The sequence below is a fragment of the Actinomadura sp. NBRC 104412 genome (assembly GCF_030269515.1).
In the GTDB taxonomy this organism is placed as follows: Bacteria; Actinomycetota; Actinomycetes; order Streptosporangiales; family Streptosporangiaceae; genus Spirillospora.
In genome coordinates, this window is sequence record NZ_BSTM01000008.1 from 113,913 (window position 1) to 229,255 (window position 115,343).

At 71.2% G+C, this 115,343-nt stretch carries 89 protein-coding genes and 1 tRNA gene (2 of these 90 cut by a window edge); 52 read left to right on the plus strand and 38 right to left on the minus strand.

The features are described 5' to 3' along the window. From QSK21_RS12725 to QSK21_RS12780, 12 genes are all read left to right on the plus strand, one after another. Positions 1 to 781, plus strand: partial view of a bifunctional aldolase/short-chain dehydrogenase gene (locus QSK21_RS12725; protein WP_285695819.1) — the end only. The gene continues 1,271 nt to the left of window position 1, outside the view; 781 of the gene's 2,052 nt are visible here — the last part of the coding sequence; the start codon falls outside the window, past its left edge; its stop codon occupies positions 779 to 781. Positions 782 to 835: 54 nt separating this feature from the next. Beyond that, positions 836 to 2,248 carry an L-fucose/L-arabinose isomerase family protein gene (locus tag QSK21_RS12730; protein WP_285695820.1) on the plus strand — a complete coding sequence of 471 codons (1,413 nt, stop codon included), beginning with the start codon at positions 836 to 838 and terminating at the stop codon, positions 2,246 to 2,248. Between the two features lie 163 nt (positions 2,249 to 2,411). Further along, complete coding sequence (locus tag QSK21_RS12735; RefSeq protein WP_285695821.1) at positions 2,412 to 6,158, plus strand: family 78 glycoside hydrolase catalytic domain; 3,747 nt, start codon at positions 2,412 to 2,414, stop codon at positions 6,156 to 6,158. 101 nt (positions 6,159 to 6,259) lie between these two features. Further along, positions 6,260 to 9,010 carry a family 78 glycoside hydrolase catalytic domain gene (locus QSK21_RS12740; protein WP_285695822.1) on the plus strand — a complete coding sequence of 917 codons (2,751 nt, stop codon included), beginning with the start codon at positions 6,260 to 6,262 and terminating at the stop codon, positions 9,008 to 9,010. A gap of 1 nt (position 9,011) precedes the next feature. Then, positions 9,012 to 12,182, plus strand: a complete 3,171-nt coding sequence (locus QSK21_RS12745; protein ID WP_285695823.1) for a family 78 glycoside hydrolase catalytic domain — start codon at positions 9,012 to 9,014, stop codon at positions 12,180 to 12,182. 44 nt (positions 12,183 to 12,226) lie between these two features. Then, positions 12,227 to 15,211 (plus strand): glycosyl hydrolase, encoded by a 2,985-nt coding sequence (locus QSK21_RS12750; RefSeq protein WP_285695824.1) that lies wholly within the window; start codon positions 12,227 to 12,229, stop codon positions 15,209 to 15,211. A gap of 89 nt (positions 15,212 to 15,300) precedes the next feature. Continuing rightward, a complete protein-coding gene (locus tag QSK21_RS12755; protein WP_285695825.1) occupies positions 15,301 to 17,364 on the plus strand; it encodes an alpha-L-rhamnosidase-related protein in 2,064 nt (687 codons plus the stop codon). Beyond that, positions 17,361 to 19,880, plus strand: a complete 2,520-nt coding sequence (locus QSK21_RS12760) for a glycoside hydrolase family 127 protein (protein ID WP_285695826.1) — start codon at positions 17,361 to 17,363, stop codon at positions 19,878 to 19,880. The genes QSK21_RS12755 and QSK21_RS12760 overlap by 4 nt, the downstream gene beginning before the upstream one ends. A 24-nt stretch (positions 19,881 to 19,904) precedes the next feature. Next, the gene (locus tag QSK21_RS12765) at positions 19,905 to 23,057 is read left to right on the plus strand and encodes a family 78 glycoside hydrolase catalytic domain (RefSeq protein WP_285695827.1); all 3,153 of its coding nucleotides are present in this window, start codon (positions 19,905 to 19,907) and stop codon (positions 23,055 to 23,057) included. A 67-nt stretch (positions 23,058 to 23,124) separates the two neighbouring features. Next, complete coding sequence (locus QSK21_RS12770) at positions 23,125 to 23,796, plus strand: dienelactone hydrolase family protein (protein ID WP_285695828.1); 672 nt, start codon at positions 23,125 to 23,127, stop codon at positions 23,794 to 23,796. A 336-nt stretch (positions 23,797 to 24,132) separates the two neighbouring features. Continuing rightward, complete coding sequence (locus QSK21_RS12775; protein ID WP_285695829.1) at positions 24,133 to 24,420, plus strand: ArsR/SmtB family transcription factor; 288 nt, start codon at positions 24,133 to 24,135, stop codon at positions 24,418 to 24,420. Next, the gene (locus QSK21_RS12780; protein WP_285695830.1) at positions 24,417 to 24,803 is read left to right on the plus strand and encodes a VOC family protein; all 387 of its coding nucleotides are present in this window, start codon (positions 24,417 to 24,419) and stop codon (positions 24,801 to 24,803) included. The genes QSK21_RS12775 and QSK21_RS12780 overlap by 4 nt, the downstream gene beginning before the upstream one ends. Before the next feature lie 383 nt (positions 24,804 to 25,186). Here QSK21_RS12780 and QSK21_RS12785 read toward each other — a convergent pair whose 3' ends face one another. Next, the gene (locus QSK21_RS12785) at positions 25,187 to 25,558 is read right to left on the minus strand and encodes a VOC family protein (protein ID WP_285695831.1); all 372 of its coding nucleotides are present in this window, start codon (positions 25,556 to 25,558) and stop codon (positions 25,187 to 25,189) included. Positions 25,559 to 26,128: 570 nt separating this feature from the next. Between QSK21_RS12785 and QSK21_RS12790 the strand changes: the two genes are divergently transcribed. Further along, entirely contained in the window at positions 26,129 to 26,902 is a 774-nt protein-coding gene (locus QSK21_RS12790) for a transposase family protein (protein ID WP_285695832.1), read from the plus strand. Positions 26,903 to 26,970: 68 nt separating this feature from the next. Here QSK21_RS12790 and QSK21_RS12795 read toward each other — a convergent pair whose 3' ends face one another. Next, positions 26,971 to 27,675: a TetR/AcrR family transcriptional regulator gene (locus QSK21_RS12795; RefSeq protein ID WP_285695833.1), complete on the minus strand. Its 705-nt coding sequence runs from the start codon at positions 27,673 to 27,675 to the stop codon at positions 26,971 to 26,973. A gap of 123 nt (positions 27,676 to 27,798) precedes the next feature. Between QSK21_RS12795 and QSK21_RS12800 the strand changes: the two genes are divergently transcribed. Beyond that, entirely contained in the window at positions 27,799 to 28,242 is a 444-nt protein-coding gene (locus tag QSK21_RS12800; protein WP_285695834.1) for a nitroreductase/quinone reductase family protein, read from the plus strand. A 268-nt stretch (positions 28,243 to 28,510) separates the two neighbouring features. Further along, complete coding sequence (locus tag QSK21_RS12805; RefSeq protein ID WP_285695835.1) at positions 28,511 to 28,945, plus strand: SgcJ/EcaC family oxidoreductase; 435 nt, start codon at positions 28,511 to 28,513, stop codon at positions 28,943 to 28,945. Positions 28,946 to 29,855: 910 nt separating this feature from the next. On the opposite strand, the gene QSK21_RS12810 is transcribed toward QSK21_RS12805, so the two are convergent. Next, on the minus strand, positions 29,856 to 30,254 hold the full coding sequence (locus QSK21_RS12810) for a hypothetical protein (RefSeq protein ID WP_285695836.1): 399 nt from the start codon (positions 30,252 to 30,254) through the stop codon (positions 29,856 to 29,858). A 191-nt stretch (positions 30,255 to 30,445) separates the two neighbouring features. On the opposite strand from QSK21_RS12810, the gene QSK21_RS12815 reads away from it, so the two are divergent. The 3 genes from QSK21_RS12815 (at position 30,446) to QSK21_RS12825 (ending at position 33,214) form a co-directional block, all read left to right on the plus strand. Beyond that, positions 30,446 to 31,240: an aldo/keto reductase gene (locus QSK21_RS12815; RefSeq protein ID WP_285695992.1), complete on the plus strand. Its 795-nt coding sequence runs from the start codon at positions 30,446 to 30,448 to the stop codon at positions 31,238 to 31,240. Between the two features lie 344 nt (positions 31,241 to 31,584). Further along, on the plus strand, positions 31,585 to 31,755 hold the full coding sequence (locus QSK21_RS12820) for a hypothetical protein (protein ID WP_285695837.1): 171 nt from the start codon (positions 31,585 to 31,587) through the stop codon (positions 31,753 to 31,755). A 292-nt stretch (positions 31,756 to 32,047) separates the two neighbouring features. Further along, positions 32,048 to 33,214: a glycerophosphodiester phosphodiesterase gene (locus tag QSK21_RS12825; protein WP_285695838.1), complete on the plus strand. Its 1,167-nt coding sequence runs from the start codon at positions 32,048 to 32,050 to the stop codon at positions 33,212 to 33,214. A 70-nt stretch (positions 33,215 to 33,284) separates the two neighbouring features. Here the strand turns inward: QSK21_RS12825 and QSK21_RS12830 are convergent, their stop codons facing one another. Then, the gene (locus QSK21_RS12830; RefSeq protein WP_285695839.1) at positions 33,285 to 34,373 is read right to left on the minus strand and encodes a DUF2293 domain-containing protein; all 1,089 of its coding nucleotides are present in this window, start codon (positions 34,371 to 34,373) and stop codon (positions 33,285 to 33,287) included. A 66-nt stretch (positions 34,374 to 34,439) separates the two neighbouring features. Between QSK21_RS12830 and QSK21_RS12835 the strand changes: the two genes are divergently transcribed. Both QSK21_RS12835 and QSK21_RS12840 read left to right on the plus strand, forming a co-directional pair. Next, on the plus strand, positions 34,440 to 34,703 hold the full coding sequence (locus QSK21_RS12835; RefSeq protein ID WP_285695840.1) for a hypothetical protein: 264 nt from the start codon (positions 34,440 to 34,442) through the stop codon (positions 34,701 to 34,703). Positions 34,704 to 34,818: 115 nt separating this feature from the next. After that, positions 34,819 to 35,739: a ribokinase gene (locus QSK21_RS12840; RefSeq protein WP_285695841.1), complete on the plus strand. Its 921-nt coding sequence runs from the start codon at positions 34,819 to 34,821 to the stop codon at positions 35,737 to 35,739. Positions 35,740 to 35,763: 24 nt separating this feature from the next. Here QSK21_RS12840 and QSK21_RS12845 read toward each other — a convergent pair whose 3' ends face one another. Continuing rightward, on the minus strand, positions 35,764 to 36,213 hold the full coding sequence (locus tag QSK21_RS12845) for a PH domain-containing protein (protein WP_285695842.1): 450 nt from the start codon (positions 36,211 to 36,213) through the stop codon (positions 35,764 to 35,766). Between the two features lie 24 nt (positions 36,214 to 36,237). Next, positions 36,238 to 37,161 (minus strand): RDD family protein, encoded by a 924-nt coding sequence (locus QSK21_RS12850; protein WP_285695844.1) that lies wholly within the window; start codon positions 37,159 to 37,161, stop codon positions 36,238 to 36,240. Positions 37,162 to 37,315: 154 nt separating this feature from the next. On the opposite strand from QSK21_RS12850, the gene QSK21_RS12855 reads away from it, so the two are divergent. Then, the gene (locus QSK21_RS12855; protein WP_285695845.1) at positions 37,316 to 38,245 is read left to right on the plus strand and encodes a Ppx/GppA phosphatase family protein; all 930 of its coding nucleotides are present in this window, start codon (positions 37,316 to 37,318) and stop codon (positions 38,243 to 38,245) included. Between the two features lie 232 nt (positions 38,246 to 38,477). Beyond that, positions 38,478 to 40,595: a protein kinase domain-containing protein gene (locus tag QSK21_RS12860; RefSeq protein ID WP_285695846.1), complete on the plus strand. Its 2,118-nt coding sequence runs from the start codon at positions 38,478 to 38,480 to the stop codon at positions 40,593 to 40,595. A gap of 38 nt (positions 40,596 to 40,633) precedes the next feature. Here QSK21_RS12860 and QSK21_RS12865 read toward each other — a convergent pair whose 3' ends face one another. The 4 genes from QSK21_RS12865 to QSK21_RS12880 all read right to left on the minus strand — a co-directional run bounded on the left by QSK21_RS12865 (position 40,634) and on the right by QSK21_RS12880 (position 47,815). Then, positions 40,634 to 43,843 carry an error-prone DNA polymerase gene (locus QSK21_RS12865; RefSeq protein WP_285695848.1) on the minus strand — a complete coding sequence of 1,070 codons (3,210 nt, stop codon included), beginning with the start codon at positions 43,841 to 43,843 and terminating at the stop codon, positions 40,634 to 40,636. Positions 43,844 to 44,004: 161 nt separating this feature from the next. Further along, positions 44,005 to 45,555 carry a DNA polymerase Y family protein gene (locus QSK21_RS12870; RefSeq protein WP_285695849.1) on the minus strand — a complete coding sequence of 517 codons (1,551 nt, stop codon included), beginning with the start codon at positions 45,553 to 45,555 and terminating at the stop codon, positions 44,005 to 44,007. Continuing rightward, positions 45,552 to 46,286, minus strand: coding sequence for a DnaE2-dependent mutagenesis accessory factor ImuA' (gene imuA' / locus QSK21_RS12875; RefSeq protein WP_502871555.1), 735 nt, complete (start codon positions 46,284 to 46,286; stop codon positions 45,552 to 45,554). Before imuA' ends, QSK21_RS12870 begins: the two co-directional genes overlap by 4 nt. A 1,103-nt stretch (positions 46,287 to 47,389) precedes the next feature. Then, a complete protein-coding gene (locus tag QSK21_RS12880; protein ID WP_285695851.1) occupies positions 47,390 to 47,815 on the minus strand; it encodes a YybH family protein in 426 nt (141 codons plus the stop codon). A gap of 336 nt (positions 47,816 to 48,151) precedes the next feature. Between QSK21_RS12880 and mtnA the strand changes: the two genes are divergently transcribed. Further along, positions 48,152 to 49,315 (plus strand): S-methyl-5-thioribose-1-phosphate isomerase, encoded by a 1,164-nt coding sequence (mtnA, locus tag QSK21_RS12885; protein WP_285695853.1) that lies wholly within the window; start codon positions 48,152 to 48,154, stop codon positions 49,313 to 49,315. A 154-nt stretch (positions 49,316 to 49,469) separates the two neighbouring features. On the opposite strand, the gene QSK21_RS12890 is transcribed toward mtnA, so the two are convergent. Next, entirely contained in the window at positions 49,470 to 50,849 is a 1,380-nt protein-coding gene (locus tag QSK21_RS12890; protein WP_502871557.1) for a glycosyltransferase family 2 protein, read from the minus strand. 100 nt (positions 50,850 to 50,949) lie between these two features. Next, positions 50,950 to 53,064, minus strand: a complete 2,115-nt coding sequence (locus tag QSK21_RS12895; protein WP_285695856.1) for a M28 family peptidase — start codon at positions 53,062 to 53,064, stop codon at positions 50,950 to 50,952. Between the two features lie 167 nt (positions 53,065 to 53,231). Between QSK21_RS12895 and recD2 the strand changes: the two genes are divergently transcribed. Continuing rightward, entirely contained in the window at positions 53,232 to 55,457 is a 2,226-nt protein-coding gene (recD2, locus tag QSK21_RS12900; protein ID WP_285695858.1) for an SF1B family DNA helicase RecD2, read from the plus strand. On the opposite strand, the gene QSK21_RS12905 is transcribed toward recD2, so the two are convergent. Beyond that, entirely contained in the window at positions 55,447 to 56,967 is a 1,521-nt protein-coding gene (locus QSK21_RS12905; RefSeq protein ID WP_285695859.1) for a peptide ABC transporter substrate-binding protein, read from the minus strand. The genes recD2 and QSK21_RS12905 overlap by 11 nt on opposite strands. A 308-nt stretch (positions 56,968 to 57,275) precedes the next feature. Here QSK21_RS12905 and QSK21_RS12910 point away from each other — a divergent pair, with 308 nt between their 5' ends. Next, on the plus strand, positions 57,276 to 58,727 hold the full coding sequence (locus QSK21_RS12910) for an LVIVD repeat-containing protein (RefSeq protein WP_285695860.1): 1,452 nt from the start codon (positions 57,276 to 57,278) through the stop codon (positions 58,725 to 58,727). A gap of 116 nt (positions 58,728 to 58,843) precedes the next feature. Continuing rightward, complete coding sequence (locus QSK21_RS12915; protein ID WP_285695861.1) at positions 58,844 to 59,911, plus strand: M14 family zinc carboxypeptidase; 1,068 nt, start codon at positions 58,844 to 58,846, stop codon at positions 59,909 to 59,911. A gap of 21 nt (positions 59,912 to 59,932) precedes the next feature. On the opposite strand, the gene QSK21_RS12920 is transcribed toward QSK21_RS12915, so the two are convergent. Next, a complete protein-coding gene (locus QSK21_RS12920) occupies positions 59,933 to 60,481 on the minus strand; it encodes a CGNR zinc finger domain-containing protein (RefSeq protein WP_285695862.1) in 549 nt (182 codons plus the stop codon). Positions 60,482 to 60,606: 125 nt separating this feature from the next. Between QSK21_RS12920 and QSK21_RS12925 the strand changes: the two genes are divergently transcribed. Together QSK21_RS12925 and QSK21_RS12930 are read left to right on the plus strand one after the other, a co-directional pair. Then, a complete protein-coding gene (locus QSK21_RS12925) occupies positions 60,607 to 60,789 on the plus strand; it encodes a hypothetical protein (protein WP_285695863.1) in 183 nt (60 codons plus the stop codon). Positions 60,790 to 60,912: 123 nt separating this feature from the next. After that, positions 60,913 to 62,460, plus strand: a complete 1,548-nt coding sequence (locus QSK21_RS12930; protein WP_285695864.1) for an Nramp family divalent metal transporter — start codon at positions 60,913 to 60,915, stop codon at positions 62,458 to 62,460. Between the two features lie 82 nt (positions 62,461 to 62,542). Here the strand turns inward: QSK21_RS12930 and QSK21_RS12935 are convergent, their stop codons facing one another. Both QSK21_RS12935 and QSK21_RS12940 read right to left on the minus strand, forming a co-directional pair. Then, on the minus strand, positions 62,543 to 63,973 hold the full coding sequence (locus QSK21_RS12935; protein WP_285695865.1) for a glutamine synthetase family protein: 1,431 nt from the start codon (positions 63,971 to 63,973) through the stop codon (positions 62,543 to 62,545). 126 nt (positions 63,974 to 64,099) lie between these two features. After that, positions 64,100 to 64,471 carry an acyl-CoA thioesterase gene (locus tag QSK21_RS12940; protein WP_285695866.1) on the minus strand — a complete coding sequence of 124 codons (372 nt, stop codon included), beginning with the start codon at positions 64,469 to 64,471 and terminating at the stop codon, positions 64,100 to 64,102. A 145-nt stretch (positions 64,472 to 64,616) separates the two neighbouring features. Here QSK21_RS12940 and QSK21_RS12945 point away from each other — a divergent pair, with 145 nt between their 5' ends. The 7 genes from QSK21_RS12945 to QSK21_RS12975 all read left to right on the plus strand — a co-directional run bounded on the left by QSK21_RS12945 (position 64,617) and on the right by QSK21_RS12975 (position 78,812). Then, entirely contained in the window at positions 64,617 to 68,021 is a 3,405-nt protein-coding gene (locus QSK21_RS12945; RefSeq protein WP_285695867.1) for a DUF4132 domain-containing protein, read from the plus strand. Beyond that, complete coding sequence (locus tag QSK21_RS12950) at positions 68,018 to 71,383, plus strand: DUF4132 domain-containing protein (RefSeq protein ID WP_285695868.1); 3,366 nt, start codon at positions 68,018 to 68,020, stop codon at positions 71,381 to 71,383. Before QSK21_RS12945 ends, QSK21_RS12950 begins: the two co-directional genes overlap by 4 nt. A gap of 62 nt (positions 71,384 to 71,445) precedes the next feature. Further along, complete coding sequence (locus tag QSK21_RS12955; protein WP_285695869.1) at positions 71,446 to 72,552, plus strand: ATP-binding protein; 1,107 nt, start codon at positions 71,446 to 71,448, stop codon at positions 72,550 to 72,552. Continuing rightward, entirely contained in the window at positions 72,552 to 74,939 is a 2,388-nt protein-coding gene (locus QSK21_RS12960; RefSeq protein ID WP_285695870.1) for a DUF5682 family protein, read from the plus strand. The genes QSK21_RS12955 and QSK21_RS12960 overlap by 1 nt, the downstream gene beginning before the upstream one ends. Further along, positions 74,936 to 76,087, plus strand: a complete 1,152-nt coding sequence (locus tag QSK21_RS12965) for a VWA domain-containing protein (RefSeq protein ID WP_285695871.1) — start codon at positions 74,936 to 74,938, stop codon at positions 76,085 to 76,087. Before QSK21_RS12960 ends, QSK21_RS12965 begins: the two co-directional genes overlap by 4 nt. Continuing rightward, positions 76,084 to 78,060 carry a YehQ family protein gene (locus QSK21_RS12970; RefSeq protein WP_285695872.1) on the plus strand — a complete coding sequence of 659 codons (1,977 nt, stop codon included), beginning with the start codon at positions 76,084 to 76,086 and terminating at the stop codon, positions 78,058 to 78,060. Before QSK21_RS12965 ends, QSK21_RS12970 begins: the two co-directional genes overlap by 4 nt. A gap of 56 nt (positions 78,061 to 78,116) precedes the next feature. Beyond that, positions 78,117 to 78,812: a hypothetical protein gene (locus tag QSK21_RS12975; RefSeq protein ID WP_285695874.1), complete on the plus strand. Its 696-nt coding sequence runs from the start codon at positions 78,117 to 78,119 to the stop codon at positions 78,810 to 78,812. Positions 78,813 to 78,819: 7 nt separating this feature from the next. On the opposite strand, the gene QSK21_RS12980 is transcribed toward QSK21_RS12975, so the two are convergent. From QSK21_RS12980 to QSK21_RS13005, 6 genes are all read right to left on the minus strand, one after another. After that, a complete protein-coding gene (locus tag QSK21_RS12980) occupies positions 78,820 to 80,001 on the minus strand; it encodes a vWA domain-containing protein (protein ID WP_285695875.1) in 1,182 nt (393 codons plus the stop codon). A 1-nt stretch (position 80,002) separates the two neighbouring features. Further along, a complete protein-coding gene (locus tag QSK21_RS12985) occupies positions 80,003 to 81,193 on the minus strand; it encodes an AAA family ATPase (RefSeq protein WP_285695877.1) in 1,191 nt (396 codons plus the stop codon). A 51-nt stretch (positions 81,194 to 81,244) separates the two neighbouring features. Beyond that, complete coding sequence (locus QSK21_RS12990; protein WP_285695878.1) at positions 81,245 to 82,909, minus strand: ankyrin repeat domain-containing protein; 1,665 nt, start codon at positions 82,907 to 82,909, stop codon at positions 81,245 to 81,247. Positions 82,910 to 82,934: 25 nt separating this feature from the next. Then, complete coding sequence (locus QSK21_RS12995) at positions 82,935 to 84,077, minus strand: leucine-rich repeat domain-containing protein (RefSeq protein WP_285695879.1); 1,143 nt, start codon at positions 84,075 to 84,077, stop codon at positions 82,935 to 82,937. A 2-nt stretch (positions 84,078 to 84,079) separates the two neighbouring features. Next, positions 84,080 to 85,513, minus strand: coding sequence for an SDR family NAD(P)-dependent oxidoreductase (locus tag QSK21_RS13000; RefSeq protein WP_285695880.1), 1,434 nt, complete (start codon positions 85,511 to 85,513; stop codon positions 84,080 to 84,082). Positions 85,514 to 85,726: 213 nt separating this feature from the next. Next, positions 85,727 to 85,799 (minus strand) — tRNA-Trp (locus QSK21_RS13005). A 183-nt stretch (positions 85,800 to 85,982) separates the two neighbouring features. Between QSK21_RS13005 and QSK21_RS13010 the strand changes: the two genes are divergently transcribed. Next, complete coding sequence (locus QSK21_RS13010) at positions 85,983 to 86,174, plus strand: hypothetical protein (protein ID WP_285695881.1); 192 nt, start codon at positions 85,983 to 85,985, stop codon at positions 86,172 to 86,174. Positions 86,175 to 86,235: 61 nt separating this feature from the next. On the opposite strand, the gene QSK21_RS13015 is transcribed toward QSK21_RS13010, so the two are convergent. From QSK21_RS13015 to QSK21_RS13025, 3 genes are read right to left on the minus strand one after another with little or no spacing between them, the layout of a single operon-like run. After that, positions 86,236 to 86,841 (minus strand): maleylpyruvate isomerase family mycothiol-dependent enzyme, encoded by a 606-nt coding sequence (locus QSK21_RS13015; RefSeq protein ID WP_285695882.1) that lies wholly within the window; start codon positions 86,839 to 86,841, stop codon positions 86,236 to 86,238. Further along, positions 86,838 to 87,671: a fumarylacetoacetate hydrolase family protein gene (locus QSK21_RS13020; RefSeq protein WP_285695883.1), complete on the minus strand. Its 834-nt coding sequence runs from the start codon at positions 87,669 to 87,671 to the stop codon at positions 86,838 to 86,840. The genes QSK21_RS13015 and QSK21_RS13020 overlap by 4 nt, the downstream gene beginning before the upstream one ends. Continuing rightward, positions 87,668 to 88,771 carry a cupin domain-containing protein gene (locus tag QSK21_RS13025; protein WP_285695884.1) on the minus strand — a complete coding sequence of 368 codons (1,104 nt, stop codon included), beginning with the start codon at positions 88,769 to 88,771 and terminating at the stop codon, positions 87,668 to 87,670. The genes QSK21_RS13020 and QSK21_RS13025 overlap by 4 nt, the downstream gene beginning before the upstream one ends. Before the next feature lie 47 nt (positions 88,772 to 88,818). On the opposite strand from QSK21_RS13025, the gene QSK21_RS13030 reads away from it, so the two are divergent. Beyond that, entirely contained in the window at positions 88,819 to 89,586 is a 768-nt protein-coding gene (locus QSK21_RS13030) for an IclR family transcriptional regulator (protein WP_285695885.1), read from the plus strand. A gap of 430 nt (positions 89,587 to 90,016) precedes the next feature. On the opposite strand, the gene QSK21_RS13035 is transcribed toward QSK21_RS13030, so the two are convergent. Genes QSK21_RS13035 through QSK21_RS13045 form a run of 3 tightly spaced genes read right to left on the minus strand, consistent with a single transcriptional unit; the run spans position 90,017 to position 95,807 of the window. After that, the gene (locus QSK21_RS13035; RefSeq protein WP_285695886.1) at positions 90,017 to 93,310 is read right to left on the minus strand and encodes a DUF4132 domain-containing protein; all 3,294 of its coding nucleotides are present in this window, start codon (positions 93,308 to 93,310) and stop codon (positions 90,017 to 90,019) included. Between the two features lie 47 nt (positions 93,311 to 93,357). Continuing rightward, complete coding sequence (locus tag QSK21_RS13040; protein WP_285695887.1) at positions 93,358 to 94,215, minus strand: amidohydrolase family protein; 858 nt, start codon at positions 94,213 to 94,215, stop codon at positions 93,358 to 93,360. After that, a complete protein-coding gene (locus QSK21_RS13045; RefSeq protein WP_285695888.1) occupies positions 94,212 to 95,807 on the minus strand; it encodes a benzoate-CoA ligase family protein in 1,596 nt (531 codons plus the stop codon). Before QSK21_RS13045 ends, QSK21_RS13040 begins: the two co-directional genes overlap by 4 nt. 144 nt (positions 95,808 to 95,951) lie before the next feature. Between QSK21_RS13045 and QSK21_RS13050 the strand changes: the two genes are divergently transcribed. Beyond that, positions 95,952 to 96,551 (plus strand): dihydrofolate reductase family protein, encoded by a 600-nt coding sequence (locus QSK21_RS13050; RefSeq protein ID WP_285695889.1) that lies wholly within the window; start codon positions 95,952 to 95,954, stop codon positions 96,549 to 96,551. A gap of 337 nt (positions 96,552 to 96,888) precedes the next feature. On the opposite strand, the gene QSK21_RS13055 is transcribed toward QSK21_RS13050, so the two are convergent. Next, entirely contained in the window at positions 96,889 to 97,617 is a 729-nt protein-coding gene (locus tag QSK21_RS13055; protein ID WP_285695890.1) for a protein-L-isoaspartate O-methyltransferase family protein, read from the minus strand. Between the two features lie 79 nt (positions 97,618 to 97,696). Beyond that, on the minus strand, positions 97,697 to 98,107 hold the full coding sequence (locus tag QSK21_RS13060; protein ID WP_285695891.1) for an ATP-binding protein: 411 nt from the start codon (positions 98,105 to 98,107) through the stop codon (positions 97,697 to 97,699). 200 nt (positions 98,108 to 98,307) lie between these two features. Here QSK21_RS13060 and QSK21_RS13065 point away from each other — a divergent pair, with 200 nt between their 5' ends. The 5 genes from QSK21_RS13065 to QSK21_RS13085 all read left to right on the plus strand — a co-directional run bounded on the left by QSK21_RS13065 (position 98,308) and on the right by QSK21_RS13085 (position 100,637). Beyond that, on the plus strand, positions 98,308 to 99,105 hold the full coding sequence (locus QSK21_RS13065) for a helix-turn-helix domain-containing protein (protein ID WP_285695892.1): 798 nt from the start codon (positions 98,308 to 98,310) through the stop codon (positions 99,103 to 99,105). After that, positions 99,102 to 99,287, plus strand: a complete 186-nt coding sequence (locus tag QSK21_RS13070; RefSeq protein WP_285695893.1) for a DUF397 domain-containing protein — start codon at positions 99,102 to 99,104, stop codon at positions 99,285 to 99,287. Before QSK21_RS13065 ends, QSK21_RS13070 begins: the two co-directional genes overlap by 4 nt. A gap of 238 nt (positions 99,288 to 99,525) precedes the next feature. Beyond that, the gene (locus tag QSK21_RS13075) at positions 99,526 to 99,693 is read left to right on the plus strand and encodes a DUF397 domain-containing protein (RefSeq protein WP_285695993.1); all 168 of its coding nucleotides are present in this window, start codon (positions 99,526 to 99,528) and stop codon (positions 99,691 to 99,693) included. Positions 99,694 to 100,038: 345 nt separating this feature from the next. Continuing rightward, positions 100,039 to 100,224, plus strand: coding sequence for a DUF397 domain-containing protein (locus tag QSK21_RS13080; RefSeq protein ID WP_285695895.1), 186 nt, complete (start codon positions 100,039 to 100,041; stop codon positions 100,222 to 100,224). Between the two features lie 227 nt (positions 100,225 to 100,451). Then, positions 100,452 to 100,637, plus strand: coding sequence for a DUF397 domain-containing protein (locus QSK21_RS13085; protein ID WP_285695897.1), 186 nt, complete (start codon positions 100,452 to 100,454; stop codon positions 100,635 to 100,637). Here the strand turns inward: QSK21_RS13085 and QSK21_RS13090 are convergent. From QSK21_RS13090 to QSK21_RS13110, 5 genes are all read right to left on the minus strand, one after another. After that, the gene (locus tag QSK21_RS13090; protein ID WP_285695898.1) at positions 100,634 to 101,146 is read right to left on the minus strand and encodes a hypothetical protein; all 513 of its coding nucleotides are present in this window, start codon (positions 101,144 to 101,146) and stop codon (positions 100,634 to 100,636) included. The genes QSK21_RS13085 and QSK21_RS13090 overlap by 4 nt on opposite strands. Further along, positions 101,143 to 101,604, minus strand: a complete 462-nt coding sequence (locus tag QSK21_RS13095) for a hypothetical protein (RefSeq protein WP_285695899.1) — start codon at positions 101,602 to 101,604, stop codon at positions 101,143 to 101,145. The genes QSK21_RS13090 and QSK21_RS13095 overlap by 4 nt, the downstream gene beginning before the upstream one ends. 76 nt (positions 101,605 to 101,680) lie before the next feature. Next, a complete protein-coding gene (locus QSK21_RS13100) occupies positions 101,681 to 102,136 on the minus strand; it encodes a hypothetical protein (protein ID WP_285695900.1) in 456 nt (151 codons plus the stop codon). Then, on the minus strand, positions 102,123 to 103,589 hold the full coding sequence (locus QSK21_RS13105; RefSeq protein ID WP_285695902.1) for a hypothetical protein: 1,467 nt from the start codon (positions 103,587 to 103,589) through the stop codon (positions 102,123 to 102,125). Before QSK21_RS13105 ends, QSK21_RS13100 begins: the two co-directional genes overlap by 14 nt. 227 nt (positions 103,590 to 103,816) lie before the next feature. Beyond that, positions 103,817 to 104,218: a winged helix-turn-helix transcriptional regulator gene (locus tag QSK21_RS13110; RefSeq protein ID WP_285695903.1), complete on the minus strand. Its 402-nt coding sequence runs from the start codon at positions 104,216 to 104,218 to the stop codon at positions 103,817 to 103,819. A 97-nt stretch (positions 104,219 to 104,315) separates the two neighbouring features. On the opposite strand from QSK21_RS13110, the gene QSK21_RS13115 reads away from it, so the two are divergent. From QSK21_RS13115 to QSK21_RS13155, 9 genes are all read left to right on the plus strand, one after another. Continuing rightward, complete coding sequence (locus QSK21_RS13115) at positions 104,316 to 105,152, plus strand: NAD(P)H-binding protein (protein ID WP_285695904.1); 837 nt, start codon at positions 104,316 to 104,318, stop codon at positions 105,150 to 105,152. Between the two features lie 107 nt (positions 105,153 to 105,259). Then, positions 105,260 to 106,261, plus strand: a complete 1,002-nt coding sequence (locus tag QSK21_RS13120; protein ID WP_285695905.1) for a LacI family DNA-binding transcriptional regulator — start codon at positions 105,260 to 105,262, stop codon at positions 106,259 to 106,261. 29 nt (positions 106,262 to 106,290) lie between these two features. Beyond that, positions 106,291 to 107,514: an extracellular solute-binding protein gene (locus QSK21_RS13125; RefSeq protein WP_285695906.1), complete on the plus strand. Its 1,224-nt coding sequence runs from the start codon at positions 106,291 to 106,293 to the stop codon at positions 107,512 to 107,514. Next, on the plus strand, positions 107,511 to 108,617 hold the full coding sequence (locus QSK21_RS13130) for an ABC transporter ATP-binding protein (RefSeq protein ID WP_285695907.1): 1,107 nt from the start codon (positions 107,511 to 107,513) through the stop codon (positions 108,615 to 108,617). Before QSK21_RS13125 ends, QSK21_RS13130 begins: the two co-directional genes overlap by 4 nt. After that, positions 108,617 to 109,573 carry an ABC transporter permease gene (locus tag QSK21_RS13135; RefSeq protein WP_285695908.1) on the plus strand — a complete coding sequence of 319 codons (957 nt, stop codon included), beginning with the start codon at positions 108,617 to 108,619 and terminating at the stop codon, positions 109,571 to 109,573. Before QSK21_RS13130 ends, QSK21_RS13135 begins: the two co-directional genes overlap by 1 nt. Next, positions 109,570 to 110,433, plus strand: a complete 864-nt coding sequence (locus QSK21_RS13140) for an ABC transporter permease (protein ID WP_285695909.1) — start codon at positions 109,570 to 109,572, stop codon at positions 110,431 to 110,433. The genes QSK21_RS13135 and QSK21_RS13140 overlap by 4 nt, the downstream gene beginning before the upstream one ends. Then, positions 110,426 to 111,190 carry an SDR family NAD(P)-dependent oxidoreductase gene (locus QSK21_RS13145; protein ID WP_285695910.1) on the plus strand — a complete coding sequence of 255 codons (765 nt, stop codon included), beginning with the start codon at positions 110,426 to 110,428 and terminating at the stop codon, positions 111,188 to 111,190. The genes QSK21_RS13140 and QSK21_RS13145 overlap by 8 nt, the downstream gene beginning before the upstream one ends. Before the next feature lie 39 nt (positions 111,191 to 111,229). Then, entirely contained in the window at positions 111,230 to 112,132 is a 903-nt protein-coding gene (locus QSK21_RS13150; protein WP_285695911.1) for a 5-dehydro-4-deoxyglucarate dehydratase, read from the plus strand. After that, positions 112,129 to 113,220 carry a mandelate racemase/muconate lactonizing enzyme family protein gene (locus QSK21_RS13155; RefSeq protein WP_285695913.1) on the plus strand — a complete coding sequence of 364 codons (1,092 nt, stop codon included), beginning with the start codon at positions 112,129 to 112,131 and terminating at the stop codon, positions 113,218 to 113,220. The genes QSK21_RS13150 and QSK21_RS13155 overlap by 4 nt, the downstream gene beginning before the upstream one ends. Here QSK21_RS13155 and QSK21_RS13160 read toward each other — a convergent pair whose 3' ends face one another. The 3 genes in view from QSK21_RS13160 to QSK21_RS13170 are tightly spaced (each overlapping or abutting the next) and all read right to left on the minus strand, a layout consistent with a single transcriptional unit that may run on beyond the window. Beyond that, a complete protein-coding gene (locus QSK21_RS13160) occupies positions 113,221 to 114,183 on the minus strand; it encodes an NAD-dependent epimerase/dehydratase family protein (RefSeq protein WP_285695915.1) in 963 nt (320 codons plus the stop codon). It lies immediately after the preceding gene. Next, the gene (locus QSK21_RS13165; protein WP_285695916.1) at positions 114,074 to 115,165 is read right to left on the minus strand and encodes a glycosyltransferase family 9 protein; all 1,092 of its coding nucleotides are present in this window, start codon (positions 115,163 to 115,165) and stop codon (positions 114,074 to 114,076) included. Before QSK21_RS13165 ends, QSK21_RS13160 begins: the two co-directional genes overlap by 110 nt. After that, on the minus strand, positions 115,156 to 115,343 hold the 3' end of the coding sequence (locus tag QSK21_RS13170; RefSeq protein WP_285695917.1) for an SDR family oxidoreductase. 511 nt of this gene lie beyond the right edge of the window; only the last 188 of its 699 coding nucleotides appear in the window; its start codon lies beyond the right edge, outside the window; it ends in the stop codon at positions 115,156 to 115,158. The genes QSK21_RS13165 and QSK21_RS13170 overlap by 10 nt, the downstream gene beginning before the upstream one ends.

Genomic DNA, 115,343 nt, shown 5'->3' on the forward strand with positions numbered 1-115,343 from the left:
CACGGGCGGCGGCTCGGGCATCGGCGCGGCCACGGCGCGGCGGCTGGCGGCCGAGGGCGCCTGCGTGGTGGTCGCCGACCGCGACCTCGCCGGGGCCGAGAAGGTCGCGGCGGAGATCGGCGCGGGCGCGTCGCGGCAGGAGGACGTGGCGATCGCGGTGGCCGTGGACGTCACCGACGAGGACCAGATCGCCCGCGCCGTCCGGGAGGCGGTGCTGGCCTTCGGCGGGATCGACCTGGTCGTCAACAACGCCGGGCTGTCGATCTCCAAGCCGCTGCTGGAGACCACGGCGGCCGACTGGGACCTCCAGCACGACGTGATGGCGCGGGGCTCGTTCCTGGTCTCCCGGGAGACCGCCCGCGTCATGATCGACCAGAACCTGGGCGGCGACATCGTCTACATCTCGTCCAAGAACGCGGTGTTCGCCGGGCCCAACAACGTCGCCTACGGCGCCACCAAGGCCGACCAGGCGCACCAGGTGCGGCTGCTGGCCGCGGAGCTGGGCGAGCACGGCATCCGCGTCAACGGCATCAACCCCGACGGCGTCGTCCGCGGCTCGGGGATCTTCGCCGGGGGCTGGGGCGCGCAGCGCGCCGCGGTCTACGGGGTGGAGGAGGAGAAGCTCGGCGAGTTCTACGCGCAGCGCACGCTCCTGAAGCGGGAGGTGCTGCCCGAGCATGTCGCCGCCGCCGTCTTCGCCCTCACCGGCGGGGACCTCACCCACACCACCGGCCTGCACATCCCCGTGGACGCGGGGGTCGCCGCGGCCTTCCTGCGCTGACCGGCGACCGCCGAACCGACGACCACCGACGCAGACGACCGATTGGAGCGAGACATGGCCACGAACACGGTACGAGTGGGGCTGGTGGCCGGTGGGCTGGGCGCCTACTGGCCCCAGTTCCCCGATCTGCTGCCCCAGCTCAAGCGCTCCGCCGCACGCGTGTCGGAACGGATGCGCGACCTGGGCGCCGAGGTCGAGGTCGTGGACGTCGGGTTCATCTCCGACGCGGAGGAGGGAGCCGCGGCGGCGGAGAAGCTGCGGGTCGCCGGGTGCGACCTCATCGTCGGCTTCCTCACCACCTACATGACCGCCACCATGCTGGTGCCGATCGCCCAGCGGTCCGGCGCGCCCGTCCTGCTGATCAACCTGCAGCCGACCGAGTCGATGGACCACGCGACCTTCGACACCGGCCAGTGGCTGGCCTACTGCGGGGCCTGCCCGCTGCCGGAGATGGCCAACGCGTTCCAGCGCTGCGGGATCCCGTTCCGGTCGGTGTCGGGGTACGTGGAGGACGAGCGCGCCTGGGCGAAGATCGGGCGCTGGGTCCGGGCCGCGGGCGTCCGGGCCGCGCTGCGCCGGGGCCGGCACGGCCTGATGGGGCACCTGTACCCCGGCATGCTGGACGTGTCGACCGACCTCACCCTGGTCAGCGCCAACTTCGGCGGGCACGTCGAGGTGCTGGAGTTCGACGACCTGCGGGTGCGGGTGGAGAAGGTCACCGACACCGAGGCCAAGGCCAAGGTGGACGAGGCCCGCGACATCTTCGAGCTGGCCGACTCGGTGAACGAGGACGACCTGGGCTGGGCCGCCCGCGTCTCCGTCGGCCTGGACCGCCTGGTGGAGGACTTCGGCCTGGACAGCCTGGCCTACTACCACCGGGGCCTGGACGGCGAGATCCACGAGCGGCTCGGCGCCGGGATGATCCTGGGCGCGTCGCTGCTCACGGCGCGCGGCATCCCGGCGGCGGGGGAGTACGAGCTGCGCACCTCGCTGGCCATGCTGATCGCCGACCGGCTCGGCGCGGGCGGCTCGTTCACCGAGCTGCAGGCGCTGGACTTCCACCGCGGCCATGTGGAGATGGGCCATGACGGCCCCGCCCACCTGGCCATCAGCGCGCGCAAGCCGCTGCTGCGCGGGCTCGGCGTCTACCACGGCAAGCGCGGGTACGGCGTGTCGGTCGAGTTCGACGTCAAGCACGGCCCGGTCACCGCGTTCGGGATCATCCAGCGCAGGGACGGCCGGTTCGGGTTCGTGGCGTCCGAGGGCGAGACCGTGGACGGCCCGCTGCTGCAGATCGGCAACACCACCTCGCGGGTCGACTTCGGCTGCGACCCGGGCGAGTGGGTGGACGAGTGGAGCGCCACCGGCATCTCCCACCACTGGGCGCTGGGCACCGGCCACCGCGTCGCCGACCTCAAGGCCCTTGCCGACCTGATGGACCTGGAGTTCACGGAGGTCCGTCCTTGATACCCGGCGCGTAGCCGGCGACCTTTCCGCTCCTCAACGCAAGTGTGATCGGGGGATCCCACCCTGGCCGCGGGGAACCGGCCCCCGGCCGTGCCGTGGCGCGTGCGCGCCCGCATGGCCGAGGGCCTGGTTCGCCGTGCCCGAAAACCCTGGAGGAAAGCCCGTGCGAACGCCGCAGCGGCCGACGCAGCACCGAGAACGGTTTCGATCCACACTCCTCATCCTCCCCGCAGCCCTCGTCCTGGTCGTCACGTCGGGAGGCGCCGCGCTGGCGGCGCCCAAGGGCGGAGGCGTCCGGGTGCTGAGCACCACCACCGAGTACGGCGAGCGCCCGCTCGGGCTCGACGACCCGGCTCCGCGGCTGAGCTGGCGGCTCGGCTCCCCGGAACGGAACCAGTCGCAGTCCGCGTACGAGATCCACGTCGCGTCCAGCCCGGCCAAGCTCGCCAAGGGGGACGTGTGGGACAGCGGCAAGGTCGCCTCCGGCCAGTCCGTGCTGGTCCCGTACCGTGGGCCGGCGCTCAAGCCGCGCACCCGCTACCACTGGACGGTCCGTGTCTGGGACGCCCACGGCCGGGCCTCGTCCTGGAGCAAGCCGTCCTGGTGGGAGACCGGTCTGCTGGACCCGGCCGAATGGAAGGGCGGCTGGATCGGCGCGTCCGCCGACCCCGACAAGCCTCCGGCGCTGAACGGCACCTCGTGGATCTGGTATCCCGAAGGCGACCCGGCCGCCGGCGCACCGGCCGGAAGCCGCTACTTCCGCGGGTCGTTCGACCTGTCGGGTGCCGTGCAGAGGGGCCGTCTGGTGATGACGGCCGACGACGGCTTCACCGCCTGGGTCAACGGCGAGCAGGTCGCCGACGTCGAGGCGGGCAACGACAACTGGCGGCGCCCCGTCCTCGTCGATGTGACGGGCAAGCTGAGGCAGGGCCGCAACACCATCGCGGTGAAGGCCACCAACGCCTCCGCCAGCCCGGCGGGCCTGCTGGGACGGCTGGAGGTCACCACCGCCGAGGGTGTCCGTACCATCGACACCTCCGGCGACTGGCGCACGGTGAAGGACGAGCCGTCCGGTGACTGGCAGGCCATCGGTTACGACGACTCCTCCTGGCAGGCCGCCAAGGTCGCCGCCGCCTGGGGCTCGGGTCCCTGGGGACGTCCCCAGCCCGCCGACCCGACCGCCCCGCCGAGCTTCAGCGGCGCGTCATGGGTCTGGTACCCCGAGGGCGACCCCGCCGCCGACGCCCCCGAAGGGACGCGGTACTTCCGCGGGTCGTTCGACCTGACGGCCGTCGCGCAGAAGGGCCGTCTGGTGATGACGGCCGACGACGGCTTCACCGCCTGGATCAACGGCGAGCAGGTCGCCGACGTGGAGCCGGGCAACGACGCGTGGCGCCGTCCGGTCTTCGTGGACGTGACGGGCAAGCTGAGGCAGGGCCGCAACACGATCGCGGTGAAGGCCACCAACATCGCGGTCAACAGGCCGAGCCCGGCGGGCCTGCTGGGACGGCTGGAGGTCACCACGGCCGAGGGCGTGCGTACCATCGACACCTCCGGTGACTGGCGCACGGTGAAGGACGAGCCGTCCGGTGACTGGCAGGCCATCGGTTACGACGACTCCTCCTGGCAGGCCGCCAAGGTCCTCGCCCCCTGGGGCTCGGGTCCCTGGGGCAGCGTCCAGGCCGAGCCCGAACCGCCCGGGGCGTCGCTGCTGCGCCGCGAGTTCCGCCTCCGCGGCAAGCGCGTCGCGCAGGCACGCCTCTACTCCACCGCCCTCGGCCTCTACGAGGCCGAGATCAACGGCCACCGGGTGGGCGAGGACGTCCTGGCCCCCGGCTGGACCGACTACGGCACCCGCGTCCAGTACCAGACCTACGACGTGACCGGCCTGCTGCGGCGCGGCGACAACGCCATCGGCGTCGCGCTCGCCCCCGGCTGGTACTCGGGGTCGGTGGGCATGTTCGGCCCCCGGCAGTACGGCGACCAGCCGTGGCTGCGCGCCCAGCTGGAAGTGCGCTACACCGACGGCACCACCGACACGATCGCCACCGGCGACGGCTGGCGCTGGTCGCCGGGCCCCGTCACCAGCGCCGACCTGCTCATGGGCGAGTCCTATGACGCCCGCCTCGAACAGCGCGGCTGGTCCAAGCCCGGGTTCGACGACGCCGCGTGGCGGCCGGTGTCGCCCGGCACCGGCATCACCGCGCGGCCGACCGCCCAGATCGACGCGCCGATCCGGGTGGAGCGCGAGCTGACCCCGGTGAAGATCACTCAGCCCAGGCCCGGCGTGCACGTGTTCGACCTCGGCCAGAACATGGTCGGCACCGTCCGGCTCAAGGTCTCCGGCACGGCGGGGCAGAAGGTCAGGATCCGGCACGCGGAGGTGCTCAACAAGGACGGCACCATCTACACCGCCAACCTGCGCACCGCCAAGGCCACCGACACCTATGTGCTGCGCGGCGGCGGGACCGAGGTGTACGAGCCGGAGTTCACCTTCCACGGCTTCCGGTACGTCGAGGTCACCGGCCTGCCCGGCGCCCCGTCCACGGGCACGGTCACCGGGCGGGTGATGCACACGGCCGCGCCGTTCACGATGGACTTCAAGACCAACGACGGCATGCTCAACCAGCTCCACAGCAACATCACCTGGGGCCAGCGCGGCAACTTCCTGTCCGTCCCGACCGACACCCCGGCCAGGGACGAGCGGCTGGGCTGGACGGGCGACATCAACGTGTTCTCCCGTACCGCCACCTACAACATGGAGTCGGCGCGGTTCCTGAGCAAGTGGATGCAGGACATGCGCGACACCCAGGGGAGCAACGGCGCCTTCCCCGACGTCGCGCCCCGCATCGGCGGGCTCGGCGAGGGCGTCGCCGGCTGGGGCGATGCCGGGGTGACCGTGCCGTGGAACCTGTACCGGGCGTACGGGGACCGGCGGGTGCTGGAGCAGAACTACCCGGCGATGCGCAAGTGGATCGCCTACCTGGAAAACAACAGCAACGGGCTGCTGCGACCGGCCGCCGGGTACGGCGACTGGCTCAACATCAACGACGAGACGCCCAAGGACGTCATCAGCACGGCCTACTTCGCCTACGTCACCGACCTGGTCGCCGACATCGCCCGCGTCCTGGGCAAGAAGGACGAGGCCGCGCAGTACGACGACCTCGCCGGGCGCGTGCGCGAGGCGTTCAACAAGGCGTACGTGACCGAGGGCCGTATCAAGGGCGACACCCAGACCGCCTACGTGCTGGCGCTGTCGATGAACCTGCTGCCCGAGGCGGCGCGCAAGCCCGCCGCCGACCGTCTGGTGCAGTTGATCGAGGCGCGCGACTGGCACCTGTCCACCGGGTTCCTGGGGACGCCGCAGTTGCTGCCCGTGCTGACCGCCACCGGGCACACCGACGTGGCGTACCGGCTGCTGCACCAGCGCACCTTCCCGTCCTGGGGCTACCAGATCGACCGTGGCGCGACCACGATGTGGGAGCGCTGGGACTCCATCAGGCCGGACGGGTCGTTCCAGGACGCCGGGATGAACTCCTTCAACCACTACGCCTACGGTGCCGTGGGCGAATGGATGTACGAGAACATCACCGGCATCAGCGCGGGCGAGCCCGGCTACCGGCGCACGGTGATCCGCCCGCGCCCCGGCGGCGACGTGAACCGGGCGAGCGGCCGCTATGACTCGGTCTACGGCCCGATCGAGACGAGCTGGTGGGCCAAGGGCGGCCGGTTCCACCTCACCGTGTCCGTTCCCGTGAACACCACCGCCGAGGTCTGGGTTCCGGCCCGGTCGGCGGCGGAGGTGTCGCAGAGCGGCGCCAGGTTCCTCCGCATGCAGGACGGGGCCGCGGTCTTCACCGTCGGCTCCGGCACCTACCACTTCTCGGCGAGGTCGTCCGGCACGGGCTGACCCGCCGGCCGGTCCTCACGCGGCGGGAGGGCGTCCCCTGCCCGCTCTCCCGCCGCCCCATCTCCCCACCCACCCCACCCCCCGCCTGAGGAGACAGACCCGTGTCCCTTCCTCGAACCCGTCGTGCCCTTCTCGCCTCCGTCTCCGCCGCATCGCTGCTCGTTCCCGTCGTGGCGATGCCCGGTACGTCCAACGCGGCCGTGTTCGCCGCCGGGCATGCGCCCAAGGCGCCGGTGGAGCTCACCGTTGGCGACCGCGCCGAACCGCTGAACGTGCAGGGAACCCCTTTGTTCGGCTGGCGCCCCCGTGACGCCGACCCAGGTGAGGTCCAGTCGGCCTACCAGATCGTCGTCCACACCGACCCTCCCACCGGGCGCGCCAAGACCGTCTGGGACAGCGGCAAGGTGACATCGTCCCGGCAGGAGTACGTGCCGTACGCAGGCCCCGCCCTTGAGCATGGCGCGTCCTACACATGGAAGGTCCGCACCTGGGACAAGACCGGGAAGAAGTCCTCCTGGTCGCGGCCCGCGTCCTTCGACATCGGCCTGCGGGACGAGGACTGGCAGGCGTACTGGATCCGCCGCGCCACCACGGAGGCCGACGACTACACCCTGGCGCGCAAGGACATCACCGTGGGCGCGTCCCGTGTCGTGCGGGCGCGCGTGTACGTGACGGCGAGCCACCAGTACGCGTTGCACCTGAACGGCGAGGTCATCGACCGCGGCCCGGCGTTCTCCTACCCCGACGAGGGCTTCTACAGGACCGTCGACGTCACCGACAAGCTGCGGGCGGGACGGCAGGCCACGATTGGAGCGCTCTACCACTGGTACGGCTCGGGGCAGGGCCGTCCCAGGAGCGAGCGCGGGCTGCTGGTGCGCCTGGTCATCGACCACGCCGACGGCAGCCGCCAGGTCGTCGTCACCGACGGGACCTGGCGGGTGACGCGCGGCCCGTGGAAGCAGGCGCCGCGCCGCAACGGCGACGGCGGCGACTACATCGAGGAGATCGACGGTCCCGCGCAGCAGGCCCTGGACGGCTGGGACCGTCCCGGCTTCGACGCCTCCGGCTGGGAGGCGGCCGAGGTCATCGGCGCCCACCCCACCCCGGTGTTCAAGCGGCTCCAGGGACAGGAGGCCGGGCTGACCTTCCGGACCGTCCGCCCCAAGAAGGTCACGCGGCTCGGCTCCGGCGCCCTGGTCGCCGACTTCGGCACCGTCATCCCGGCCGTCCCGGTGGTGCGGTTCCGCGACGGGGAGGCGGGACGGCACGTGGCCATGGAGGCGGGGTACGTGCTCACCGCCGACGGCTCGGTGTCACGTTCCAGCCGCGACAACCAGAACACCGACCTCAGCTTCGGCTACACCCAGCGCGACGGCGACCAGACGTACCGGCCCTTCACCTACGTGGGCTGGCGTTACTTCGAGATCCCTCCGGGCACGGGCGTGAGGCCCGAGGACATCTCCGCCGTCGTCCAGCACACCGACGTGGACCTGTCGCGGACGGCCCGGCTGCGCACGTCCAACCCCGGCGTGGACGCCGCCTACGACCTGATGCGGCGGTCGGCCCTGTACGGGGCGCAGACCCAGTTCCTCGACACCCCGACCCGGGAGAAGGGCCAGTTCCTCGGTGACGCCGTGGACGTCTCCCTGGCCACGATGGCCGCGTACGGGGAACGGAGGCTCACCCGGCAGGCGATCGGCGAGTTCATCGCCTCCCAGGCCCGCTACTGGCCGGACGGCCGGCTCAACGCCGTCTACCCCAACGGTGACGGGGGCCGCGACATCCCCGACTACACCGAGATGTTCCCCGGCTGGGTGTGGGACTACTACGAGCAGTCGGGCGACGCCGCCACGCTCGCCCGCGCGTACCCGGTGATGAACGCCGTCGCCGGCTACGTGCGGCGGCACATCAACGCCGATACCGGGCTGGTCACCGACCTGACCGGGGGTTCCGGCGACTACCGGTTCGGCATCATCGACTGGCCCGCGACCATGCGCTACGGCCACGACATGGACACCGCCGCCCGCACGGTCATCAACATCCTGGCGGTGGACGTGTTCAACGCCTCCGCCCGTACCGCCGAGGCCCTGGGCAAGGCGGACGAGGCCGCCGCGTTCCGCCGCGAAGCGCAGACCCTGACGACGGCCATCAACGCCAAGCTGCGCCGCGCCTCCGACGGCGTCTACATCGACGGGCTCAAGGCGGACGGCTCGCAGAGCACCCACGCCTCCCAGATCGCCAACGCCTTCGCCCTCGCGTACGGCGTGGCACCCGACCGTGCCCGCATCCTGGACTACGTCACAAGCCTCGGCATGCAGATGGGCCCGTTCACGGTGCATCGCCTGATGCAGGCCCTGGGTGAGCGGCCGGAGCCGTTCGTCACCCGCCTCACCGACAAGGAAGGCCACGGCTGGGGCAACATCCTCGCCCGCGGCGGCACGTTCACCTGGGAGTCCTGGGACGCGCCCGAGACGGGGCAAAGCCACTCCCACCCCTGGGGCGCCACCGCGCTGCTCGACATCCACCAGACCCTCCTGGGCGTCACCGTCACCTCGCCTGCGGGCGCGACGGTACGGGTGCGTCCGCCCGGTTCTGGTGTGGACCGCGCGTCCGGAACCATCCCGCTGCAACGCGGCGACGTGGCGGTGGACTGGCGCCGCGGCGGCCACGGCTTCTCCATGTCGGTCGAGATCCCGGTGAACATGCGCGCCGAGGTCCACGTCCCGGCCGCCTCGCCCGCTTCGGTACGGGTGAAGGGCCACGCCCGCTTCGTCGGCATGCGCGACGGCCACGCCGTGTACGAGGTCGGCTCGGGACGCGTCGATTTCATCTCCGGAAAGGCAGGGGCCTGACATGACGGACCCGATCTCCCGCCGCCGCTTCGTCCAGGCGGGCGGCATCACCGCGGCGGCCGTGGGCGCCGCCGGAACGATCGCGCCGGCGACGGCCGAGGCCGCTCCCGCCACACCCGGCCTTCGTCCCATTGACCTGCGGGTCGACCACCTGCGTTCGCCACTGGGGATCGACGACACCACGCCGACGCTGAGCTGGCGGTTCGCCCCGGGTCCACGCGATCAGGCGCCGACCGCGTACCAGATCAAGGTGACCGGCGACGGTCTGCTCTGGGACTCCGGGAAGGTCCGCGGCTCCGCGGTATCGGCCGTGTACGCGGGGCGTCCCCTGCGGTCCCGGCAGCGCGTCTCCTGGCGGGTCCGTGTGTGGGACGCGCAGGGCCGCCCGTCGCCGTGGAGCGAGCCGTCGTCCTGGGAGATGGGCCTTCTGGACGCCGACGACTGGACGGCGTCCTGGATCGGCCACCCGGACTGGAACGAGCCCGAGCCCAACCCCGTCACGATCAGCTTCCCGGCGCGCACCGCCCGCTACGTCCGGCTGGAGGTGTCCCGGCTCGGCCTGCCCCTCAAGGAGGGCTGGCCGTACAAGGTGTCCCGGCTGCAACTCGCCGAGATCGTCGTGGCGGACGGCGACGCGGGCGAGAACCTGGCCCTGCACGCCACCGTCACCGCCTCCGAGACCTACACGGCGCCGGGCCAGTGGGAACCGAGGGCGGCCACCGACGGATCGCTCACCAGCGAGAGCGCCCCGTTCGGCTACACCAGCCTGGAACACCGGGAACAGGACCTCGCCACGCCCATCTGGGTACAGGTGGACCTCGGCGCCGCACGCCGCTTCGACCGGGTCGTCCTCTACCCCCGCACCGACACGCTGACCGACGACGGGAAGACGGCCAACTTCCCCGAGGACTTCAAGGTGCAGACCTCCTCGGACGGGGCGTCCTTCGACACGGCCGCGACCGTCGAAGGGCAGGAGGCGCCGCCACCGCTGCGCCGCGCTCCGTCGGCGCTGCCGGTCTTCACCAAGCGGGTCGACGTGGGCAAGCGGATCCGGAGCGCGCGGCTCTACGCCACCGCGCTGGGCGTCCTCGACCTCACCGTCAACGGGCGCCCGGTGAGCAGGGCCGTCCTGGAACCGCCGAACACCGACCACAAGGAACGGCTGGTCTATTCCACCTACGACGTCACCGGGCTGCTCCACCGTGGCGCGAACGAGCTGCGCGTGGAACTGGGCAATGGCATGGCGCACGTGCCCGCCACCCCCGGCCGGTACCAGAAGCTCACCCGCAGCGACGGCGCCCCCGCCTTCCTCCTCCAGATGGAGATCACCTACAGCGACGGCCGCCGTGCCGTGATCGGCAGCGACCCGAGCTGGCGCACCGCGCTGGGCGCCACCATGTTCAGCGGCTGGTACGGCGGCGAGGACCACGACGCGCGGCGCGTCCCCGACGACTGGGTCGCCGCCGTCCGCCGCGACCCGCCCACCGCGCGGCTGACCGCGCGGGCGGCGCCGCCGATCGAGCACGTGGAGACCGTCCGCACCAAGAAGATCACCCAGCCCCGGGACGGGGTGTACGTGGTCGACCTCGGCACCAACATCGCGGGCTGGCCGGTGCTGCGCGTCAGCGGCCCGGCCGGGACGAGGGTGACGATGCGGCCCGGCGAGCTGCTCGCCGCCGATGGCACGGTCAGCCAGCACACCACCGGCTCGCCGATCTGGGACACCTACATTCTGTCCGGCAAGGGCGTGGAGACCTGGCATCCGCGTTTCGTCTACCACGGCTTCCGCTACGTGCAACTGGAAGGGCTGCCGTCGGCGCCGGACGAGGACACCGTCTCGGGGATGGTGCTCCGCACCGCCAACGAGCGCGCGGGCGGCTTCACCAGCTCGCACCCCCTGATCAACGACATCCACAAGATCATCGACCGGGCGGTGCAGGGCAACATGTACTCGGTCCTGACCGACTGCCCGCACCGGGAGAAGCTGGGCTGGCTGGAGCAGGCCAACCTGGTCTTCCCCGCGGTCGCCCGCAACTACGACGTGGCCGCCTACTACGCGGAGATCGTGCGCAACATCGCCGAGGCGCAGACCGCCGACGGTCTCGTCCCGGACATCGCGCCGGAGTACACGGTGTTCAGCGGCGGGTTCCGCGACGACCCCAACTGGGGCAACGTCATCATCTTCGCGCCGTGGCAGATGTACCGCGCCTACGGAGACACCGCCACGCTGCGCACCTACTACGGCCACATGCGGCGGTACCTGGACTACCTGTCCGGCAAGGCCGAGGGCGACCTGCTCGACTACGGGCTGGGGGACTGGATCACCTTCGACCCGAGCACTCCGGTCGGCGTCACCGCCACCTTCGGCTACCACCGCGCCGCCACGGCGCTCGCGCAGATCGCCGAGGTCATCGGCGAGGACGCGGACGCCGCCCGCTACACCGCGCTGGCCGCCCGCATCGGCGACGCGTTCAACGCCAAGTACCTCAAGGAGAACACCTACGGGTCCGGCAGCCAGGCATGCGACGCCCTGGCCCTGGACATGGGGATCGTGCCGGCCGACCGGCGCCAGGCCGTCCTCGACCACCTGATCGGGAGCATCCGCGACAAGGGCTACCACCTCACCGTCGGGGAGATCGCCCTGCCGTCGGTGTTCCGCGTGCTGTCGGCGGCGGGCCGCGACGACATCGTGTACGCGGTCGCCACGCAGACCACCAGCCCCAGCTACGGCTACCAGGTGGTGCACGGCGCCACCTCCCTCACCGAGAACTGGGACGGCCCGACCTCCGGCAACTCCCAGAACCACTTCATGCTCGGCGCGATCGACGAGTGGTTCGCCGCCGGGCTGGCCGGGCTGGGGCAGGCGGACGACTCGGTCGCGTACCGGAAACTGCTGGTCCGCCCGGCGGTGGTGGGGGACCTGACCTCCGCGGGCGCCTACTACCAGACCCCCTTCGGCAAGGCGTCCAGCTCCTGGCGCCGGACCGGCACCACCCTCCGCCTGGACGTGACCGTCCCGCCGGGCGCCACCGCCCGCGTGGAGGTCCCGCTCCTGGGCGGCACCAGACGTCCCGACGCCACCAAGGGCGCCCGCTGGGCCGGCGTCCAGAACGGGCGCGGGATCTTCGAGGTCGGCTCCGGCACGTGGGCCTTCGAGGTGTCCCGCCGCTGACGACCTCTCCGACCCCGGTCACCGATAACACGCAAGGAAAACCCATGGATCAACACGGATTCGCCCGGCCGCTGAGCAGGCGCCGGGTGATGCAGGCAGGGCTCGCGGCGGGCGCCGTCGCGGCACTGCCCCTTTCGGTACGGCCGGGCACCGCCGCGGCGGACGCCGCGCCGTTCCCCGCCGCCGCCCACTTCGCCCGTCCCCGGGCGGAGATACGGCCGCGGTTCCGCTGGTGGTGGCCCGACGCGCACGTCACCCCCGCCGAGATCCGGCGGGAGATCGACCAGATCGCCGACGCCGGTTTCGGCGGCGCCGAGATCGTCGCGCTGCACCACAGCATCCGGGACAAGTCCGTCCTCGACCCCGTACACCACGGCTGGGGCACCCCGGCCTGGAACGCGGGCGTCGAGGCCGCGCTGGACCAGGCCCGCAGGCGCGGCATCACCGTGGACCTCACCATCGGCCCCGCCTGGCCCGCGGCCGTGCCGTCCATCACGCCCGACAGCCCCGCCGCCGTGCAGGAACTGGCGTACGGCGTGGTCACGCTGGCCGGGGGAGCGACCCACGACGGCCCCGTACCCGACCCCGTCGTCGCGCCCCAGCCCGGGGTGACCCAGCGGCACCTGGAGGCCGTCCACGCCGTCCGCAAGGACCCCGCCCACGACGACGATGACGTGATCGGCCTCGCCCGCGACTCCTGGCAGGACCTCACCTCCCGCGTCCGGAACGGCCGGATCACCTGGACGGCGCCGGACGACGGCGAGTGGGTGCTGCTGTCGTACTGGCGGCGCGGCAGCGGGCAGCGTCCCGAGTCGGGCCCGCACAGCGCCCCGGACGCGGCGGTCGTGGACCACTTCGGCCGCGCCGGGACGCAGGCTGTCATCGACTTCTGGGAGAAGCGGCTGCTCACCCCGAAGATCCGCAAGCTGCTCCGGCAGGCGGGCGGCGCGCTGTTCGAGGACTCGATCGAGCTGGAGACCGAGGCGCTGAACTGGACGCCCGGCCTGGCCGCCGAGTTCCGCAGGCGGCGCGGCTACGACCTGGGCCCCTACCTGCCGGTCGTCCTCCTGAACGACGAGGACCCGGTGTTCGCCTACGACGCCGAGACCACCGAGCACGCCCGGCACGACTTCTGGCTGACGGTCTCCGACCTGTTCCACGACAACCACTTCAAGCCGCTGGCCGACTGGGCGCACTCGATCGGCCTGGAGCTGAGCGGCCAGCCGTACGGGCTCCAGACCGACTCGATCCGGATGTCGGCGACCCTGGACAGGCCGGAGGGCGAGTCGCTGGGGTTCAAGAACCTCGACGACTACCGCGCCCTGATGGGCGGCCGGGACATGGGCGGGCGCAAGGTGCTGTCCTGCGAGGCCGGGGCCTACCAGGGCGGCGCCTACAGCACCACCTGGAAGAAGCTGCTGCTCACCATGGGCGGCGCGTACGCCGCCGGGCTCAACCAGACGACCCTGCACGGCTTCTCGTACGCGACGGCGCCCGGCGTCAACTGGCCGGGGTTCGCCGGGTTCACCCCCTACAACGGCGGCATCGGGTACGCCGAGTCGTGGGGCCCGCGCCAGCCCACCTGGCGGCACGTCCCGGACGTCGCCGACTACTTCGCGCGGGTCCACGGCATCACGCAGGCCGGCGAGAACCGGATCGACGTGGCCGTGTTCCGGCAGAAGGGCTACAGCAAGACCGGCATCGGGGCCGGCTGGTTCACCGCCAACGGCATCCCGATCGGCTGGACCCACTCGTTCGCCAGCGAGCCGATCCTGTCGCTGCCCAGCGCCACCGTCTCCGGCGGGCGGCTGGCGCCGGACGGCCCCGCCTACAAGGCGCTGTTCGTCGAGGGCGACCGCTTCGCCGGGAAGAAGAGCACCCTCACCGTGTCCGCGGCCGAGCGGATCCTCGCGCTCACCCGCAAGGGACTGCCGGTGGTGTTCATGGGCGACTGGAGCGCCGCCACCGTCCCGGGCGTCGCCAAGGACGGCGAGAACGAGCGGCTGCGGGCGGTCCTGCGGCAACTGTTCGACCAGCCGACGGTGAAGGTCGTCGCGACCGAGCCCGAGGTGCCCGGCGCCCTCGAAGCCCTCGGCGTGCGGCGGGACGTCACCCACCAGACCTCCACCCTCCTGCACGCCCGGCGGGTGGACGGAAGCGTGGACTACTACTACCTGGTCAACGGGCGGCACAACGAGACGCCGAAGCCGCCGATCGCGCCCATCGACCACGAGGTCACCCTCACCCGCACCGACCGGAAGGCCGTGCCGTACCGGCTCGACCTGTGGACGGGCGGGATCGAGCCGGTCGCCCTCTACCGGGCGGACGGCGACACGGTCACGCTGCGGGTGGCGCTGCGGCCGGGCGAGGCCACGGTGTTCGTCCTGGCCCGTCCCAAGGGACACGCGACCCCGTACGCGACCGCCAGCGAGGCGGCCGAGGTCCGTGTCGCCTCGAAGAACCGGCTCGCGATCCGCGACACCCGGCCGGGGACGTACACCACGACCCTGGAGGGCGGCCGCACCGTCCGCGCCACGATCGGGGAACTGCCCGCCGCGCTGACCCTGTCGAAGTGGCGGCTCCAGGTCGAGGACTTCCAGCCGGGACGCACCCCGACCGAGACCGTGACCACCCGGCACGACCTCGTCCTGGACGAGCTCAAGCCGTGGCCGCAGATCCCGGAGCTGGCCGACGTGTCCGGGGTCGGCCGCTACACCGCGACGGTCGACCTGGGCAAGGGCGGCTGGCCGGGCGCCTACCTGGAGCTCGGTGAGGTGTTCGACACGTGCAGGGTCACGGTCAACGGGCACCGGCTGCCCGGCGTGGACCTGCTCAACCCGGTCGTGGACGTCGGCCCGTACCTGCGGCGCGGCACCAACACGATCGAGGTCGAGATCGCCACCACCCTGATCAACCGGCTGCGGGTGGCCGACGCCGCCGTCTACGGCGGGGCGTCCCGGCAGAACTACGGGCTGCTCGGCCCGGTCCGGCTGGTCCCGTACGGCGAAGCGGTGATCAAGCACTTCTGAGCCGGCACAAGTGTGGGAGGGCGCGGCAACGCCCTCCCACACGCGAACTCCCCATCCCGTCCTGTCACGAACCGGAACACGAGGAATCCATGACCAACAGCGTAGTCAACCGGCTGCGGGGGAGAACCGCCCTCACGCTGGGCCTGGCGGCCGTCACCGTCCCCCTCCTGATCAGCGCTCCGGCGGCGACGGCCGAAGGGCCGCGCCACGCCAAGCCCTGGGACGCCTACAACCTGTCCCCGTCCACCCGCACGGTCCGCCCGGTCGCGGTCTTCGCCACCCAGGGCGAGGTGGCCGATCCGCAGGCCGTGCTCAAAGGACGCCGCACCACGCTCAGCGGTGCCGGGGCGTCCCTCACCCTGGACTTCGGCAAGGAGGTCAGCGGCCTGACCACGGTGAGCTTCGCCGGGTCGGACGGACCCCAGACGGTCGGGCTGGCCTTCGCCGAGTCGTCCCGGTACGCGGGCTTCCCCACCAGCGACGCCTCCACCGGCGGGCCGCGCAGCCGGGACGGCGCGCTGACCACCGGCGTCGACGGCCGCACCACGTACACGACCCCGGCCCGGTACCTGCGCGGCGGCTACCGCTACCTGACGATCTTTTTGGAGTCGGCGGGCCGGGTGGAGCTGGACGGGGTCTCCCTCCACTTCACCGCCGCCCCCAAGATGAAGAACCCGGCCCGCTACGCCAACCACTTCTATTCGAGCGACCACCTGCTCAACCGCATCTGGTACGCGGGCGCCTACACCGTCCAGCTCAACACCATCGCCCCCAAGACCGGCCGGGTCTGGGAGCCGCCCGCCGAGCTGTGGGACAACGGCGGCACCGTCGGTGTCGGCGACACGATTTTGGTGGACGGCGCCAAGCGCGACCGCACCGTGTGGCCGGGCGACCTGGGCATCGAGATCCCGGCGGCGTACGCGGCGTTCGACGACACCGAGTCGGCCCGCAACGCGCTCACCACCCTCTACCAGCACCAGCGGGACACCGGTGAGCTGCCCTACTCGGGGCCGATGATGAACAAGTACGGCTCGGACACCTACCACCTGTGGACGCTGGCCACCACCTGGGACTACTACAACTACACCGGCGACCGGCGATGGCTGGCCCAGGTGTGGGACGGCTACAAGCGCGGCGTCGACTACAGCACGGCCAAGGTCGGCGACCGGGGGCTGCTGTCCATCACCGGCACGTCCGACTCGGTGCGCATCCTGGAGAAGGGCGAGAACCTCATCGCCAACGTGCTGCTGTGGCGCGTGCTGGACGCCGGTTCGCGCCTGGCCGCCGTGCAGGGCGACAAGGCGCTGGCCAAGTCGTACGCCGACCGGGCCGCGGCATTGCGCACCGCCGTGAACACCCACCTGTGGGACGAGGCCGCCGGGGCGTACAGGTTCTACCCCGACTCCACCATCCACCCCCAGGACGGCAACTCCCTCGCCGCCTGGTACGGCCTCGCCGACCGCGCCAAGGCCCGCCGCATCAGCCACTACCTGACCGGCAACTGGGACTCCATCGGCACCACCGCCCCGGAGAACAAGGGCAACCCGGGCGTGTTCTCCGGCTCGATGGAGGTCAACGCCCACTTCCAGGCGGGCGGCCAGGCCGCCGACAAGGCCGGCGTGGAGATCATCCGGCGCCAGTGGGGCTACATGCTCGACCACCCCGAGGGCACCAAGAGCACGTTCTGGGAGTCGTTCCGCAACCCCGAGGACGGCTGCGCCACCTGTAGCTCCTACACGAGCATGGCGCACTCCTGGGCGACCGGCCCCACCCCCGCGCTCACCTTCTACGTGCTGGGCCTCAACCCCACCGGCACCGCGGGCCGGACGTTCGACTTCGTGCCCCACACCGCCGACCTGTCCTTCGCCCAGGGCAACATCACCACCACCTACGGCCCGGTGAACGCGTCCTGGAAGGTCACCAAGGGGACCTACCGCGCCTCGCTGGAGGCTCCTCGTGGCACCGAGGGACGCGCGGGCGTGCCGACCTTCGGCTCACGCGTCAACGTCTACGTCGACGGCCGCCTGGTCTGGGACGGGAAGAAGGGCAAGGCACGCGGGCCTCACCACGCGTACACCGACGGCGAGTACGTCTACGTGAACGGCCTGCGTGGCGACCACGACATCGAGAGCAAGCCGGTGGGGCGCTCGTGAACGTCAGCCGGCGCGCGTTCATCGGCACGGCGGGGGTGACGGCGACGGCGACCGCGATCGGCGCCGCCGTCCCCGCCCCCGCCGCGGCCTCGCCAGCCCGGCCGGCGCGGGTGTCGCCGTTCCCGCTGTCGGCCGTCACGCTCTTGGACGGGCCTTTCCGCGACAACATGAGCCGGACCTGCGCCTACCTCAGGTTCATCGACGCCGACCGGCTCCTGCACACCTTCCGGCTGAACGTGGGGCTGCCCTCGTCCGCCGAGCCGTGCGGCGGCTGGGAGGCCCCGGACGTCCAGTTGCGCGGCCACACCACGGGCCACCTGCTGACGGCGCTCGCGCAGGCGCACGCCGGCACCGGCGACGACGCCTACGCCGCCAAGGGCCGCCATATCGTCGCCGAGCTGGCGACATGCCAGGCCGCCTCGCCCGCCGCCGGGTTCTCCCGCGGCTACCTGTCGGCGTTCGGCGAGGAGGTCTTCGACGACCTGGAGGCGGGCGGCAAGCCCTGGGCGCCGTACTACACGATCCACAAGATCATGGCGGGCCTGCTCGACCAGTACCGGCTGAGCGGCAACCGGCAGGCGCTGGACGTGCTGAAGGGCATGGCCGCCTGGGTGGACGCGCGTACCGCCAAGCTGCCGCGCGAGCGGATGCAGGCGCTCCTGCGGGTCGAGTTCGGCGGCATGAACGACGTCCTGGCCGAGCTCTACCTGGTGACCAGGGACCCTCGGCATCTGGCCACGGCCCGCCGGTTCGACCACGACGAGCTGTACGTCCCGCTGTCGGAGCGCCGCGACGCGCTCGACGGGCAGCACGCCAACACCCAGATCCCCAAGGTGGTCGGGGCCGTCCGCGAGTACGAGGCGACGGGGGAGCGGCGCTACCGCGACCTGGCCGCGTTCTTCTGGGACACCGTCGTCCGCGACCACACCTACGTGATCGGCGGCAACAGCAACCAGGAGTTCTTCGGCCCTCCCCGCGAGCTGGCCAGCCGTCTCAGCGAGGACACCTGCGAGAACTGCAACACCTACAACATGCTCAAGCTCTCGCGGCTGCTGTTCCTCAACGACCCGCGCTCGGCCCAGTACATGGACTACTACGAGTGGGCGCTGCTGAACCAGATGCTCGGCGAGCAGGACCCGCAGTCCGAGCACGGGTTCGTCACCTACTACACGGGCCTGTTCCCCGGCTCGGAACGCAAGCCCAAAGGCGGACTGGGCGCGGCGCCCGGTAGCTACAGCGGCGACTACGACAACTTCTCCTGCGACCACGGGACGGGCCTGGAGACCCACACCAAGTTCGGCGACAGCATCTACTTCCGGTCGCGCGACGCCCTCTACGTCAACCTGTTCGTCCCGTCCGAGGTGCGGTGGGCGGAACGAGGCGTGCGCGTCCGGCAGGAGACCCGCTACCCGTACGAGGAGACGACCCGGCTCACGATCGTCGAGGGTGACGCCCGCTTCGCCCTCAAGATCCGGATCCCCGGATGGCTGGACGCGCGCGGCCGGCGCGCCCGCCTCCGCGTGAACGGCAGGGCCGCCGGCGGCCTCGGCAACGACGTCCGGCCCGGCGCGTACGCCACGATCGAACGGCGGTGGCGCGCGGGCGACGTGGTCGAACTCGCCATGCCGATGGAGCCGGTGTGGCGCAAGGCACCCGACAACCCGTGCGTGCAGGCGGTCAGCCACGGGCCCGTCGTCCTGGCGGGAGCGTACGGGGACCGCGCGCTCAACACCTTTCCCGCCATCGACCCGCGTTCACTGACGCCGGTACGAGGAAGGCCGCTCCACTACACGGCACGGGCGGACGGAGCCGAGGTGCGGCTGATGCCGTTCGCCGAAGTCCACCACCAGCGCTACACCGTCTACTGGGCCACTCCGGCGCCGCGCCGCCGCCCCGCGCTCATCGCCCACTACCCCCTCAAGGACGGCAGCACGGCCGACGCCACGGGGAAGTGGCCCGCGGCCACCCTCACCGGCTCGGCGGCCTGGGCCGACGGGACGGTGTCGATGGACGGCGCCGGAGGGCACGTCGTCCTACCGCCCGGCCTGCTCGCCGGGCTGGACGCGCTCACCGTCGCGCTGTGGGTCCGGCTGGAGACGGTCGCCAACAACGTCCGGGTCTTCGACCTGGGCTTCAACAGGCAGACCTTCTTCTACGTCAACGCGCGCACCGGGTCGGGACGGGCGCGGTTCTCGATGAAGCTCGGCGGGATGGAGGGCGAGGACTTCGCCGACGCCCCCGCCGCGCTGCCCACCGGGGCGTGGACCCACGTCGCGGTCACCGTCACCGGTGAGGGCGGCGGCTCGGCCGTTCTGTACATCGACGGCGCCGAGGCGGGGCGCAAGGACGGGCTCCTCATGAGCCCGCTCGCCCTGGGCGCCACCTCGAAGAACTTCGTCGGCCGCTCCCAGGACACCCGGCACCCGGCCATGCACGGCCAGGCCGCCGACTTCCGCCTCTACAACCACGCGCTGACGGCCGCCGACGTGGCCGCCCTGCACCAGCGCGGTCGCTGATCCCTTTTGGAGTCCCCCTTGCGCATGACCTGGCGCGGCCTCGCGGCCGCAGCTCTCACCGCCGCACTCCCCCTGACCGCGATCACCGTCCCGTCGGCGTACGCCGACCCCAGGACCGGCGCCACCGGCCTCCGCGCCGCCGACCTCTCCAAGGCGCTGGGCATCGACGACACCACCCCGGCCCTCACCTGGCGCCTCACCACCGGCGGCCGGGGAACGGCCCAGACCGCGTACCGGATCCAGGCCGCCACCAGCGAGAGCCGGCTGCGTTCCGGCCACGCCGACCTGTGGGACACCGGACGCGTCGGATCGGCCGCGCAGCGCGTCGACTACGCGGGCCGCCGGCTCGGCAGCCGCGCCCGCGTGTACTGGCGTGTCAAGGTGTGGACGGGCGGCAAGGAGTCGAACTGGTCGTCCCCCGCGTGGTTCGAGACCGGACTGACCTCCGCCTCCGACTGGACCGGCCGCTGGATCGGCCACGAGGACTGGCAGGTGTCGCAGAAGAAGCCCACCCCGATCGTGGTGAGGCTGCCCAGGACCACGGCGAGGTACGTGCGTCTGGACGTGACCGAACTGGGCCTGCCCCTCGTCGAGAACCTGCCCGACCGCACATGGCGGCTGCAGCTCGCCGAGCTGGAGGTCCGCGACTCCGCCGACCCCGGCACCAACCTGGCCGCGGGCCGCACCGTCACCTCGTCCGACACCGGCGGCGAGGTCAACCGCAAATGGCTGCCGCGCTACCTCACCGACGGGACACAGACCACCAACCAGGAGTTCGCCGGATGGTCCAGCTCCGCGCACACCGGCGCGGACGTCTCCGACCAGCCGATCGTCCTGACGGTCGATCTCAAGGAGGCCAAGACCTTCGACCAGGTGCTGCTCTACCCGCGCACCGACCAGCCCGCCGAGGACAGCGGCAAGGTCCCCTACGCGCCCGTCGACTTCACGGTGAGCACCGGTGACTCCGTCGACGGCCCCTACGAGACGAAGGCGCGGATCACCGGGCAGGAACCGCCCGACTCGCCCGTCCCCGAGGCGCTGCCCGTCTTCGCCAAGGACTTCTCGCTGCCGCGCGGCGTCCGCTCCGCCCGCCTGTACGTCAGCGGCCTCGGCGTGTACGAGGCGCGCCTCAACGGCATCCGCGTCGGCGACGCCGAACTCGAACCCGGCAACACCGGCTTCGCCAAGCGCACCACCTACGCCACCTACGACGTCACCGGCCTGCTCCGTCCCGGCGGCAACACCCTCGGCATGGAACTCGGCAACGGCGCCGCCAACGTCATCTCCACACCCGACCGCTACCGCAAGTTCGCCGGGACGATCAGCGACCCCAAACTGATCGCGCAGCTCGAGGTCACGCTGGCCGACGGCAGTGTGCGGCGCGTCGCCAGCGACGGCTCCTGGCGCACCGTGCTCGGCCCGGTCACCTTCTCCCACTGGTACGGCGGCGAGGACCACGACGCCCGCCGCGAACGTCCCGGCTGGGACCGGCCCGGCGCGTCCCGCGCGGGCTGGGACGCCGCCGTGCCCGTCGCGCCGCCCGGCCCGTCCACCGTGCTCAGCGGGCGCTCCGCCGAGCCGGTCCGGGTCATCGAGAGCCTGGCCGGGAAGGAGATCGGCTCCGGCGACGGGTACCGGGTGTACGACATCGGCCGCAACATCGCCGGACGTCCCGAGATCACCATCGACGCGCCCGCCGGGACCACCGTGCGGATCGTCATGGCCGAGAGCCTGCGCGACGGCCGCCCCTACCAGTCCATCAGCAACGTCGGCGCGCCCATCTGGGACGAGTACACCACCCGGGGCGGGCCCGGCGCCGAGACCTGGCACCCGCGGTTCTCCTACCACGGCTTCCGCTACCTGGAGGTGCGCGGGCTGCCCAAGGGCGCGTCACTCAAGGTGCGCGGGCAGGTCCTGCACGCCGACAACGCCTCCGCCGGGACGTTCACCTCGTCCAACGCGCTGATCAACGGCATCCACGGGCTGGTCCGGCGCGCCATCGAGGGCAACATGATGAGCATCTTCACCGACTGCCCCAGCCGGGAGAAGCTGGGCTGGCTGGAGCAGGACCACCTGGTCGGCGACACCCTCGCCGCCAACTACGACGTGCACGCCCAGTTGCGCAAGGTCGTCCAGGACATGGCGGACGCGCAGACCGAGACCGGGCTGATCCCGTCCACGGTGCCCGACTACACGGTGCTGTCCGGGTCCTACCGCGACGACTCCAACTGGGGCGGCGCGTTCATCGTCGTCCCATGGCAGCTCTACCGCGCGTACGGCGACACCGAGACCATGAGCACCCACTACGAGGCGATGAAGCGGTACGCCGCGCACCTGGAGAAGCGGGTCACCGGCGGGCTCACCGACTACTCCCTGGGCGACTGGTTCACCCCCGACCGGACGTTCCCCAAGCTGGTCTCCGGGACCTACGGCTGGTGGCGGGTCAACGACACCCTCGCCAAGATCGCCGCCACGCTGGGGCGCGCGGACGACGCCGCAGCGTTCAAGGCCAAGGCCGACCTGTCGGCCAAAGCCCTGTCCGACCGGCTGTACGACCCCGCGACCGGCACGTTCGGGGGAGGCGGCATGGGCGCCGAGGCGATCGCCCTGGACATGGGCGCCGTTCCCGCCGACCAGCGTTCGCGGCTGCTCGACCACCTGATCTCCTCGATCGAGTCGGCGGGCTGGCACCTGCTGCTCGGCGAGATCTCGCTGCCCTCGGCGTTCCGGGTGCTGTCGGCCGCGGGCCGCGACGACGTCATCTACAAGATCGCCACGCAGACCGACAGCCCCAGCTACGGCTACCAGGTCGTCCACGGCAACACCGCGCTCGGCGAGTCGTGGGACGGCGGCAACGGCCAGTCCCAGAACCACTTCATGCTCGGCTCGATCGACTCCTGGTTCACCTCCAGGCTCGCCGGCATCGACCAGGCGCCGGACTCGGTCGGGTTCCGCAGGCTCCTGATCAAGCCGTCGGTGGTCGGCGACCTCACCCACGCCTCCGGCACCCGCGTCACCCCGTACGGCGAGGCCCGCTCCGCCTGGACGAGGAAGGGCGACCGGGTCGAGCTGACCGTGACCGTTCCACCGGGCAGCACGGCCGAGGTCCACGTTCCGGGAGGCGACGTCCGGAACGTCGGGCCCGGGAGGTGGGTCTTCACGTCGTCGGTCCGCTAGGGCCTTCGGCGTGCGCCCCCGCCGGGCCGCCCTTGAAGCGCGTCCCGGCGGGGGCCAAGATCGGTACATGGCTTCCCGACAGAACATGAGCTTCGACAACGGACACGGCTACCTGGCCATGCCTCCCTCCGGGCGCGGCCCCGGGCTGATCGTGATCCAGGAATGGTGGGGGCTCGACGACCATATCGCCGATGTCACCGACCGCTTCGCCGCCGAGGGGTTCGTGGCGCTCGCCCCCGACCTGTACGGCGGCCGGGTCGTGCACGAGACCAGCGACGCCGCCAGGCTGGCGCGTGAACTGCCCGTAGGGGAGGCCGTCGACCTGCTGTCCAGCGCGGTCGACCACCTGCTCGCGATGGACGAGGTCACCGGCGACCGCGTGGGGGCCGTCGGGTTCTGCATGGGCGGCGCGTTCGTCCTGACCCTGGCCGCACGCGCCGGAGAGAAGATCGCCGCGGCCGTCCCGTTCTACGGCGGCGCCGGGGAGAGCCCCGACTTCGGCAACCTCAAGGCGCAGATCATGGGGCACTACGGGGAGAAGGACCAATCCATCCCCGTGGATTCGCTGCCCGACCTCAAGGCCGCCATCGAGCGCGACTCCGGGATCACCCCGACCTTCCACATCTACCCGGCCGGGCACGCCTTCTTCAACGACCAGCGTCCCTCGTACCACGAGGAGTCCGCCCGCCTGGCGTGGGACCGCACCTTGGAATTCCTCCGCGCCAACCTCGCGGGGTGACCGCGCCGGGGGACGGCACCGCCTGGCCCACAAGCTGAGCGCCTTACGGCTCGACGGGCGCCTGCTGGCCGAGGTACCGTCCCCCGGCCCTTCGTCGAGCGTTCTCATCCAGCCGACCAAAAGCCGGGAAAAGGTCCGCGTCTTCCGCATGGGGCACTGGGACTACCTGGACGGAGACGACTACGACCTGAGCGCCGTCCCGGTCCGGCAGGCGACGTCCGCCGGTGAGGCGAGCTGACGACCCTGCTTGGCGAATGGGGCGTCCCTCCCGAACGGTTCGACCATCCGTGGCGCATGGATTGACAGGCAAGTCGTTGCTTGCCTAACGTTCGGTGAGTGGGTGACGTCTTCAAAGCACTGGCGGACCCCACCCGCAGGGCGATCCTTGACGAGCTGACCGAACGGGACGGGCAGACGCTGTTCGAGATCTGCACCCGGCTCATCAACAAACACGGGCTCGGTTCGTCCCGGCAGGCGATCTCGCAGCATCTCGCGGTGCTGGAGGACGCGGGACTGATCGAGACCCGGCGGGAGGGCCGGTACAAGTTCCATCACATCAACGTCGGCCCGCTCGAACCGATCGTCACGCGGTGGCTCACCCCCAACGGACGGAGAAGCACATGAGGATCAACGTGACCAGCGTCCTCGTCGACGACCAGGAGAAGGCGCTCCGCTTCTACACCGAGACGCTCGGCTTCCAGAAGAAGAACGACCTGCCGGCGGGCGAGTCCCGCTGGCTGACGGTGGTGTCCCCCGAAGAGCCCGACGGCGTCGAGCTGGTCCTCGAACCCGACGGGCATCCCGCCGCCAAGCCCTTCAAGGAGGCCCTGGCCGGCGACGGCATCCCCTTCACCTCTTTCGCCGTCGACGACGTCCACAAGGAATACGAGCGCCTACGCGGACTCGGCGTGCGCTTCACCCAGGAGCCCACCCAGATGGGCCCGCTGACCACCGCGGTACTCGACGACACCTGCGGCAACCTCATCATGATCGCCAGCCACGCCTGAAACCCGCGCCTCGGCCGGACGAACACCGTCCGGCCGAGGACAAGGGGCGGTCAAGGGAGCGCACGCGATGAGCACCTGGCAAAGGAGCCGGCCGTACGACTTGAGCGAGACGGCATCGACTCGGACGTTCACCTTCCGCCCCTGGCCGAGGCTGCGTCTTTCACCCATGTCGGCCACAGCGATTTCTACTGGCACTCCACGGCATTCCCAGAACATCGCCCGTCGATCCTCTTCAACCCCAACGCGCCGACCGGGCGCACCAGGGCGTCTACGTTCCAGCGCATGCGTCCGGACGAACTCCTGAACGCTGTGCCAGGGCTTTCACCAAGCGCTTCCAGCCGCACGAACTCCGGCCCGTATCCGCACCACTGGCATCGACGCCCTCAAGAGACACGTGACCGAAGCAGGCAGAACTCATTCCCCTCCGGGTCGGCGAGCACATACCAGGGCTCCTCGCCGGTCTGGCCGATGTCGGCGTGCCGCGCCCCCGCAGCGAGAAGGCGTTCAAGCTCGGCATCCTGGTCGCGGTCGGTGGCGTTGACATCGATGTGCAGGGGCAACTTGCCGTTCTTGGGCTCGTCGGTCCGGCTGAGCACAAGGATGGGCTGAAGACCACCGAACCCCTCTTGAGGTCCGATCGCGATATCGTCCCCCTCCTTTTCCAGCACGACATAACCCAAGACCTCACACCAAAAACCCGCAAGTTTCTCCGGCTCGCGGCAATCCAACACCAGCTCCGTGATACGGCATGCCATACGCCGACACTACCCCGCCGCCCGCCCGCACCCTCTCAACCAGGGCTCCATCCACCCCGTAAACGAGCCACGTCCTGCCACCAGCACCCCAACCCCACAAGTCTCGAACGCCTCACAGCCAACCAGAACGGCCAACATCCAGCCCGCCTAACACCCGCCCCAACCTCGGCAGCCCCGCCATAACGCGGCGTGGCTCCGGTGCAAACCGGCCTCGCAACTGTGCCCGGACGACGACTGCCAAGCCGTTCAATCCGCACGTGATAGTGGCCTGCGAGACAGTGCCGCACCGCTCACGAGGGGCCGACAACTGATCGAAGCGGTCAACACAATGTGAAAGACCGACTCGATCTGGAAGAGAGCGGCTTGCAGCCCCACGTGGCCGCCACCATCGCCCCGAGCATTTTCACCCTGACCGACGCGACCATCAGGATTCACTGACCCTTTTTCATCCGTCCGGGCGGACGCTGATCACAGCATGATCGCGATGCGGGCGTTCGGCGGGTGAGGTGAAGAAACCCCTGGTAGACGGGTTGATCACCACAACCACCGCGTCCGAACCAGGGGCTCTGCATGCTGTTCTATCGCGCCGCCGTCGATTTGTCGCGTGCAACGCTGAACTACCTGGCCAGACTGATCCGTCGGCGCCGCAAGGCGATCGGGTCGGCCTGGCGGCTGCTCAAGGCCGGGCAGCAGGCCCTGCCGGTGCTGGTCCACCTGCGCAAGGGCGAGACGTTCGCCGAGCTCGCGGCCGGGTTCCAGGTGTCGACGAGTACGGCCTGGCGGTACGTCCAGGAGGCGGTGGCGCTGCTGTCGGCGAGGTCGCCGAAGCCGACGGCGGCGTTGCGGAAGGCCACCAAGGACGGGCTGCACCTGCTGGTGCTGGACGGGACGCTCATCGCCACCGACCGGGTGCGGGCCGACCGGCCGTACTACACGGCCAAGCACCGCTGCCATGGAATGAACGTGCAGGTCATCGCCGGCCCTGACGGGACGATCCTGTGGACCTCGGGGGCGCTGCCCGGCCGCACGCACGACCTGACCACCGCCCGCATGTGGGGGATTCCGCGTCAGTTGGAGGAGACCGGGATCATCACACCGGCCGATAAGGGCTATCAAGGCGCCGAGGCTTCAGTCGTCATCACCCCGTACAAGGGACGGAACAAGCCCGCGTCCCACAAGCAGGCCAACCGCTCGCACGCCAAGCTCCGCGGACCCGGCGAACGCGCAAACGCCCAGCTGAAGTCGTGGAAGCTGCTCCGCAAGCTCCGCTGCAGCCCCTGCAAGGCCGGTCACCTCGTCAAGGCCATCGCCGTCCTACAGAACTACGAGGTCACCCGAGGATGAAAAAGGGTCACTGATCTGGGTCCCCGGCCGTGGTCGGTGGGGCGGGGTGCGGAGATCCGTCTTCCGGGTCAGGCGGGGAGGCCGAGGAAGTCGGCGATCAGGTCGGTGGCGTGGGTGAAGATCGGCTCGGCGGGGTCGAAGCTGTTGGCGAAATGGCCGAACAGCTCGAAGGTGATCAGGCCGAAGACCTGGGTCCAGGCGACGCCGAACCGGACCATCGCGGGCGGTGGAAGCTCAGGTGCGACCAGCGAGGCGGCCTTGGCCGCCTGCCCGGTGAGTTCGGGTGAGAGATCGTCCTGGGGCAGGGTCAGGACGCCGGCCTTCAAGGCGTCGCGCAGGGGGGCGGCGAGGGCGATGGGTATACGGGCCGCCGGGGCGATGGTGTCCTCGGGGGCCCGGTAACCGGGGACGGGTGAGCCGTAGATGAGCGCGTACTCGTGCGGGTGCTCGCGTGCCCACTCCCGGATGGCGACGCAGCAGGCGCGCCAGCGCTGGCGGAAGTCCCGGAACTCGGTGGTCTCGGCGGACGCCGACGCGGCCTCGAGCCGGTCGGCCAAGGCGTTGTAGGCGTCGATGATCAGGGCTGTGAGCAGATCGTCCCTGCTGGGGAAGTAGCGGTACAGCGCCGAAGAGACCATGCCGAGCTCGCGCGCCACCGCGCGCAGCGACAGGCCGTTGGGGCCCGAGGCCCGTAGCTGGCGACGGGCCTCCTCCTTGATCACCCGTGTCAGCTCGGCACGGGCTCGTTCCCTGGCGGTACGGCCGGCGTTCATGCGGTCAGTCTGCCAGAAACAAGAGCGCCGAACAAAAGAGAGAGCACTGCTCTTGCAAAATGGGGCGGGGATGGTGCACACTGATCTCAACAGAGAGCAGTGCTCACACTTGGAGAAGGGCTCATGACCAACGCCAATCGCCACGTCCAGGCCACCGGTTTCGAGGTGTACTTCAACAAGGCCGTCGCCTTCCTGACCCGGCACGGGATCAGCCTCATGGGCACGCGCATCCTCGCCGTGCGAGGGCGCACCAGCGGGAAGTGGCGCACCAACCCGATCAACCTGCTCACCCTGGATGGGACGCGCTACCTGGTGTCCCCGCGCGGCCACACTCACTGGGTCCGCAACATCCGCGTCTCGGGCGAGGGCGAGCTGCGCCTGGGCCGGAAGGTCGAGCCGATCACGGTCACCGAACTTCCGGACGCCGACAAGCTGCCGATGCTGCGCGCCTACCTCGAGCGCTGGGGCTGGGAGGTCGGTCGTTTCTTTGAAGACCTGCCCAAGAACCCGACCGACGAGCAACTGCGTGACGCCGCCCCCGGCATTCCCGTCTTCCGTATCAACTGAGAGACCCTGGTCGCCCAGGGGGCTCTGCCATCCGTCCACTCACGGGGTCTCTCAGTCCGCGTCATCGAGAGTGCCGCGCCGTGACGGAGTACCTGGTTCCACGCGCATCGCGGAAGCCGTCCCGGCGCATGGTGCCGCGTGCACCGACACGGCGGCAGGCGGTGTTCGGGCGAGATCTTGCTTGACCTCAAGATGACTTCAGGTTGTTGAATCGTTTTTGGCGTTCATCGCCGGTTCGAGGGGACTTCGGCAACCGGGAGGCAGGGCTATGGCGAACGACGTTCTCGTGGTGGGGGAGATCCCGCCGGAGACGCAGGCAGCGGTCACCGGAGTGGTCAAGGCACTGGAGAAGGCGTTCAACGCGAAGGACCCCATTGCTCTCAGCGAGCAGTACGCGGAAGAGACGTCCTGGTCCAACGCCAGGGGCGTGCGCCTGGACGACCGCCAGGCGATCGCCGAGTCCGGCGCTCCCGCGATGAAGGGCTTTCTGCGGGACTCCTACGCTCGCTACGACGTGGTCAAGCTGCTGGAGGTAGCGCCCGACGTGATCGCGGTGAACGTGAGGCAGGCACCCACCGACAGCGCAGGCTCGCCCATCCAGGACACCGAGGGAGCGGCCCTCTACGTGATCGCCCGACGCGGGAGCGGCTGGAAGATCGTGGCCGGTCAGAACACGCCGGTCGAGCCCGCTCCCGCTTCCTGAACGCTCCGGATCTCCCGGGCCGGGCACGCGTTCTTCAACGACCGGCGTCCCTCGCACCACGGGAGCCTGCCCGCCTGGCATGGGAGTGCGGCTTCGAGTCCGTTCGCGCCAACCTCGCCTCACCGTGACCGCAGGAGAGCCGGGGGACGGCGGCGCCTGGCCCATGAGCAAGCTGAGCGCGTTGCGGCTCGGCGGGTGCTGTCCACCGGCGTCGGGCGTTCGTCGAGATCCTTCTGTTTCTCACCGCGGCCGACGAGGAGGCCGCATAGGGCTAGAAGCGAGCCGGGCGGCACTCCTTGCGCGGAGGGATGCGTCGGCTTTCAGCAGGTCGCCGACCCGGTGTTCTGGCCGTGGCGTTGGCCGCAGTTGCAAATGCGCGGCGGCGGCCGAGGCCGGTCGCCGGGGTGTTCGCTGCCGGCCCCATGCGGCGGTCTCGGCTGCGCCGTGATCGGCACCGGCTAGGTGGACCTCACCCCTGGTCGGGTACGAGCGCCTGCTGCACGGCCGCCCACCAGCAGCTACCCGGCGGGCCGATTGTGCTGGCCTGGGACCACCCGACCAAGACGCCGTTCGTACCGTCTGGGCTGGGCGATCCCCGATATCCCGCTCTCCCTCATCGGGCGTTGGCCCGTTGATGAGCTTGGGATGCTGGTTGCGGACCTCGTGCCGCAGGACGCCGACGGGGTCACGACCGTGCCGTACCCCGAGGAATGCCTCGGCGAAGCCGCGCGCCCAGGGGCGCGGCCTGGGAGCGGTATTCGGCGTTGAGGTGCATCTGGCAGTAACGGGTCTGCGCTTCGGGGAAGTCGACCTCCTGGCCGCGCCTGCCCAGCAGCCGGACGGCCGTATTACTTGGCTCGGGAACGGGGCCACCTCGAAAGCACGCTGGCTGGGCGGCTTGGGGGAGTGGCTAGTTGGGGTGGTGCGGGGTCCAGGGTTGGGGGTCGTGGGGTTGTCCGTTGGGGGGTGGTGCTTGGTCGGCGGGGGGTTCTGGCTGCGCCGCTGGGGCGTTGCGTGGTGGGGTGCCGCCGGTTGACTTCTTGCGGCGGGGGGACGACTGGCGGGGGCGTCCCCGGGGGCGTCGTTCTGGGTCGGGGAAGTCCAGTTCCCTCAGTTCGGACTCCTGCCATCCGGCACGCTCCGCCTCGGCGTACAGGGTGCCGTATCGGCGTTCCGCCTCGTCCAGTTCGGCTCTGAGCCGGTCGCGTGCCTGCTTGGCCACGGCCAGCTCGCGGATCGCCGCCACGCGTCCGTCCAGTAGCCGCTGTGCCGCCCGCTCCAGTTCCGCGATGTCGTCTGAGGCTGTCATGCGCGGCAGCGTACGGGGTCGGTCACGCGCGGCGGAAGCGGATGGCGCGGCGCGTGCTTGGGCGACGGCTGGGTATGGGGCGGGCGACCCCGTCTCGGAACGCGGGGAGGCGGGCTTGAAATGATCTTGGATGTGTTCCCACAGGAGGGACCGTGGCCGTTCCTGGCGTCAAGCTCAACAACGGGATCACCATGCCGCAGCTCGGATTGGGCGTGTGGCTGGTGCCAGAGGAGGACACCGAGAACGTGGTGCGGACGGCGCTGGACATCGGTTACCGGAGCATCGACACCGCCTCGGCGTACGAGAACGAGGAGGGCACCGGGCGTGCCCTGCGGGCGTCCGGGATACCGCGCGAGGAACTGTTCGTCACCACGAAGCTGCGGAACGGCGACCAGGGGTACGACTCGACGTTGCGCGCCTTCGACACCAGCATGCGCCTCCTCGGACTGGACTACCTGGACCTGTACCTGATCCATTGGCCGATGCCGTCCCGGGACACCTACATGGACACCTGGCGCGCGTTCGAGAAGCTGCTGGAGGGCGGGCGGGTGCGGTCCATCGGCGTGTCCAACTTCACCGCCGGGACGCTGCGCCGGGTCATCGATGAGGGGGACGTGGTGCCGGCGGTCAACCAGATCGAGCTGCACCCGTACTTCCAGCAGGCCGACATGCGCGCCGTGAACAGCGAGCACGACGTGCGCACCGAGGCGTACAGCCCGCTGGGGCACGGCGGGAAGCTGCTGCGCGACCCGGTGCTGACGTCCCTGGCCGAGAAGTACGACCGGACACCGGCGCAGATAGCGTTGCGGTGGCATATACAGCTCGGGAACATCGTGATCCCGAAGTCGGTGACGCCGTCCCGGATCGCCGAGAACTGCGACGTGTTCGGGTTCGAGCTGGCCGACGACGACATGGCGGCCATCCGCACGATGGACAGGGGTGCCCGTGTCGGCGAGGATCCCGAGACCTTCGATCTGATCTTCTGATCGGGGCGTTATCCCCGGTCACGTTCCGGAGTCCCCGGCCCGTCGGCCGGGGACTCCGGCATCGTGAAACCCCTCTTGGCCTCCGGCCCGTCCACCGTCCTGGGTGCGCTGTCCGGCGACAAACAGCAGAAGGCGGTCCTGGCGCGGCAACTGGTCGAACGGCCCCGCGGCTGGTGCTGGAGGAGCCGACGCAGGGTATGGACGTCGGCGCCCAGAGGAGATTCATGGCCTGATCCTGGGGTCCGCGGAGGAGGGCACCGCGGTCGTGGTGGTGTCCACGGACCTGGCGGGGGTCGCGCGCAGCGGACCTGACGCTCGTCGTCCGCGGCGGGATCGACCTGTTGGTGGGCCCGATCGTGACCGTCGCCCAGTTCGCGTCCGCCCGGACGTCGGGACGGTCGGCAACGGCATGGCCCTGCCCGCACATCACCATCGCCGTGCTGGGCGGCGTGGCCACCGCCGGCGGCGTGGAACGGGTCGGCCGTCATCGTGGCCCCCTCTGGTCGCCTGGCTGAACGCGCGCATCCTGTTCTCCTCGAGGGGTCGGAGGGCGGCCAGTACCAGTTGCCGGCGCTGGGGCCGCTGCTCGTCTGTCCACGCTCCTGAACGCCGTGGCCGTGCGACGGTCGGGCGGATCCCCTCAAGGCCCGACCTCGGACGGCCGCGTTCACCGTGGGGACGATCAAGGTTGGCCGTGCCGTCATCGCGCATGTCCTGGTTCCGCCGTCCACCGCTCGGTACGTTGCGGGCGCGCGGTGATCTCCCGGGCGAGGGTCGTCCGAGAGACCCCGCTGGAAAGGAGCCGACATGGCCGGTCGGAGCACGAGGACGACACGACGGACATGGCGCGGAGCGGCTCTGCTGGGGGCGGGCGCCGTCCTGCTGCCGCTGCTGACGGTGGCGGGCCCGGCCGACGCGGCGTCCCCGGGGGCGACCGCGGCGTTCACGGCGAAGGAGCGCGGCAGGGCACGGCCGCTGGTCGTCGGCCACCGCGGAGCCTCCGGATACCGTCCCGAGCACACCCTGGCCGCCTACGAGCTGGCCGTGCGGATGGGCGCCGACGTCATCGAGCCCGACCTCGTCCCGACCAAGGACGGGCAACTGGTCGCCAGGCACGAGAACGAGATCGGCGGGACGACCGACGTGGCGAACCATCCCGAGTACGCGAACCGCCGCACCACCAAGACCATCGACGGTGTGCGCGTCACCGGCTGGTTCACCGAGGACTTCACGCTCGCCGAGCTCAGGACGCTGCGCGCGGTCGAGCGGATCCCGGCCGTCCGCCAGCGCAACACCCTTTACAACGGGCTCTTCCAGGTGCCGACGCTGCAGGAGGTCATCGATCTGGCCAAGCGCCTGAGCCGGGAGCATCGCCGCACCATCGCGATCATCCCGGAGACCAAGCACCCGACCTATTTCCGCAAGAGCGCGGGACTGCCGCTGGAACCCCGGGTCATCGAGATCATCAAGCGCAACGGGCTGGACCGGCCCGACGGCCGCGTGATCCTCCAGTCCTTCGAGCCCACCAGCGCCCGCATGCTGGACAAGGCGCTGCGCGTCCAGGTCGCCCAGCTCATCTCCGCCACCGGCGCCCCGTTCGACACGATCGACAACGGCCACGGGCCGACCTACGCCGACATGGTCACTCCGCGGGGCCTGAAGGAGATCAGCACCTACGCCGACTGGATCGGGCCGGAGAAGAGCCTGATCATCCCGAACAAGCCGGACGGCACGATCGGCACCCCGACCACGCTGGTACGGGACGCGCACGGCGCCGGGCTCAAGCTCGCGCCGTACACGTTCCGCAACGAGAACCAGTTCCTGCCGGTCGACCTGCGCAACGGCACCGTGCCCAGCGACTACGGGCAGGCGCTGAGGGAGTATGAGCTCTTCTACAGGACGGGCATCGACGCGGTGTTCTCCGACAACCCCGACACCGCCGTCCTGGCGCGCTCCCTCGCCGCCAAGAAGTAGCCGCCTTCGACCGCTTTCGGGCCGCTTTCGCCGAGGGGCGCCGTCACGGCCGGTCGGGCCGTGGCGGCGCTCAGCCGGGCTCGCGCCGCCAGGAGTCCAGCACGGCCTCGACGGTGGCGCGGATCCGGTCGCGGGCGTCCCGCCGGGAGACGCCCGCCATCAGCAGCGCGTCGTAGTCGGTGTCCTGGTGCCTGACGGACGCGGCGACGGCGAGGTGCAGCGCGTCCTCGTCCAGCTCGCGTCCCGCGGCCGAGCGCCCGACCCGCCCGCTGCCGCGCAGGCTCGCGTGCGACGCGATCGCTTGCGCGCGCTCGGGCGGGCAGCCGGGGAACAGGCGGCGGATCCCCTCGGCCATCCGGGCCTGGAACTCCTCGTCCTGCCGCGCCCGGCGCCGCCGGTCGCGTTCACGGCGCCGGGCCCGCGCGTCCTCGTCGGCCAGGCACTGTTCCTCCGCCCGTGCCAGTGCCTCCTCCTCGACCAGCACGCCGCGCCGCTCGTACCGTTTGCGCCTGCGGTTGGGCTGGACGACGATCGCCGACAGCCCGCTCTCCTTCTTGGCGCGCCGGCTGAGCGCGGCGTTCCCGGCGGGCAGGAACACCAGGTGGTCCATGTCGGCGCAGGTCAGGCAGAGCGGTTCGGCGTCCTCCACGACCATGAACTCGCCGCCGTCGCGGTGGCAGGACGCGCAGGTCCAGCCGGTGCGCGAGGGCTGGATCGCCATGAGATCGGGCGCCTTGCTTTGGCGGGCGGCGATGCTCTCGCGCCGGGCGGGCGACAGGCCGGGGGAGAGCCAGTGGGTGCGGTAGGCGCGCTCGATCTCGTCGGCACGGTCGGCGGGCGTACCGGTGCGCGCGGCGAACCGCAGCGGACGGCGGTCACGGGTGGCGGCGACATAGGCGGCCTCCACCGGTTCCAGGCCCCGCTCCGCGGCCCAGTCGCGCAGCGCCCGCAACGCGGTGTCGATCTTGTCGGAACGGACGGTCAGGGCGGCTTCGAGCGGGTCGAGCCGTCCCTGGCGCCACTCGGTCACCCGGAGGGGCGGCAGCCAGCCGAGCCGCTGGAACACCTCGATCGCCGACACCGAACGCGACCGCCGCACCTGCGTGGCCGCGGCCTGGGCGACCCGGCGGGCCAGCCGGGTCTCGTGCACCTCGCTCACAGCCGACCACGGTAGCGCCCGCCACCGACACGTTTTCGACCGATCACTCTGAGTAATTATGATCTTGTGGGGACGGTCGGAGGGGACAACGGGGACCCCAGCCGGGAGACGGACGGGGACACCTGCTGGGCCGGTCCGGGACGGCTGAGGGTCGTGGCGGTCCGCCTGTCGGGCACGCACCGCGTCTGGGCGGACTTCCTGGGGATCCCTCCGGACGTGGACGCCGCGTTCCTGGTGACGGACGGTGGTGGGGTGGTCGGCCGCGGCTACTACACGACGGTGACCGAGCTCGCCGAGGTCGTCGATCTCGCGACCCTCACCCCGTGCTGACCCCGTGCTGACCCCGCCGCGGGACGCCGCGAGGGGTTGCGGGATGCGCGAACGGTCGTGTAGGCGTGTGCTTCGCTTGTGCGATCATTGACGGTTCGTGAGAGGGGAGGGGCCGGTGCCCGCAGCGGGGGACGCGCGCCATGAGGTCGTGGTCGTCGGCTCCGTCAACGCGGATCTGGTGATCGGGGTGGAGCGCCGCCCCGGCCCCGGCGAGACCGTGCTGGGCTCCGACCTGGCCGTCTACCCGGGCGGCAAGGGCGCCAACCAGGCCGTGGCCGCCGCACGGCTCGGCGGGCGGGTCGCGATCCTCGCCCGGATCGGGGACGACGGCAACGGGGCACTGCTCCGCTCGGCCCTCGCCGACGCCGGGGTCGATCTCGGTCATCTCCTCCGCACGCCCGGTCCCAGCGGCGTCGCCCTCATCACCGTGGACCCGGACGGCGACAACAGCATCATCGTCTCGCCGGGAGCGAACCGGCGGCTGCTCCCCTCCGACGTCCCGCCCGCGCGGCCGCTGCTCGAAGGGGCCTCGGTGGTCTCGTTCCAGCTCGAGATCCCGCTTGAGACCGTTCACGCCGCCGCCCGCACGGCGGCGGACGCCGGGGCGCGGGTGGTGCTCAACCTGTCGCCGCCGGCGCCGCTCCCGGACGACCTGCTCGCGCTGTGCGACCCGCTGGTCGTGAACGAACACGAGGCCGCCTTCCTGCTGGGACGGCAGGGCCGGGGGGACGGGCCCGCGGGCCTCGCCGAGCGGCTCCTGGCCCGCGGCCCCCGCTCCGTCGTGATCACGCTGGGCGGGGACGGTGCCCTGGCCGCCGACGCGTCCGGGACGGCGTCCGTCCCCGCTCCCCGCGTCGAGGCGGTGGACACCACCGGCGCCGGTGACGCGTTCACCGCCGCGCTCTGCCTCCGCCTGGCCAGGGGCGACGCGCTGGCCGACGCCGCCCGCCACGCCGTCCGCGTGGGCGCCGCGGCCGTGCGGGCACCGGGCGCCCAGAGCTCCTACCCGTACGAGCGCGACCCCCTGCCCGGCTGACGAGCGACGGTCAGCGGTCTGCGGTCAGCGGTCGGCGCGGGCGCGGAGCCGCTCCAGCTCACCGGCGGCGTCCCGCACGTCGGCGCCGAGGTCGAACGCGCTGAACAGGTACAGGTCGTCGTCGGTCTCGATCTCCAGCAGCCGGGTCCGGTGCAGCAGCCGACGCCGCTCGTCCACCCGGATCTCCCGTACCGAGGGCCACGGGACGCGGCGGCGTCCGGCGTAGCCGGAGACGACGGTCACGGCGTCGTCGTCGGCCGCGACCCGTACGGGGGCGATGGCGTCGCGGAGGGCCAGCGCGGCGAGCCCGCCCGCGGCCACCAACGCGAGCAGCAGGAACGGCGGGTCGTCCAGCGACGACGCCGCGACCACCGCGAAGGCGACGGCGGTGACCGCCTTGACGACCGGCTGAGCGAGCGGCACCCGCCAGCGACGCTCGGCGCCGTTCCCCTCGTCGCCGTTCCCCTCGTCCACAGGGTTCACGGTAGCCGGACGGGGCTATTGCTCCTCGGGACGGGGGATCCGCTCGCCCGGCCGCTGCTGCTGAGAGGGGACCTCAGGAGGCTGATACGGGACGGGAGGCGCCTGATAGGGCGGCGCGGGAGGAGGCAGCGCAGGCGGAGCGGGCGGCGGCGCATGGCCGGACCGGCGATCCGCATACGCCTGCTTGCCCCTCTCCAAGGCGCCCCACCCCTTCGCCACCGCCCCGCGCCCCAGGTTCTGGACACGGTCCTGCTCGGCCATCCGCTGCACCCCTTGCCACGCGGCCCGCCCGCCCTGGACGGCCTGTCCCGCCACGGCGCGGATCAGGTGCGCGCGTGCCACGCGAGTGCCGAGGACACGATCCGACACGGTGAGGCGGCGAGGGAACACGGCGGGCAGCACGTTCACCCAGAACACGGTCACGGCGAGCAGCCAGCACACCACCGACAGCAGGAACGCGCCCTGGAGGAGCACACAGCACGCCACCGCGAACAGCCCGACGTCGCACACCGTCGTGGACATCGCCCTCGCGCAGGCTTGCCGCTTTCCCAGCCGCGCGCGGCCGGGCGCCTCCACACGCAGGTCGAGGACCAGCTTGCCGAGCGTCCGTCCCTTCCAGGCGAGCCCGACGAAGTGGTACACGAACACGATCAGGACGAGGGCGGCGAACGCCTGCATCACATAGCCGGACGCCGAGTCCCACAGCGACGACCCGAAGTCGGCGGAGGCCGCCTTGATGTCGCCACCCGAGCTGATCACCTCCCAGGCGCCCTGCCGTGCCAGCCCGGGAACGTCCTTCACCAGCGTGCTGATCCGCGTCCAGGTCCAGCCGCCCAGGATCACGGCCACGGTCAGCGCCAGGGCGAAGTCGATCGCCCAGGCCGCGGCGCGCCGGACCATTGCGGCACCGGGCGCGGAATCGATCGGATCGGCACTCATCGACGTCTCCGGGAGGGGGAGCTGTTTCCGGTGGACTCTCCGGCGGTCAGGCACCGATCATTCTGCATGGCGGACCGGCCGCGGGGGGTGGATCTTGCCCGATAAATCGCGATCCGCGGAAAGTCCCGCCGGAGCCGTTCGGTAGCGTCGTCCCATGCGACTCGGTGTGCTGGACGTGGGCTCGAACACGGTGCATCTGCTGGTGGTGGACGCGCACCGTGGCGCGCGCCCCCTCCCCGCGTTCTCTCACAAGGCGGAGCTGCGGCTGGCCGCCCACCTGGAGGACGGCGACCGGCTGTCGAAGCAGGGCGAGACCAAGCTGCGCGCCTTCGTCCAGGAGGCGCTCCAGGTCGCCGAGGACAAGGGCGTGGAGGACCTGGTCGCCTTCGCCACCTCCGCCGTCCGGGACGCCGCGAACGGCGAGGAGATCCTCGACAGGATCAGGGAGACCGCGCAGGTCGACATCAAGGTGCTGGCGGGCGAGGACGAGGCGCGGCTGACCTTCCTGGCGGTGCGGCGCTGGTTCGGCTGGTCCTCGGGCCGGCTGCTGGTGATCGACATCGGCGGCGGCTCACTGGAGATTGCGTCCGGGATCGACGAGGAGCCGGACGTGGCGATCTCGCTGCCCCTGGGCGCCGTCCGGCTCACCAGGGACTGGTTCACCGCCGATCCGGTGCCCGCCGACGAGGTGCGCAAGCTGCGCCGGCACGTCCGCGCGGAGATCGCGCGCCATGTCGGCGAGGTCGCCAGGTACGGGCCGCCCGACCAGGCGGTGGCCACGTCCAAGACGCTGCGGCAGCTCGCCCGGATCGCGGGGGCCGCGCCGTCGTCCGAAGGCCCGTACGTGCGGCGCCAGCTCCGGCACGAGGACGTCACCGAATGGGCCGAGAAGCTGGGCGGGCTCGCCCCCGAGGAACGTGCCAGGCTGCCCGGCGTCTCCGAGCGCCGCGTCCCGCAACTGCCCGCCGGGGCGATCGTCGCGGACGCCGCCATGGACCTGTTCGGCGTGTCGCGGCTCGAGGTCTGCCCTTGGGCGCTGCGCGAGGGCGTCATCCTCCGCCGGCTCGACATGCTCGCCAACTGATGTCCGTACCGATGCCGGTATCGATGCCCGTGGCGGCGGCACGAGCGCGGGACGCCGCCGGCGCGCGCCGGGTTCGGACGAAATATGACCTTAACCGGCCTGATCGGACACGGGTCGGCGGCTCCCATCCGGGGCCGACCTCTGTCATCGTGAGGTCAGGGGTGGGTCCGGCGAGCCGACCGGTGGCGGCGGCCGTCCCGTCGCGGACCCGGGCGGCGAGAGGTGAACGTCGATGGAGAGCCGACCTGGCCGGGTGGGCGCGGTGCTGGGCGAGCTGAGCGCCGACGACCCGACCCGGGTGGGCCCGTACCGGATCGAGGCCAAGATCGGCGAGGGCGGGATGGGCGCGGTCTACCTCGGCCGCGGCCAGGACGAGCGTCCCGTCGCGGTGAAGGTGGTACGGCCCGAGCTGGCCGGTGACCGGGCGTTCCTGGCGCGCTTCAACGACGAGTGCCGCAACGCCGAGCGCGTCGCCTCGTTCTGCACCGCGCAGGTGCTCGACCACGGCCAGGACCTCGGGCTCGCCTACATGGTGACCGAGTACATCGAGGGCCCGTCCCTGCTCCAGCACATCCGTGAGAACGGGACGCTGTCGCCCGGTCTCCTGCACGGTGTCGCGGTCGGCGTCGCCGCGGCGCTGGTGGCGATCCACTCCGCCGGGCTCGTCCACCGCGACCTCAAGCCGAGCAACGTGCTGCTGTCCATCTCGGGACCCCGCGTCATCGACTTCGGCATCGCGCGCGCCCTCGACATGGCCACGTCCCACACTGCGACCGGCGCGGTCGTCGGGACCCCCGGCTACATCGCGCCCGAGCAGATCCTCACCCAGCAGGTCACCCCGGCCATCGACGTCTTCGCCTGGGGCTGCCTGGTCGCGTACGCCGCCAACGGCCGCAACCCCTTCGGCCAGGGATCCCTTCAGGTCATGGTCGGCCGTGCCCTGCACGCCGAGCCCGAGCTGGGCGACCTTCCCGAGCCCCTGGCCGGTCTGGTCCGGGCCGCGCTGCGCAAGGACCCCGAGTCCCGTCCCACCTCGCGCGACCTTCTGCTCAGCCTGGTCGGCGGCGCCAACGAGGCCGCGGTGACCACCACTCTGGGCGAGTCCTGGACGTCCGAGCCCACCCGGGTGAACACCCCCTCGCCCGCCGAGACCCGTCCCAACCCCGAAGTGGCGCAGGGCAACGCGCACCCGCAGTCCCCGCCGCAGCCGCAGCACGGCCGGCCGGGGTACGCGGAGTGGAGCACCGAGCCCGTGGGGGAGACCGCCACGGGACCCTCGTACGGGCCTTCTTCGCCCGTGCCGCCACCGCCCATGCCTCCCCCCAGCCCTGTGCCGAGTCCCTCACCCGGGTTCGCGCCAGGCGGCGTACAGGACGGGCAGCGCCGCGCGACACGCCGCAAGGGGTTCCTCGTAGCGGGAGCCGCGCTGGCGACGGCCGCGCTGCTGGCCGGGGGCACCTATCTGGTGGCGCAGCTCGGTGATGATTCCGGCGACCCGGCACAGGCCCAGCCGCCGGCCACGCCGGGCGGTCCCCCGAAAGAGCCGATGTTCGTGCGGATCGACACCGCGGCGGGCTGGCCCCAGAAGTGCCATGCCGACATCGGCACCTACACCCCCGGGCAGGCGGCCCCCGTCCCGATCCTGCGGGGCGACACGTGCGACATGCTGCCGGAACGGTCCCCCGCCGACCGCAACAAGGTGGCCTTCACCCGGAGGTTCGCCGACCATGGCGAGGCGTGGGTGATGAACGCCGACGGCAGCGGCGCCCGCATGGTCACCGACCGGCTCGCGCCCGGCAGCAGGGTCACCTGGTCACCGGACGGGACGCAGCTCGCGTTCACGGGCAGGGACGGCCGCGCCCTCCAGCTCTTCGCGATCACGATCGGGCAGCGCGAGCCGCGGCGCCTCACCGACGACCCGGCGCTCAAGGACGACCCCATGTGGTCGGTCACCGGCAAGATCGTGTTCTGGAGCAGGCGGGACGGGGCCCAGCAGCTTTACACCCTCGACCCGAGGAACCCCGAGGCCCCCTGGACGAAGCTCACCCGCGACGAGGTCACCGCCAACGACCCTGAGTGGTCACCCGACGGGACGAAGATCGCCTACACCCGTGGTGATCGTCCCAACGGGGACATCTGGGTGATGAACGCCGACGGCTCGGGCGCCAGGCGGGTCACCTCGGGCGGCGGCCACGAGATGGACCCGGCCTGGTCCAGGGACGGCAAGTGGATCTGCTACGTGAGCGGCCCCGTCGAAACGCCGTCCGTCCGTACGATCCGCGTCGACGGCACGGGCGACCGCCCGTTCGGCCCCACCAACGGAACGATCGGCCACCCCACCTGGTCCTGATGCCCGTCGGCGGTACGCCACGCGCAGGCGGGCCGGGCTCAGCGGAAGTCGCGGGAACGGACCCGGCCCGGGACGGGGAGGCGGCGCAGGCGGGTGGCACGGATGTTGGTCACGCCGTCGGCCCGTTCCAGCCGTCCGTTGACCAGCAGGGCCTGCGAGTCCACGGCCAGGGCCCGGTGGCGCTGGAAGACCTGGGGCGGGCAGATCACGTTGACGATGCCGGTCTCGTCCTCCAAGGTCATGAACACGATGCCGCCGGCGGTCGGTGGACGCTGGCGGTGGGTGACGAGCCCCGCGACGACGAGGTTGGTGTCGCCCGGAACCCCGGGCAGCCCACGGGACGGGACCGCTCCCAGTTCGTCGAGCGCTTCCCGTACGTGGGCCATCGGGTGGGTGTGGGAGACGCCCGTCGCCCACAGGTCGGCCAAGGTCTCCTCCATCGGGGACATGGCGGGCAACGCGGGTGCGGTGGCGCCCGGTGTGATGCCTTCGAGCTGCCCCGGCCCCGTCCCTGCCAGGGCGCCCGCGGCCCACAGCGCCTCTCTGCGGGTCAGCACCTCGCCGGTACGGGTGGCGGCGCCGTGCCTCACGGGGATGGAGCCGAACGCGCCGGCGGTGGCAAGGGCCTCCAAGGCCGCCGACGAGATCCGCACGCGCCGTGCGAGGTCTTCCATGCTCGTGTACGGGCGGCCCGCCGCGATCGCCTTGGCGGTCTCCTCGCCCAGGTTGCGGATGCCGTTCAAGCCCAGCCGTATCGCGGGCTGTGGCTTGAGCGGTGCGTGCGGGTGGTCGGACTCGACGGGGAGCTTCTCCTCCAGGGTGGGGTGGACGTCACTCGCGTTGATGTCCACGCCCCGTACCACCACCCCATGGTGGCGTGCGTCGGCCAGGAGGCTCTGGGGTGAGTAGAACCCCATGGGCTGGTTGCGCACGAGCGCCGCCGTGAACGCGGCCGGATAGTGCCGTTTGAGGTACGCGCTGGCATAGACCAGATGGGCAAAGCTCTGCGCGTGCGACTCGGGGAAGCCGAATCCCGTGAAACCCAGGATCTTCTCGTACACGTCCTCGGCGATGTCGGCGGGGATCCCGCGTTCGGCCATGCCGTCCAGGAGACGCTGCCTGAGCCGTTCGACCCGTTCCGGCGCGCGCTTGGCGCCCATCGCCTGCCTCAGCTCGTCGGACTCGGCCGGGGAGAAGCCCGCGCAGTCCACGGCGAGCTGCATCATCTGCTCCTGGAACAGCGGGACGCCCAGCGTTCTGGCGAGCGCGCTCTCCATCAGCGGGTGCGGGCAGGTGGCGGCCTCCTCACCCTTGCGGCGCCGCAGGTACGGGTGGACGGACCCGCCCTGGATGGGGCCTGGCCGTATGAGCGCCACCTCCACCACCAGGTCGTAGAACTCGCGCGGCCTCAACCGGGGCAGCGTGGCCATCTGCGCACGCGACTCCACCTGGAATACCCCCACGGTGTCGGCGTCGCACAGCATCTCGTACACCTTCGCGTCGTCCGGCGGGATCGACTGGAGGTCGTACCGGACGCCGTGGTGCTCCTCCACAAGGTCGAAGCAGTCGTGCAGCGCCGCCAGCATGCCCAGCCCCAGAAGGTCGAACTTCACCAGGCCCGCGGCGGCGCAGTCGTCCTTGTCCCATTGCAGGACGCTGCGCCCCGGCATCCGCGCCCACTCGATGGGGCAGATCTCCCCGACCGGCCGGTCCGCTATCACCATCCCCCCGGAGTGGATCCCCAGATGCCGTGGCAGAGCCAGCATCCGGTTGGCGAGGTCCAGCACGGAGCCGGGGATGCCCGACTCCGCGTCGGCCATTTGCGGCGAGGCGTGGCCATGGGCGCTCACGGCGCGCGCGTCCACGTCACGCGACCACGCGTCCTGCTGGCCGGGAGAGAAGCCGAGCGCGCGCGCCGCGTCCCGTACCGCCATCCGCGGCCGGTAGGAGATGACGTTGGCAACCTGGGCCGTGCACTCCCGCCCGTACTTCTCGTAGACGTACTGGATGGCCTCCTCACGGCGCCGGTGCTCGATGTCCAGGTCGATGTCCGGCGGCCCGTCCCGCCCCGGCGACAGGAACCGCTCGAACAGCAGGCCGTGCCGCACCGCGTCCACCCCGGTGATGCCCAGCGCGTAGCAGACCGCCGAATTGGCCGCCGACCCGCGCCCCTGGCACAGGATGTTCTCCCTCCTGCAGAACTCCACGATGTCGTGCACGATCAGGAAGTAACCGGGGAAGCCCAGGCTCTCGATCACGTCCAGTTCCCGGGCGATCTGCGCGTAGGCGCCGGGCGTCTTCTCCTGGCCCGGCGGCCCGTAGCGAAGCCGCGCGCCCTCAGCGACCAGGTGGCGCAGCCAGGTCGCCTCGGTGTGCCCCTCCGGGACGGGCCAGTCGGGCAGCCGCGGCGCCATCACCTGGAAGTCGAACGCGCACTCGCGCGCCAGCGCCACCGTCCGCTCCCGCACGCCGGGGAACCGCGCCAGCCGCGCCGCCATCTCCGCGCCGTCACGGATATGGGCGGTGCCGCCCGCCGGAAGCCACCCCACCATCTCGTCCAGGCTGCGCCGCGACCGCACCGCCGCCAGCGCCTGCGCCAGCCGCGCGTCCGGTCCCGGCGCCGCGAAATGCACGTTGTTGGACGCCACCACGCCCAACCCCGTGCGCGCGGCCAACGCGAACAGCGCGTCGTTACGGGGATCGTCATCGGGCTGGTCATGGTCGATCAGCTCCACGAACACGTTGTCACGGCCGAACAGCTCCACCATCCGGCGCAACTCCCGTTCCGCCGCGTCCAGGCCACCCGCCTCCAGCGCGGCCGGAACCGGGCCTTTGCGGCAGCCCGTCAGTACCGCCCAATGGCCGTCGTGCGCATCCGCCAGCGCATCCAGGTCGTACACGGGACGCCCCTTCTCACCCCCAGCCAGTTGCGCCGCCGTGATGGACGAGCACAACCGCGCGTACCCCTGCGGCCCCCTCGCCAGCACGAGCAGGTGCTGGCCCGCCGGATCGGGCTCGCCCGTCTGCGGCCCGGGAAGACCCAGGCTCAGCTCCGCCCCGAACACGGTCCGGATACCGGCGTCACCGGCGGCCTGGGCGAACTGCACCGCCCCGTACATCCCGTCGTGGTCGGTGATGGCCATCGTCTCCACCCCGAGCCGGGCCGCCTCCTCCACCAGTCCGCGCGGGTCGCTGGCCCCGTCCAGGAAACTGAACGAGGAGTGGCAGTGCAGCTCCGCCCAAGCCACCTCCGTGTCCCGGCGTCCATCCTTCTTGCATTCCGGTACGTGAGGTGGGTCGCCACCTGGTGGGCGATCGCCGCCACGGGACGTCCCCCAGGACAGCCGCTTCTCGAACTCCCGCCACGGCACGGACGGGTTATGCCAGCCCATCGGCCCTCCCGCCTCGCTCAGTCATAGGCGGCCTCCACGTGCCAGCGGCGTCCCTCGACGGCGAGCAGGAACGCGGCCCCCTCGTCGGTCACCACCTGGAACCGGGCGCGGCGGCGCGCCTGCCGCGGATCCCACCAGCGTTCGATGACCGGCCAGGGACCGGTCCAGGCGGTGATGGCGGCGGGCGGCCTTCCGTCCACCTCCAGACGCGCGGGCGGCGCGGACACCGCGCAACGCGCCGACACCGTCACCGGGGCGCCCTCCGCGTCCACGACCTCGGCGGGCCACGGCCTGCGCGGGACGACCGCGGGCGCGGGCACCGGCACCCGTCCCGGCCACGGCCCGTCGGGGCGGTCGGCGGGCGGCAGGTCACCGAACGGCACCTTGGTCACCCGCTCGCCCGGCCCGCGCCCGCCCGTCAGCACGGGACGCGTGATCGCCCGATGCCCCAGCAGGCCCTGGATCCGGTCGGCGGCGCGGGCGATCCGCTCGGTCACCGCCGCCCGCCCCCACAGCGACTCCTGCCTGCCGTGATCGGGGACGAGCTGGTCCGGCGCCATCCCCAGCCACACGACACCGCCCCAGACCGCGGTGTCCTGCTGCGGCCCGTCCTCATCGGTGCCCGCCGTGGGACGCTCACCCTGCCACGCCGACAGTTGCCACCGGACGCGCTCCGCCACCGCCGTCGCCGACAGCCTCCCGTCATGGCGCCACAGCCGCCGCAGCACATGCCCGTCCGCGAACCCGATCTCCACCGCGAGCCGGACACACGTCATACCGCCCGCGGCAAGCCCCTCGTGCAGGTCCGCCGCGAGCCGCTTGCCCGCGAACACCACCTGCTCGGCCTGCTCCGCCGGAGGATCGAACTCACTCCGCACGGACAGATCCGCGGTCGCCGGCGCGGGCGCCACCGGCCGTGGCTCCTCCCCGCGCGCCAACCGGTGCGCCAAGGCCCCGTCGGGTCCGAACCGCCCCGCCACATGCCCGGACGGCAGCGCCGCGAAGTCGCCCAGCGTCCTGATGCCCAGCCGCCTGAGCAGGTCCGCCAGCTCCGGCCTGTCCAGCACCGACAGCGGGTAAGGGGCCAGGAACGCCGCCGCCCCGCCCGGCTCCACCACAACGCCCCCACCACGCCTTGCCGCCAACTCGGCCACGAAAAGCCCGTCCGCTATGCCCGTCCCGCAGTCGAAGCCCGCCTCCACCACCGCGTCCTGCACGAGCACGCGCAGAGCCTCTTCACCCCCGTAGAAGCGAGCAGGCCCACGTGCCGGCACCGCGCACAGCCCTGGACGCACCACCTCCACCTTGGGCGTCAGCTCGGCAACGGCGTTCGCCACGGCCTCGAAGAGGCGCCCCTCCTCGTCGGTGTCCCGCTCCTTGACGACGAGGTCCGGACACCGGCGCTGCGCGTCCCGTATCCGCTGCCCCCGCCGCACGCCCTGCGCCCGCGCCGCCGCCGTACACGCCGCCACCTGCCCGTCGACCACCACCGCCCCCGGCGTCGCCGCGTCCACCCCGACCGCGGTGACCGGCCAGTCGGGGCACCACACCACCAGAACCCGGCTCACGCCGCCCCTTCCCCTCCGCCGGCGGAGCCGCCCCGCACGGCACGGAGAGAGCCGCTTCCCGGCAGCACCTCCAGAACCGGACGCCTGGACACCATGTCGGCAGGGGCCACCTTCCCGTCCGGGCCGGGCAGCCAGACGAACGCCTGGCGCCCCCGTCCCGGAGCGTCCCGCCCCTCCGCGGTCACCCGGACGCGACGGCCCCGCAGGACACCATGACCGTCCCCGAGCCCTTCCCAGGCGGCGTCGTCCATACGCAACCGCAACCGGGTGCCCGGCCAGTCCCGCGCGTACGCTCCCGTGAGCGTCAGAACGCAACCGTGCTTACGGGCCAGCGCGGAGAGCCGCCGCACGGCCGTGGCCGGCGGACGCTCCGGCAGGCGGAGCAGCACAAGGTCAACGGCCTCGACCAGAGCGGCCACCACGTCGGGCCACCGCCCGCCCGGTTCGTCCACCAGCAACAGCCGCTCGGGATCCGCCCCCATCCCCACAGCCGCGACGACACCGAACTCGGGCAGACCCACCACGCCGCACCAACCGCCGTCCTCGGCCCCGGCCACCCCGGCCACAAGGGCGGCACCCAACGACCCCGCACCGGGACCGTCCAACCCCAGGACCGAACCCGGCCGCAGACCTCCGCCTGGTATCACCGAACGCAAGGGAGGAAGCACGGTCACAAGGTCCCTCTGAGCCGGGGCCTCGAGCCGGAGCGGATCCCGTGCCGCGTCCGCCACGCATCACCTCCCCACCTGCGCGGCCACATCATCGAACACAAATTCGAAAGATGTCAAGTTTCCGCAGGTCAACCCGTGATCCACCCCAACCCGCGCCCCCCGACACCGGCTCACACCACCCCGCCGGACCAACCCCCAAACCTCAAGAACCGCCGACCGCCCGCCCGATACCAACCGCACGACAAGTAACCGCGCGCAATCCCCACATCACCCCCAATCAGGAACGCAGCCGCGGCGTTGCCCCAACGTTCGGCAAGACTGAGGCGCCCCACTGGATGGATAACCCCGCAAGCCGCCCTCGCCCAGGCCATCGAGAACCCTTCACGGACAGGTCGCAAGACCCCCGTCCGATGCCAGCGTCCAGGACAGGTACCCGCGTGCGGCCATGGCATGGCGCCAGAGCAGCGTCGCAGGTGCGGTGTTGCCCGAACGTCCGAGAGAACCGGTTCAAAGTAGGCGGTGCCCCGCTGGTCCGAACCTGGGTGACTCGAATGCCGCCCTCGCCTAGGCCATTGAGAACTCTTTGCGTTCCCCCAGGATGCAGCCATCTGCGTCCTCCAGCGGCCAGCCGACCGCGGCACCCTCCGCCACAAGCCACACCCGACTCCCGACTCAGCCCCGAACCCCCTGGGGGCTTACGGAGCCCAGCCCATCAGGTCATACATCGCACGCCGAGGGCTCACCGAAGAGCCCGTCCACCGCAGCGCACACACTTGGAACGCGGCCGTCCGCCAACGCGTTTCACCGGCTCCCGTCCATGGTGTCAGTGATGCCCGAAGCACTTGGTTGCGTTCCGCCGCAAGCCAACTCCCGGCATGAGCCCAGCCACCGCCGCTCGTCGTGCACCCTCATATGACATCTGTGGACCTCGCCAGGCGGGGCCGAGTCGGGAGTCGGGTGTGGCTCGTGCCGGACGACGCGACGGTCGGGCCATGACTACTGGGCGACGCGCACAGCCGCATCCTCGGGCCAACAGCCTCGTGCTCATCGGCACCCCAGGGCCTTCCGGCGCCCGGCCCGACATCTCATGCGTCCCACGCCGGGGGCTCACGGAAGAGCCCGTCCACCGCAGCGCACACAGAAAGTGGCCGTCCGCCGCGAGATCAGCCGTCTTCGGCTGATGCCGTACTCGCCTCGGTGAGCGGAAAGGAGTGGTGCTCGTGGGCGACCACCCACCGTCCCCCTTCCCTGCGCAACCCGAGCGTCAGCCGGAGCCGGTTGTCAGGGTTGTCGCGGAACTCCCGCTCGGTGCCGCACCGGAGCAGCGCGTAGGCGAACGCGACATCGTCACCGGCCACGACCTCAAGAGACTCGATCTCGAAGACGGCGCCTCCCGCCTGCCACTCGAAGAAGGGCGGCCATGTCTCGCGATAGGCGTCCAGCCCCCGTACGCCCTGGTAAGGCGGCGGTACGTCGAACATCACGATGTCATCCGCATGGTCGGCGATGACTCCCTCCATATCGCCGCCATGAACCGCCTCGGCCCAGCGCTCGATCAGCGCGCGGATCTCTTCCTCGCGCGTAGCCATAGCTGCCCTGTCCTCCCACCTCGATGCACCTACGGCGAATATGACCAAGCCGCAAACCCAAACTCATCGCGCCGACACAACAAGCCGCCGCCCCTGCTCAACAAGTAGGCAGGTACACCATCGCCTACCGCCGAACGCGGCGGCGTTGACCCGATCGCGGCCGCCGTCAGCACGGCGTCAACCGAGGGCGCGGCGTGGACGAGAAGACAGCCGTGCGGAGGGCCTCGTCGGTGACCTGGTGGGTCGCCTTGCACCTTGCTGGACGGGCGCGGCTCCGATGCGGCCGGTGGTGAACGTTCGGCCGCCGTTCGGTGGGGTCGCTCAGATTGTGAAGGGGTGGTGCGGGCGCGGCCCGTTCGCGAAGGCGAGGAGTGCCCGCTTGCGGGTGTCGTCGACCGGGTGCCCCGAGGGTGGGAACATGGTCTTCCTTCGGAAATGCGTGGAGTTGTGGGCATGGGAAGCGATATCCGGGCTGTGACGTGGACGGGAGATGGGCTGCGGCTCATCGACCAGACCGTGCTGCCCGGTCGGTTCGAGCATTGTGAGGTCCGGGACACCGCTTCGCTGGTCGACGCGATTCGGCGGCTGGTCGTGCGCGGTGCGCCCGCGCTGGGGGTCGCGGGTGCGTTCGGAGTGGCGATCGCCATGGCGGAGGCGGAGCGGAAAGGTTGGGACGAGACCGAGCGCGATGAGGCGATCGAGCGGGTGCGCTCGGCCCGTCCGACCGCCGTGAACCTGGCGGCGGGGGTCGACCGGGTGGTGCCGCTGATCCCCAAAGGCGTCGATGCCGTCATCGCGGAGGCCCAGGCACTCCTGGAGGAGGACGTGCGCGGCAACCGGGCGATCGGACGCGCCGGGGCGGACTGGATCCTTGCTCGTAGCGGGGACCGGCCGCTGAGGGTCCTCACTCATTGCAACGCAGGCGCGCTCGCCACTGCCGGTTGGGGGACCGCACTGGGCGTCATCCGCGAATTGCACGAGCGGGGCCGGCTTCAGCTCGTGTACGCGGACGAGACTCGTCCACTGCTTCAAGGCTCGCGGCTCACGGCCTGGGAGCTGGAACAGGCGGGCATCCCTTATCGCGTCCAGGTAGACGGGGCCGCCGCGAGCACCATCCTGCGCGGCCTGGTGGACGTGGCCGTCATCGGTGCCGACCGGATCGCGGCGAACGGCGACACCGCCAACAAGATCGGCTCTTTGGCGGTGGCCCTGGCCTGCGCCGATGCCGGGATCCCGTTCGTGGTCGCCGCTCCGCGCAGCACCATCGACCTCGCGATGCCGTCCGGCGGGCAGATCCCGATCGAGGAACGCGCGCCCGGCGAGGTCCTCGCGTGGAGTGGTGCCTCCATCGCGCCCGATGCCGCCGATGCCTTCAATCCGGCGTTCGACGTCACCCCCGCCCGCCTGGTGACCGCCCTGGTCACCGAGACCGGCGTCCTCGAAGTCTCAGCAGGCGACACGCCCGCGACCCACCCTGACCCATCAAAGCCGAACCACTGAGGTGCCCCGGGTTTGATGAAGCCCGGTCTATCTGGCATCGGTTGGCGCTGGTGTGTTGGTCGGGCGGTAGTGGGTTGCCTCGTATCCGGCGGCGCGCTGGTGGAGTCCGCGTTGTCTGCTAGCCGATCAGGGTGTGCGTGGGCCTGCAGGGTGGTTAGGGCGGGCTGCGTCTCAGACACGGTTGAGGGCCGTTGGGTGCTTTGATTGGTTCGCTTCGGTCGCTGGATTCGGTTGTTATGGGTGTGCGGTCGTTGGTGTTTGGAGTGTTTGTGTTGGAGTGGATTATTGGTTGGTTGTTCGGGGTGCGCAATCGTTGGTGATGGGGGTTGTTGGGGGTTTGTTTGCGGGGGCGGGCGTGGCGGGGTTGGTAGGTGGGAGTGTTGGATCGGCCTTTTTCGTAAGTGGTCAGGGGTTGGGCCAGGTTCAGGGGGACGAGGAGGAGTTCGGTGATCAGGGCTTTCCAGGCGTAGTAGGTGTTGACGGCTCTTGTCGCGTAGACGCAGGGGAGGTTGGTCAGGACGTGGCGGAAGGGCAGTCGGCGGCGTCTGGCGGCGTAGAGGAGGGGTGGGGTGATGAGGAGGAATTCCGTGCCCGACCACCAGGCGAGGGCGTGGGCGGCGGGGACGTGCCAGAGGAAGGTGAGGAGGGCCGGGGTCGTCCACCAGAAGGGAGCTATAACGATTTCGAGGATGGCCAGGCAGACCCAGAGGGCGAGCATGGGTTTGCGGGTCAGCAGGCGCGGGAGGTGGAGGCGGACGTTCTGGAAGAAGCCGGCCATCCAGCGGCGGACTTGTTTGCGGAGGTAGGGCAGGGTCTCGGGGTCGGCGGCCCAGGCTACGGCGTCGCCGACGTAGGCGGCTTTGCGGCCGGCCAGTTGGAGGGACCAGGTCAGGTCCATGTCTTCGACGATGGTGCGTTCGGGGAAGCCGCCGTGGGCGAGGAGGGCGTCGCGGCGGAAGGCGGAGCAGCAGCCGGAGCACACCATGGGGCTGTGGGCGGCGGCCTGGATGGGACGGTGGAAGTGAAAGCCGAAGAGGTATTCGGTCGAGCGGCCGCGTTCCCAGAGGGTGCGGGTGAAGCGGGTCTGGACGTTGCCCGCGGCGATGGCGACGGCGGGGTCGTCGAACGCGGGGGTGAGCTTCTCGATGTAGTCGGGGGCGAGGATGGTGTCGGCGTCCACGGCCAGGACGATGTCGCCTTCGCAGTGGGGGAGGGCGTGGTTCTGGGCCTTGGCCTTGCTGCCGAGGTTGTGCGGCGGGCACAGGACGGTGACGCCGTAGGAGCGGGCGACGTCGCCGGTGCGGTCGGTGGAGCCGTCGTCGACGACGATGATCTGGTGGGCGGGTTGCCTCTGGGCGAGCAGGGACGCCAGGGTGGCCGGAAGGCCCTGCTCCTCGTTGTGCGCCGGGACGATGATGGAGACCTTCATCGCCGGTTTCCCAGCACGCGAGCGGTGATCAGGACAAGTCCGACAAGTGCATAAATCAGGGTGCTGAGCCCGATTCCGCCGTGCATGGTGTTTCCCCTCTCGAATCCTTGGAACTCATGGTCGGATCGAGTGGGGTGGGGCGGAAGGTGGGCGCGGGATTGTGGATAACTTGCCGGGCTCCGGTGATCCGGAGCCCGGCGGGTTATTAGGCGGTCAGGGTTTCTGTCGCGGCGCGCAGGCTTCCATAGAGGCGCGCTTCGTATGCCTTGGCGGTTTCGGGGTCGTTGTTGGTGAACAGCGCGTCGTACAGGGCGGGCAGACGTTGCGTGGCGTAGCCGGTGTCGATGCCCGGTGCGTAGAGCTGGTGCCTGTACCAGGGGCGGCCTGGGAGGCCGTCTTGGGTCAGCAGGTCGCGCTCGGCCTGCATGATGCGGTTGTTGAGTTGGTTGAACAGGGCCGTGTTCCCCTGGCGCAGGGCTTTGTCGGCGCGTGCTTGCAGGGATTCCGCGGCATGCCGCCAGGCGTTGGCCTGTTCGATAGTGCGTGTTACGTCCACGACGACTTCGCCGAGGCGGTCTTGTTGTGCCCTGGTGAAGTCGGCGAGGTCACCGGCGACCTCCCGGGCGTACGGGGCGTAGCCGATGGGCACGATGTCCGCGTTGGCCATTCGTAGTGCGGCGATGCCGGCGAGGCGGGACATGGCCGCGTGGTACTCGAAGCCGGGGTCGCCGAAGCGGGACTGCCAGTAGAAGTCGTCGCAGGCGCAGTGGTAGCTGCCCGAGGAGCCGGGCGTGGAGGAACCCAGGTCCATGGCGGGCACGCCGTAGCGTTCGAAGAACGCCTGGAAGTCGGAGCCGCCGCCGATGCGGTCGATCGGGGTCTCCCCGTCGTTCTGCGCCTTCCATGCCTCGTAAAGGGTTCCGCCGGTGGACGGCCACCGCACTTCCTTGGAGGCATCGATGATGAACCGGTCGAGCGCGGGCGTCGCCGCGGCGCCGAAATGCGATCCACCGGCGCCGTCCATGTTGATGTAGGCGACGGCGTTGCGGAGCTGGCGTGCACGGTCCTCGGCGTACTCGGTGGAGCCGAAGAGACCGTACTCTTCGCCGTCCCAGGTGGCGAGCGTGATGGTGCGCTTGGGCCGCCACCCCTTCTTGAGGAGCGTGCCCAGGGCGCGGCCGATCTGCAGGATGTTCTCGGTGCCGGACAGGTTGTCGACGCTTCCGTACGTCCACGCGTCGTGGTGCGCGCCGAGGATGACCTCCTGGTCGGGATGCCGACTTCCGGGGATCCGGACGGTCACGTTCCACAGGGGACGTACGGAGAACTCGTTCTGCAGGTCGAGGTGCACCTTCGTGCCACCCGGGCCGAACTTGTACGGGAAGGGCAGCCCGCCCTGCCATTCCTCGGGGACTTGCGGGCCTTTGAGCGCCTTGAGGAGCGGTTCGGCGGCCCCGTAGGAGATGGGCGTGGTCGGGATGAGCCCGCGCAGCATCGGCGCCTCGGACGGCTTGATGCGCCGTGCGCCCTTCACGGAGGCCCAGCCGGGCGTCAGGGGGTCGCCTGCGGCGAGCTGGATCTGCGCGACGCTGCCGCGCTGGATGCCGTCCGAGGCGCGCCAGGGGCCGTGCGGATAGACCTCGCCCCGCTTGAACCCGTCGTCGGCGGGGTCGGAGTAGATGAGAACGCCCTTGGCGCCAGCGCGGGCCGCCTCGCGTGGCTTGATGCCGCGGAAGTTCTGCCCGTAGCGGATGAGGGCTATCTTCCCCTTGACGGAGATGCCTCTGTCCGCGAGGAGCTTGAAGTCCTCGGGCCGCCCGTAGTTGGCGTAGACGACTTCGCCTTTGACGTTCCCGGACGGCGACATGCCGTTGTGTCCAGGAATCACTTCGTCCCAGTGCTTCTGCCAGGGGTGCCGCTTTTCCTTCACCGGCAGGGTCCTGGATTCGGGTGCTGTCATCTTGACGGACACCCGTTTGGGCATGGAGATGTACGAGTAGTAGGTCTTGACCTCAGGACGCAGGCCGTAGGAGCGCAGTTTCGCCACGATGCGTTCGACGCGTTCGCGGTCACCGGTCGTGGTGGCGAGCCCGGGTCTGGCGGCTAGTTCGGCGTCCAGGGCGCGGCCTTCCCTGGCGGACGGGATGGCGCCGAAGAGTTTCTCGTATCGCCGTTGCCATTCGCCGTTCTGGTCGGTGAAACCGGCGATGGGGTCGGATTCAGGGCGTGCGGCGGTGGCGGGGGAGATGGTGGCCAGTGTGACGGCGGAAGCGCCGAGTACTGCCAGCGCCGCCAGGGCCGTGGTTCGGGAGCGGAACACGATGGGCCTCCAGCACATGCGGTACCAGGCCCGGACCGTATGCCCCGATCACCCGCCCGTCCAGATCAACACTTGCCAACGTCACTTTTCTCGCCTGGCCTGCGGTTTCGCCGGTTCTTGCGGGATGAGGGCGGGAGCTGTCGGCCGGATCCGCCATCATGAGGTCCGTGACGAGCGCATCGGTACCGGCGCGGCCGCGGCCGGTGGTCCTGGAGGCGGTGCTCGAACGCGTCACCTACGCCAACGACGACACCGGCTACACCGTGGCGCGCGTGGCCACGGAGCGGACGGGCAGTGAGCTGCTGACGGTGGTGGGGGCGTTGCTGGGCGCGCAGGTGGGCGAGAGCCTGCGGCTGACCGGGCGGTGGCGGTCCCATCCCAAGTACGGCCGGCAGTTCGAGGTGGAGTCCTACACCACCGTGCTGCCGGCGACCGTGCAGGGGATCCGGCGCTACCTCGGCTCAGGGATGATCAAAGGGATCGGGCCGGTGATGGCCGACCGCATGGTGTCCCACTTCGGCACCGACATCCTCCGGGTCATCGAGGAGGAGCCGGAGCGGCTGGTGGAGGTCCCCGGGCTGGGCCCCAAACGCACCAAGCGGATCGCGGACGCGTGGGAGGAGCAGAAGGCCATCAAGGAGGTGATGGTCTTCCTCCAGGGGGTCGGGGTGTCCACGTCCCTCGCGGTGCGCATCTACAAGCAGTACGGGGACGCGTCCATCGACACCGTGCGGCGCGAGCCGTACCGGTTGGCCGCGGACGTGTGGGGCATCGGCTTCAAGACCGCGGACACGATCGCGCAGGCGGTGGGCATCCCGCACGACAGTCCTGAACGCATCAAGGCGGGCCTGCGGTACACGCTGTCGGAGGCCGCCGACGACGGCCACTGCTTCCTGCCCGAGCCCAATCTCGTCACGGCCGCGGAGAAGGTGCTCGGCGTACCGCGTGACCTGATCGGGCCCGCCCTGGACGACCTCGTGCAGGAGGAGGGGGTCGTGCGGGAGGCGATCCCTGGGGCCGGTGAGGAGGGCGTCACGATCCCGGCGGTGTACCTTGTGCCGTTCCATCGGGCGGAGCGTTCACTGGCGAACGGGTTGCGCGAGTTGCTGGACGCGGGGCTCGACAGGCTGAAGTCGTTCACCGACGTGGACTGGAGCAAGGCCCTCGCGTGGCTGCGCACGAAGACGGGGTCGGAGTTGGCCCCCGAGCAGGAGGAGGCGGTGCGGCTCGCGCTCACGTCCAAGGTGTCGGTGCTGACCGGGGGACCGGGTTGCGGCAAGAGCTTCACCGTTCGCTCCATCGTGGAGTTGGCCGCCGCCAAGAAGGCCACGATCGTCCTGGCCGCGCCTACGGGACGGGCCGCCAAACGCCTGGCCGAGCTGACGGGGCACGAGGCCGCGACCGTGCACCGGCTGCTCGGGTTGCAGCCGGGCGGTGACGCCAAGTTCGACCAGGACAATCCCCTGGACGCCGACCTGGTGGTGGTCGACGAGTGCTCCATGGTGGACCTGATCCTGGCGAACAAGCTGGTCAAGGCGGTGCCGCGCGGCGCGCACCTGCTGCTGGTGGGGGACGTGGACCAACTGCCCTCGGTCGGCGCCGGGGAGGTCCTGGCCGATCTGCTGGCGGCCGAGGCCGTGCCGAGGGTACGGCTCACGAAGATCTTCCGGCAGGCACAGCGGTCAGGGATCGTCGTCAACGCCCACCGGGTGAACTCCGGGCAGCACCCCCAGACGCAAGGCTTCCCGGATTTCTTCCTGTTCCCCTGCGAGGAGCCCGACGCCGCTGCGGAACTGACCGTGGACGTCGTCGCCAACCGCATACCGCGCAAGTTCGGCCTCGACCCGCGCAGGGACGTCCAGGTTCTTGCGCCGATGCATCGGGGCGCGGCGGGCGCGGGCGCGCTCAACGGTCTGTTGCAGGAGGCGCTGACCCCGCACGACGAGGGCCGGCCGGAACGGCGGTACGGCGGGCGTGTGTTCCGGGTCGGCGACAAGGTCACCCAGTTGCGCAACAACTACGACAAGGGTGAGGCGGGTGTGTTCAACGGCACCGTGGGCGTGGTCACGTCGGTGTCGTTGGAGGAGCATCTGCTGACCGTCCGCACCGACGAGGACGAGGACATCGACTATTCCTTCGATGAGCTGGACGAGCTCGCGCATGCCTACGCCGTCACCATCCACCGTTCGCAGGGCAGTGAGTACCCGGCCGTGGTGATCCCCCTCACGACCAGTTCATGGATGATGCTCCGGCGCAATCTGCTCTACACCGGTATCACGCGGGCGAAGAAGCTGGTCGTCCTGGTCGGGTCGCGCCGCGCGCTGGCCGCGGCGGTACGCACGGCCGGTGCGGGACGCCGCCATACGGCGCTGACCCACCGCATCAGTCGTTGAGGGAGAGCCGATCCAGGCGCAGGCCGGTGAAGGGGTCGGCCGTCACGGTCCGGGTGCGTTCCGACCACACGAAATGCTCGTGGGTCGTCCACAGGGGAATCACCGGCATGTCCCTGAGCAACGCGGACTCCGCCAGTCGTGCGGGTGTGACGCCCTGTTCGGGAGTGGACGCGGCCTCGGCCTGTCCGACCAGATCGGTGACGCGGGCTTCGTCATAGCCGGTAGGCGCTTCCAGCAGGGGACGGAGGGCCGACACAGGGGCGGGGTAGGGAGCGGTCGAGTGCAGGACGAACGGCCCGTCCACCGTGCGTTCGACAAGGGCCTTGCGTAACTCGGCCGCGGTGGTCTCGCGCGGCTGGACGTCGATGGTCAGGCCCTTGCGGAGTTGCTCGGCGATGTCCTCGACCCATTCGGTGTCGGCCTTCTCATGCCAGATCGTGAGCGTGCCCATGAAACCGCCCGCGTCGGTCAGCGCGGCGGTGGCGGCGCGCGGGTCGTGCAGGCAGAGCCTGCATTGGCCCTCGCGGTGCCCCGGGAGTATGCCCGGCGGCACCAGGGAATTGGCCGCCGTGGCCTGGTAGCCGAGGGCGCCCTCGGTTATGGCGTTGCGGTCGATCGCGATGGACAGTGCCTGGCGTACGCCGGGGGTGAAGCGTTCTTCCCACGCAGGGAAGGCCAGGTAGGTCGTCGCCAGGCCGGGCAGGGTGAGATGCCGGTTGCGGAATTCGGTGTCCATCGACTCGTGCCTGTCCGGCGGCACTTCGGTCGCGACGTCCAGGTCGCCGGCTTCCACGGCCGCGTACTGCCTGGCGGGATCCGGCATCGCCTTGACGACGACCGTGCGGGCATTGGGGCGTTCGAGGACGGTCTCGCGCGGGCCATGAGCGGCGACGCGGAACGTGCCGTTTCCTATGGGGCGCCGTCCGTACGAGGCCCAATCCCGGGATCGCAGCACGCTCTCAGGCATGGGCATGAAGGCAGGCGCGGCCACTAAGGAGGGAAAGCCGTTCAGGGGGCGATCCAGGGTGATTTCGAAGGTGAGGTCGTCCTTCACCTTGAGACCTTCGGCGCCGTCCTTCCGCGGGGCGGCGCCCTTGAGGCGGGCCACGTCCGTGAACAGCCGGGCCCCGGACCAGCCCTCGCGCAGCACGGCCATCCACGCGCCCGTGAAGGAGCGTGCGGTCACCGGGGACCCGTCGTGGAAGCGCCCTCCCGCCTTCAGCCGTACCGTCCAGACCTTCCGGTCCGGGGACGTGATGGACTCGGCGGCGGCCAGGGTGGTGGAGCCGGTGCGGGGATCGTAGGCGGTCAGGCCCGTCCAGACCGCGCCCGCGACCATGCGTCCGGTGGCGTCCCTGACGTCGCCGGGGACGAGCGTGGCGGGCGGGGCGGCGCCGACCGACAGCCGCGGATCGCCGGGACCGCTCAGCACCTTCATGACGCCCAGCGGCGCCACCAGCATCCCCACCGCTCCCACGACCAGCGCGGCGGTACGCGTGACGCTGTTCAAACGCGGCTCCCGTGCAGGCGATGGCGACGCGGGTGAGCGTACGGCACCCGGTTCACCCTCCGGAAGGCGCGCCCGTTAGGGAAGGCGCACCTCACGTCCGCGCCGGATCCGGAAGCCGCAGGTGGGGTATGCGGGCGGGTGGACGCTCCACGGGAGGTTGGGCGCTGACTCACAGCAGGACGGCAACCATTTTGGGAGGTATCGCCTATTGATCATGAACGGGGGCCGGACGAGACTTGGCTCGGCGACGCCCGCACCGGGCGCCCGCGACACGTCCACTCAGTCCGCTCAAGGTGCGTGGGGGCACGATGCGGCTTCACCGAGGTTCCCGGAGTGTCCTGTTCAGCGCGGGCGCGGTCAGTGCGGTGGCGGTGCTGGCGGCGGGCACCGCATGGGCCTGCCCACCGGAGCCGGGCAACCAGCAGACGGCCACCTCGCAGGCCCAGGGCGAAGGCCGCAGCCTTGGGGCGCACGCGGGCCACGTACGGCGCGATGCGGCCACGAGCACGAAATCCGCCGCCGCGCCGGGTGCTCAGAAGGGCGTCCAGCACGTGGGCAACGTGCCCGAGCCCAAGGAGGCCACATCCCTGGTCTTCATGGACTACGGCAAGGGCAGAACCAAGCGCACCATCATGTACGTGACGGGCCGGTTCGGACTGAAGGCGTACGACATCAGCGCCGACCCCCGCGCCCCCAGGCTGGTGGGCTCGTTCGACCTGCCGGGGTACTGGCAGGGCGAGGACACCGAGGCCGACCACAAGCGCAAGATCATCTACCTGTCGCGGGACCCGCGGGCGTTCGGCGGCACCACCGACACCGGCGAGTCGGGCATCTACGTCATCGACGTGTCCCGGCCCGAGAGGCCGACGCAGATCGCCTACACGCAGGTCCCTGCCGGGCACACCACCTCGTGCGTCAACGACTGCAAGTACCTGTGGACGGGCGGGCCCGCCAAGGCGTCGTGGATGCCGGCGGACTGGGGCGGGCGCCCGATCTGGGTCACCGACGTGCGCAACCCGCGCAAGCCCAAGGTGTTCAAGGACCCCATCGACACCGGGCGCAACGACGGCGTGACCGACTACTCCCACGACATCCAGGTCGACTCCGCCGGGATCGCCTGGTCGTCCGGGCGAGGCGGGGTACGCGGCTACCGCACCAGCGGACGCCACTACGACCCTGTGAAAAAGCGCTACCGCGTCGCCACCCCATGGAACCCCATCCCCTACGCGGGCGGCGGTATCGACGAGGCCACCACCTTCTCCTCGTTCATGCACAACAGCTACCGCGCCGTGGGCAAGACCCGGGACCAGGGTCCCGACCCGCGCAAGTGGGGTGACGGGCAGACGCTCATCGTGACCGAGGAGACCTTCAATCCGGGCTGCGTGAACGACGGCCTGCTGGTGCTCGCCTCGCTGAAGGGCTCGTACGGCGGCCAGGGGTGGCGTTCCACCCCGCAGAAGCCGTTCCGGCTCCAGACGCTCGGTACGTGGAGCGTGGCGGGGCAGGAGGGCAGCCTCCCCGAATCCCAGACCGAGGACTGCTCGGCCCACTACTTCGACGTCGAGAACGGCGTCCTGGCGATGGCCTTCTACTCGCAGGGCACCCGGTTCATCGACGTGCGCGACCCCACCAACCCCCGCCAGATCGCCTACTTCCGACCGGAGAACGCCCAGGTGTGGGCGGCCTACTACCACGGCGGTTACGTCTACATCGCCGACCATCGGCGCGGCATCGACGTCGTCAAGCCCACCTTCCGCTGACCGGACTCCATCAGGATGCGGGCCGTTCGGGGGCGCAGCCCGTTCGTCACGAGCAACAGGAGGCTCCCCTCGTGCGACCAACGCGACCCGTGCGACCTACGCAACCCTTGCGATCCGTGCGATCTGTTCGGCGTGTCCGTCTCCTCCGGCCCTTCGTCGCCGGCCTGTCCGTAGCCGCCCTCACGGCGGGCCTGCTGGCTCCCCCCGCCAACGCCGCCCCGTCGTACCGTCCCAACGCCGGGCAGGACGTCCGGCACCAGGGCGGCTCCGGCCAAGGGGCACGACTGCACACCAATGCCGAGCTGGCGCGCGCCCTGAAGAACCTGCAACGCGCCAGCCACGGGCGTGTGAAGGTCCGCAGCATCGGCAGGACCAACGAGGGGCGCCCGCTGTGGTTCGCCACCCTTGGGACCGGCCCCGAACGGCTGATGTACGTGACGCAGCAACACGGTGACGAACCGCTGGGCACCGAATCGGCCCTCCTGGCACTGCGCAAGCTCGGGTTGGGCAACGACCGCGCGTCCAGGAAGCTGCGTTCCAGGATCACGCTGGGCATCGTCGTCCGAGCCAACCCGGACGGCCATGTGCACGAGTGGCGCTACAACTACGACCCGGACGCGAACCCGGAGTTCGGCGAGCCGGGACAGGGCTACGACATCAACCGCTACCACGATCCCGCGGTGAAGCCCGAGGACAACCCCGTGCCGGAGGCGGCCGCGATCCGCCGCCAGTACGAGGCGTTCCGCCCCTCCATCATGGTCGACTACCACATGCAGGGCCGGTACGCGTTCCCGCCGCCGGACGGCCGCGAGATCACGGCGTCCATCTTCTGGCCGAACGCCACGGGCGTGTCCGACGCCGCGCTCAACGCGTCCAAGCAGGTGGGCGTGCGGGTGTACGGGGCGTTCACCAAGGCGGGGGCGGTCGTGTCCCAGTACCCGGGCGGCACGTACCAGGGGATCGCGCGCAACGCCTACGGCCTGCTGGGCAGCGCGTCACTGCTGGTGGAGCTGAGCAACCTGCCGCCCGAACGGCAGAACTTCCAGATCCGCACGGCCTACATCACCATGGTCGACCTGGCGTACGCCGCCGCGACCGGTGCGCTGGACGGCATCGACCCGGCCGAGGCCGACAAGATCCCGCCGCGCGGCCCGAGCCTGCCCCGCGATTCCTCCACCGGCTGAGCCCGCAGGCTCCCAGCGCGTTCAGGCACGGCGCCTGCGGGCGCGGAAGGCGGCGACGTTGGTGCGGTTGGCGCACGACTCCGAGCAGAAGCGGCGCCGTCCTGAGCGTGAGGTGTCGGCGTAGACGCGGTCGCAGCCCTCGGCCGCGCACACGCCCGTCCGGTTCAGCCCGTACTCGCAGACCAGTTCGGACAGGTTCATCAGCGTCGTCGCCCGGAACCTGTGCGGCAGCACGGCGGACGGCGGCGCGTAGTGGATGTGCAGCCCCGCCGGGTCTCCGTGGTCGGCCAGGTGCGGGTGCATCGGGATGCTCAGCAGTTGCTCGTTGAGCAGGTCCACGGCCGTCTCCAGGTCGGTCGCCTCGAAGAACCGCCGCAGGATGCGTCCCCATTCACGGAACGCCTCGGCGTGCCCCGGCTCGAACTGCCGCCAGAAGAATCCGTGGTCGCGCAGCAGCCCCCGCAGGGCGTCCTCGGAGTCGTCGCCGTCCCGGCTGGTCACGGCGTTCACCAGTGCGACCGCGGCGGACACCCCGTGGCTCTTGTATCCGCTGTACCCGCTGATCCGCATTGCCGGGGCTCCCGCTCTCTGCCATCATGGTGTAAACGTCATTATAAAGATAACCCTTACACGGCGGGCGCGCGGACGAAGCGAGGCGACGGCTCCGCGAGGCGGCCGGTGGGAACGGGATCCATGTGAACGAGTGCCCGCGCTGCGGATGGCCTCAGTCCGACGTCTACGAGGTCATCTCCCGGCATCTGACGTCCGAGGGCGTGGTGACCTATACCAGGTGCGCCTGCGGCGCCGTCCAGATCCGCGTGCAGGCGTTCGAGACCGGACGGGTGGTGACCACCGGACGCCTTCCGGGCGCGTCCTGAAGGGCCGGCAGGGCGCGTCCTGAAGAGACGCCCCCGGGGCTCTTGCCGGAAACGCCTCGCGGGCGGATCATGCAGTCACCGAGGAAGTCGGGGGCCGAGCGTTCCACCACCGGGAGGCGCCCCATGCCTGACACCCCCGACCCGACAAAGAGCGTTCCCGACGAACCGCCATCGTCGCCCGTCTCCACCGACAAGAGCCTCCGGCTCGGCGTCAGCCGACCCGACCTGCCCGTCACCGACCTGCCCACCCCCGAGGAGGTCTTCGGCGTACGCCGGATCGGCCCCAAGGAGCTGTTCAAGTACGCCGTCGGCCCGAGCCTGATCGCGCTCGGCATCTCCATCGGCAGCGGCGAGTGGCTGCTGGGCCCGCAGGCCGTCGGGCAGTTCGGCTTCGAGGGCGTCGGCTGGGTCATCGTCGTCTCCGCGGTCCTGCAGACCTTCTACAACATCGAGTGCTCCCGGTACGTGGTGGCGACCGGGGAGGTGCCCGTCGTGGGGTGGGGCCGCGTCCCGCCCGGCTGGATGCTGTGGGTGCCGCTGTCGGTGCTCATCGTCATCTTCTCGTTCATCGTCGGCGGATGGGCCGCCTCCGCGGGACAGGGCCTGTACGCGCTGGTGCATGCCGAGACCGCGCCGGACGGCGCCGAGGAGCCACGGCTGTGGGCGATCGCGCTGCTGGTCGTGGTGTTCCTGATCACCGCGGCGGCGCGCCGGATCTCCCGGGCGCTGGAGCTGGCCAACTGGATCATGGTCGGTACGATCCTGGTGGGCCTGCTGCTGATGTGCCTGTTCATCGTCCCGTTCGGGATCTGGTGGGACGGCATCAAGGGCTTCGTCACCCCCGCCGCGCCGCCCGATGGCATCACCGCCACCCAGCTCGGCGGGCTCGCCGGGTTCACCGCTCTGGCGTCCGGCCTCAACTGGTACGTGATGGGCCACTACCGGGACAAGGGCTACGGCATGGGCCACAAGGCCGGGTTCCTCTCCGGTATGCGCGGGACCCGCGTCCAGGTACTGGCCAGCGGCGTGACCTTCCCCGACGACGCCAAGAACCGGGCGCTGTGGAAGCGCTGGTACCGGCTGCTGCTCACCGACATGTGGGGCGTCTTCTTCGTCGGCGCCATGGTCGGCATGCTGCTGCCGACGATCCTGATGGCCCGCGCGGTCGAGATCTCCGGTCAGGAGGTCACGCAGGCGAACGTGCCGACCTTCGTGGCCAGCGCGCTGGACGCCGAGTACGGCCGCTGGCTGTTCTACATCGCGCTGCTCATGGGCGTGCTCGTCCTGTTCAGCACCCAGCTTGGAATATTCGAGGCGATGGTGCGGGTGACCACCGATGCCGCGCACGCCAGCAGCCCTCGGTTGCGGGCGCTGCTGGAGGGCGACCCGCGCCGCTTCTACTACCCGTTCATGCTGGTGCTGCTGGTCATCATCGGGATCATCCTGCACTTCGCGCTGCCGGTCAGCCTGGTGCAGTGGTCGGCGAACATGTCCAACCTGGGCGCGCTGATCTACCCGTTCATGCTGATGTACCTCAACAGCAGGCTGCCGCGCCCCGCGCGGCCGCGCCCGTGGCACTACGTGATCCTGGTCCTGAACTTCCTGTTCTTCGGGTTCTTCTTCGTCAACTTCATCGCCGACTTCGTCGGCGACCCGCTCGTGACGTTCTGACCCACGTTCCGATCCCACGTGCCGACCCCGGACGGGACCGGACGGGACCGGGCTCGCACGGGGCCGCCGCCACCCGCAGGCGTCAGTGACGCCAGCGGGTGGCGGCGGTGATCTCGTCGGGAGTGGCGTCCTGGAACAGGGCCAGCTCGCCGCGCCGCACCACCGCGACGGTGTCGACCAGGGCCTCGCCGAGGGCGTCGCGCAGCACCGTGTCACGCTCGAACGCCGCCAGCGACTCCTCCAGGGAGGAGGGCAGCGCGTGGATGCCGCGCCGTTGGCGTTCGGCGGGGTCGAGCCCGGCCGGGTCGCCGTCGACCGGTTCGGGCAGGGTGGACTCGTCGTTCACGCCCGCGCGCCCGGCCGCAAGCACGGCGGCCAGGGTGAGATAGGGGTTGGCGGCGCCGTCGAAGCACTTGACCTCGAAGTTCGCCGTATGGCTGCGATTGCCCAGGGGCCCGGTGACGAAGCGCAACGCGGCCTCCCGGTTCTCCAGGCCCCAGCACGCGAACGCACCCGCCCAATGCGACGGTACGAGCCGCAGATAGCTCGCCACCGAGGGAGCGCCGATCGCCAACAGCGCGGGCAGTCGTGCGAGAATCCCCGCGGCGAACGCCTCACCGGTGGCCTGCATGCCGCACGGGCCGTCGCCCCCGGCCATCGTGTTGAAGGCGTCCTCGGCGGGATCGTCCTGCCACAGGCTCAGGTGGATGTGGCAGCCGTTGCCGACCGAATCGGGGGCGACCTTGGGGGAGAACGAGGCCACCAGATCGTGGGTGAAGGACACCGACCGGATCGTCTCGCGTACCAGCACCAGCGTGTCGGCCGCGCCGATCGGGTCCTCGGCCGCCACGGACAACTCCATCTGGCCCGCCGCGTACTCGGGGTGGATCTGCACCACCTCGACCCCGCTCGCCTCCAGCGCACGCAGCAGGTCACGCAGGTAGTCCGACAGCTCCGCCACCCGGGTCATCCCATAGGCGGGGCCGTTGCACGCAGGGACGAAGTCCTCCCCGTCCCCGTCCGACACCGCCCACTCAACCTCGAAGGCGGTGCGGACCGACAGGCCCTGGGCGGCCAGCCGCTCGACCTCCCGGTGCAGCAGCCATCGCGCGTCGATCGGGTGGGGCGTGCCGTCCTGGGTGAACCGTTCGGCCGGCGCCCACGCCCACCCCGGCATCCCCGCCAGCGGCACCAGGCGGTCCAGGACGGGGTGCAGCCGCAAATCCCCGACCGGGCCGCCCGCGTACCGGCCCTGGGTGATGGAGTCGTCCAGCAGGAAGGCGTCGAACACCGGCGACATGCCCACTCCCCAGGCGGCGGCGTGCTCCAGCCGGCTGAACGGCACGGCCTTGGTCCTGGTGATGCCGCTGGTGTCCACCCAGGTCATCGCGACCGCCGTCACGTCCTTGACGGGCGGTTCCGCGGCCAGCGCGGCGGCACGCTCGCGCCGCCGCTCCCGTTCGGCGTCGTCGAGGCGAGGCTGTAGGGCGGCGGTTCCGTCGTACTGGTTCACGGTGACGCTCCAACCGGGGTCTTGAGGACGGCCCGAACGACGCAGGACGGTTCCAACGCCGCAGGACGGTTCCAAGGACGAAGGCGAGGTAACGGCATCGTAGAGTCAGCGGAGCTCACCCGAGCGTTATGCGCTCAGCGCGTTGCGTACCTCTTCCGGTATCGGCACCGGCTTCGGCTCATGCGAGCCCGGTTCGACACTGATGAAGACGAACTCGGCCACGCCGATGCGACGCCCGTCCACCGACAGGGCCACCGACACGTCGAACGACGTCCGTCCCCACCGGGTGACCTCGGGCCTCATCTCGACCACGTCACGCCACCTCGCGGGCGCCTCCCACTCCAGGGACGCCTTCTTGACGACGTAATCGAACCGCCCCAGGTAGTCCGGCCCCAGCTCGCTCTGGATCCATGTGTCCATCGCGTCATCCAGGTAGACGAAGTAGTTCGGGTTGTACACCACGCCTTGCATATCGCAGTCGCCGTAACGAACCTTCACCCGATGCGTGAACCCCGTGCCCACTCGAACCTCCGTGCGGTCGATATCCCTCTGACCGGGTTGATCAGTACTGACCGACTCTAATCAGTGAATCTCGCTGCAACCGGGCGATAATTGTCGGCGGGCTGCCCTACCGTGTGGCGACATGAGCGACCGATCCGCCACCGACCGCCCCGCCGCCGACAGCCCCGACCAGCCGGAAGACGGCAAGCCAGAAGACGGCAGGCCACGAGACGAGCGGGAACTCGTTTTCCCCGCCGACTGGCGGGACCTGCTGCATCCGCGGCGCGGCGGAGGCGCCGTCCCGGAGGTCACGGTCGACGGCTCCACCGCCGCGAAGGCCGCCGAGATGCTGGCCGACGGGATGGAGACGGTCGAGGCGGCGCTGCGGTCGCCCGACAGCGAGCGCGCCGTGGTCGGCGCCCTCCGCCGCCACCTGGACGGTGACCCGAACCCGCTGGGCGCGGGGGCGGTCGCCGCCGTCCTGGCGTACCGGCACGGGGGGTACGGACACGTGCTCGGACTGTTTGTGGACACGTGGATCCGCGAGCACGGGCTCACGTTCGCCGCCTGCGCTCTCACCGAGTTCGCGGGCGTGACGGCCCCCTACCGCCATATCGGGAGAGACCAGTGGGCGGTCAGGTTCGCGGACCCCGGGCATGTGATCCACGGCCTTTTCGCCGCACGGCACATCCCCCGCAAGGTACGCGCCCTGCTCGCCACCACGGACGACGAGGCGTACGAGGACGCGGTCAAGCACCTGGCCGACCACCGCGCCATGCCGGCACAGCAGGCGATGGCCACCTACCTGATACCGACCCGGACCGACTGGGTGGAGGAATGCGTCGCCGTGCTGCCGGCCGCCCGACTGCATTTCGGCGGCTGGCTGCTCTGGTGCTCGTTGAGCTCCCCGGACCACGCCGAGGTGCTGGCCACACAACTGCCGCTGGGGCACAGCGAAGTGCAGGCCGACGTTCTCGCCACCATCATCGAGGGCGTCGGCACGGCGATCGCGCCGGCACTCGCCGTGTCCCTCGACAGCAATTCCCTGGACGCCGACCAGCGCAGGCTGGCCCTCCGCACCCTCGCGATGCTGCCCACCGACGAGGCGTTCCAGCTCATGCTGGACCGCCTGGACCGCCCCTACACGGAAGCCGCGTTGGCCGGGGCCGCCGCGCGATTCCCCATGCGCGCGCTGCGTTTGCTCACGTCCGCGTCACGTGGCATGTCCAAGACCTCGTCGTTGGCGGCCGACCTGCTGAAGGCGCACGTCCCGGCCCACCGGGAGCCGGCGCAGAGCCTGCTGCCCGACCTGCCCGCCCAGGACAGGACGGCCCTGGAGGCCGTCCTCGCCTCCACGGCACGGCGTCCCGAGGCACCGGCGGAGGAACTGCCGCCGGTGCTGGTCGCGCCCCCGTGGAGCACACGCCGCAAGGCCGCGAAGAAGTTGACCGTCGCCGGGCTCGAACCGCCCGACCTGAGCTCGGTGTCCTGGGCGCCGGGCGAGCGCGAGAGGTGGAAGGCCGATTCCGGGCCGTCCCAACACTGGCGGGACCTGGACGAGATGGTCCGCAAGTTCGACGAGCTGCGCGCCATAGACCAGGTGTACGTGGTCCTGCACGGCCCCAGGGAGGCCGTCCTGCCGCTGCTCCAGGACTGGGTACCCAAGGAGAACTGGTATCTGGGCTGGAGGCTGCGTGGGTTCGTCGGTCGGTACGGTCTGGACGCGCTGCCCATCGCGCTGCGCCTCGCCAAGGCGGGGCCCGGGAACTGGGGCGGGGCGCTGCTGCCCTTCTTCGACCGGCGGGTCGCCGCGCTCCAGGCGAGCTGGCTCGCGCGGCTGAAGTCGGCCCGCAAGCACGCCGTCGCCTGGTTCGACCGGCACGGTCTCGAAGCGGCGATGATGCTCGTCCCCGACGCCGTCGGCAAGGCCGGGGCCGCCCGGCGCAACGCCGAGGTCGCGCTGCGCCACCTCGCCACCCGCCACGGCGACGAGGCGGTCGTCGAGGTCGCCGGTCGTTACCGGGCCGAGGCCGCCGAGGCGGTCGCCGCGCTGCTGGCCACCGATCCGCTGGAGGTCCTTCCGGCGCGGATCCCCAAGGTCCCCCAGTGGGCCGACCCGCTCGCCCTTCCCCAGGTTCTGCTGCGCGATCGCGAACGCAGCCTGCCCCGGGCGGCCACCGAGCACCTGCTGACGATGCTGGCCTTCTCGACGCCCGACGAGACCTATCCAGGGATCGACATCGTCCGGGAGACCTGTGACCCGGCGTCGCTGGCCGCGTTCTCCTGGGCGGTGTTCAGGCGCTGGCAGGCAAACGGCTCGCCGTCCAAGGACGGCTGGGCGCTCACCCAGCTCGGGCTGCTCGGCGACGACGACGCCGTGCGCGGGCTCGCCCCGATGATCCGCGCCTGGCCGGGGGACGGCGGCCACGCCCGGGCCGTGCAGGGCCTGGACGTGCTCGCCGCCATCGGCACGGACGTCGCGTTGCTGCACCTGTACGGCATCGCGCAGAAGGTGAAGTTCAAGGCGCTCCGCACCCGCGCGCAGGAGAAGATCGAGCAGGTCGCCGCGGAGCTGAGGCTCACCCCCGAGCAGCTCGCCGACCGGCTGGTTCCCGACTTCGGGCTGGACGCCGACGGCAGCATGACCCTCGACTACGGTCCGCGCCGCTTCACCGTGGGCTTCGACGAGCAGCTCAAGCCGTACGTCCTGGACGGGGACGGCAAGCGCCGCAAGGCGCTGCCCAAGCCGGGCGCCAAGGACGACCAGGAGCTCGCGCCCGCGGCCTACAAACGCTTCTCCCAGCTCAAGAAGGACGTCCGGACGGTCGCGGCCGACCAGATCCAGCGGCTGGAGACCGCGATGCTGAAGGGCCGCCGCTGGCCGCTCGCGGAGTTCCAGAAGCTGTTCGTCGGCCACCCCCTCGTCTGGCACATCGTCCGCCGCCTGGTCCTGTCGGCCGAGTACGACGGCGGCACCACCTTCTTCCGGATCGCCGAGGACCGCACGTACGCCGACGCCGGGGACGACGCCATCGACCTCCCGGAGAAGGCGACCGTCGGCATCCCGCACCCCATCGAGCTGGGCGGGACCGTGACGGCCTGGTCGGAGATCTTCGCCGACTACGAGATTCTGCAGCCCTTCGCCCAGCTCGGACGTCCCGTCCACACGCTCCTCGAGTCCGAGCGCGATTCCGGCAGGCTGACCCGCTTCGAGGGCATCACCGTCCCGACCGGGAAGGTGCTGGGGCTGCAACGGCGGGGCTGGGAACGCGGCGAGCCGCAGGACGCCGGCATCGAGAGCTGGATCACCCGCGAGATCGCCCCCGGCCTGTACGTCTCCATAACGCTCGACCCCGGCATCTCCGCGGGTTACGTCGAAATGTTCGAAAACCAGAAACTTACCGTCGTCGCGCTGGGCCGCACCCGCGCCGACCACACGACGGGGACCGCGCAGCCGCGCTTCGGCGACCTGCCCGCCATAGCGGTCTCCGAGATCCTCACCGACCTGACGAACCTCACCGCCGAACACCAAGGAACCCGCCCATGAACGAGGACACCCTGGTCATTCCCGAGGCGTGGCACCGGTCCATCCATCCACGCCGCGGCGGGGTGGCCTTGGTGCCGGCCAAGGTGGCCAAGGGGTCGGTCAAGAAGGCCCAGGGCTATGTGGAGCAGTGCCAGGACTACCTTGACGAGCTCACCGGGGAGGTAGGGGACGCCGGGCTCGCCGTTCAGGCGCGGCTGTATCTGGAAGGGCAGGCCGATCCGCAGGGCGCGGCGGTCGTCGCGCATATCGCGGCGGCGCGGCAGGGGAGCGCCAACCACGCGACGGTGCTGAAGGTCTTCCTCGACGCCTGGATGATCGAGCATGGCGCCGCCTTCACGGCGTGCGCGGTGGTGGAGCTCGGGTCGATCCGGGCCGTTCACGGCACCAGGTCCGTGGACAAGCGCAAGCAGGGGGCCGTCCGCAGAGAATACGCGCTCGGCTCGACCGCGGCGCGGGCGTGCGCGCGCAGGATGCGGGCGTTGCTGGCCGCAGCCGATGACGCCGAGTACGAGCAGGCCGTGGAGCGCCTCGCGGCACTACGTGACGAGAAGTACCGCAGACTCATCGTGTCGTACCTGGTCCCGACCCGGCATGACTGGGTCGCGGAATGCTGTGTCGAGGCTGGCGGCAGACGCCCGTACGGCGACGGGAACCCGCGCGTCCTGCTCTTCCAGTCCCTGGGAACCGCCGACCATGTGACCGCCCTGGGCGGAGACGGCGTGCTGTGGTGGTCGGAGTGCACGGCCGAGGTCGTGACGACCCTGGTCGACGGCCTTGGCGAAGACGTCCTGCCCATCCTTACCGAGTCCCTCGACAACTCCTACCTCGACAGCGCCGATCGCCAGCGGATCCTGGACGCGATAAGCGTGCTGCCGACCGACGAGGCGTTCCAGGCGCTGCTCGACAGGCTCGGCCAGAAGCATGTGCAGCCCGCGCTACTGGCGATGGCGAACCGGTATCCCGTACGCGCAACGCGCATGCTCGCCAACGCCGTCCCGAAGCTACAGGCCAAGGGGGACGCCAAGGCCGCAGGTCGTGTCAAGGACCTGCTGGCAGGCCACATGCTGACCCACGCGGACGCGGCCGACGCCGCCCGCCCGGGGCTGACCGAGGAAGGCCAGGCGGTGGTGGCGGCCCTCGCCGCGGCCACCGTACGGGTGCCGGAGGCGCCGGCGGAGGCGCTGCCCTCCCTGCTGGCCGAGCCGCCCTGGACGCGTCCTCGCAAGGCCGAGAAGCCCGTCGTCATCGCGGGCCTTCCCGTACCGGACGGCGCGGACATGGTGTGGGCCGAGGGCGAGCAGGACGCGTGGGCGGTGCCCGCCTTGCCGCCACGGGGCCGGGTCCCAGCGGACACCGACTGGAAGGCGTTGGCCGAAGAGTTCAGGCAAGGGGGGCTGCTGGGTTACCAGGAGTCACACCTGATGGCGCAGGGCCCGGAGGATGTGGTCCGCCCCCTTCTCTCGGCATGGGGAGGCCCCGGCTACTGCGACGTCGACGATGTGCCCTACCTGATGTCCATCGTCGGCCGCTACGGCTTGGACGCGCTGCCGGTGGCGCTGAAGGCGGCCAGGAACAACCCCGGCTCATGCGCCAAGTTGCTCCTGCCCTACCTGAACGCGCAGGTCGCCGCGCAGATGGCCGCCTGGTACGAACGGGTGAAGACGGCGCGTAACGCGGCGTTGGCCTGGTTCGACCGGCACGGGACGGGGGCCGCGCGCATGCTGATCCCGGCCGCGCTGGGCAAGGCCGGGAAGGTCCGCCGCCAGGCCGAGGGCGCGCTGGTGCTGATCGCCTCCCGTACCGGGCGCGAGCCGATCGTGGAGGCCGCGCGCGAGCACGGCGACCGGGCCGCCGAAGTGATCGGCGCGATGCTGGCCACCGACCCGCTGGACCGCCTCCCGGCCAGGATGCCCGAGGCCACGGAGTGGGCCGATCCCGCCAGGCTGCCGCAAGTGCTGCTGCGCGGGGACGAGCGGGCGCTGCCGATCACGGCGACCCGGCATCTGATCACCATGCTGGCGATGTCCAAGCCCGGCGAGGTGTACGCGGGCCTGGACGTGGTGAAGGAGACGTGCGACCCCGACTCCCTGGCCGCGTTCTCCTGGGAAGTGTTCGAGGAGTGGCAGCGCAACGGCGCCCCGTCCAAGGACCGCTGGGCGCTGCATCAGCTGGCGTGGTTCGGCGACGACGAGACGGTGCGCCGCCTCACCCCGGTGATCCGCGCCTGGCCGGGTGAGGACGGGCATCAGAAGGCGGTCACCGGGCTGGACGTGCTCGCCGAGATCGGCACGGACGTGGCGCTGCTGCACCTGCACGGCATCGCGCAGAAGGTGAAGTTCAAGGGCCTGAGGACACGGGCGCAGGAGAAGATCGCCGAGGTGGCGATGAGGCTCGGGCTGAGCCCGGTGCGGCTGGCCGACCGGCTGGTTCCCGACTTCGGGCTGGACGCCGACGGCAGCATGACCCTCGACTACGGACCGCGCCGCTTCACCGTGGGCTTCGACGAGCAGCTCAAGCCGTACGTCACCGACGAGGACGGCAAGCGCCGCAAGGCGCTGCCCAAGCCGGGCGCCAAGGACGACCAGGAGCTCGCGCCCGCCGCGTACAAGAGGTTCGCGAACCTGAAGAAGGACGTGCGGACGGTCGCCGCCGACCAGGTCGCCCGGCTGGAGTCGGCGATGGTGGCGCGGCGCCGCTGGACGCCGGAGGAGTTCCGGACCCTGTTCGTCGAGCACCCGCTGATCTGGCACATCGCCCGCCGCCTGGTCTGGCTGGCGGAGGACGGGGGCGGCGCGGCGCTGCCCTTCCGCCTGGCCGAGGACCGCACCCTCGCGGACGTGGACGACGATGCCTTCACTCTCCCCGACAAGGCGTCGATCGGCATCGCGCATCCCCTCGACCTCGGGGACGAGGGGACGGCGGCCTGGTCGGAGGTGTTCGCCGACTACGAGATCCTCCAGCCGTTCCCGCAGCTTGGCCGGGAGACCCACGTGCTGACCGACGAGGAGCGCGCGTCCGAGCGGCTGGCCCGCTTCGAGGGGATCACGGTCCCGGTGCACACCGTGCTGGGGCTGGTGCGGCGCGGCTGGGAGCGCGGCATGCCGCTGGACGCCGGCATCGAGCGGTGGATCTCCAAGCCCGTGCCCGGCGGCCTGCACGTGGTGATCGACCTGGACGGGGGCATCAGCGTCGGCTACATCGCGGAGAGCGAGGACCAGACCCTCAACGCGGTCTGGATCAACGACCGGCCCGACGACTTCTGGGCCGGCGGGGACCTCCGGCACACCTTCGGCGAGCTCGACCCGGTCACCGCGTCCGAGGTGCTGGCCGACCTGACCTGGCTGGCCGGATCCGCGCTCTGACCCCCCGAGAAACCCCCCGAGAACGACGACCCACGCAGACGATCCGCGGATGAGAAGAGAGCATGACCGCACAGGCACGTGAAGAGGAAGACCGGCTGCAGCGTCCCCCGGCGGAGCTGCGGTTCGCCGACGAGCTGGCCAGGCTGCGGGAGGACGACACCGCCCCGCGCCCGCCCGGCTGGGCGCTGAGCCTGGAGGCGGCGCGCCGCTTCATCGTCGGCGATCCCGGCCGGGGCGTGCGGCGCAAGTTCGTCGGCGACCCGTCGCTGATCGACCGCGCCCTGGTCGCCCTGGCCACCAGCCGCGGGCTGATGCTGGTGGGCGAGCCCGGCACCGCCAAGTCGCTGCTGTCGGAGCTGATCGCGGCGGCCGTCAGCGGCGACTCCACCCTCACCATCCAGGGCGGCGCCGCCACCACCGAGGACCAGATCAAGTACTCGTGGAACTACGCGCTGCTGGTGTCGGAGGGCCCGTCCACCCGGTCGCTGGTGCCGGCGCCGCTGCTGCGCGGGATGGCCGAGGGCAAGGTGGTGCGGTTCGAGGAGATCACCCGCTGCCCGCTGGAGGTGCAGGACTCGCTGCTGTCGCCGCTGTCGGACCGGGTGCTGGCCATTCCCGAGCTGACCGGTCCCGACGCGATGGTGTTCGCCCGCGAGGGGTTCAACGTCATCGCGACCGCCAACACCCGTGACCGCGGCGTCAACGAGATGAGCGCGGCGCTCAAGCGGCGGTTCAACTTCGAGACGGTGTTCCCGATCGCGGACTTCGCCACCGAGCTCGACCTGGTGGAGTCGGAGGCGTCCCGGCTCCTGGAACAGTCGGGGGTGGGGGTGCCGCCTCGGCGGGACGTGCTGGAGGTGCTGGTCACCACGTTCCGCGAGCTGCGCTCCGGCAAGGCGGCCGACGGCCAGTCCATGGACCGGCTGTCGACGGTCATGAGCACGGCCGAGGCGGTGTCGGTCGCGCACGCGGTCGGCATCCGCGGCTGGTTCCTGCGCGGAGAGGAGGGCACGCCGGAGGACATCGTGGAGTGCCTGGCCGGGACGGCCGCCAAGGACAACCCCGACGACCTGGCCGCACTGCGCCGCTACCTGGAGCAGCAGGCCGCGCGCCGCAGCGGCCGGCAGTGGAAGGCCCTGCACGCCGCCCGCCACCGTCTCCCGGGCTGATGGCCGCGGTGCACGAGTCGCCTCTGGGCGCGGCGGCCCCGCAGAGTCCGCCCGAGGGGGAGGACGGGGTCACCTACATCGGGGTGCGGCATCACAGCCCCGCCTGCGCGCGTCTGGTCCGCGACACGATCAGGCGGCTGCGTCCCGCGCACGTGCTGGTGGAGGGGCCTGCCGACTTCAGCGGGCGGCTGGACGAGCTGCTGCTCGGCCATGACCTGCCGATCGCGATCTTCAGCCATTACCGGGACGAGCGGCGGACGCACGCGTCCTGGTCGCCGTTCTGCGAGTACTCGCCCGAATGGGTGGCGATCGGCGAGGGCCGAGCGTGCGGCGCGGAGGTGCGGTTCATCGACCTGCCCGCCTGGCACCCGGCGTTCGCCGGCCGGCGCAACCGGTACGCCGACGCCGACGAGCGCTACGCCGAGGTCATCGAACGGCTCTGCGCGGCGTTCGCGGTGGACAACATCGACGCCCTCTGGGACCACATGTTCGAGGGCGACGACGACAACGGCGACCTGGGCGAACGCCTCGCCGCCTACTTCGACCTCGTCCGGGGGGAGTCCGACGCCGGGGAGGACGACACCGCGCGCGAGGCGTACATGGCGCGCTGGGTGCGCGCGGCGGTGGCCGACGCGGACGGACGCCCGGTCGTGGTGGTCACCGGCGGCTTCCACCGGGCCGCCATCCGCCGCCTCGTCCAAGGCGGCGACGACAAGGAGACCGGCTGGCCGGACGTGCCGATGCCGCCGGAGGGCGCGCTGGGCGGCAGCTACCTGGTGCCGTACTCCTTCAAGCGGCTGGACGCGTTCACCGGCTACCAGTCGGGGATGCCGTCACCGGAGTACTACCAGCGCCTGTGGGAGGGCGGGCCGGAGGCCGCGGCGGCCGGGCTGACCGAGGTCGTGGTGGCGCGGCTGCGCAAGCGCCGCCAGCGGGTGTCGACCGCCGACCTGATCGCCGCGCGGACGCTCACCGAGGGGCTGGCGCGGCTGCGCGGGCACCGCCACCCGTCCCGTACCGACCTGCTGGACGGGCTGGTCGCCGCGCTGGTCACCGACGACCTCGACCAGCGGCTGCCGTGGACGTCCCGTGGCCCGCTGGAGCCGGGCGCGCATCCCGCGGTGGCCGAGATGGTCGCGGCGCTGAGCGGCGACCGGGTCGGCGCGCTGCGTCCGGGAACGCCCGCGCCGCCGCTGCTGCACGATGTGAACGCCGAGCTCGAACGGCTCAAGCTGGACGGCTGGGGCGCGGTGAACCTGAAGCTGTCCGACGACAGGGGGTTGCGCCGCAGCCGCGTCCTGCACCGCCTGAGGGTGTTGGGGATCCCGGGCTTCACCCGCGAGTCGGGTCCGGCCACGGGAGCGGAGCCGGTGCTGGAGGAGCGCTGGACGCTGGAGCCCGGCGAGCACCGGCTGCCCGCGCTGATCGAGGCGGGCGCGTACGGCGCGACGCTGCGGGACGCCGCCGCGACCGTCCTGGAGCAACGTGCCCAGGACGCGGGCACGGAGATCGGGCGCCTGGCCGTCGTCCTGTTCGACGCCGCGCTGTGCGGCTGCACCGACATCTCGGACCGGATCGCCGGGACGATCACACCCGCCATCGCCGCCGCGACCGAACTGGGCGGGCTCGGGGACGTCCTCGGCACCACGCTGGGCCTGTGGCGGCACGACCGGCTGCTCGGCACGGCGGGCAGCCCGCTGTTCGGCACGGTCGTCGAGAGCTGTGTCACCCGGGTGCTGTGGCTGGTGGAGGGGATGCGCGGCGGCCCCGCCCCGGCGGAACCGGCCCGGCTGCGCGCGCTCGCGGCGACCCGCGACGCGCTGCTGCACGCGTCCGGGACCCTTGACCTCGACCGGGACGCGGCGCTCGCGGTCGCGGAACGGGTCAGCGTCTGCGCCGAGGCGCCGCCCGACCTGCGCGGCGCCGCGTTCGGCCTGGGCTGGTCGCTGGGCGCCGCCGCCGATCCGGTACGCGCGGTGCTGGGCGCGGCGAGCCCGCGGATCGTCGGCGACTGGCTGGCTGGGCTGTTCGCCCTGGCCCGGGACGAGGTCCTGGCCGCCGAGGACGCGTCGGCGGGGCCGGGGGAGCGCAGCGTCCTGGCCGTCCTGGACGAGCTGATCGGCGGGCTGTCCGAGCACGACTTCCTGATCGCGCTGCCCGCGCTGCGGCAGGCGTTCGAGTTCTTTCCTCCGCGCGAGCGCGAGACGATCGCGCGGCGGCTGCTGGAGAGGCGTGGCGTGCGCGGCTCGGCCCGCTCACTGCTGCGCACCGGGCGTGACCCGTTGGTGCTGGCCGAGGCGCGCGCCCTGGAGGAGAGGGTGGACGCGCTGCTCGCAGCCGAGGGCCTGGCCTCCTCCGGGGCCGAGGTGCGAAAGGAAACGGAATGAACCCCCAGCCCGACCCGTCCCTGGAGCGCTGGCGGCTGGTGCTGGGCGCGCCGGCGGAGGAGTCCTGCGGCGCGCTCGGCGGTGACGCGGCCGGACGCGATCAGGCGCTCGGCTGGCTGTACGGGCGCGACCCCGACCTGGAGCGGCGGGGCGTGCGCCGAGGCGGGAACAAGCCCGCCGGCGAGAGGGCAGGCGGGGACGGGCCGTCCGTGCTCACCACCGTCGACTGGCTCGACGACGTCCACCGGCTGTTCCCCAAGGAGACCATCGAGCGGCTGGAGCGCGACGCGGTCGAACGCTACGAGATCCACGAGGTGGTCACCGACCCGGCCGTGCTGGAACGCATCGAACCCAACCCGACCCTGCTGCGCGCCGTCCTGCGCACCAAGCACCTGATGAACCCCGAGGTGCTGGCGCTGGCGCGGCGCATCGTCGAGCAGGTCGTCCAGGAGCTGATGCGGAAGATGGCCACGCAGGTGCGGCAGGCGTTCCACGGCACCAGGTCGCGGCGTCCGAGCCGGTGGAAGCAGGCCCGCAACTTCGACTTCCACACCACCATCCGCGCCAACCTGGGGCACTACCGGCCGGAGGAGGGGCGGCTCTACATCGAGCATCCGCACTTCGTGTCCCGCACGAAGCGGCAGGTCGACCGGTGGCAGATGATCCTGATCGTGGACCAGTCGGGCTCGATGGTCGGCTCGGTGATCCACTCGGCGGTGACCGCCGCCTGCCTGTGGGGGCTGCCGGGACTGAAGACCCATCTGATCGCCTTCGACACCAGCGTGGTCGATCTGACCTCCGATGTCACCGATCCCGTGGAACTGCTGATGAAGGTGCAGCTCGGCGGCGGCACCGACATCGGGCGCGCGGTGGAGTACGGCGCCGGGCTGATCGAGAACCCGCGCCGCGCCATCCTCGCCGTGGTCACCGACTTCTACGAGGGCGGTGACCCGTACCGGCTGGTCCGCACGGTGAAGCGGTTGGTGGAGCAGGGCACGCACGTGCTGGGCCTGGCGGCGCTGGACGAGGAGGCCAACCCGTCCTACGACCGCGAGCTCGCGCAGCGCCTGGCGAACGTGGGGGCTCATGTCGGCGCGATGACACCGGGCGAGCTGGCCGGGTTCGTGGCGGAACGGATCGGCCGATGACCCGCGCCGACCTGCTCGCCCTCACGCCCGACTCGCTGGCCGCGCTCGCCAACCGGGGCCTGGTCAAGCGGGCGGCCAAGGACCTGGACGCGGGCACCGTCCCGGACGTGAGCGTGGCCGGCGACGGGTCCGTGGAGGGGGTGTTCCCCGACGGCACACGCACCACGCTTCCCGGGGGCGGCGGGCTGGAAGGCGCGTCGTGCACGTGCGCGGCCACGGGCGTGTGCCGTCATCAGATCGGCCTCGTCCTCGCCTACCAGCGGCAGGCGGCCGAGACGCCCGAGGAGCCGGCCGCGGACACGCCCGAGGCGTTCGAGGACTGGTCGCCCGGGACGTACGACGACGAGGCGCTGGCCCGCGTCCTGGGCGAACGCGCCCTCACGGCGGCGCGCCGCACGTACCGGACGGGCTACGCGGCGCGCGTCCACCGCCCCACGGCCGCCGATCCGGTCGCGTCGGTGGAGCTGCCGACGTGCACGGTGCGGTTCCTGGTGCCGGGGGAGCTGGGCTACGTCCACACCGACGCGGTCGCGGCGATGCGCGGCGAGGTCGTCGTGCTCGCGGTCTGGGCGTTCCGTGCCGCCGACGAGCGAGGACTGCCGGGCCCCGACGTCCGCGTGGACGTCGGCGGCAAGAACGCCGGGGAGGGCACGGTCACCGCCTCCGGCCTGGAACAGGTGCTGGACCTGGCCGATCAGGTGCTCCTGGAGGGGGCCATGCACGCCGGTCCCGTCCTGGGCACCGCGCTGCACCGCGCGTCCCGCGAGCTCACCGCCAAGGGCCTGCACTGGCCCGCCGCCGCGTTCGACGACCTGGCCGCGCAACTGGCCGCGTACCGTGAACGCGGCGCCCACCACGAGCCGGAGCGCCTCGCCGCGCTGCTCGCCGAAATCCACGCCAGGCATCGCGCCGCGCTCGCCCAGGGCGGCAGCCCGCGCTCGCAGGTGCTCGGCACGGACGAGTCCGCCGAGACCCCGCTGCGCAGGGTCCGGCTCACCGCGCTGGGCTGCCGGGTGGGCGGCGACGACTCCGAACGCACCGCCGACGTGTACCTGGCCCATACGGACACCGGCATCGTGCTGGTGCTGAAGCGGCGCTGGGAGGTGGCCGAGGACCAGCCCCTGACCGGCCACGACCTGGCGGGGCGCAGGATCGCGGGCGCGGCGCTGCGCGCGCTCTCGGCCGCCAACGTGGTCTCGGAGAACGCGACGCGCAGCCCGAGCCGTGTGGTGCGCCTGGGCACCGGACGGGTGTCCAAGACGACGGTGACGCCGGTCGGCACGTCCTGGGGCGACCTTCCCGGCACGGTGCTGGCCCGCGACCTGCGGGCGCTGGAGGAGGAGCTGGCCGCGCAGCCGCCCCGGCTCGTCCGGCCGCGGGTGGAGGCCGAGGCCGTCCGCGTCATGGAGGTCGCGGACGTCCGGAACATCGGCTACCACGCGGGCGCGCAGATCCTGCGGGCGACGGTCGCCGACGCGGAGGGCAGCACCGCCGTGGTGTCCGCCGCGTACTCGCCGTACAGCCCGGGGGCGCTGGACGCCCTGGCCGAGGCGCTGAGCGAGGGACCCCGTTACATCAGCGGGGCGGTGCGGCGCGCCCGCGGCACGCTGATCGTCGACCCGATCGCGGTCCTGACCGCCGAGGGCGTCGTCGTTCCCGACCTGGCGCCGGGCGACGGCGGCGCCGCGCTCGACCCGCGCGGCGCCGAGGAGGCCGATCCGCTCAGCCGGGCGCTGTCCGACGGCCTCGCGGTCTGCGCCGAGGCCGCCCACCGGGGGCTGCGTCACCTTCCGCGCGGTGTCCGCGCCCGCGTCGGCCGTGTCGCGGACGGGCTGCGCGCCACCGGGCTCGCATCCACGGCGGCGCTGCTGGACGCCCTCGCCGCGGCCCTCGACGGTGACGACCCGCGGCGGACGGTCACGGCCTGGGCGGACGCCCAGATCCGGCTCACGACCGCCGTCGAACTGCGCTGAGGCGATGGCAACCGGAGGCGGTTCCCAGGGGTCCAACCAGGCGAGGGGGTCGCCTCATGCAGTTCATCGAGTCCACCGCGATGGGCGTCCGCTCGGCAGTGATCACGCTGGGCCGCCGGAGCACTCCGCTGACGTTCGTGCTGTTCCCCATGGTCCATGTGGGGCGCCGGTCGTTCTACGACGAGGTCGCGTCCCGCGCGTCGGCCTGCGACCTGATCGTGGCCGAGGGCGGTCCGGACGCGCCTCCCGCGCAGGCCCGGATGGCGCGGCTGCGCTGGGACGACCAGGTGGACCAGCTCAACGCGCTCGACCTGGAGTCGCTCGGCGTGCCCATCATCTGGGAGGGCGGCGACACGCGTCCGGCCGAGGAGCGGGCGCGCGACCGCGAGGCGCGCTCCACCCGTGACCGGATCCTGGAGACCGCGGTGGACTCGGCGTTCGCGCTCGGGCTGCGGGCGCTGGGCCGGTACGGCGATCCGCGCGACCACCCCGGCGTCGACCAGGTCGACATGCACGACCGGTGGGTGCCCGAAGGCGGGATCGGCGGTTTCCTGGAACGGAAGATCCTGGCGGAGCGGGACCGCAGGCTGGTGCGGACGCTCGGGACGATCCACCGCGAACGCCACCACGAGCCCGTCAAGGTCGCCGTGGTGTGGGGCGCCGCGCACATGACGGCGGTCGTCGACGCGCTGAGGACCGACTTCCGCTACGTCGTGAGGCACGCCGAATGGATCACGGTCACCGGCCACTGACACCGCGCTAGGCCGCGGCCTCCCCGATGCGGACGCTCTCCACCCACCCCGGCGGGTCCGGCGGCTGCGTGCCCACGAGCGCCGCGATGATCCGGCACGTCACCGGCTCCTCCGGCCACGGTGTGTACCCGTCGGTGAGCACGATGATCACGTTCGGCCGGTCCCCGCCCTGCAACGCGCGGTCGATGCCGACCCGCATGTCGGTGCCGCCGCCCCCGCCCAGCTCCACCTGCTCGGCCTTCGTCACCCGGGACACCGCGCGCACGTCGGCGTCGCAGGCCAGCACGCTGACCCGGTTGCCGCGCACGCCGACCTCGCGCAGCACCCCGGTCACCTCGGCCATGGCCGCCGCCAGGTCGTCCTCGCCCATCGACCCCGAGGTGTCGACGACGATCGCGACGCGCGGCAGCGGGCGGCGCAGCGTCGGCAGCACGACCCCGCGGATCGCGGCGGTGCGCCGGGACGGCCGCTGGTAGGTGTAGTCGACCGCGCCGCCCGCCCAGGCGACCGCCTCGCGCACCGCGCCCGCCAGCATCCGGCGCCAGTCGACCGTGGGCTCCAGCACCTGCTCGGCCCAGCGCCTCCACCCGGCGGGGACGGTGCCGCGGGCCCGTTCGTGCGCGCGGATCGCCTCGGCCGTGGCCCGCCGCAGCGACTCCGCCTCCACGGTACTGACCTTCGGCGCGCCGGGACCGTCGCTCTCCCAGGGCGAGGGCACGCCGTGCGCTCCCGACCCGCAGTCCAGGTGGAGCTCCTGGGGCGGGATGCCGGGCAGGTACTGCTCGAACAGCTTCCCTTTGTCCAGGCCGAACAGGCGGGGCTCCATGCGCCCCTCCGGCAGCGGCAGCCGGTCGTCGATCAGATCGTCGTTGATCTCGCAGTCCTGCGCGATGTTGACCCGGGTCCGGTCGCGCTGGTCGGCCGCCGGCAGCCGGTCGGCGCGGCCGTGGTGGTCGCGCAGCAGGTGCGAGACCTCGTGGATCCACACCGCCGCCAGCTCCTGGACGGGCGTCGTCTCCACGAACGCCGGGGAGACGTAGCAGCGCCAGTGCCGGTCCACGCCCATCGTCGGCACCCCGGAGGACTCGACGACCGACAGCGAGTACAGGGCCGACGCCAGGTAGGGCCGGTCGGTCGCGGCCCGGTACCGGGCGGCCAGCAGCTTGGTCCGGTCGAGCCCGCCGCCCATCTCACCCACCGCCCGGCAGGGCCCCCGACAGCCGCAGGATGTCGACGAACCCGTCGATGCCGGCCGGCACCGGCCAGTCGGTGTCGCGCAGCGCGGCCAGGTCGGCGGCGGCCCGCGCCGCGACGTCCGGGACGCCGGCGTCCACGGCCTTCGCCAGCACCTCCCAGCCGGCCTCCCAGCGCCGCCTGGTGACATCGCCCTGCACCGCCGCGACCACGGAGGTGAGGAACGCGAGCTGCCGGTCGCCGCGCTTGGGCAGCTTGAACGCGTCCGGGTTCGCCAAAACCCGGTTGGGGTCGGGCAGGTCCAGCGCCTCCAGGTACGACAGCAGCTCGATCCCGGCGCCGTCGCCGATCGCCCCGACGATCGCCGCCGACAGGCCCTCGGGGCTCGCGTCCGTGGCGTACCCGACGGCCAGCAGCCGCAGCGCCATCTCCCAGGTGCGCGGGGACGGCCACGGCCCGCCCCTGGCCTCGGCGTCGGCGGGCAGGTGGTGCGCCAGGCCGGGCCGCGCGGTGAGGAACCCGGAGATCGCGCCGCGGGCGCGGGCCACCGCGCCGGTCGCCTTCGCCGGATCGACCACGGGGATCGACACCGACGGCCAGGTGCCCGCCATGCCGCGCGCCACCGTCCGGGGCTCGTGCGTCCAGCGCAGGTGGACGAACCGGTTGGCCAGCGGCGGGCTCAGATGCCAGCCGTCGGCGGCGCTGGACGGCGGGTTGGCCGCCGCCACCACCCGTACCGGCTCGGGCAGCGCCAGGCTCCCCACCCGCCGTTCCAGGACGACCCGCAGCAGCGCGGCCTGCACCGCGGGCGGCGCGGACGACAGCTCGTCGAAGAACACCAGCCCGCGCCCCGCCGAGGCGAGCCGCACCGCCCAGTCCGGCGGCGCCATCGGCACGCCGGTCGAGGCCGGGTCGTCCCCGATGATCGGCAGACCGGCGAAGTCGGACGGCTCGTGCACGCTGGCGATCACCGTCTCCAGCGGCAGGTCCAGCCCGGCGGCGAGCTGCTCCATGCCCGCCGACTTGCCGATACCGGGCTCACCCCACAGCAGCACCGGCAGGTTCGCCGTCACCGCCAGCGCCAGCGCCTCCAGCTGCGGGCTCTCCGACGGCTCGGTCCGCCACGCGCGCACCCGCGCGTTCAGCTCGTCCGCGGCGGCCAGCGGCCCGGATGACTGCGGTTCCAACGCTCGTCTACCCCCAGCTTCCGTGCGGGCGCCCGCATGCGCGTGCGCCGTTCATTCCTCGTCCTCAGGACCCCACCACATGCCACCGACATTGGGGTGCTCCTTCTCCAGGCGCTCGCGGAGCCAGGCCAGGTCGGTGCGCTTCGTGCGCTTGATGAGGTCGACCAGCCCCATGCCCCACCCGTCGACGGTGTCGATACGGGCGCCGGCGTCGATCAGGGCCCGGATCACCGGCTCCGAGCCGTAGTCGCCGACCGCCATGTGCAGGGGCGTGCGGTCGCCCTGCTCCCTGGCCTCCAAATCGAGCCCGGCCTCCAGAAGGCGGGGGAACAGTTCCTCGTGGTCGAGCATATGGATGTAGTGCAGCAGCGTGCGCTTGCGTCCGTCCCGTACGAAAGGGTCGGCGCCGGCGTCGAGCAGGCGCAGGATGCCCGGGGCGTCGCCGTGCTGGGTGCGGAGGAAGATCTCCCGGCGCTGGGCGCGCAGGTCGCGCGGCAGCCGCCCGTCGCCGCCGTGCCAGGTGTGCCGGACGGCGAAGCAGCCGGTGACCTTGCCGCCGAGCGCACGCATCGCCGCCTCCCGCTGCTCCTCCTCCGCGGTGTGCGGGGTCCGCAGGTCACCGTCCCGGACGTGGACGAGGTGCCAGTCGCCGCGGCAGCGCACCCGCAACGGCGTCAACGGCGGCGGATCGGGCGGTCCGACGGGGCCTTCGGCGGGCGGACGCGCGGGGAACAGCGCCGACCGCACCAGCGGGTGCAGTTCCTCCGGCGTGATGAGCCCGGCGCGCAGCAGGTCGAGGTCGGGCAGACGCCGCCACGCGGGATCGGGCAGCACCGGAAGCCCGTCCGCGACCTTGCTGTTGGAGACCAGCGCCGCCCGCGGGCGCCGGCCGAGCGAGACCACCAGGGAGGTCGGCCAGCGGGTCTGGATCCAGAAGCGGCGGTAACGCCGGCCGAGCCGTTCGGCCTCCTCGACGAGCCGGGACGGTGCGATCGGCAGCCCCACCATGAGCCTCGTGTGGTCGGCGCGATAGCGGACGGGCAGGTCGAGGTTCTGGAGTTCCAGGTCGATCCCGGCCGCCTCGAACGCGGCCTTGATCTCCCCCCGGTCCTGGAGCAGCGTGATGTGCTCGGCCAGTCCCACCGGGGTACGGGTGTCGCCCAGCTCCCCGTCGGCCACCGGGGTGCCGTCGGGGTGGAAGAAGGGGACCCGTTTCCCGTCGCCGTGGCGCTCGAACAGTTCCGCCGTGTGCCGGGAGTCCCAGAGGTGACGTGCGGAGGTCCAATCCTGCGGTCGCGGCCCCCAGAAGTCGTCAGGGGTACGCGGGATCGCGCCGAACCGCAGGTTCAGATGCTGGGACCCGTCGGCCATGGTGGGGGTGGCGGCCCACAGCGTTCCCGCGCGGTGCCGCGCCAGGATGATCTTCTGGTGGGTGGCCAGGGTGCTGCGTCCCTCGCCCAGCCTCGGCAGATGCCAGCGCAGCAGGTCGGGGACCAGGTGCAGCAGATCCTTCTCAAGCGCGCGGGCGATCGCGGCGCCGTACTCCCGCGCCACGGACGCCAGGTCGAAGCCGACCCGCACACGGGCCGCGGCGCAGGCCCCCGCCCAGTCTCCCGCCAGACGGCGCTCGGCGGCCCGCTCGATCATCCAGCGGGGCACCGCGTACCGGCGGATCCTCCGCCAGTCGGCCAGGTACTGGGCATGTCGGTCGATCATGGCGCCACCCGTTCTGGGATACCGGTCACCGGTAGAGGCTTGCGATCGCCCGCATGTCGGGGTGGGGACGGGCGGCCGGGCGCAGCCGCGGCGCCAGCGCCCGCTTCACCCGCCGCGGGACGCCCGGTCCCAGCCCCACGTACTCCAGGCGCGTGTCTTCGGGGACGTGGGCCAGCAGCGTCTTGGCGCCGCGCCCGGTGATGCCGGTGCGGCGCAGGTCGAGGCGGCGCAGCGGGGTGCCGGGCAGCGCCTCGGCGAGCACGGCCGCGCCCTCGTCGCCGGTGGCGTTGGGAGGCGCGCCCAGAGCCCGCTCGGACGGCGGCCGGGCCAGGTCGAGCGACTCGATCCCGCCGAGGGCGCCGGCGAGCGCGCGTGCGCCGTCCGGGCCGATGCCGTTGCCGCCCAGCCCGAGCCGTACCGGACGGGACCGCCCGGAGCCGGAGGACGCGCCCGCCAGCACCGCCGCGCCCTCGTCGCCCAGGTGGTTGGCCGCCAGGTACAGCTCCCGGACGCCCGCGTCACGGATCAGCGCGGCCAGCAGGCCGGCCTCGGCGGCGCTCAGCCCGTTGCCGCCCAGGAACAGCCGTTCCAGCGGCTGCGGGCGCTCGGCCAGGGCGTCCAGCAGCGCCCGCAGGCCCTCGGCGCCCAGACCGGTGTTGACCAGGTCGAGCGTGCGAATCGTCCGGTTGGTCCGCAGCATCTCCGCCAGCGCACGCGCGCCCGCGTCGCCGACCGGGTTGCGCTTGAGCCAGAGCGCCTTGACGGTGCCGTCGCCGGCCAGCGACCCCGCCAGGGCCGCCGCGCCGTCCGGACCGATCCGGTTGCAGCCGAGGTAGACGGTCTCCAGTCCGTGCCCGGGACGCAGCGCGTCCGCCACGGCGCGGGCGCCGTCGTCGCCGATGGCGTTCGTGCCGAGGAGCACGTGCCGGGCGTGCGGCGAGCCGGCGGCGACGGGCAGCAGCCGGGCCGCGCCCTCGGCGCCCAGCCCCTGCTTGCACAGGTCGACCCGGCCGTCGGGACGCAGCGTCCCGAGCGGGAAGGTCTCGTCGCCGTCCACCGCGGCGGGCTCGGCCAGCCGGTCGAGCAGCGGCACCAGGTCGGTCAGGTCGGCGGCGGGCACGTCGGGGTGCTCGATCGCCGGGCAGCGTACGGGCGTCGGTTCTGCCAATCTCACCACTCCACCGGTCGGTAGTCCTTCAGGAACAATCCGGACAGCCGCTCGCCGCGCACACCGCGCACCACCGGGTCGTACACGCGCGCCGCCCCGTCGATGACGTCCAGCGGCGGGCGGAAGCCGACCGCCCGCTGCGCCTGCTTGCCGGGATGCGGGCGCTCGTCGGTCACCCATCCGGTGTCGACGCTGTTCATGTGGATGCCGGACGCCGCGTAGTCGGCGGCGGCCGTGCGGGTCAGCATGTTGAGCGACGCTTTTGCCATGTTCGTGTGCGGGTGGCGGACGGTCTTGCTCTTGCGGGAGAAGCTGCCCTCCATCGCCGACACCTGCACCACGTACCGGTCCGGCCATGGCGACGCCTCCAGCAGGCCGCGCAGCCGCGAGGTGAGCAGGAACGGCGCGAACGCGTTGACCAGCTGCACCTCCATCCACTCGCCGGGGTCGACCTCGTGCAGCCGCAGCGTCCAGCTGTTGTGGTCGCGCAGGTCGAGCGGCTGTCCCGTCTCGTCGGTGCGGCCCGCGGGGAACAGCGCCTCCAGCGCCTCTGGGTCGGGCCGCGCGACGGCGAGCGCGCCGCCGCTCTCCAGTTCCCGTGCGGGCGGGACGGCGTCCACCAGGTCGATCCGGGCGGCGGGGCCGGTCAGCGCCTCGGCCTCGGCGGCGCGGACCTCGCGGTAGTAGGCGGCGGGCCGCCGGATCGTCTGCGCCGCGTTGTTGATCAGGATGTCGAGATGGTCGAAGCGCTCGTGCGCGGCGCGCAGCAGCCCGGCCACCGCGGGCAGGTCGAGCAGGTCCACGCCGTGGACGTGCAGCCGGTCGAGCCAGTCCCCGGCGTCCGGCACCGCCGCGAACCGGCGGGCGGCGTCGCGCGGGAACCGGGTGGTGACCAGCACCTCGGCCCCGTCCCGCAGCAGCTTGAGCGCCACCTGGAACCCGATCTTCACCCGGCCGCCGGTGACCAGCGCCCGGCGCCCGCGCAGATCGCAGCGCGCGAACCTGCGGGCCAGGTTCTCCTCGGCGCACGGCGGGCAGAGCAGGTGGTACTCGGGGTGGAGCTCCCGGTAGCGCGCCTTGCACACGTAGCACGACCGCTCGCCGCCCAGGACGACGGTCGTGCGTGGTCGCGCTTCTCCGTTCGCGGCGGGGGCGGCCGGTTCGGCCGGGGTGGGGGCGGGGTCCTGGTCGCGGAACCGGGTGGTGGCGGCGGTGGCCTCGCGGTCGTGGTGGCGCCGGTCGGCGCGGCGCGCGGTCTTGCGGGCCTTCTTGAACTCGCGGTGCGCCCGTTCGACGGCCTGCCACACCTCCCGCAGCCGCGGATCGGCGGCGTTCTGACCGTCCTGCTCGTCGGGTGAGGGAAGGCGGGCCAGGACGCGGAGGCAGGCGTCGATGTCGGCAGGGTCGATGGGCGTGTCGTGATCGACCGGTGTCATCGGCACTCCCGCTCCCTCGGCCCCGTCGGCATAGCGGCGGCCGCGCCTGAGACCGGCCGTGTCGGGATCGGCCGTGTCGGGATTGGCCGCGTCCCGACCGGCATCGTCCGGTCGGTGGAGTGCGATGGCCCCTGCGCTATGGCCCCGTTGGTCGGCACGATATCGGGCAGGTCCGACAATCTGCCATCCGTTTCGGCCGGGGAGTGCGGGAGGCAGGACCGGCCGGATTCGAACCGGCGTCCTCCAGCTTGGTGCTTAGGCGCGACGACCTCTGCGCTACGGCCCTGCAAGCGCAGGAGCATAGCGCCCAACACCGTCATTCCGCCCGGGAATCGGTCCGTCCGCGGCCTGGCCCGTCCGAATGACCGGGGTGACCCGTGGGTATCAAGGCACCTCGGCCGCCGAGGCGCGCGCCGCCACGTACCACATCCAGAGGACCGACACCCAGATGACCGACACAGGAGGTGCCATGAGGCACGACCCGCCGGCGGACGCGGTCACCGGCTCGGTGCACCCGCCGCCCGCTCCCAACCCCGCCCCCCAGCCCGCGCCGAAGCCCGGCCCGCAGCCCGAACCGCCCCAGCCCGGTCCGCTGGTGCCGCCCTCACCGATGCCGCGGCCGGGTCCTCCCACGCCCGAACCAGAGCCCGAACCCGTCTGAACCCCTGGAACCGGGGGGACCCCTGGAACGGGGGACCCGCCACGCCGGACGGGTCCCGCGTTCAGAGCCAGGGGCCGAGGTCCGGAGCGGAGCCGGCGCGCCCGGCCAGCCAGCGCACGAGCTCCGGTCCCTGCCCCGAGGCGACCCGCTTGGCGACGATGTCGTCGATGAGCGCCTGGACCAGTCCGGGCGGCAGGTCGTCGAAGCCGACGCCCGCGTTGAGGTCGATGGCGTGGATCCAGACCTCGCGGGTGCGCATCCACGGGATCTCCGTGGCGGGGACGGTGCGTCCCTGCGCGGTGACGACCTCGTTCGTCCAGGCGTCGTCGGGCAGCTCGCGCAGGTCCCCGGCCAGCGCCTCGGCGGACCCGTGGACGAGCGCGCGCAGCTCGGCGGCGGGCAGCCGCGAGCCCGCCTCGATCTCCTCGTCCCGCTGCTCCCGGCTCGCGTACATCGGGCTGGGCGTCCCGGTGCGGGCCCAGCTCGCCAGGCGGCGCAGCGCCTCGGCGTTGTAGTGGACGTGCGCGACCACATGCCGCCGGGACCAGGACGGCAGCTCCGTCGCCGCGTCCAGGGCGTCGTCGGGCAGGTCGTCCAGGACGCCCAGCAGGACCCGCGTCCCCTCCTCCATCCAGGCGAGCGAGTCGCCGTGCTCCCGGCCCGTCATGACTCGGCCCGCACCGCGTTGTCCAGGCGGCCGATGCCGGAGATCTCGGTGACCACCCGGGAGCCGTCGGCCAGGTAGCGCGGTGGCTTGCGGGCGTGGCCGACCCCGCCGGGGGTGCCGGTGGCGATCACGTCCCCGGGCTTGAGCGTGAGGATGGTGGAGATGTAGCGGACCAGCTCCACCGGGCCGAACACCAGGTCGTCCGTGGCGGCCTTCTGGACCTGCTCGCCGTCCACCGTGCAGCTCAGTTCCAGGGCCGGGGCGGTGCCGCCGGGCAGCTCGTCCGGGGTGACCAGGACGGGCCCGAGCGGGGTGGTGCCCTCGAACGTCTTGCCCTGGAGCCACTGCTTGGTGCGGTTCTGCCAGTCGCGCATGGTGACGTCGTTGAGGACGGTGAACCCGGCGATGGCCGACGCGGCCTCATCGTGGGACGCGCGCCGCACCGTGGCCCCGACCACCACGGCCAGCTCCGCCTCCCAGTCCATGCCCTCGGTCTCCGGGGGCAGCGCGATCGGGTCGGCGGCGCCGATCAGCGACTCGGCGTACTTGGCGAACAGCGTCGGGGCCTGCGGCAGCTCGCGTCCCATCTCCAGGATGTGCGCGCGGTAGTTGAGCCCCACGCAGATGATCTTTCCGGGGCCGGGGACGAGCGGCGCGTACTCCACCCCGTCCAGCGGCGTCTCGGCCGGACCCGCCGCGGCGGCCGTGCGGGACCAGTCCGGGGACGCCAGCACCGCGCCCACGTCGGGCGCGCCGAGGGGCGCGTAGCGGTCGCCGTCGACCCGTACCGCCTGGGTGCCGTCCGCCGTCCGGATCGTCGCGAGCCTCACTGGTGCCGTCCTTCCACGTGTACGCGATCGGCGTGGAGCCGTTCGAAGATGGGAGCGTCGCCGAAGCGGAACAGGTCCAGCTCGGTCTCGTTCGCGGTCAGGGTGAGCGGTGCCCAGGACGGCACGACGATCAGGTCGCCCTGCTCGGCACGCCACTCATGGTCGCCGACCCGGACCGTGCCGGTGCCCTGGAACACCTGCCACACCGACGACCCGACCTCCCGCCGGGTCGCGGTGGTCGTGCCCGCGCGCAGCCGGTGGAACTCGGCCCGGATCGTGGGCATGACGTCGCCGCCGGTCGAGGGGTTGGTGAACCGCACCGCGGCGTGCCCGGGCTCCAGGACACCTGGGTGGCCCTCGTCCTCCAGAGCGAGCTGGTCGGCGAGCGCGGCGTCGGTGTGCTCCCACCGGTACGCGGCGATCGGAGAGCTGGGCAGCGGCCCGGTGCTGGAGACGGGCCGCAGCCCCGGGTGCGCCCACAGCCGCTCCGAACGCGACCTGTCGGGGGCGGAGGTGTCGCTGACCTCGTCCGGACCGAACTCGAAGAACGTGGAGCCGACGTAGTGGGAGAACGGGATGTCCAGTCCGTCCAGCCACGCCATCGGCTCGTCGCTCACGTTGTGGTGGCCGTGGAAGTGCCAGCCGGGCGTGAGGAGGAAGTCGCCGCGCCGCATCGCGACCGGGTCGCCGTTCACGACCGTCCACACGCCCTCGCCCTCCACGACGAAGCGGAAGGCGTGCTGGGTGTGGCGGTGCTCGGGGGCGTTCTCGCGCGGTCCGAGGTACTGGATGGCGGCCCACAGCGTCGGCGTCGCGAACGGGCGCCCGCCCAGGCCCGGGTTGGCCAGCGCGATGGCGCGGCGCTCGCCGCCCCGGCCCACCGGGACCAGCTCGCCCGCCCGTTCGGCCAGCGGCAGCAGCGACTTCCACCGCCAGGCGTGCGGCACGGCGGCCGGGCGGGGCTCGGGCGGCATCAGGTCGCCGATCTCGGTCCACAGGGGGATCAGCAGCTCCTGCTCGAAGCCGCGGTAGAGCGCGTCCAGTTCGGGCGAGGGCTCGGGCCGGCCCGGACCCTCACCTGGGGTGATGGAGACGGTCATGGGCTCACCGTAGGGCGGTTCTGGCAGAAGGGATCTACTATTCTGGTGTGAAGAACAGACCCCAGTACGCCATCGACTCGGTCGACCACGCCCTGCGCCTGGCGACGCTCCTGCAACAGGAGGGGCCGATGGGGGTGTCGGTGGCGGCGGAGCGGCTCGGCGTCTCCCGCTCCACGGCGCACCGGCTGCTGGCGATGCTGGTCTACCGCGACTTCGCCGAACAGGACGCCGACCGCCGTTACCGGGCCGGGCCCGCGCTCCGTCCCGCCGACGCCACCCCGGCCCCGGTCCGGCTCCTGCACGAGATCGCGCCCGCGCACATGCGGGCGCTGGTCGAACGCGTACGGGAAACGGTGAACCTCCAGGTGCTCGCCGGGAGCGAGGTCCGCTTCCTGGACACGGTGGAGTGCGACCAGATCCTGAGAGTCGGCGACCGCTCCGGCCGGGTCCTGCCCGCCCACCTCAGCTCCAGCGGCAAGGTGCTGCTGGCCGCGCTCCCACCGGACGAACTGGACCGCCGCTACCCCGACCCGGCCGCCGCCGGAGTCGACCTCGCCCGTCTGCGGCGCGAACTGGCGCTGGTCCGCCGCCGCGGCTTCGCGATCAACGAGGGCCTGACCGAGACGGGCCTCAGCGCGCTGGGCGTCCCGGTCCCCTGGCCACGCGACGGCCTCCCCGCGGCGGCGATCTCCGTGGCGATGCCCTCGGCCCGCTTCGACCGCGACCGCATCCCCTTCTGGGTCGGTTCCCTGCGGCGCACGGCCTCCGCCATCGCCAACGACCTGACCGACGCCGCCCGCGCCGGGTCGGCCTGACCTGCGGGTGGTGTGGTGGTCCATGGTGCGGTGAGGCGCTTCGGGTCGGTGTCGACGGTCTGACCGTAGCCGCTCGCGCCGAGACAACCTGGCCCGATGAGCGGCGTGGTGGTCATGGTGTGTTGAGCCCGCTCAGGCTGATGTCGACGGCCTGACTGGCGCTGTTCGCGCCGGGTCGGGCTGACCTGCGGGTCCGGTTGAGATCGTCCGTACCGGGGCGGGTTGACGGGCGGGTGGGGTGGTGGTCGTGATGCGGTGTGGCGGTTCAAAGTTGATGTCGCCGGCGATCCGACCGGCGCTGCCCGCACCGTAACGAGCTGACCCGTGAGCGGGGCGGCGTCATGAGGCGGTGTGGCCGTTCGGGTCGATGTTCGATGACCTGATTGAGGCCGTCGGTTGCGGGGCGGGTTGATCGGCGGGGGTGTGGTGGTCATGGGGTGGTGAGGTGGTTGAGGTCGAGGAGGATTTCGGAGATCGTCTCCGGGGGGAGGTCGGCGAACACGGGTCCGGGTGTGTCGCCCGTGCGGTCGATGAGCGAGACGCGGGTGATCTCGCGGTCGTCTTCCTGGCCGACGAGTTCCGGGCGGAGCCCATAGTTGAGGGCGATGAGCACCTGGCGGTCGCTGCCCACGTTGCGTGCTATCTCCGTGATGCCTCCATACGCCGGTTCGGCCGCGTCCCAGAGGCCGCTACGTAGCGCCAGCAGCCTTCTGGCCGGTGCGTGCAGGCCCTCGAACCGTGCGAGGCGGTCGCCGGCCGCCTCCTCCTTCGTCAGGGTGTGGACGGGACGAGCCAGTTGCGGGAAGGGTTGAAGGATCTCGTAGTCAGCGAACAGCTCCGCCCACGCGCCTAACTGGGCGCCCAGGCGTACCGGGTGCGCGATCGTGATCTGGGCCGAGTCGGGCAGGTTCAGCGCATCGTCGCGGACGTCGGCGAAGGTGCGGTCTTCGGCGATGCGGAAGTGGGTGGACTCCCCGCCGGTCTCGGCCGTCCAGATCAGGCGGCGCGCGATGTGCCAGATCAGCGGGTGGTCCACCAGGAAGGCGCGGAACTCGGCCACCGGCCACCGGCGCCGGTCGGCCATCGCCCGCTCCAGGCGGCGCAGCTGATCGGCGGCGACCTTCGCCACGTCCTTCTTCAACGCGGCGAACCGCCGGAAGGCGGCGGGAGCCAGGTCGGAGTCGTCGTCGGCCGACGGCCGGGGCAGGGTGGTTCGCACCTTGCCGTCCTCGTCGATCACATAGGGCTTGAGCCGCTCGTCGAAGCCGACCCGGAACCGCCGGGGCCCGTAGTCGAGCGTCATGCCGCCGTCCGCCTCCAGGCCGAAAATCGGAGCCAGCCGGTCGGCGAGCTGCTCGGGGCTCAGCCCCCTGTCGGCGGCCACCTGCTCCAGCCTCTCCCGCGCCTTCCTCCGCAGCGGGGCCGACCGTGCCGACAGGGCGATACCGTTCAGATGCACCATCGCCACGTCGGAGCCGATCGCCGCCAGAACGTCCAGTCCCGTGGCCACGCGCGGGTTGCGCTTCTCCGCCGCCCAGGACCGCAGCAACGGGGCGAGGCGGCGTGCCGTCTCGTCGTCGCCGAGCCAGCCGAGCTGGTAGAGCGCCCAGTTGTCGCTGGGCTGAGCGCCGTGGGTGTCCCAGCGGCGAAACACGTCCCAGGAGAACCGGGCCAGCGACTCCGGGTCGCACGCCTCGCGGACGATTTCCACGCCCGGGTACACCTGGTCGGGCGTCGAGATCGACAGCATGGTGAGCACATGCCCGATGGTGTCCGCGGGCAGGGCGAGGCCGCGTTCGCGCACAAGCACCTGAGGGAGAAGCCGCGGATCGGCCCACGCTCCAAGCTTCGGCAGCCGGGCGGGGAAGGTCTCCAGCGGATCGGTGGCCAGCAGGGTCGCGATGGCGTCGGCCGCAGGCCGCCCGTGCTCCGCCCCCGCCTCGGCGGTCTCTTCGGCGCCGTGCGTGGTCGCCAGGAGGCGCAGCGCCGCCTCGGCCTCCCTGCGCCGCGCGCCCTGCCTGCCCAAGGCCGGAGGGACCAGGAACGGGACGGCGTTCAGCCCGTGCCGTTCCAGCCAGGCCGTCGCCGCCGCACGCCGACGCGGCACGCGGACCAGCCAGTACGCCACCGTGCCGGCCGCCTCCGCGCACAGGAATGGCTGGATCAGCTGATCGCAGTGGTACGTGTTCACTTGGTGGATGCCAAGGAACAGCTCGAACGCGTCCAGTTGGAACCTCGCCAGGATGCGCTGCGGCGCGGCCCAGTAGGGGTTGAGGGACGGATGCTCATAGTCGGGCGTCCAACCGGTTACAAGCGGACGCACCACCTGCTCTGGCCCGAACGCGAGCATGTGCGCCTGCCGCACCTGCGCCAGGCGGGGGAAGTCTTCGACCGCCTCGGTCCAGTCGTCCGGCTCGGCACTTCGGTACAGGCCCGTCCGCTGGTTCAGCCACCGCTCCCGTTCACCGGTCGCCCACGTGATCGACCGGCGGTCCGGGACGGTCAGGTCCGGGAGAACGACCGGCTTGGCCTTCTTCCGCCGGGCCTTCCACGGGGGCTCGACCAGCAGGCGCGGAAGGGCGTCGGCGGGCGCGTCGGGGACCTGGGCGGTGACCGCGTCCAGTAGTGTCCCGACGACCTTACGCGCCTGCTCCGGCAGGCCGGGCAGCGCGGACGCGGCGAGGTCGGGATGGGCGCGCACGTGGCCGCGCAGCAGGTCGGTGATGGTCTGGGCGGTACGGGACGTCCCGGCGGCGCGGGGGCCGAGGAGCCGCAGGGCGCGGACGGGAAAGCGTTCCATGGCGTCGAGCAGGATGGGCTGGACGTGCTTGTCGCCCGCCCGCTCGGCCAGGACGTCGAACGCCGTGTCCTCAGGCAGGAGGGCAAGGGCCTTGTAGAGGGTCCTGCCTGATTCGACGTCGCTGTCGTGCAGCCACGCCGTCAGCAGAGGGAGGACGGCGGAGCCGAGCCCGTCCACCAGGGTGGCGATGACATCGTCGCCTTCGTGATGACGCCAAGGCCGCTGGATGTGGGTTAAGAACAGGTCGGCGTGGCCAGGAGTGTCCAGCGCGCAGCGCAGCCTCCAGAGGTGCCTGTGCCACTGCCGGTCGGCGTACTCCGGATCGGTGCAGCAGTCCTCCACCCAGTCGTGCCTCGCCGGCACCAGATAGGCCGTCGCGAGCCGGTGCGCGTACGTCGTGCGGTGCTCTTCCAGCCTTTCGACGGCCGCGCGGTACTCGTCGTCGGCCGCGACCGCCAGGAGGGTGCGTGCGCTGCGCAAGCAGGCGTCGCCGTGTGAGGGAACGAAGTCGGGGTACACGGGCGGGTGCTCGGGGAGCCCGGTACGCAAGTTGACGATGAGCGCGTCCGCTTCAACGGTCGCGCACACGGCGAACGCGAGGCCGTGCTGGGCGGCCCACGCGGCCGCCTGCCCTTCCGGCATCGCCCAGTCCCGGGACGTGGGGCCCGTGGAGACGACACGGGAGACCATTGCGGCGCCCAACGGGTCGGGCTCGCCCCGCAGGAAGCGGCGGGCGCTCTTGACGAGGCCGGAGTCGCCGTGCCTGGCCAGCGACCGCTCCAGGTGGTGCGAGTCGTGCGCGGTCAAGTCGGGCGGCCGTTTCGAGCCGGCCGCGACCTCGGCTGAGGGCAGATGGCGGCCGCCACGGCGGGGGTGGACCCGCGACCGCCACGCGTCCGGCAGGTGTACGAGCTGTTCATCCACGAGGACTGAACGTAGCGGGCGGGTACGACAGAACGCCGAAGGCCGGGTCAGAGACCGAGGCCGGGGAAGATCCGGGCGGCGTTGCCGGACAGGACGGCGCGCAGCGTCGCCTCGGGCAGGCCGAGATCGCCGAGCGCCGCCACGTTGCGGGACGCGCCGGGCACGCCCGGCCAGTCCGTCCCGAAGATCCACCGTTCGGCGAGCCGGGACAGGCCGAAGCGGGAGTAGTACTCCGGCAGCCGCTTGGGCGGCAGCCCGGCCAGGTCGAGCCACACGTTCGGCTTGGACAGCGCCAGGAAGGCGGCGGTGTCGTACCACCAGCCCCGGCCGCCGTGCGCGAACACGAAGTGCACGTCGGGGAAGTCCTCGATCACGTTCAGCATCAGCTGCGGGTCGCCAAACCGGGTGCGCGACCCCGGGAAGGTGGACGTGCCCGAATGCAGGATGACGGGGACGCCGCGTTCGGCGCACAGCCCGTACACCCGGTACAGCTCGGGCTCGGCCGGGGAGAAGCCGCCGTGCACGGGATGCAACTTGACCGCGACCGCGCCCAAGTCGAGCTGCCGTTCGGCCTCGGACGCGACGGGATGGTGCAGGTGCGGGTTGACGTTGGCCACGAGCCGGAACCGCACCGGGTTGAACTCGACGATGGGCAGCACGTCTTCGATGGGCTGGATGCCGGTGGCCCGGGGGCTGTACTCGCAGAACAGCAGCGCCCGGTCGACCCCCTCGGCCTCCAGCAGGGCGTCCAGCCGTTCGGGCACCGGATCGCCCTGCCCGTCATAGGCGTCCCGCCAGGGATGCGGGCCGGAGTACCGGTCCGCCCACTCAAGCCACGCCGGCCTGAGCGTCGACAGCCGCGGTACGTGCATGTGCGCGTCCACGACCACCAGATCGTCGATCACTTGATCTCCATATCGGAGGACGCCGGCCGAACCTCGGAGCGGGCCAGGTCGCGCAGCACGTTGCGCCGGATCTTGCCGGTCGCGGTCTTGGGCAGCTCCTCCAGCGCCACCACGGCCCTGGGCCGCTTGAACGAGGCCAGCCCCTCCCTGCACCACGCGATGAGCTCGTCCGGCTCCACCTTGCCACCCGGCTTGGGCACCACGCACGCCACCGGCTTGTCCAGGTCGTCGGCGTCCGGGACCCCCACGACCGCCACCTCGGCCACGTCGGGATGGGCGAGCAGCCGTTCCTCCACCTCGGTGGGGGACACCCAGATGCCGCCCGCCTTGAGCAGGTCGTTGGTGCGGCCCATGCACGTGTAGGTGCCGTCGTCGTTGCGGACGTAGGTGTCGCCCGTACGGCACCAGTCGCCCAGGAAGACCTTGCGCGAGGTCTCCGCGCGGCACCAGTAGCCAACGGCGGCCGACTCGCCCCGCACGTACAGCTCGCCGGGCTCGCCGACGCCCTCGATGAGGCCGCCGCCGTCGGGGTCGCGCAACTCGATGTCGTACCCGGGCACGGGCGTCCCGGACGAACCGGGGTGCACCTTGCCGGGCCGGTTGGAGATGAAGATGTGCAGCATCTCCGTAGACCCGATGCCGTCCAGCACCTCCACGCCGAACCGGTCGAGCATGCCGTGGTACATCCTGGGCGGCAGCGCCTCACCCGCCGACACGCCCTGCCGTACCGTGGCGAACGCGTCGTCCGGTACGTCCGAGGCGAGCAGCGGGCCCCAGAAGCTGGGCGTGCCGAACAGCAGCGTCGCCTGGTCGGCCGTGGCGCGCCGCGCGAACAGGTCGGGCGACGGACGGGACGGCTCCAGCAACGCCGTCGCCCCCACCGACAAGGGGAAGAACATCGAATTGCCGATGCCGTAGGCGAAGAACAGCTTCGCCACGGAAAGACAGCGGTCGCCTGGGCGGATACCCAGCACCTGCTGCCCATACAGCTCCGCCACCATCTTGATGTCGATATGCCGGTGCATCGCGGCCTTGGGCTTGCCCGTCGTACCGGACGTGTAGAGCCAGAGCGCGGGGGACTCGGGCCAGGACGCATAGGCGTGGGCGACGTCCGTCCCCTCGCCCGCCTCCAGGAACCGCTGCCACGTACGGCCCTCGACATGGGACGGCAGGCCGGAGATGTCGTCCCCGGTAAGGACGACGTGCCGCACCTCGGGCGCGTGCTGAAGCGCGCCCCGCACCGCCTGGCCGAACGCACTGGAACCCAGGACGACCCGCGCACGGGAGTCGGCCACAAGCGTCCCCAGCTCAGGACCGGTCAGCATGGTCGAGCAGGGAACGGCCACGGCACCCAGATACATGATGGCGAGCAGGGCGGAGAACATCTCGACGTCGTCCACCATGCACAGCAGCACCCGCTCCTCGGGCCGGACACCCAGCGCGCGCAGGCCCGCCGCAACGCGCCGCACCTCCACCGACAGCTGCTCGTAGGTGAGTGCCCGGCCCGGGGACAGGACGGCCGCGCGATCGCCGTCCCCGGCGCGCACATGCCGGTCGACCAGGTAGTCCGCGGCGTTGAACAGCTCTGTCACAGCGGCCGCCTCTCTCCGGAAGCTTCTGCTCGGCCCAATCCTCTACATCTGCACACAACCTCGTCAAGGTTCTGTAGAACAACGGCATGGGGCGATGATTTCCGGGGACGGACGCGGTCCAAACTGACCGACGAAGGGAGCACGATGGCCAAGGTCTACACCTCAGCGACCATGTCCCTGGACGGCTACATCTCCGGCCCCGGGGAAAGCGGCTTCGACCGGCTGTTCCGCTGGCACGAATCCGGTGACGTCCCCGTCCCGCTGTTCGACTGGACGATGCACCTGTCCGAGCCCAGCGCGCTGCACTGGCGCGACATGATGGCCACCACCGGCGCGGGCGTCATCGGCCGCAGGCTGTTCGACCTCACCGACGGCTGGGGCGGCCGTACACCCGGCGGCCACCCCTGCTTCGTCGTCACCCACAGCGCCCCCGAAAGCTGGAAGGACCGCGAGACGGAGGTGCCGTTCACCTTCGTCACCGAAGGCGGCGTGGCCCGAGCCATCGAACTCGCCAAGGCCGCCGCCGACGGCAAGAACGTCAGCGTCACCGGCGGCAACCTGGCCGGCCAGGCTCTCAACCAAGGACTGCTGGACGAGGTGTGGTTCGACCTGGTCCCGGTCGTACTGGGCGACGGCGTCCGCCTCCTAGACAACCTGGAGAACACCCCGGCCACCCTGGAAGGCCCCATCACCGTCATCCAGGGCGACGGCGTGACCCACCTCCGCTACCGCGTCGTCCGCTGACCGTCCCCACGGAGGAGCCCAGCGCAAACGCGGCGCCTGAGAGGGTGACTTGCCGCGCAGTGGCTTGCCGAAGAGGGCCAGCGGAACGAAGAAGCCGATCGCCATCGCCAGCGTGGCCGACCCCCCCTGCCGCCGTCCGTGGACGGCGTGAGCACCACCTCAGAGCCCGGCGCCGCCCGCCCGAAGCGCCGTCCCGCGTCGACACGGCTGGCGCGCTGGTCGCCAGGAGGCCGAGGTTGACTGTCTGGAAGCCACCACGTAGCGCCTCCTGCACCGCACCCGCCCAATGAGGTCTGACAACGTCCATCTGGACGACGGGTGTCCGCACGGGGCGTGTTCACTGCTCCGGTGCGTCCAGGTCGAAGGTGACCGGGTGGGTGGGAGAGTCGAGCCAGACGTCCTGCCCCTCCGGCGTGACGGTGACCCCGTACCGGCTGCGGTCGGGTTCGCCCCATGCCCTCCAAAGCCGGTAGGCGCTGTAGACCGCGTCCCATGACAGTCGCTGGCCGTGAAGCGGTGGTGTGGCGCGTCGCGGGGCGGTGAACCGCCCCTGGGCGGTGCCGTCGTCCCCGACGGTGAGGATGGCCAGTGCCCCGTCCGGATGGATGGTGGGAGCCCACGGCACGACGATGAGCCCGCCCGGCCTGGTCTGTTCGACCCAGGCATAGGGGACAGTGTGAGCGGCCGCCGTGATGATCACACGATCAAAGGGGGCATGTGCGGGCGCACCCGCCTCCCCGTCCCCGGTGATCACCACCACGCCGGGGTAGCCCGCCGCCCGCAGGGCGGCACGGGCGTGGTCGGCCGCGACCCGGTCGATCTCGACCGTCACCACCTGGGCGCCGAGCGCCGCCAGACAGGCCGCGTTGTAGCCGATGCCCGTGCCCACTTCCAGGACGCGCATCCCGGCCTCAACCCGCAACGCCGCGATCATCTGCGCCATCATCGGACGCGCGGTGGAGGACGCGATCGGCGCGCCGCCGCCGGTGACCCGGGACAGGACGAAATCGTCCGCATCCACCGCCTGCTGCCACGCGGCGGGATCCTTCTGGCGTGAGATGGGCACCTGCTCCCCGCCCCGTTGCGCCCACACCTCTCGGGCATGAAGAACCGCCGATCGACCGGCGGCAGCCCTTCGGGCCGGCTCATGAGCGGGCCTTCCCGAGCGCGCAGGACGCCCAGACGATCTTGCCGGGCTCGTTGAGGGGACGGACGCCCCAGTCGTCGACGAGCTCGGCCATCAACATCAGCCCGCGCCCGGACGTCGCCTCGGCGTCACCGGCTTTGAGGACGGGCAGCTCCGTCCCCTCGTCCCAGACCTCGACGAGAACGCGGCCGTCGTGCCCGGGCACGATCCGGACCACGATGAAGCCGATTCCCACGTGCTGACAGGCGTTGGTGACCAGCTCGGTGACCACGAGCCGCCCGACGTAGTCGTCGGCGATCTCCAGCTCCCGGAACCGCTCGGCGATGAACCGGCGCGCCAACGCCGGAGCCCGCTCCGACGGCGCCAGAACAAGCACCGGCACCTCGGGCGCAAGACCTACTGCTGACATGACTGGATCCCATGGCTGTAAAGGATGGTGATCTTGAACGAGGTTCGAGCCGGCGAATCGAACGAAGATCCATTTACTCTGTGTGGTCGAACGAACACCATCCAGCCACAAAGTGGGGTAGGTTACTGCGTGACCTTGGAATCACCCACATCTCAGTTGCATGAGTTAGCGAGGCGTTTACGCGCTTGAGGGGGATCGGGATGGCCGAGACCGATGCCAACGCCAAGGCGAACCCCGAACTGCGGTCGTTCGGCGCCGAGGTCCGGCGGTTGCGTGAGGCGGCGGGACTCCACCAGGAGGACCTGGGCCGGCTCGTGAACGTTTCGCGCGCCTACATCAGCCACGTCGAACGCGGCAAGACCCGATGCCGTTCGGACTTCGCCCAGCGCCTCGATGTAGCGTTGCGGGCCAACGGCGAGCTCATCCAGGCATGGAACGACCTGCTGGAGTCGATCAGATCCATCAAGTACGCGAAATACTTCGTCAGCTTCCCGAAAGCGGAGTCGACCGCGACCCTGGTCCGCGTCTACGAGACGCACATCGTCAACGGCCTGTTCCAGACGGAGGCGTACGCGAGGAGAATTCTCAAGGACGAGGATGAGTTCATCACCCGGATGAACAGGCAGAAGGCCGTCCTGGCACATCCAACGCCGAAGATCTTCGTCGTGCTGGAGGAGAGCGTTCTCCACCGACAGGTCGGCACCCCAGACATCATGCGGGAACAGCTCGAGCATCTGCTTGAGCTGTCCCAGCGCGACGGCATCCGACTCCAGGTTCTCCCGACCGTCTACGTCGAGGAGGCACGGGCAGCCTTCAACATCGCAACCCAGGCCGACCGAAGCGAGGCAGCCTACATCGTCAACGCGACGGGAGGCATCACCACCGCCGACCCAAACGATCTTGCCAACCTGAACCACTCCTTCGCTAGTCTGCAAGCAGAGGCGCTCAACGTTCGAGACACCCGAGCTCTGATCAGGGAAGTGAGGGGCGAAAGATGAACCCGACTCAGGTGGAGTGGCGCAAAGCGTCGCGCAGTACTGCGCAGGCCGACAGCTGTGTTGAAGTGGCCGCCATCCCGAGCTCCGTAGCGGTTCGAGACAGCAAGGACCCCAATGGCCCCATGCTTGTCATGAGCCGTCAGGACTTCCGACGCTTCACTGAGGCGCTGAAGAACACATGACTGCATAGGCTAGGCGGACGGACTTCAGCCGCCTGGCCAATGCACACGAGCGCGGTTAAGGTCAAGGGCTGATCTCACCGGCGGTCAGGGCGCGCTGGGTTACCGGCATCTGCCGCGCGAATGCCATGGTCTCATTCAAGATTGGCTATCCGTCGGATGGGATGCCATCCTCGTCCCGCAGAGATACACGATCTCCGATAGCCGAGGTTGCGGTGGAAAGTTGGATCTGGCAGAAGTGATGTGGCGCAAGTCTTCTCGTAGCAGTGATCAAGGAGATATGCGTATCGAGTTGACTGCCGTTGCCGACGCCATCGCCATCCGCGACAGCAAGGCCCCCAACGGCCCCATGCCCACCCTGAGCCGTCGACAGTTCAGCCGCCTGGCCGATGCTCTGAAGAACACTTAGAGCGCGTCCTACGTGGTGATTTGAGTGAGTTTTTGAAGTAGATCAGGTCGGCGGCCAAAGTGAGGAAGGCGGCAAACAGGTGCCCGTGACGCTCCCAGCCAACGCCCAGACGGCGATAGCACAGCAGCCAGGTGATGGTGCGCTCGATCGTCCACCGGTGCCGTCCCAGGCGTCGGCCGGACTCGGGCCAGGCGCCAACCGCGGGATCAACGCAGCAGCCAACTCCCACAACTCGTCCACAATCAGCCGACGCGCCAGCCCTGATAACACCACAGTCCGAGACCATCCCCGCTGGACACCTAAATCCACGTAGGACACGCCCTAAGGACATCAACGATGACAAGAATGGACATCACGGTAGCCCAATGGCGCAAGTCTTCTCGTAGCGGCGAGCAGGGTGATATGTGTGTCGAGTTGGCTTGCGTCGCCAACGTCGTCGCCCTCCGTGACAGCAAGGCCCCCAACGGCCCCACGCTCATCCTGAGTCGACGGCAGTTCAGTCGCCTGGCTGACGCCTTGAAGAACACCTGAGTAGGCAAGTGGGTACGAGACAAGCATGACCCATGTCGCGTGGCGCAAGGCATCCTGCTGTGCTGCTCAGGCTGACAGCTGTGTCAAGTGGCTGCCATCTCCAGCCCTGCAGCGATCCGTGACAACGAGAACCCTGGCGGTCCCAAGGCGTTCTTGAGCCGCCAGACTCATAGATGTCTGGTAGAACACATGACGCGGTCCAGTCGAGTGCGGTGACGGGAGGGTCGATGGAGCTGGGCAAGGTGGTCTGGCGTAAGGCGTCTCGCAGTCATGAAGATGGTGACCAGTGTGTTGAAGTCGCGTCAATCGCTCACGTGGTGGCCGTCCGTGACAGCAAGGATCCAAAGGGCCCTAAGCGTGTCCTGAGTCGACAGAACTTCAGTCGCTTGGCCGATGTGTTGAAGCGTGGTTAGGGTCCAAGGCTGATTTCGCCGGCGGCCAGGGCGCGCTGGGTCTCCAGCATCTGCTGGGCATACTGCTTCGTCTGCCGGAGGAACTCGTCCATATTGCCCTCGTCGACGACGTTCTCTTCCCGCAGCCGGTCGAGGATGGCGATGCTGGCCATCAAGTCCAGTTCGAGGTCTCTATTGGTGAGATCGACATCGCCTGGCTGGACGTCGTTGAGCGCCATGCGTATAAGTTCCTCGGCGACACGAGGATTGACGTCGCCGGCGTGCTCGCCCGTGGACTTACGCAGTTCAGCCACGAATCGAATGATCTCCTGACGCGTGAACGAGTCACCGAACCGCCACTTCACGGCCACCGACACACCCATGGAGAACACCCACCGCTCCGCCTTCACGGCGGGGGTATCCGGATCCTTCTCAAAGGGGTCCAAACCATCCGGATCGCCGGAAAGGAACAGCCGCAGCGGCGCGAGATGCTCGTCCCGAATGTCGAACTCGAGGACGTCGGGATTCACGACAACATTTCCTCTGCTGTGTTGCGCGCCTGTTGGATTAACTTCGCTAGTAGTTCTTCTTCAGTGTAGTTCGCCTCGCGGACGAAGGACGCCAGGAGCATAAGCTTGCTGTTGAAGACGACATTGTTGTCGAGATCGTCGAGGGCGTCCAAGGGAAGCTTCTCGATAACGACGTTAATCAGTCGCTCGCCGGCGTCTGGGTCGATCTCCTCGGCCGATCCCTCGTCCCACGACCTTGCGTACGCGACGTAGTCGATAACCTTGGCATCACTGGCGGGCTTGCCGTCCTTGATGAAGCGGCTCCGGGCTGCCTCGAAGAACGCAGCGTTGATCATCGCAGTGAAGTGGTCCACCTCGCTCTTGCTCAGTTGATGGAGCCGCCGCGAGTGCTCATCGAAGCGGCGCGACAGCAGGTCATGCAGAGTTGCCGCCGCCTCGTCTGTCACTGTCATCGCCACGTTTAAAAACTGTTTGGGGAACCGGTGCGACTGCGGCTGTGCAGATGCTCCGGACTCTATGTCGAGTGGCCAGAATTCACGAGACGATCTCTGCGGCCAACTCCTGTGTTTGCTCCATGAATTCTTCGAGCTCGCCTTCGGAGTAATTGGCGTCCCGTGTGAGCACGGCCAGTAGCATGAGTTTGTTGGTATAAGCGGCGTTGTTGTCGAGCTCCTTATTTGCGTTTGCAGGAATTTTTTCGATCGCCATGTTGATGACTGTTTCGGCGATCGAAGGGTCGATGTCTTCGGCGACTCTGTCGCTCCACGACCTCGCATAGGCGACATAGTCGATGACTTCTGCATCGCTTGCAGGCTTGCCGTCCTTGAGAAAGCGTCGCCGCGCAGCCTCGAAAAATGCGGCGTTGACCAGTGCCGAGTATCCGATATTGGCCTCGTTCTCGTCCATTGCGTTCAACAGGCGCTCGTGTTCTTCGAGTTCTCCTTTGAGTAGCGTTCGCAGTGTCGCGACCGCCCTGTCAGTTACCGTCATCAGTTGTCCTATCCCTTATTTTGTCTCGTGTCCAGTTCCAGAGGGCGCCGATCACGACAACTCCGGCGAGCATGGCGAAGCCCGCGTCCCCGTAATGAGTTTGGTCTTGGGGTGACTGCATGGTGGGGCGTGTGTCCTTGACGGTGCCCGGATGCCCTTCCGGAGGTTTTCCCTTGAAAATATCGTTCAGCCCAGGCATTGCCTTGTTGCCGAACTTTTGGGCGTCGTCGGGATTATTATATGTACTTCGTAGAAGGTCTCCCAGTCGCTTGGGCTTCTCTGGGTCCCGTCCCAAATCCGTCTCTTCGTCGACTGGTTGGAGGGGGTCGCCGCGGTCGGCGGAGCGGGGGCCTTCGTAGCCTGGGCCCTCGAGTTCGAGGTCGGGCATGAGGACCCATTTGACCTCGCCGTCCTCTCCCACGTACGCCTGGGCGCGGAAGGGTGAGTCGTCGCGGATGGCGGGTTCTTGGGGTTCGGCGACCTCGGTGGACGGCTCCCTGTGTTCGCGGCCGGGGACCGCGCCGTCATCGACGGGTTCGGGCTGATCGGACTGGCCGGTGTGTTCCTGCGGTGGCTCGTCCGTTGCAGGTGTGTGTTCGTCGGGTGCGGGTTGCTGAGGCTGATCGGTGTTCTCGGCCTGTTGCGGGGCTGACGATTCGGCTTGCCGCTCGATGGCGGGTTCAACTGGTGGCGCGGTCTCACGGTCCGGCCGCTGCTCTGGGATGCGGGGTTCGCGTTCGTCGGTGACTTCTGCTGGTTCTTGTGGGGTGTTCCAGCTTCCGTCGGTTCCGCGTGTTCCTTCTGGCGTCGGCTCGGGTTTGGTGGACGAGGCGGGCAGTTCACGCGCGTCCTGTTCTGGTGCGGGATGCTCTCGGCCGAGACGGGGCGCGCCGTCGCTGGTCTCGGGGAGCCTGGTGAGTTCGCCCTGTGGTTCGGTGGTCTCGCGCTTGTCCCCGCGCGCCTCGGGCTCGCGCAATTCATGATCTTCGCCGGGACGCTGGTCTCGTTCGTCAGCGCGCTCGTCCTTGGCGTCGCGGTCGGGAATGGGGGAGCGGTCCTGGTCCGCCTGTGGTGCCTCGGAGTTCTCCCGAGCTGCGGGTTGTTGGAAGAACTCGGTGTAGGCGCGGCGCGAGTCCAGCCGGGGGGTCAAGGATTCCCCTGATCCTGTCGTGGACGGCTCTGGGCGGCGGGAGCGGTCCGCGTCGGCGGCTTCGGACGAGTTGGTCTTGTCTTGCCGTTCCTTTCGGCTGTCCTGCTCGCCGGACTGTTTGTCAGTGGAGGGGTCTTGCTCCGTGGTTGTTTGGGAGGTTTCGCCTCGGGCTCTGGCTCGGCTTTCCAGGCGGGACGGGTAGCCCGGGGCTCCTGGGGTGTCGTTGGAGGGGGCCTGGTCCTTTGGCTGGTCGCCGTTGGTGGGTTCCAGGGTGGTGCCGCGATCGGTGCGTTCGAGCGACATCGGGTCCTCCGCTGTCGGGGGGCGAGGTCGGCTCGATCACGGCGGGGTTGTGGCCGCCTCAGGTGGCACGAGGGTCAGGCTAGTGAGTCAGAACCCCTATGAGAACCCTAGGGCACGGGGTCCTGGCAGATAGGGGTTTCTGTCATTCCCCGGTACGAGAGCCCGGTCTGTTGTGGTTCAGACGGCCGGTCCACGACGCGGCCCATGGAACCAGGCCGCGGTACGGGTTAGCCGCGCGGTGATCCGGCCTCGTCGTAGCGTTGCCGGGCCTGTTCGACGTGCTGGAGGTTGGTGGCGGCCCATTCGGTGAGGTGGGCGAAGAGAGGGGCGAGGCTGCGGCCGAGATCGCTGATCTCGTATTCGACGCGGGGCGGCACCTCGGGGTGGTAGGTGCGGATGACCAGGCCGTCGCGCTCCAGTTGGCGGAGGCGCTGGGTGAGCACCTTGGGGGTGATGTTCTTGACGCGCCGCTCCAGCTCGACGAACCGCTGGCGGCCGAAGGTGTGGAGTGACCAGAGGATCGGCGTGGTCCACCGGCTGAACACGATGTCGACGACCGGAGAGATCGGGCATGCCTGTTCGGGGTCGGTCATGGCGCCGGCCGCCGACCAATTCATTTCGGTCGCCATGGGTTTTCCACCCCTCTGAGGTAGTCACTTTCCTCTAGGTACCTACTATACCGAGGCTGTTAACGTCGCCTGTCATCGCGACGGTACGGGAGTGATCATGATTGTGGTGACGGGTGCGACCGGGAACGTCGGACGGTCGCTGGTGCGGGCCTTGACGGAGGCCGGGGAGCGGGTGACGGCGGTGTCGCGGGGCCTGGCCCCGGTGGACCTGCCGAGCGGGGCCGGGCATGCGCGGGCTGACCTGTCCGCGCCGCGGACGCTGCGGCCGGCCTTCGACGGTGCCGAAGCGTTGTTCTTGCACGACGGTGGACAAGGGGGCCATGGACTCGACCCGCGAGCCATCCTGGACGTGGCCATAGGCGCAGGTGTCCAGCGGGTGGTGATGCTCTCCTCGCAGGGCGTGGTGACCAGGCCGAAGTCGCCCTCGCACGTGCGGGTGATCGAGGAGGCGGTGCGCGAGTCGGGCCTGCCCTGGACGATCCTGCGGCCCGGCGGCTTCGCGTCCAACGCCTTCGCCTGGGCGGAGTCGGTACGCGCGGAGCGGACCGTCGCCGCGCCGTTCGGTGATGTGGGGCTCCCGCTGATCGATCCGGCGGACATCGCGGAGGTCGCGGCCGTGGCCCTGCGCAAGGACGAACACACGGGCCACGTCTACGAGCTGACCGGACCGGCGGCCGTCACGCCCCGGCAGCAGGCCGAGGCGATCGGCGCGGCCCTCGGTGAGACGGTGCGGTTCGTGGAGCTCACCCGGGCCGAGGCGCACGCGCGGATGGCCGCGTTCATGCCTGAGCCGGTCGTGGAGACCACACTGGCCGTCCTGGGCGAGCCCAACGCGGCCGAACTGCGGCTCAGCCCGGACGTCGAGCGGGTGCTCGGCCGCCCGCCCCGCCCCTTCGCCGAGTGGGCTCGCCGCAACGTCGCGGCATTCCGGTAAGAGGTGAGGAGTTCGCCGTCGGCCGCCCCAGCGGGCGGCCGACGGCCTTTCTCGTCGAGGCGGTTCGCTTCTTGACGTGTTCCACAAACGTTTTCATACTCGTCGGCATGACCTCGATCCGGGCGGTCGCGCTGGCCGCGGGGGTGTCGGTGTCGACCGTGTCGCGGGCGATCAACAATCCCGAGCTGGTCAACGCCGAGACCCGGCGGCGGGTGCTGGAGTGCGCGGACCGGTTGGGCTACCGGCCGAACCGGGCCGCCCGGTCGCTGGTCCTGGGACGGACGTCCAATGTCGGGCTGATCGTGCCCGACATCGCCAACCCGGTGTTCGCCCCGTTCATCAAGGGTGTCGAGGCGTATTTCCGGGACACCGACTACGCGGTCTTCCTCGCCGACACCGACGAGGACGCCGCGACCGAGGTGCGGCTGGCCGAGGCCATGGTCGAGCGCGCCGACGGCCTGATCCTCTGCGCGCCCCGTATGTCGGGGATGCGGGTACGGGCCATCGCCGCCAAGACCACGGTTGTGCTGGCCAACCGGCTCAGCCGCACCGTCCCGTCCATCGCGCTGGACTTCGGGCCGGGCATCGCGCAGGCGCTGTCCCATCTGAACGCGCTCGGGCACCGGCGGATCGCCTTCCTGGCGGGGCCGCGTGACTCCTGGTCCAACAGGCAGCGGCGCAAGTTCCTGACGGCCGGGTGCGCCGAACGGGGCATCGAGCTGATCGAGCTGGGCCCGTACGAGCCGAAGTTCACCGGCGGGTATCGGGCGGCCGACGAGGCGCTGGCCACGGGGGTCAGCGCCGTCTTCGCCTACAACGACCTGGTGGCGCTGGGCGTGCTGTCCCGGCTGCACGCCCGTGGCGTACGGGTGCCGGACGACCTGAGCATCGTCGGCTTCGACGACGTGCCCACCGCCTCGATGGTGTCACCGCCTCTGACCACCGTGGCCGTGCCGATCCCGGCGCTGGCGCGCGCCGCGTCCGCCATGCTCCTCGCCGAACTCAGGGCGGCCCACCCCGACGGAGGGAGGGTCGCGCCGCCGCCACGCCCGCCGGCGCCGGAGCTGGAGACCCGACTGCTCATCCGGAGCACCACCGGGCCGACCTAGCCCGGACCCTTCCAGGAGGACCACCCCCCATGAGAACTCCGCTGCGAACCTCCGCCGTCATGCTGGCCGCGTCCATGATCGCCTGGCTGTCCGCCTGCGGGGCGCCCGAGAGCGGGACGGGCTCGGCCGGCGAACCCGCGCTCGCCGACGTCAAGGCGCCGTCCGACCCGGTCACGCTGAACATCGTCGATGTCGCCGGCAACCTCCAGCTCACCCAGAAGATCTTCGACAACTACAAGGCCGCCAACCCCAAGCTGGTCGAGCGGATCACCTACACCAAGCTCACCTCGCCCGAACTGGCGGGCAAGGTGAAGGCTCAGCAGGACGCCGGCCGGCTGGACATCGATCTGGTGCTGACCGGCACGGACGGGCTCTCGGCCGGGCTTGAGCAGAACCTGTGGGTGGACCTGGTCGGCAAGTACTCCAGCAAGCTGCCGAACCTGAACTCCATCTACCTGGAGCCCGCCGCCAAGATGCAGGCGCTCGCCAAGAACAGGGGCGTCACCGTGACGTACTACCCGTCCGGGCCGCTCATCGAGTACGACCCCAAGACCGTCCCGAACCCGCCCAAGACCGCCGACGAGCTGCTGTCGTGGGCGAAGGCCCATCCGAAGAAGCTGATGTACGCGCGGCCCGCCAACTCCGGCCCGGGACGCACCTGGATCATGGGCCTGCCCTACATCCTCAAGGACTCCGACCCGATGGACCCGGTCAACGGCTGGACCAAGACGTGGGCCTACCTCAAGGAACTCGACAAGTACATAGAGTACTACCCCAGCGGCACCACCCAGACCATGAAGGAACTGGGCGAGGGCACCCGCGACATCATCCTCAGCACCACCGGCTGGGACATCAACCCGCGCGTTCTCGGGCAGGTGCCCAAGGACGTCAAGGTCGGCGCGCTCAACGGCTTCACCTGGGTCACCGACGCCCACTACATGGTCGTCCCGAAGGGCATCTCCGGCGAGAAGCTGCACGTGCTGACGGACATGATGAAGTTCGCGCTCACACCCCAGCAGCAGGCCATCACCTACGACAAGGGGTACTTCTACCCAGGGCCGGCCGTGAACGGCGTCACGCTCGGCATGGCTCCGCCGGAAAGCCGGAAGGTCCTCCAGGAGTTCGGGCGTCCCGAGTACGAGAGCCTCATCGCCGACAACCCCAAGGCGCCGCCGCTGGACGCCAAGGCGATGGTCGCCGCGTTCGACAAGTGGGACCGTGAGATCGGCGGCCAGAAGGTGAAGAAGTCGTGACGGTCGCCATCGAGGAGAACCGGGTGCGGTTCTCGGAGTTGCGGATGGAGGGGGTGACGCGGCGGTTCGGGCCGGCGGTGGCGCTGGACCGGATCGATCTGCGGATCAAGGGCGGCGAGTTCCTGGCGCTGCTCGGCCCCTCCGGGTGCGGCAAGTCCACCGCGTTGAACTGCCTGGCCGGGTTGCTGCCGCTGTCGGCGGGGGAGATCTGGCTGGACGAGGAGCGCATCGACGGGCTGCCGCCGGAACGCCGCGAGTTCGGGATGGTGTTCCAGAACTACGCGCTGTTCCCCCACCTGTCCGTCCGCAAGAACGTGGCGTTCGGGCTCGCGGTGCGCCGGATGGGCAAGGCCGAGACCGCCCGGCGCGTGGACGACGCCCTGCGGCTGGTGGAGCTGACCGAGCACGCGCACAAGCTGCCCGGTCAGCTGTCCGGCGGGCAGCAGCAGCGGGTCGCGATCGCCCGTGCGGTGGTGCTGCGGCCGCGGCTGGTGCTGATGGACGAGCCGCTGTCGAACCTCGACGCCAAGCTGCGCGTCCAGATGCGCACCGAGATCCGGCGGATGCATCAGGACCTCGGGCTCACCACCGTGTACGTGACGCACGACCAGGAGGAGGCCCTCGCCCTCGCCGACCGGGTGGTGGTGCTGCGGGACGGGCGCATCGAGCAGTCCGGCACGCCCGAGGAGGTGTACACCTACCCGTCCAGCACCTACATCGCCGGGTTCATGGGGTACCGGAACCTGCTGGAGATGCCCGTGGTGTCGAAGGACGGCGGGCGGGTGACGATCGCCGACCGCGAGCTGCGGCTCACCGGCGTCCCCCAGGAGAAGATCACCGGGGCGCACGCGGTCGCGGCCGTGCGCCCGGAGGACTTCCGTCTCGCGGACGGGACGTCCGAGAAGCGGAACCTGCTGACGGTGCGGGTGGAGGTGTCGGAGTTCCACGGCCGGGAGGTGGCGGCGGAGGGCGTCACCGGGGACGGGCACGTCGTCCACTTCCGGCTGCCCGAACGGGTCGCGCCCGGCTCGCGGGTGGAGCTGACGGTGCCGGAGGAGCGGGTGCTGGTCTTCGGTGAGTCCCCCGGGCCGGAGGAGGACTGATGGCCGTCGAGGCGCCCCCCGCACGCCCACCGGGGAAACGCGGGAAGCACGGGAAGCCGCCGCCCGAGCGGGTGCGCGGCGGGCTGCGGCACCGGCTGGCGGAGCGGGGCGTGGACCGGGTCCTGCTCCTGCTGGTCCCGGCCGTGCTCGTGGTGGGCGTGCTGTTCCTCTACCCGATGATGTACGGGGTGGGGCTGTCCGTGCAGCCCAAGAGCGGCGGCGGGATGTTCGCCAACTATCAGGCGTTCTTCAGCGACGCCTACCAGCGCGGCACGATCACCAAGACGCTGCGGCTGGCGCTGCCCGCCGCGCTGTTCAACGTGGCGGTGTCGGTGCCGATCGCCTACCGCCTGCGCGGACGGTTCCGCGGGCGGCGGCTGCTCACGGCGGTGCTGGTGCTGCCGGTGACGCTGGGCACGGTGCTGGTGGCGGACGGCATCCTGCGCTACCTGGGCCCGCGCGGCTGGCTGAACCGGCTGCTGCTGGACATCGGGCTGATCGACCAGCCGATCCGGCTGATCTACAACTACTGGGGCGTTCTGCTGTCGCTGGTCATCACCGGGTTCCCGTTCGCGTTCCTGCTGGTGCTGGCCTACCTGTCGGGCATCGACCCGAACCTGGAGCGGGCCGCGGCGACGCTGGGCGCCGGTCCCTGGCAGCGGATGCGGCGGGTCACGCTGCCGCTGCTGGCGCCGGGCCTGGCCACCACGTTCGTGCTGGCGTTCGTGCTGGCGTTCTCGGTGTTCCCGTCCGCGAACCTGGTCGGCGAGCCCGCTGGGGAGACCCGGGTGATGGCGATCGCGGCGTACCAGGCGGCGTTCGAGAAGTACGACTACTCGATGGCCTCCACCATCGCCGTCCTGATGGGGGTGTTCGAGCTGCTGGTCATCTCGTTCACGCTGCTGCTGCGCGGACGGCTGTACGCGGGCCCCGCGATGGGAGGGAAGGGATCATGACGGCCGTTCCCGTCCCGTCGACGTTCCGGCGGCTGCCGCGCCGCGGCCTGACCGGCTGGATCGTGTGGGGCTGCGTCGCGTTCTTCCTCGTCAACCTGTTGGCGCTGATCCTGTCGGTGGTGGTGAACTCCTTCGGGACGGCCTGGTTCACCGGCTGGCTGCCGCAGGGCTTCACCACCGCCTGGTACTCCGACGCCTGGAGCGAGTTCGCGCTGGGCGAGGTGCTCCAGGTGACGTTGAGCGTGACGCTGGCGGTGGTGGCGCTGTCCCTGCTGCTGGGCGTGCCCGCCGCGTACGCGCTGGCCCGCCGCGACTTCCCCGGCAAGCGGCTGGTGATGCTGCTCCTGCTGCTGCCGGTCGTGCTGCCGCCGATCACCTACGGCATCCCGCTGGCGACGGTCCTCTACAAAGTGCACCTGGCCGGGACGATGACCGGTGTGGTCGCGGCCAACCTGGTCCCGGCGCTGCCGTTCGTGGTGCTGGTGATGACCCCGTTCGTGGAGCAGATCGACGCGAACGTGGAGTCGGCGGCGCGCATGTGCGGCGCCAAGACACGCCAGGTCTTCTCCAGGGTGCTGGTGCCGCTGCTGCTGCCGGGCATCCTGGCCGCGGGGATCCTGGTGCTGGTGCGGACGGTGGCGATGTTCGAGCTGACCTTCCTGGTCGCCGACGCCGACAGCCAGACGCTGATCGTGGCGCTGTACAGCGCGGCGTTCACCCCCGGCATCCGGGCCGCCCAGGCCATCGACGCGATGGCCGTGATCTACATGTCGCTGTCGGCGCTGCTGCTGGTCATCGCGCTGATGTTCGTCAATCCCACGCAGATCGTCGCACAGGTCAGGGAGCAGACACGTGAGTGATGCGCGGTTCGACTTCTCCGGCGAGCGGGTGGTGGTGACCGGGGCGGCCGGGCTGATCGGGCGGGCGCTGGTGGTCCGGTTCGCCGAGGCCGGGGCCACGGTGCTCGCCGTGGATCGGGACGCCGACGGGCTGAAGGTGTTCGCCGACCGGCGGTTCCCCGGTCCGGGGAGCGTCGCCACCCTGACCGCCGACCTGGCCGAGGAGGAGTCGGCCGAGCGGGTCTTCGCGTGGGTGGACGCGGCGGGCGGCCTGGACGTCCTGGTCAACAACGCCGCCCTCACCGAGTACCGGACCCCGTTCATCGACCTCGACACCGCGACCTGGGACGCGGTGATGGGCGCCAACCTGCGTTCGGCGTACCTGCTGTCGGTGCGCGCGGTGCGCCGCTGGCGGGACGGGGGACGCGGCGGGGTGGTCATCAACATGTCCTCGCCGGGCGGGGCGCGCGCCCACGAGGACCAGAGCGCCTATGACGTCACCAAGGCCGGCCTGGAGGCGCTGGCGCGGGCGATCGCCGTGGAGCTCGGCGGCCTCGGCATCCGTGCCAACTGCATCGCCCCGGCCAGCGTGGTCGGGGACGTCCGTCCCACGACCGACATCCCCTCGGGCCGCACCACCTCGCCCGACCAGGTGGCGGACGCGGCGCTGTTCCTCGCGTCCGGTGCCGCGTCCCAGATCAACGGCCATGTCGTGCGCGTGGACGGCGGCCTGCACGCGCGGCTGCGTACCGACCCGTCCCAGGAGCAGCAGAGATGAGCGGCAGCGGTCCAGGGGAGCGCCCAGGAGGGAGACGGCGTGAAGCTTGAGGGTGTCCTGTTCTTCCCGGTGACCCCGTTCGGGAGCGACGGCGGGGTCGCGGCGGACGTGCTGGCCGAGCATGTGCGGCGGGGCATGGCACACGGTCCCGGCGGGGTGTTCGTCGCGTGCGGCACGGGTGAGTTCCCGTCCCTGTCGGAGGACGAGCACGAGCTGGCGGTCCGTACCGCCGTGGGCGAGGTGGCCGGGCGGGTTCCGGTGATCGCCGGGGCGGGCGGCCCGCTGGGCGCGGCGGTGCGGCAGGCGGCGCGGGCGGCGGCGGCCGGGGCGGACGGCCTTCTGCTGATGCCGCCCTACCTGGCGCAGGGCCCCGCGAACGGGCTGCACGCCTACGTGACCCGGATCGCCGAGGCCGCCGGGATCCCCTTGATCCTCTACCAGCGGGGCGGGGTCGCGCTGGACCCGGCGGAGGCCGTCGCGCTCGCCCGTATCCCCGGCGTGGTGGGGCTGAAGGACGGCGGCGGCGACATCGACCGGATGGCGCGGATCGTGAACGCCGTCCGCCGCGAGGTCGGGCCGGACTTCACCTTCTTCAACGGGCTGCCGACCGCGGAGCTGACCGCCCCCGCGTACCGGGGGATCGGCGTGGACCTGTACTCCTCGGCCGCGTTCTGCTTCGTCCCCGAGGTGGCGACGGCGTTCCGCGCCGCGCTGGACGAGGGCGACGACGCGGGCGTGCGACGCCTGATCAGCCGGTTCTACGCGCCGCTGGTGGAGCTGCGCGCCACGGTGCCCGGCTACGCGGTGTCGCTGGTCAAGGCGGCGGTGCGCATGGAGGGACTGGACGTGGGTTCCGTCCGGCCGCCGCTCACCGACCCCGGGCCCGACCACCTGCGGGAGCTGGCCGACATCGTCAAGGCCGGGCGCGGCGCCCTCCCATGACGATCACGAAGGTGAAGAGCACGCTGCATCGCGTGCCGATGACGCGGCCGTGGAGCCCGGAGATGACGCACATCCACGTCATCGTGACCGAACTGACCACCGCCGACGGGCGCACCGGTACGGGCTTCTCCTGGACACCGTGGGTCGGGGGAGCGGCGGTGCACGCGCTGCTGGAGTCCGACATCCGCGCGCTGGCGACGGGGCTGCCCGCGCATCCCGAGGTGGTGTTCGACCATCTGTGGTGGCGGCTGCACGAGGCGGGCCGGGGCGGCCTGGTCACCATCGCGCTCGCCGCCGTCGACCTGGCGCTGTGGGACCTGCGCGCCGCCGGCACCGGACTCGTGGACCTGCTCGGGCGGCGCCGCGACTCCGTCACGGTGTACGGCAGCGGCGTCAACCGGCACTACACCCTCAAGGAACTGGTCGCGCAGGCCGAACGGTGGAAGGCGCGCGGCCTGACCGCCGCGAAGATCAAGGTGGGGCTGGACGACCTGGCGGAGGACGTGGAACGGGTCGCGGCCGTCCGCGAGACGCTCGGCCCCGACGCCCTGCTGATGGTGGACGCCAACCAGCTCTGGGACCTGCCGCGCGCCATCCGCGCCGCCGAGGCGTTACGCCCGTACGACCCGTACTGGATCGAGGAGCCGCTTCCATCCGCCGACGTGCACGCCTACGCCCGGTTGCGGGCGAGCGTGGACGTGCCGATCGCGCTGGGCGAGAACACCTACACCACCTACGAGTTCCGTGACCTGCTCGCGGCGGGGGCGTGCGACATCGTCCAGCCGAACGTGGTGCGGGTCGGCGGGATCACCCCGTTCCTGAGGATCGCCGAGCTGGCCCGCGCCCATGACGTCCCCGCGTTCCCGCACCTGCTGCCCGACATCTCCGGGCAGCTCGCCTGCTGCCTGCCGATGCCGCCGATGGTGGAGGACGTGGAGGACGCCTCGTTCGCCGACCTGGGCCTGCTCGCCGAGCCGTACCCGGTCCGCATCGACGGCGGCGTGCTGCGCCCCGGGGACCACGGCGGGCACGGGATCCGGTTCGACCCGGCCGCGCTCGCCCGGACGAGGGTCAGGACGAGGGGCTAGTCAGGCGGGCCGTTCCAGGGCCAGTTCCCGCTCGAACCATTCGATGGTGGAGCGCAGGCCGGTCTCGACCGTCACCTCGGGCTCCCAGCCCAGCGACTCCCGCGCCAGCGTGGTGTCGGGACGGCGCACGCCCGGGTCGTCCACCGGGCGCTCCACGAAGCGGATCGTCGAGCGCGACCCGGTCAGCTCGATGACGAGCCTGGCCAGGTCGAGCATCGAGGTCTCGTACGGGCTGCCGATGTTCATCGGCCCGGGATGACCGGACAGCGCGAACTCCAGGATGCCGCGCACGGTGTCGTCCACGAAGCAGATCGAGCGGGTCTGCGAGCCGTCGCCGGTCACGGTCAGCGGCTCCCCGCGCAGCGCCTGCCGCAGGAACGTCGGGATCGCCCGGCCGTCGTCGGGCCGCATCCGCGGGCCGTAGCTGTTGAAGATCCGCACGATGCCGGCGTCCAGCCCGCGGGAGTGCCGGAACGCCGAGGTCAGCGCCTCGGCGAACCGCTTGGCCTCGTCGTACACGCTGCGCGGCCCCACCGGGTTGACGTTCCCCCAGTACGACTCGCGCTGCGGGTGTTCCAGCGGGTCCCCGTACACCTCCGAGGTGGACGCCAGGACGAACCGGGCGTCCTCGCGCTCGGCCAGGTCGAGCGCGACGCGGGTGCCCTGGCTGCCGACCTCCAGCGTCTGGACGGGCCAGCGCAGGTAGTCGGCGGGCGAGGCGGCCGAGGCGAGATGGAAGACGTACCCGAGCGGTCCCTCCACGGCCAGCGGGCGGGTGAGGTCGCGCCGCAGGAAGACGAAGTCCTCACGCGGCAGCAGGCGCGCGATGGTACGGGTGGACCCGGTCAGCAGGTTATCCAGGCACACCACCGATATGCCGCGGTCCAGCAGCCTCTCGCACAGATGCGAACCGAGGAATCCCGCGCCCCCCGCCACGACCGCGCGCGGATACCGCTCCGTCATGCCGTGCTCCCTCCTTGATGTTGGGGCGTTCCAGGACCCGCGTCGCCGCCTCGACGACACGGTCCACGGAGATCTCCAGCAGGCCCGGGTCGGGCCGCCCGCCGCGCGGGTCGCCGCGGTGCCCCGTCCACAGCACCGTGTGCTGGGTGCGCTCGGGCGGCGGGCCCCACAGCTCGGGCGGGGTCGGGCCGAACAGCAGCACCGACGGGGTGCCGTACGCGGTGGCCAGATGCGCGGTGCCGGTGTCGCCGCAGATCACCAGCCGGGCCCGCGCGATGAGGATGGCCAGTTCGAGCGGCCCGGTGCGGCCGGACAGCTCCGCCTCGGGGCCGAGCCCGCCCAGCATCGCGACGCGCCGCGCCAGTGCGGTCTCGCCCCGGGAGCCGGTGATCACGACCCGTTCGCCGCGGGCGCGCAGGGCCTCCGCGACGGCGCCGTACCGTTCGGCGGGCCACTGCCGGGCCGGGTACCCCGCGCCCGGGTGGATCACGATCGCGCCGGGCGCCGCCGACCCCAGCGGGGGACGGGGCAGGTCCAGCTCGCCCGGGTCGGTGTCGAAGCCGTGCGCCTCGACCAGCCGGCACCACCGCGCCACCTCGTGCTCGGCGCAGTGCCAGGCCGGGCCGTCGCAGCCGTCCACGTCGCCGTTGGCGAAGGCGATGAGCTGGCCGGGACGCAGCGAGCGCAGCAGCCGGTGGCTCTGCGGCCCGCACCCGTGCAGGTTGACGGCCAGGTCGACCGGCCCGTCCGGGGGCGGCAGCGGGGCCAGCCCGGACGCGGGGAACACGTCGTCCACGGCCCCGCTGAGCAGGGCGATCGGCGCGACCCTGCGCGGCGCGGCCAGGGTCAGCCGCCAGCCGGGCAGGCCGCGGCGCAGCCCCCGCAGCGCGGGCAGCGCGGTCAGCAGGTCGCCCAGGCCCAGCGCGCGCAGGACGAGCGCGCGGGGCGGCCGTTCGGCGCCGCCCGTCCCCGTCACGGCCATGACGGCTCCGTCGACGGGCACACCACCAGCTCGCGCACCTCGCAGCCGGGCGGCTGCGACAGCGCGAACGCCACGGCCGCCGCCACGTCCGACGGCTTGTTGAGCCGGGCGTCCGGGCCGGGCCTGTACTGCTCGTCGCGGCCGTCGAAGAACGCGGTGTCCATGCCGCCGGGGACCA

Coding starts and splice junctions, on each gene's coding strand:
- QSK21_RS13070 (WP_285695893.1), top strand. CDS start 99,102: ATGAACCCGACTCAGGTGGAGTGGCGCAAAGCGTCGCGCAGTACTGCG.
- QSK21_RS12965 (WP_285695871.1), top strand. CDS start 74,936: ATGAACCCCCAGCCCGACCCGTCCCTGGAGCGCTGGCGGCTGGTGCTG.
- QSK21_RS12730 (WP_285695820.1), top strand. CDS start 836: ATGGCCACGAACACGGTACGAGTGGGGCTGGTGGCCGGTGGGCTGGGC.
- QSK21_RS13120 (WP_285695905.1), top strand. CDS start 105,260: ATGACCTCGATCCGGGCGGTCGCGCTGGCCGCGGGGGTGTCGGTGTCG.
- QSK21_RS13165 (WP_285695916.1), bottom strand. CDS start 115,165: ATGGCCGTGACGGGGACGGGCGGCGCCGAACGGCCGCCCCGCGCGCTC.
- QSK21_RS12860 (WP_285695846.1), top strand. CDS start 38,478: ATGGAGAGCCGACCTGGCCGGGTGGGCGCGGTGCTGGGCGAGCTGAGC.
- QSK21_RS13025 (WP_285695884.1), bottom strand. CDS start 88,771: ATGACCGTCTCCATCACCCCAGGTGAGGGTCCGGGCCGGCCCGAGCCC.
- QSK21_RS13160 (WP_285695915.1), bottom strand. CDS start 114,183: ATGACGGAGCGGTATCCGCGCGCGGTCGTGGCGGGGGGCGCGGGATTC.
- QSK21_RS13010 (WP_285695881.1), top strand. CDS start 85,983: ATGAGGCACGACCCGCCGGCGGACGCGGTCACCGGCTCGGTGCACCCG.
- QSK21_RS13085 (WP_285695897.1), top strand. CDS start 100,452: ATGGAGCTGGGCAAGGTGGTCTGGCGTAAGGCGTCTCGCAGTCATGAA.
- QSK21_RS12825 (WP_285695838.1), top strand. CDS start 32,048: ATGGCCGGTCGGAGCACGAGGACGACACGACGGACATGGCGCGGAGCG.
- QSK21_RS13100 (WP_285695900.1), bottom strand. CDS start 102,136: ATGACGGTAACTGACAGGGCGGTCGCGACACTGCGAACGCTACTCAAA.
- QSK21_RS12805 (WP_285695835.1), top strand. CDS start 28,511: ATGGCGAACGACGTTCTCGTGGTGGGGGAGATCCCGCCGGAGACGCAG.
- QSK21_RS13105 (WP_285695902.1), bottom strand. CDS start 103,589: ATGTCGCTCGAACGCACCGATCGCGGCACCACCCTGGAACCCACCAAC.
- QSK21_RS12980 (WP_285695875.1), bottom strand. CDS start 80,001: ATGGGCGGCGGGCTCGACCGGACCAAGCTGCTGGCCGCCCGGTACCGG.
- QSK21_RS12745 (WP_285695823.1), top strand. CDS start 9,012: ATGACGGACCCGATCTCCCGCCGCCGCTTCGTCCAGGCGGGCGGCATC.
- QSK21_RS12750 (WP_285695824.1), top strand. CDS start 12,227: ATGGATCAACACGGATTCGCCCGGCCGCTGAGCAGGCGCCGGGTGATG.
- QSK21_RS12780 (WP_285695830.1), top strand. CDS start 24,417: ATGAGGATCAACGTGACCAGCGTCCTCGTCGACGACCAGGAGAAGGCG.
- QSK21_RS12990 (WP_285695878.1), bottom strand. CDS start 82,909: ATGATCGACCGACATGCCCAGTACCTGGCCGACTGGCGGAGGATCCGC.
- QSK21_RS13015 (WP_285695882.1), bottom strand. CDS start 86,841: ATGACGGGCCGGGAGCACGGCGACTCGCTCGCCTGGATGGAGGAGGGG.
- QSK21_RS12800 (WP_285695834.1), top strand. CDS start 27,799: ATGACCAACGCCAATCGCCACGTCCAGGCCACCGGTTTCGAGGTGTAC.
- QSK21_RS12945 (WP_285695867.1), top strand. CDS start 64,617: ATGAGCGACCGATCCGCCACCGACCGCCCCGCCGCCGACAGCCCCGAC.
- QSK21_RS12850 (WP_285695844.1), bottom strand. CDS start 37,161: ATGAGTGCCGATCCGATCGATTCCGCGCCCGGTGCCGCAATGGTCCGG.
- QSK21_RS12855 (WP_285695845.1), top strand. CDS start 37,316: ATGCGACTCGGTGTGCTGGACGTGGGCTCGAACACGGTGCATCTGCTG.
- QSK21_RS12950 (WP_285695868.1), top strand. CDS start 68,018: ATGAACGAGGACACCCTGGTCATTCCCGAGGCGTGGCACCGGTCCATC.
- QSK21_RS13000 (WP_285695880.1), bottom strand. CDS start 85,513: ATGACACCGGTCGATCACGACACGCCCATCGACCCTGCCGACATCGAC.
- QSK21_RS12765 (WP_285695827.1), top strand. CDS start 19,905: ATGACCTGGCGCGGCCTCGCGGCCGCAGCTCTCACCGCCGCACTCCCC.
- QSK21_RS13050 (WP_285695889.1), top strand. CDS start 95,952: ATGGCCAAGGTCTACACCTCAGCGACCATGTCCCTGGACGGCTACATC.
- QSK21_RS13060 (WP_285695891.1), bottom strand. CDS start 98,107: ATGTCAGCAGTAGGTCTTGCGCCCGAGGTGCCGGTGCTTGTTCTGGCG.
- QSK21_RS12810 (WP_285695836.1), bottom strand. CDS start 30,254: ATGACAGCCTCAGACGACATCGCGGAACTGGAGCGGGCGGCACAGCGG.
- QSK21_RS12960 (WP_285695870.1), top strand. CDS start 72,552: ATGGCCGCGGTGCACGAGTCGCCTCTGGGCGCGGCGGCCCCGCAGAGT.
- QSK21_RS12930 (WP_285695864.1), top strand. CDS start 60,913: ATGCCTGACACCCCCGACCCGACAAAGAGCGTTCCCGACGAACCGCCA.
- QSK21_RS13110 (WP_285695903.1), bottom strand. CDS start 104,218: ATGGCGACCGAAATGAATTGGTCGGCGGCCGGCGCCATGACCGACCCC.
- QSK21_RS12910 (WP_285695860.1), top strand. CDS start 57,276: ATGCGGCTTCACCGAGGTTCCCGGAGTGTCCTGTTCAGCGCGGGCGCG.
- QSK21_RS13155 (WP_285695913.1), top strand. CDS start 112,129: ATGACGATCACGAAGGTGAAGAGCACGCTGCATCGCGTGCCGATGACG.
- QSK21_RS13115 (WP_285695904.1), top strand. CDS start 104,316: ATGATTGTGGTGACGGGTGCGACCGGGAACGTCGGACGGTCGCTGGTG.
- QSK21_RS12785 (WP_285695831.1), bottom strand. CDS start 25,558: ATGGCATGCCGTATCACGGAGCTGGTGTTGGATTGCCGCGAGCCGGAG.
- QSK21_RS13075 (WP_285695993.1), top strand. CDS start 99,526: ATGTGGCGCAAGTCTTCTCGTAGCAGTGATCAAGGAGATATGCGTATC.
- QSK21_RS13135 (WP_285695908.1), top strand. CDS start 108,617: ATGGCCGTCGAGGCGCCCCCCGCACGCCCACCGGGGAAACGCGGGAAG.
- QSK21_RS12975 (WP_285695874.1), top strand. CDS start 78,117: ATGCAGTTCATCGAGTCCACCGCGATGGGCGTCCGCTCGGCAGTGATC.
- QSK21_RS12790 (WP_285695832.1), top strand. CDS start 26,129: ATGCTGTTCTATCGCGCCGCCGTCGATTTGTCGCGTGCAACGCTGAAC.
- QSK21_RS12970 (WP_285695872.1), top strand. CDS start 76,084: ATGACCCGCGCCGACCTGCTCGCCCTCACGCCCGACTCGCTGGCCGCG.
- QSK21_RS12920 (WP_285695862.1), bottom strand. CDS start 60,481: ATGCGGATCAGCGGGTACAGCGGATACAAGAGCCACGGGGTGTCCGCC.
- QSK21_RS12955 (WP_285695869.1), top strand. CDS start 71,446: ATGACCGCACAGGCACGTGAAGAGGAAGACCGGCTGCAGCGTCCCCCG.
- QSK21_RS12755 (WP_285695825.1), top strand. CDS start 15,301: ATGACCAACAGCGTAGTCAACCGGCTGCGGGGGAGAACCGCCCTCACG.
- QSK21_RS13125 (WP_285695906.1), top strand. CDS start 106,291: ATGAGAACTCCGCTGCGAACCTCCGCCGTCATGCTGGCCGCGTCCATG.
- QSK21_RS12795 (WP_285695833.1), bottom strand. CDS start 27,675: ATGAACGCCGGCCGTACCGCCAGGGAACGAGCCCGTGCCGAGCTGACA.
- QSK21_RS13080 (WP_285695895.1), top strand. CDS start 100,039: ATGGACATCACGGTAGCCCAATGGCGCAAGTCTTCTCGTAGCGGCGAG.
- QSK21_RS13140 (WP_285695909.1), top strand. CDS start 109,570: ATGACGGCCGTTCCCGTCCCGTCGACGTTCCGGCGGCTGCCGCGCCGC.
- QSK21_RS12770 (WP_285695828.1), top strand. CDS start 23,125: ATGGCTTCCCGACAGAACATGAGCTTCGACAACGGACACGGCTACCTG.
- QSK21_RS13065 (WP_285695892.1), top strand. CDS start 98,308: ATGGCCGAGACCGATGCCAACGCCAAGGCGAACCCCGAACTGCGGTCG.
- QSK21_RS12880 (WP_285695851.1), bottom strand. CDS start 47,815: ATGGCTACGCGCGAGGAAGAGATCCGCGCGCTGATCGAGCGCTGGGCC.
- QSK21_RS12815 (WP_285695992.1), top strand. CDS start 30,446: ATGCCGCAGCTCGGATTGGGCGTGTGGCTGGTGCCAGAGGAGGACACC.